At 59.4% G+C, this 112666-nt stretch carries 111 protein-coding genes, 1 other RNA gene and 2 pseudogenes (2 of these 114 cut by a window edge); 57 read left to right on the top strand and 57 right to left on the bottom strand.

The annotated features are described in order from the left end of the window. Positions 1–739: the 5' portion of an acetylornithine deacetylase gene (gene argE, locus AC07N4_RS16600; protein ID WP_493065662.1), read on the bottom strand. It extends 410 nt beyond the left edge of the window; the window shows 739 of its 1149 coding nt (coding positions 1–739); the start codon lies at positions 737–739; its stop codon lies beyond the left edge, outside the window. 156 nt (positions 740–895) lie between these two features. Between argE and AC07N4_RS16605 the strand changes: the two genes are divergently transcribed. After that, positions 896–2266: a CYTH domain-containing protein gene (locus tag AC07N4_RS16605; RefSeq protein ID WP_096817442.1), complete on the top strand. Its 1371-nt coding sequence runs from the start codon at positions 896–898 to the stop codon at positions 2264–2266. Positions 2267–2305: 39 nt separating this feature from the next. Here AC07N4_RS16605 and AC07N4_RS16610 read toward each other — a convergent pair whose 3' ends face one another. Continuing rightward, a complete protein-coding gene (locus AC07N4_RS16610) occupies positions 2306–2776 on the bottom strand; it encodes an Lrp/AsnC family transcriptional regulator (RefSeq protein WP_007951785.1) in 471 nt (156 codons plus the stop codon). A 126-nt stretch (positions 2777–2902) separates the two neighbouring features. Here AC07N4_RS16610 and AC07N4_RS16615 point away from each other — a divergent pair, with 126 nt between their 5' ends. Both AC07N4_RS16615 and tfpB read left to right on the top strand, forming a co-directional pair. Then, positions 2903–3241 carry an ACT-like domain-containing protein gene (locus AC07N4_RS16615; RefSeq protein WP_493065661.1) on the top strand — a complete coding sequence of 113 codons (339 nt, stop codon included), beginning with the start codon at positions 2903–2905 and terminating at the stop codon, positions 3239–3241. Positions 3242–3331: 90 nt separating this feature from the next. Then, positions 3332–5116 carry a type IV pilus assembly ATPase TfpB gene (gene tfpB / locus AC07N4_RS16620; RefSeq protein ID WP_493065660.1) on the top strand — a complete coding sequence of 595 codons (1785 nt, stop codon included), beginning with the start codon at positions 3332–3334 and terminating at the stop codon, positions 5114–5116. Positions 5117–5121: 5 nt separating this feature from the next. Here tfpB and AC07N4_RS16625 read toward each other — a convergent pair whose 3' ends face one another. After that, positions 5122–6087: a hypothetical protein gene (locus AC07N4_RS16625; protein WP_493065659.1), complete on the bottom strand. Its 966-nt coding sequence runs from the start codon at positions 6085–6087 to the stop codon at positions 5122–5124. Positions 6088–6225: 138 nt separating this feature from the next. On the opposite strand from AC07N4_RS16625, the gene AC07N4_RS16630 reads away from it, so the two are divergent. After that, positions 6226–6546: a DUF2388 domain-containing protein gene (locus AC07N4_RS16630; protein ID WP_169843014.1), complete on the top strand. Its 321-nt coding sequence runs from the start codon at positions 6226–6228 to the stop codon at positions 6544–6546. Positions 6547–6600: 54 nt separating this feature from the next. Here AC07N4_RS16630 and gcvP read toward each other — a convergent pair whose 3' ends face one another. Further along, the gene (gcvP, locus tag AC07N4_RS16635) at positions 6601–9474 is read right to left on the bottom strand and encodes an aminomethyl-transferring glycine dehydrogenase (RefSeq protein WP_493065658.1); all 2874 of its coding nucleotides are present in this window, start codon (positions 9472–9474) and stop codon (positions 6601–6603) included. 157 nt (positions 9475–9631) lie between these two features. Between gcvP and AC07N4_RS16640 the strand changes: the two genes are divergently transcribed. Continuing rightward, on the top strand, positions 9632–10774 hold the full coding sequence (locus AC07N4_RS16640) for a DegT/DnrJ/EryC1/StrS family aminotransferase (RefSeq protein WP_493065657.1): 1143 nt from the start codon (positions 9632–9634) through the stop codon (positions 10772–10774). A 70-nt stretch (positions 10775–10844) separates the two neighbouring features. Here AC07N4_RS16640 and gcvH read toward each other — a convergent pair whose 3' ends face one another. The 9 genes from gcvH to AC07N4_RS16685 all read right to left on the bottom strand — a co-directional run bounded on the left by gcvH (position 10845) and on the right by AC07N4_RS16685 (position 20151). After that, positions 10845–11228, bottom strand: coding sequence for a glycine cleavage system protein GcvH (gene gcvH, locus AC07N4_RS16645; RefSeq protein WP_192559250.1), 384 nt, complete (start codon positions 11226–11228; stop codon positions 10845–10847). A 48-nt stretch (positions 11229–11276) separates the two neighbouring features. Next, positions 11277–12359, bottom strand: a complete 1083-nt coding sequence (gene gcvT, locus AC07N4_RS16650) for a glycine cleavage system aminomethyltransferase GcvT (protein WP_493065656.1) — start codon at positions 12357–12359, stop codon at positions 11277–11279. 156 nt (positions 12360–12515) lie between these two features. Next, positions 12516–14132, bottom strand: coding sequence for an ABC transporter permease (locus tag AC07N4_RS16655; RefSeq protein ID WP_493065655.1), 1617 nt, complete (start codon positions 14130–14132; stop codon positions 12516–12518). Between the two features lie 95 nt (positions 14133–14227). Then, positions 14228–15232 carry an extracellular solute-binding protein gene (locus AC07N4_RS16660; RefSeq protein ID WP_096817428.1) on the bottom strand — a complete coding sequence of 335 codons (1005 nt, stop codon included), beginning with the start codon at positions 15230–15232 and terminating at the stop codon, positions 14228–14230. Between the two features lie 107 nt (positions 15233–15339). Next, on the bottom strand, positions 15340–16557 hold the full coding sequence (locus AC07N4_RS16665; protein ID WP_176504800.1) for a 2-octaprenyl-3-methyl-6-methoxy-1,4-benzoquinol hydroxylase: 1218 nt from the start codon (positions 16555–16557) through the stop codon (positions 15340–15342). A gap of 9 nt (positions 16558–16566) precedes the next feature. Then, positions 16567–17052, bottom strand: coding sequence for a DUF4442 domain-containing protein (locus tag AC07N4_RS16670; RefSeq protein ID WP_102619639.1), 486 nt, complete (start codon positions 17050–17052; stop codon positions 16567–16569). Beyond that, the gene (gene ubiH, locus AC07N4_RS16675) at positions 17045–18232 is read right to left on the bottom strand and encodes a 2-octaprenyl-6-methoxyphenyl hydroxylase (protein ID WP_007951808.1); all 1188 of its coding nucleotides are present in this window, start codon (positions 18230–18232) and stop codon (positions 17045–17047) included. Before ubiH ends, AC07N4_RS16670 begins: the two co-directional genes overlap by 8 nt. Beyond that, positions 18229–19563, bottom strand: a complete 1335-nt coding sequence (pepP, locus tag AC07N4_RS16680; RefSeq protein WP_102619638.1) for a Xaa-Pro aminopeptidase — start codon at positions 19561–19563, stop codon at positions 18229–18231. Before pepP ends, ubiH begins: the two co-directional genes overlap by 4 nt. A 27-nt stretch (positions 19564–19590) precedes the next feature. After that, on the bottom strand, positions 19591–20151 hold the full coding sequence (locus AC07N4_RS16685; RefSeq protein WP_102619637.1) for a YecA/YgfB family protein: 561 nt from the start codon (positions 20149–20151) through the stop codon (positions 19591–19593). A 125-nt stretch (positions 20152–20276) separates the two neighbouring features. On the opposite strand from AC07N4_RS16685, the gene AC07N4_RS16690 reads away from it, so the two are divergent. The 4 genes from AC07N4_RS16690 (at position 20277) to AC07N4_RS16705 (ending at position 21696) form a co-directional block, all read left to right on the top strand. Continuing rightward, a complete protein-coding gene (locus tag AC07N4_RS16690) occupies positions 20277–20486 on the top strand; it encodes a TIGR02449 family protein (RefSeq protein WP_096817418.1) in 210 nt (69 codons plus the stop codon). Continuing rightward, entirely contained in the window at positions 20483–20800 is a 318-nt protein-coding gene (locus AC07N4_RS16695; protein ID WP_096817416.1) for a cell division protein ZapA, read from the top strand. Before AC07N4_RS16690 ends, AC07N4_RS16695 begins: the two co-directional genes overlap by 4 nt. 30 nt (positions 20801–20830) lie before the next feature. After that, positions 20831–21009, top strand: a non-coding RNA gene (ssrS, locus tag AC07N4_RS16700) — 6S RNA. A gap of 81 nt (positions 21010–21090) precedes the next feature. Further along, positions 21091–21696: a 5-formyltetrahydrofolate cyclo-ligase gene (locus AC07N4_RS16705; protein WP_273540133.1), complete on the top strand. Its 606-nt coding sequence runs from the start codon at positions 21091–21093 to the stop codon at positions 21694–21696. A gap of 37 nt (positions 21697–21733) precedes the next feature. On the opposite strand, the gene AC07N4_RS16710 is transcribed toward AC07N4_RS16705, so the two are convergent. Next, entirely contained in the window at positions 21734–21889 is a 156-nt protein-coding gene (locus tag AC07N4_RS16710) for a hypothetical protein (protein ID WP_007911192.1), read from the bottom strand. A gap of 197 nt (positions 21890–22086) precedes the next feature. Here AC07N4_RS16710 and AC07N4_RS16715 point away from each other — a divergent pair, with 197 nt between their 5' ends. Next, positions 22087–22536 (top strand): EVE domain-containing protein, encoded by a 450-nt coding sequence (locus AC07N4_RS16715; RefSeq protein ID WP_096817412.1) that lies wholly within the window; start codon positions 22087–22089, stop codon positions 22534–22536. Between the two features lie 46 nt (positions 22537–22582). Here AC07N4_RS16715 and AC07N4_RS16720 read toward each other — a convergent pair whose 3' ends face one another. Further along, on the bottom strand, positions 22583–22990 hold the full coding sequence (locus AC07N4_RS16720) for a flagellar basal body-associated protein FliL (protein WP_065259922.1): 408 nt from the start codon (positions 22988–22990) through the stop codon (positions 22583–22585). Between the two features lie 150 nt (positions 22991–23140). Between AC07N4_RS16720 and AC07N4_RS16725 the strand changes: the two genes are divergently transcribed. Further along, a complete protein-coding gene (locus AC07N4_RS16725) occupies positions 23141–24118 on the top strand; it encodes an NADPH:quinone oxidoreductase family protein (protein WP_096817411.1) in 978 nt (325 codons plus the stop codon). A 15-nt stretch (positions 24119–24133) separates the two neighbouring features. Here the strand turns inward: AC07N4_RS16725 and AC07N4_RS16730 are convergent, their stop codons facing one another. Beyond that, on the bottom strand, positions 24134–24766 hold the full coding sequence (locus AC07N4_RS16730; protein ID WP_493065654.1) for a flagellar basal body-associated protein FliL: 633 nt from the start codon (positions 24764–24766) through the stop codon (positions 24134–24136). 225 nt (positions 24767–24991) lie between these two features. On the opposite strand from AC07N4_RS16730, the gene glpT reads away from it, so the two are divergent. After that, positions 24992–26341: a glycerol-3-phosphate transporter gene (gene glpT, locus AC07N4_RS16735; RefSeq protein ID WP_096817403.1), complete on the top strand. Its 1350-nt coding sequence runs from the start codon at positions 24992–24994 to the stop codon at positions 26339–26341. On the opposite strand, the gene AC07N4_RS16740 is transcribed toward glpT, so the two are convergent. Continuing rightward, a complete protein-coding gene (locus AC07N4_RS16740) occupies positions 26317–26985 on the bottom strand; it encodes a gamma-glutamylcyclotransferase (RefSeq protein WP_085708964.1) in 669 nt (222 codons plus the stop codon). The two genes, glpT and AC07N4_RS16740, sit on opposite strands and share 25 nt — an antisense overlap. Before the next feature lie 355 nt (positions 26986–27340). On the opposite strand from AC07N4_RS16740, the gene AC07N4_RS16745 reads away from it, so the two are divergent. Continuing rightward, positions 27341–27817, top strand: coding sequence for a sn-glycerol-3-phosphate transporter (locus AC07N4_RS16745; protein WP_096817400.1), 477 nt, complete (start codon positions 27341–27343; stop codon positions 27815–27817). A gap of 31 nt (positions 27818–27848) precedes the next feature. On the opposite strand, the gene AC07N4_RS16750 is transcribed toward AC07N4_RS16745, so the two are convergent. The 6 genes from AC07N4_RS16750 to AC07N4_RS16775 all read right to left on the bottom strand — a co-directional run bounded on the left by AC07N4_RS16750 (position 27849) and on the right by AC07N4_RS16775 (position 35189). Next, a complete protein-coding gene (locus AC07N4_RS16750) occupies positions 27849–28817 on the bottom strand; it encodes a CDP-6-deoxy-delta-3,4-glucoseen reductase (protein WP_096817398.1) in 969 nt (322 codons plus the stop codon). Continuing rightward, a complete protein-coding gene (gene ubiD, locus AC07N4_RS16755) occupies positions 28817–30283 on the bottom strand; it encodes a 4-hydroxy-3-polyprenylbenzoate decarboxylase (RefSeq protein WP_007951823.1) in 1467 nt (488 codons plus the stop codon). Before ubiD ends, AC07N4_RS16750 begins: the two co-directional genes overlap by 1 nt. Positions 30284–30352: 69 nt before the next feature. After that, positions 30353–32350, bottom strand: a complete 1998-nt coding sequence (locus tag AC07N4_RS16760) for an acyltransferase family protein (RefSeq protein ID WP_493065653.1) — start codon at positions 32348–32350, stop codon at positions 30353–30355. Between the two features lie 171 nt (positions 32351–32521). Next, the gene (gene rho, locus AC07N4_RS16765; RefSeq protein WP_003229334.1) at positions 32522–33781 is read right to left on the bottom strand and encodes a transcription termination factor Rho; all 1260 of its coding nucleotides are present in this window, start codon (positions 33779–33781) and stop codon (positions 32522–32524) included. Positions 33782–34031: 250 nt separating this feature from the next. Then, positions 34032–34361: a thioredoxin TrxA gene (trxA, locus tag AC07N4_RS16770; protein ID WP_003206727.1), complete on the bottom strand. Its 330-nt coding sequence runs from the start codon at positions 34359–34361 to the stop codon at positions 34032–34034. Between the two features lie 120 nt (positions 34362–34481). Next, the gene (locus AC07N4_RS16775) at positions 34482–35189 is read right to left on the bottom strand and encodes a FadR/GntR family transcriptional regulator (protein ID WP_096817395.1); all 708 of its coding nucleotides are present in this window, start codon (positions 35187–35189) and stop codon (positions 34482–34484) included. 256 nt (positions 35190–35445) lie between these two features. Here AC07N4_RS16775 and AC07N4_RS16780 point away from each other — a divergent pair, with 256 nt between their 5' ends. The 5 genes from AC07N4_RS16780 (at position 35446) to ppx (ending at position 39911) form a co-directional block, all read left to right on the top strand. Then, complete coding sequence (locus tag AC07N4_RS16780) at positions 35446–36231, top strand: transporter substrate-binding domain-containing protein (protein WP_096817393.1); 786 nt, start codon at positions 35446–35448, stop codon at positions 36229–36231. A 21-nt stretch (positions 36232–36252) separates the two neighbouring features. Next, positions 36253–36933 (top strand): amino acid ABC transporter permease, encoded by a 681-nt coding sequence (locus AC07N4_RS16785; protein WP_493065652.1) that lies wholly within the window; start codon positions 36253–36255, stop codon positions 36931–36933. Further along, entirely contained in the window at positions 36930–37580 is a 651-nt protein-coding gene (locus tag AC07N4_RS16790; RefSeq protein ID WP_134828470.1) for an amino acid ABC transporter permease, read from the top strand. The genes AC07N4_RS16785 and AC07N4_RS16790 overlap by 4 nt, the downstream gene beginning before the upstream one ends. Further along, positions 37567–38304, top strand: coding sequence for an amino acid ABC transporter ATP-binding protein (locus tag AC07N4_RS16795; RefSeq protein ID WP_249483018.1), 738 nt, complete (start codon positions 37567–37569; stop codon positions 38302–38304). The genes AC07N4_RS16790 and AC07N4_RS16795 overlap by 14 nt, the downstream gene beginning before the upstream one ends. A 104-nt stretch (positions 38305–38408) precedes the next feature. Then, positions 38409–39911: an exopolyphosphatase gene (gene ppx / locus AC07N4_RS16800; RefSeq protein ID WP_493065651.1), complete on the top strand. Its 1503-nt coding sequence runs from the start codon at positions 38409–38411 to the stop codon at positions 39909–39911. 66 nt (positions 39912–39977) lie between these two features. On the opposite strand, the gene ppk1 is transcribed toward ppx, so the two are convergent. Then, positions 39978–42203 (bottom strand): polyphosphate kinase 1, encoded by a 2226-nt coding sequence (gene ppk1, locus AC07N4_RS16805; RefSeq protein ID WP_493065650.1) that lies wholly within the window; start codon positions 42201–42203, stop codon positions 39978–39980. A gap of 18 nt (positions 42204–42221) precedes the next feature. Next, entirely contained in the window at positions 42222–43235 is a 1014-nt protein-coding gene (gene hemB, locus AC07N4_RS16810) for a porphobilinogen synthase (RefSeq protein ID WP_007951836.1), read from the bottom strand. A 208-nt stretch (positions 43236–43443) separates the two neighbouring features. Between hemB and AC07N4_RS16815 the strand changes: the two genes are divergently transcribed. After that, the gene (locus AC07N4_RS16815; RefSeq protein WP_096817385.1) at positions 43444–44100 is read left to right on the top strand and encodes a DedA family protein; all 657 of its coding nucleotides are present in this window, start codon (positions 43444–43446) and stop codon (positions 44098–44100) included. Here the strand turns inward: AC07N4_RS16815 and AC07N4_RS16820 are convergent. Next, positions 44081–45316 carry a sterol desaturase family protein gene (locus AC07N4_RS16820; protein WP_493065649.1) on the bottom strand — a complete coding sequence of 412 codons (1236 nt, stop codon included), beginning with the start codon at positions 45314–45316 and terminating at the stop codon, positions 44081–44083. The genes AC07N4_RS16815 and AC07N4_RS16820 overlap by 20 nt on opposite strands. 116 nt (positions 45317–45432) lie before the next feature. Here AC07N4_RS16820 and elbB point away from each other — a divergent pair, with 116 nt between their 5' ends. Then, positions 45433–46101, top strand: a complete 669-nt coding sequence (gene elbB / locus AC07N4_RS16825) for an isoprenoid biosynthesis glyoxalase ElbB (protein WP_102619626.1) — start codon at positions 45433–45435, stop codon at positions 46099–46101. A gap of 64 nt (positions 46102–46165) precedes the next feature. Here elbB and AC07N4_RS16830 read toward each other — a convergent pair whose 3' ends face one another. Together AC07N4_RS16830 and AC07N4_RS16835 are read right to left on the bottom strand one after the other, a co-directional pair. Then, positions 46166–46621, bottom strand: coding sequence for a YaiI/YqxD family protein (locus AC07N4_RS16830; RefSeq protein WP_102619803.1), 456 nt, complete (start codon positions 46619–46621; stop codon positions 46166–46168). Between the two features lie 4 nt (positions 46622–46625). Next, on the bottom strand, positions 46626–48521 hold the full coding sequence (locus tag AC07N4_RS16835; RefSeq protein WP_192559267.1) for an FTR1 family protein: 1896 nt from the start codon (positions 48519–48521) through the stop codon (positions 46626–46628). Between the two features lie 151 nt (positions 48522–48672). Here AC07N4_RS16835 and AC07N4_RS16840 point away from each other — a divergent pair, with 151 nt between their 5' ends. The 5 genes from AC07N4_RS16840 to AC07N4_RS16860 all read left to right on the top strand — a co-directional run bounded on the left by AC07N4_RS16840 (position 48673) and on the right by AC07N4_RS16860 (position 53404). Continuing rightward, the gene (locus AC07N4_RS16840; protein WP_096817378.1) at positions 48673–50046 is read left to right on the top strand and encodes a COG3014 family protein; all 1374 of its coding nucleotides are present in this window, start codon (positions 48673–48675) and stop codon (positions 50044–50046) included. A 202-nt stretch (positions 50047–50248) separates the two neighbouring features. Continuing rightward, positions 50249–51643, top strand: a complete 1395-nt coding sequence (locus tag AC07N4_RS16845; RefSeq protein ID WP_102619623.1) for a COG3014 family protein — start codon at positions 50249–50251, stop codon at positions 51641–51643. Positions 51644–51658: 15 nt separating this feature from the next. Next, the gene (locus AC07N4_RS16850; protein WP_096817374.1) at positions 51659–52033 is read left to right on the top strand and encodes a YcfL family putative periplasmic lipoprotein; all 375 of its coding nucleotides are present in this window, start codon (positions 51659–51661) and stop codon (positions 52031–52033) included. A 36-nt stretch (positions 52034–52069) separates the two neighbouring features. Next, a complete protein-coding gene (gene lpoB / locus AC07N4_RS16855) occupies positions 52070–52657 on the top strand; it encodes a penicillin-binding protein activator LpoB (protein ID WP_096817372.1) in 588 nt (195 codons plus the stop codon). A 3-nt stretch (positions 52658–52660) separates the two neighbouring features. Beyond that, entirely contained in the window at positions 52661–53404 is a 744-nt protein-coding gene (locus AC07N4_RS16860) for a penicillin-binding protein activator LpoB (RefSeq protein ID WP_096817370.1), read from the top strand. 60 nt (positions 53405–53464) lie between these two features. On the opposite strand, the gene AC07N4_RS16865 is transcribed toward AC07N4_RS16860, so the two are convergent. The 3 genes from AC07N4_RS16865 to AC07N4_RS16875 form a co-directional block, all read right to left on the bottom strand. Then, on the bottom strand, positions 53465–54097 hold the full coding sequence (locus AC07N4_RS16865) for a LysE family transporter (RefSeq protein ID WP_085708946.1): 633 nt from the start codon (positions 54095–54097) through the stop codon (positions 53465–53467). A 114-nt stretch (positions 54098–54211) separates the two neighbouring features. Further along, positions 54212–54793 carry a mechanosensitive ion channel family protein gene (locus AC07N4_RS16870; protein ID WP_096817368.1) on the bottom strand — a complete coding sequence of 194 codons (582 nt, stop codon included), beginning with the start codon at positions 54791–54793 and terminating at the stop codon, positions 54212–54214. Next, positions 54793–56703, bottom strand: coding sequence for an ATP-binding cassette domain-containing protein (locus AC07N4_RS16875; protein WP_096817366.1), 1911 nt, complete (start codon positions 56701–56703; stop codon positions 54793–54795). The genes AC07N4_RS16870 and AC07N4_RS16875 overlap by 1 nt, the downstream gene beginning before the upstream one ends. 50 nt (positions 56704–56753) lie before the next feature. Between AC07N4_RS16875 and AC07N4_RS16880 the strand changes: the two genes are divergently transcribed. Further along, entirely contained in the window at positions 56754–57215 is a 462-nt protein-coding gene (locus AC07N4_RS16880) for a TIGR02444 family protein (protein ID WP_493065648.1), read from the top strand. Here the strand turns inward: AC07N4_RS16880 and AC07N4_RS16885 are convergent. Then, on the bottom strand, positions 57212–58390 hold the full coding sequence (locus tag AC07N4_RS16885; protein ID WP_493065647.1) for an AlgP family protein: 1179 nt from the start codon (positions 58388–58390) through the stop codon (positions 57212–57214). The two genes, AC07N4_RS16880 and AC07N4_RS16885, sit on opposite strands and share 4 nt — an antisense overlap. 192 nt (positions 58391–58582) lie before the next feature. Between AC07N4_RS16885 and AC07N4_RS16890 the strand changes: the two genes are divergently transcribed. Continuing rightward, positions 58583–59248 (top strand): FKBP-type peptidyl-prolyl cis-trans isomerase, encoded by a 666-nt coding sequence (locus AC07N4_RS16890; protein WP_493065646.1) that lies wholly within the window; start codon positions 58583–58585, stop codon positions 59246–59248. 59 nt (positions 59249–59307) lie between these two features. Here AC07N4_RS16890 and rsd read toward each other — a convergent pair whose 3' ends face one another. From rsd to AC07N4_RS16925, 7 genes are all read right to left on the bottom strand, one after another. After that, the gene (rsd, locus tag AC07N4_RS16895) at positions 59308–59766 is read right to left on the bottom strand and encodes a sigma D regulator (protein ID WP_085731442.1); all 459 of its coding nucleotides are present in this window, start codon (positions 59764–59766) and stop codon (positions 59308–59310) included. 185 nt (positions 59767–59951) lie between these two features. Continuing rightward, positions 59952–60503, bottom strand: coding sequence for a disulfide bond formation protein B (locus AC07N4_RS16900; RefSeq protein ID WP_493065645.1), 552 nt, complete (start codon positions 60501–60503; stop codon positions 59952–59954). A 217-nt stretch (positions 60504–60720) separates the two neighbouring features. Further along, a complete protein-coding gene (locus AC07N4_RS16905) occupies positions 60721–61959 on the bottom strand; it encodes a heme biosynthesis protein HemY (RefSeq protein ID WP_493065644.1) in 1239 nt (412 codons plus the stop codon). Next, positions 61956–63098 carry a uroporphyrinogen-III C-methyltransferase gene (locus AC07N4_RS16910; protein ID WP_096817355.1) on the bottom strand — a complete coding sequence of 381 codons (1143 nt, stop codon included), beginning with the start codon at positions 63096–63098 and terminating at the stop codon, positions 61956–61958. Before AC07N4_RS16910 ends, AC07N4_RS16905 begins: the two co-directional genes overlap by 4 nt. A gap of 16 nt (positions 63099–63114) precedes the next feature. Then, on the bottom strand, positions 63115–63882 hold the full coding sequence (locus tag AC07N4_RS16915; RefSeq protein WP_493065643.1) for a uroporphyrinogen-III synthase: 768 nt from the start codon (positions 63880–63882) through the stop codon (positions 63115–63117). Further along, positions 63879–64820, bottom strand: coding sequence for a hydroxymethylbilane synthase (gene hemC / locus AC07N4_RS16920; protein ID WP_096817351.1), 942 nt, complete (start codon positions 64818–64820; stop codon positions 63879–63881). The genes AC07N4_RS16915 and hemC overlap by 4 nt, the downstream gene beginning before the upstream one ends. Positions 64821–64958: 138 nt before the next feature. Next, positions 64959–65705, bottom strand: a complete 747-nt coding sequence (locus AC07N4_RS16925; RefSeq protein WP_096817349.1) for a LytR/AlgR family response regulator transcription factor — start codon at positions 65703–65705, stop codon at positions 64959–64961. Between the two features lie 471 nt (positions 65706–66176). Here AC07N4_RS16925 and argH point away from each other — a divergent pair, with 471 nt between their 5' ends. Then, a complete protein-coding gene (gene argH, locus AC07N4_RS16930) occupies positions 66177–67571 on the top strand; it encodes an argininosuccinate lyase (RefSeq protein WP_493065642.1) in 1395 nt (464 codons plus the stop codon). 60 nt (positions 67572–67631) lie between these two features. On the opposite strand, the gene AC07N4_RS16935 is transcribed toward argH, so the two are convergent. Next, complete coding sequence (locus AC07N4_RS16935; protein ID WP_096817345.1) at positions 67632–68291, bottom strand: glutathione S-transferase family protein; 660 nt, start codon at positions 68289–68291, stop codon at positions 67632–67634. 123 nt (positions 68292–68414) lie between these two features. On the opposite strand from AC07N4_RS16935, the gene AC07N4_RS16940 reads away from it, so the two are divergent. The 3 genes from AC07N4_RS16940 to AC07N4_RS16950 all read left to right on the top strand — a co-directional run bounded on the left by AC07N4_RS16940 (position 68415) and on the right by AC07N4_RS16950 (position 72174). After that, positions 68415–68699 (top strand): hypothetical protein, encoded by a 285-nt coding sequence (locus AC07N4_RS16940; RefSeq protein ID WP_102620727.1) that lies wholly within the window; start codon positions 68415–68417, stop codon positions 68697–68699. Positions 68700–68890: 191 nt separating this feature from the next. Next, positions 68891–69136, top strand: a complete 246-nt coding sequence (locus tag AC07N4_RS16945) for a TIGR02647 family protein (protein WP_007951883.1) — start codon at positions 68891–68893, stop codon at positions 69134–69136. Between the two features lie 194 nt (positions 69137–69330). Beyond that, positions 69331–72174, top strand: coding sequence for a class I adenylate cyclase (locus tag AC07N4_RS16950; protein WP_493065641.1), 2844 nt, complete (start codon positions 69331–69333; stop codon positions 72172–72174). A gap of 7 nt (positions 72175–72181) precedes the next feature. Here the strand turns inward: AC07N4_RS16950 and rnk are convergent, their stop codons facing one another. From rnk to cyaY, 3 genes are all read right to left on the bottom strand, one after another. Continuing rightward, complete coding sequence (gene rnk / locus AC07N4_RS16955; protein ID WP_065258140.1) at positions 72182–72592, bottom strand: nucleoside diphosphate kinase regulator; 411 nt, start codon at positions 72590–72592, stop codon at positions 72182–72184. Positions 72593–72720: 128 nt separating this feature from the next. Next, complete coding sequence (locus AC07N4_RS16960) at positions 72721–72945, bottom strand: DUF1289 domain-containing protein (protein WP_096817341.1); 225 nt, start codon at positions 72943–72945, stop codon at positions 72721–72723. 4 nt (positions 72946–72949) lie between these two features. Next, positions 72950–73282, bottom strand: a complete 333-nt coding sequence (gene cyaY, locus AC07N4_RS16965) for an iron donor protein CyaY (protein ID WP_007951887.1) — start codon at positions 73280–73282, stop codon at positions 72950–72952. Between the two features lie 239 nt (positions 73283–73521). Between cyaY and lptM the strand changes: the two genes are divergently transcribed. From lptM to AC07N4_RS16995, 6 genes are read left to right on the top strand one after another with little or no spacing between them, the layout of a single operon-like run. After that, on the top strand, positions 73522–73695 hold the full coding sequence (gene lptM / locus AC07N4_RS16970) for an LPS translocon maturation chaperone LptM (RefSeq protein ID WP_085731736.1): 174 nt from the start codon (positions 73522–73524) through the stop codon (positions 73693–73695). 9 nt (positions 73696–73704) lie between these two features. Further along, the gene (lysA, locus tag AC07N4_RS16975; RefSeq protein ID WP_096817340.1) at positions 73705–74952 is read left to right on the top strand and encodes a diaminopimelate decarboxylase; all 1248 of its coding nucleotides are present in this window, start codon (positions 73705–73707) and stop codon (positions 74950–74952) included. A 4-nt stretch (positions 74953–74956) separates the two neighbouring features. Then, positions 74957–75787 carry a diaminopimelate epimerase gene (dapF, locus tag AC07N4_RS16980; protein ID WP_096817338.1) on the top strand — a complete coding sequence of 277 codons (831 nt, stop codon included), beginning with the start codon at positions 74957–74959 and terminating at the stop codon, positions 75785–75787. Between the two features lie 13 nt (positions 75788–75800). Then, positions 75801–76526 (top strand): DUF484 family protein, encoded by a 726-nt coding sequence (locus AC07N4_RS16985; RefSeq protein ID WP_493065640.1) that lies wholly within the window; start codon positions 75801–75803, stop codon positions 76524–76526. A gap of 2 nt (positions 76527–76528) precedes the next feature. Further along, positions 76529–77428 (top strand): tyrosine recombinase XerC, encoded by a 900-nt coding sequence (gene xerC / locus AC07N4_RS16990; protein ID WP_493065639.1) that lies wholly within the window; start codon positions 76529–76531, stop codon positions 77426–77428. Next, complete coding sequence (locus tag AC07N4_RS16995) at positions 77425–78129, top strand: HAD family hydrolase (RefSeq protein ID WP_102620725.1); 705 nt, start codon at positions 77425–77427, stop codon at positions 78127–78129. The genes xerC and AC07N4_RS16995 overlap by 4 nt, the downstream gene beginning before the upstream one ends. 65 nt (positions 78130–78194) lie before the next feature. Here the strand turns inward: AC07N4_RS16995 and sutA are convergent, their stop codons facing one another. The 4 genes from sutA to glnK all read right to left on the bottom strand — a co-directional run bounded on the left by sutA (position 78195) and on the right by glnK (position 80978). Next, the gene (sutA, locus tag AC07N4_RS17000; RefSeq protein WP_007951900.1) at positions 78195–78521 is read right to left on the bottom strand and encodes a dormancy-specific transcriptional regulator SutA; all 327 of its coding nucleotides are present in this window, start codon (positions 78519–78521) and stop codon (positions 78195–78197) included. A 102-nt stretch (positions 78522–78623) separates the two neighbouring features. Beyond that, positions 78624–79049 carry a secondary thiamine-phosphate synthase enzyme YjbQ gene (locus AC07N4_RS17005; RefSeq protein ID WP_085731425.1) on the bottom strand — a complete coding sequence of 142 codons (426 nt, stop codon included), beginning with the start codon at positions 79047–79049 and terminating at the stop codon, positions 78624–78626. 215 nt (positions 79050–79264) lie between these two features. Then, complete coding sequence (locus AC07N4_RS17010) at positions 79265–80602, bottom strand: ammonium transporter (RefSeq protein WP_096817333.1); 1338 nt, start codon at positions 80600–80602, stop codon at positions 79265–79267. A gap of 37 nt (positions 80603–80639) precedes the next feature. Then, positions 80640–80978 carry a P-II family nitrogen regulator gene (glnK, locus tag AC07N4_RS17015; RefSeq protein WP_002555808.1) on the bottom strand — a complete coding sequence of 113 codons (339 nt, stop codon included), beginning with the start codon at positions 80976–80978 and terminating at the stop codon, positions 80640–80642. A gap of 413 nt (positions 80979–81391) precedes the next feature. On the opposite strand from glnK, the gene AC07N4_RS17020 reads away from it, so the two are divergent. Continuing rightward, positions 81392–81658, top strand: coding sequence for an accessory factor UbiK family protein (locus tag AC07N4_RS17020; RefSeq protein WP_096817331.1), 267 nt, complete (start codon positions 81392–81394; stop codon positions 81656–81658). A 46-nt stretch (positions 81659–81704) separates the two neighbouring features. Here AC07N4_RS17020 and AC07N4_RS17025 read toward each other — a convergent pair whose 3' ends face one another. Beyond that, positions 81705–82010, bottom strand: coding sequence for a HigA family addiction module antitoxin (locus AC07N4_RS17025; RefSeq protein ID WP_096817330.1), 306 nt, complete (start codon positions 82008–82010; stop codon positions 81705–81707). Between the two features lie 7 nt (positions 82011–82017). Further along, positions 82018–82296: a type II toxin-antitoxin system RelE/ParE family toxin gene (locus AC07N4_RS17030; protein ID WP_096817328.1), complete on the bottom strand. Its 279-nt coding sequence runs from the start codon at positions 82294–82296 to the stop codon at positions 82018–82020. A 323-nt stretch (positions 82297–82619) separates the two neighbouring features. Here AC07N4_RS17030 and AC07N4_RS17035 point away from each other — a divergent pair. The 10 genes and pseudogenes from AC07N4_RS17035 to AC07N4_RS17080 all read left to right on the top strand — a co-directional run. Further along, positions 82620–83147 (top strand): annotated as a pseudogene (locus AC07N4_RS17035) (magnesium chelatase domain-containing protein); the annotation flags it as partial. A 536-nt stretch (positions 83148–83683) separates the two neighbouring features. Continuing rightward, positions 83684–84865: an ATPase gene (locus tag AC07N4_RS17040; protein WP_493065638.1), complete on the top strand. Its 1182-nt coding sequence runs from the start codon at positions 83684–83686 to the stop codon at positions 84863–84865. A 24-nt stretch (positions 84866–84889) separates the two neighbouring features. After that, positions 84890–85453 (top strand): MarR family transcriptional regulator, encoded by a 564-nt coding sequence (locus AC07N4_RS17045; RefSeq protein WP_186744013.1) that lies wholly within the window; start codon positions 84890–84892, stop codon positions 85451–85453. A gap of 105 nt (positions 85454–85558) precedes the next feature. Further along, positions 85559–85942, top strand: a complete 384-nt coding sequence (locus AC07N4_RS17050; RefSeq protein WP_186744011.1) for a YegP family protein — start codon at positions 85559–85561, stop codon at positions 85940–85942. A 191-nt stretch (positions 85943–86133) separates the two neighbouring features. Then, entirely contained in the window at positions 86134–87225 is a 1092-nt protein-coding gene (locus tag AC07N4_RS17055; RefSeq protein WP_493065637.1) for a multiubiquitin domain-containing protein, read from the top strand. Continuing rightward, on the top strand, positions 87222–88595 hold the full coding sequence (locus tag AC07N4_RS17060) for a ThiF family adenylyltransferase (protein WP_493065636.1): 1374 nt from the start codon (positions 87222–87224) through the stop codon (positions 88593–88595). The genes AC07N4_RS17055 and AC07N4_RS17060 overlap by 4 nt, the downstream gene beginning before the upstream one ends. A gap of 3 nt (positions 88596–88598) precedes the next feature. Beyond that, positions 88599–88943, top strand: coding sequence for a ubiquitination-like system serine protease family protein (locus AC07N4_RS17065; protein ID WP_186744004.1), 345 nt, complete (start codon positions 88599–88601; stop codon positions 88941–88943). Positions 88944–88990: 47 nt separating this feature from the next. Next, on the top strand, positions 88991–90847 hold the full coding sequence (locus AC07N4_RS17070; protein ID WP_493065635.1) for a hypothetical protein: 1857 nt from the start codon (positions 88991–88993) through the stop codon (positions 90845–90847). 316 nt (positions 90848–91163) lie between these two features. Beyond that, entirely contained in the window at positions 91164–92453 is a 1290-nt protein-coding gene (locus AC07N4_RS17075) for a hypothetical protein (protein ID WP_493065634.1), read from the top strand. Next, complete coding sequence (locus AC07N4_RS17080; RefSeq protein WP_186743998.1) at positions 92453–92656, top strand: hypothetical protein; 204 nt, start codon at positions 92453–92455, stop codon at positions 92654–92656. Before AC07N4_RS17075 ends, AC07N4_RS17080 begins: the two co-directional genes overlap by 1 nt. Before the next feature lie 258 nt (positions 92657–92914). Here the strand turns inward: AC07N4_RS17080 and AC07N4_RS17085 are convergent, their stop codons facing one another. The 6 genes from AC07N4_RS17085 to AC07N4_RS17110 all read right to left on the bottom strand — a co-directional run bounded on the left by AC07N4_RS17085 (position 92915) and on the right by AC07N4_RS17110 (position 99441). After that, a complete protein-coding gene (locus AC07N4_RS17085) occupies positions 92915–93898 on the bottom strand; it encodes a hypothetical protein (RefSeq protein WP_493065633.1) in 984 nt (327 codons plus the stop codon). A gap of 469 nt (positions 93899–94367) precedes the next feature. After that, positions 94368–95492 (bottom strand): TniQ family protein, encoded by a 1125-nt coding sequence (locus tag AC07N4_RS17090; RefSeq protein ID WP_225931043.1) that lies wholly within the window; start codon positions 95490–95492, stop codon positions 94368–94370. Beyond that, positions 95450–96328, bottom strand: a complete 879-nt coding sequence (locus AC07N4_RS17095) for a TniB family NTP-binding protein (protein ID WP_186743991.1) — start codon at positions 96326–96328, stop codon at positions 95450–95452. Before AC07N4_RS17095 ends, AC07N4_RS17090 begins: the two co-directional genes overlap by 43 nt. Continuing rightward, on the bottom strand, positions 96325–98238 hold the full coding sequence (locus tag AC07N4_RS17100) for a TnsB C-terminal domain-containing protein (protein WP_493065632.1): 1914 nt from the start codon (positions 98236–98238) through the stop codon (positions 96325–96327). Before AC07N4_RS17100 ends, AC07N4_RS17095 begins: the two co-directional genes overlap by 4 nt. Continuing rightward, a complete protein-coding gene (locus AC07N4_RS17105; protein ID WP_186743987.1) occupies positions 98225–98845 on the bottom strand; it encodes a TnsA endonuclease N-terminal domain-containing protein in 621 nt (206 codons plus the stop codon). The genes AC07N4_RS17100 and AC07N4_RS17105 overlap by 14 nt, the downstream gene beginning before the upstream one ends. Positions 98846–99228: 383 nt before the next feature. Further along, positions 99229–99441, bottom strand: a complete 213-nt coding sequence (locus AC07N4_RS17110; protein ID WP_493065757.1) for a hypothetical protein — start codon at positions 99439–99441, stop codon at positions 99229–99231. Positions 99442–99705: 264 nt separating this feature from the next. Between AC07N4_RS17110 and AC07N4_RS17115 the strand changes: the two genes are divergently transcribed. Both AC07N4_RS17115 and AC07N4_RS17120 read left to right on the top strand, forming a co-directional pair. Beyond that, positions 99706–101469 carry a hypothetical protein gene (locus tag AC07N4_RS17115; protein ID WP_493184126.1) on the top strand — a complete coding sequence of 588 codons (1764 nt, stop codon included), beginning with the start codon at positions 99706–99708 and terminating at the stop codon, positions 101467–101469. Positions 101470–101839: 370 nt separating this feature from the next. Continuing rightward, positions 101840–104230 (top strand): type I restriction enzyme HsdR N-terminal domain-containing protein, encoded by a 2391-nt coding sequence (locus AC07N4_RS17120; RefSeq protein WP_493065630.1) that lies wholly within the window; start codon positions 101840–101842, stop codon positions 104228–104230. 357 nt (positions 104231–104587) lie between these two features. Here AC07N4_RS17120 and AC07N4_RS17125 read toward each other — a convergent pair whose 3' ends face one another. After that, entirely contained in the window at positions 104588–104941 is a 354-nt protein-coding gene (locus AC07N4_RS17125) for a hypothetical protein (protein WP_493065629.1), read from the bottom strand. Positions 104942–105214: 273 nt separating this feature from the next. Between AC07N4_RS17125 and AC07N4_RS17130 the strand changes: the two are divergent. The 7 genes and pseudogenes from AC07N4_RS17130 to AC07N4_RS17160 all read left to right on the top strand — a co-directional run. Continuing rightward, positions 105215–105874, top strand: a pseudogene (locus tag AC07N4_RS17130) (ATP-binding protein); the annotation flags it as partial. Between the two features lie 333 nt (positions 105875–106207). Next, entirely contained in the window at positions 106208–107413 is a 1206-nt protein-coding gene (locus tag AC07N4_RS17135) for a hypothetical protein (protein ID WP_244142421.1), read from the top strand. A gap of 74 nt (positions 107414–107487) precedes the next feature. After that, a complete protein-coding gene (locus AC07N4_RS17140; RefSeq protein WP_096817323.1) occupies positions 107488–108036 on the top strand; it encodes an adenylyl-sulfate kinase in 549 nt (182 codons plus the stop codon). Beyond that, the gene (locus AC07N4_RS17145) at positions 108033–108782 is read left to right on the top strand and encodes a class I SAM-dependent methyltransferase (RefSeq protein WP_096817321.1); all 750 of its coding nucleotides are present in this window, start codon (positions 108033–108035) and stop codon (positions 108780–108782) included. The genes AC07N4_RS17140 and AC07N4_RS17145 overlap by 4 nt, the downstream gene beginning before the upstream one ends. Before the next feature lie 6 nt (positions 108783–108788). Then, positions 108789–111104 (top strand): PEP-utilizing enzyme, encoded by a 2316-nt coding sequence (locus AC07N4_RS17150; RefSeq protein ID WP_493065628.1) that lies wholly within the window; start codon positions 108789–108791, stop codon positions 111102–111104. After that, positions 111101–111697, top strand: coding sequence for a gamma-glutamyl-gamma-aminobutyrate hydrolase family protein (locus AC07N4_RS17155; RefSeq protein ID WP_493065627.1), 597 nt, complete (start codon positions 111101–111103; stop codon positions 111695–111697). The genes AC07N4_RS17150 and AC07N4_RS17155 overlap by 4 nt, the downstream gene beginning before the upstream one ends. 19 nt (positions 111698–111716) lie before the next feature. Beyond that, on the top strand, positions 111717–112430 hold the full coding sequence (locus AC07N4_RS17160; protein WP_493065626.1) for a phosphocholine cytidylyltransferase family protein: 714 nt from the start codon (positions 111717–111719) through the stop codon (positions 112428–112430). A gap of 14 nt (positions 112431–112444) precedes the next feature. Here AC07N4_RS17160 and AC07N4_RS17165 read toward each other — a convergent pair whose 3' ends face one another. Next, positions 112445–112666, bottom strand: partial view of a methyl-accepting chemotaxis protein gene (locus AC07N4_RS17165; RefSeq protein ID WP_102620718.1) — the 3' portion only. Its footprint extends 1755 nt past the window's final position; the window shows 222 of its 1977 coding nt (coding positions 1756–1977); the start codon falls outside the window, past its right edge — the gene reads right to left on this strand; the stop codon is at positions 112445–112447.

The following is a 112666-nucleotide window of genomic DNA, read 5'->3' on the forward strand; positions in this document are numbered from 1 at the left end:
TGGGGTTGTCGCCACCATGGATGCAACCGAAGTTCATGGTCGGCTGCGGGACGCTGAACTGCGGGTTGTTGAATTCGCGTTGCCACAGCAGGCGCAGGCCACGCAGTTCGCCGATGGCGTCGTGCATCGCTTCGAGGGCGCTGTGCCCCAGGCGTGGATCCGACGAATGGCCACTCTGCCCGAGGATGTCGATGCGCTCCATCATGATGCCCTTGTGCATGCGGATCGGCTTGAGCCCGGTCGGCTCACCGATCACCGCTGCCCGGCCCAGCGGCCGCCCCGCTTCGGCCAGCGCCCGGGCGCCGGACATCGAGCTTTCTTCATCGCAGGTGGCGAGGATCAGCAGCGGTTGCCTGAACGGCTGGTCGAGCAGCGGTTGCACGGCTTCGATGATCAGGGCGAAGAAGCCCTTCATGTCGCAACTGCCGAGGCCGACCCAGCGGCCGTCGACTTCGGTGAGTTTCAGTGGATCGGTTTTCCACAACGCATCGTCGTAGGGCACCGTGTCGCTGTGCCCGGCCAGCACCAGCCCGACGGGGCCGCTGCCGAAACTGGCGAGCAGGTTGAATTTGCCGGGGCTGACCTGCTGGATATCGCAGCTGAAGCCCAGATCACCGAGCCAACCCGCGAGCAAGTCAATCACTGCCCGGTTGGACTGATCGAGGCTCGGCTGGGTGCAACTGACCGACGGCACGGCGATCAGTGCAGCGAACTGGTCTTGCATGGACGGCAAAGGCATCGCTGACTCCAACTCCCGGATTGAAGTCCATCATAGAACCATCCGGCGCCGAGAATAAACCGCCGCAAGGCGTAGGAAGTTTGAGTCCTGTACACTGCACGGCCTTGGCAGCCACACATTCCCCCGGCTGCGCTCCCGATCCTGGATTTTCCGGCCATGCAGAAAGAAACCGAAATCAAACTCCGCGTCAGCCGCGAAACTCTCGCCGCCCTGCGCGAGCACCCTCTCCTGAAAAAACGCAACAAAAGTGGCTGGGAACGCCGTGAGTTGATGAACCAGTACTTCGACACGCCCGAGCGTGACCTGGCCCGGGCCAAGGTTGCCCTGCGCCTGCGCAAGGACGGCGAAGAAGTGATTCAGACCCTCAAGACCCGTGGCCAGAGCGTTGCCGGTCTGTCCGAGCGTAACGAATACGACTGGAACCTGCCCAAAGCCAAGCTCGACGTGAAGAAACTCGACGGCGAATGCTGGCCCGAGTCCCTCGCCGAGCTGGACAAGAAAACCCTGAAACCGATCTTCACCACCGATTTCGTCCGCGAGCGCGCCGAAATCGCCTGGGGCCGTGGCAAGACCAAAGTGGTCATCGAAGCCGCGCTGGACCTGGGCCACGTGGTAGTCGGCAAACAGAAAGAAGAAATCTGCGAGCTGGAACTGGAACTGCGCGAAGGCGAGCCTGCCGCGCTGCTGGAACTGGCCGCCGAACTGGCCGAAACCCTGGCCCTGATGCCGTGCGACATCAGCAAGGCCGAGCGCGGCTATCGTCTGTACGATGCCAACAGCTACTCGCTGAGCCTGCCGGCGCCGGCCATCACCGCTGAAACCCCGCTGGACGATGCCTTCGCTGCCCTGAGCTGGCACTTGCTCGGCAGCAGCCAACGCCTGGCCGAACAGTATCGTTTCAACGGCCACTGGCGCCTGCTGCAGGACTGGGTCGAGAACCTCGCGGAAATGCGCGCCCTGCTCAGCAGTCTCGGCCAGGCCGCACCGCGTCAGTCGACCCACGACCTGCGCGTTGCACTGGACGCCTTGCTGGAAGACTGGCGTCCACTGGTACAGGTCGGTATTGAAGACGAAGACGTGCGCAAAGCCGCGCCGGAGCAGTTCCTCGAAGAACTGGAAGACCCGCGCTGGGGCCTGTTCTCGCTGAACACGTCGCGCTGGTTGCTGGCCCGCACCTGGGCGGCCGACCGCAACACCCGTGGCAATCGCCAGGGCGCTGCGCAATTGGGCAGCTGGTTGCCGCGTCTGCTGGGCGAAGAAGCCACTTCGCTGCAATTACAGCGTTATCAGCAGCAGCCGGAAGATCTGGCCGAGCAACTGCCGCGCATCGAGCGCATCCAGGTCTGGCTGCACCACGCGCGCAACGTGCTGGAGATCCCGGAAATGGATCGTCTGTACGGCGAGCTGAACAAACTGGCGCAACTGGCCAACGAGCCGACCATCACGGATGAACTGCTTGATGCACGCAAGCATCAGGCAATTGCGGTTTACCAGAACCGCGCCTGGAAAATGCTGCTGCGCATGTAATCCCCGGATGATGATCGTTCCCGCGCGAGGGAACGATCATCAGCGCAGTACCGGCAGGCTCGTCGTCGACTTGATCTCCGACAGCGCCACGATCGAGTTCACCTCTTGAATCCCCGGCACCAGCGACAGCTTCTCGAAGAAGAATCGCTCATACGCCTCGATGTCCGCCGCGACAATCCGCAACAGAAAGTCCACCGCCCCCATCAGCACGTAACACTCCAGCACCTCGGGAAAGCCGCGAATCGCCTCGGTGAATTCGGTGAAGTTCGAACGGCCGTGGGCGTTGAGTTTGATTTCCGCGAAGATCTGCGTGTTCAGGCCGATTTTCTTGCGATCGAGCAAGGTCACCTGACCACGAATGATCCCCTCCTCCTTCATCCGCTGAATCCGCCGCCAGCAGGGCGACTGCGACAGGCCCACCTGTTCGGCGATCTGTGCGCTGGACAAGGAAGCGTCCTCTTGCAGCAGGGCGAGAATGCGCCGGTCGTAGCTGTCCAGCTCACTGTGCATAAAAAATCCTCAAAACAAGCCAATGGCGAATTGATCAAACCGATCAATCACGTAATCAGCTCATCTTAGATAAGAAATGCCCGGCATCGAATGTAAAAATTCCCCCACTGATTCCGGAGACCAGCCATGCCACACCTCGAAGCCGTCAACACCCCAGCGCCCCGTGCCGATGTGTGGAACGCCAGCAACGCCCATTGCCACGCGCAATACCAGATACTGGCCGAGGCCGAGCCGGATTTGCTGGTGCGTGTGTTGAACCTGTTCGCCTTGCAGTTCCTCACCCCGGAGCAGGTCAATGTCCAGCGCCTGGACGACCTGCTGTCCATCGACATCGTCATGAGTGGCCTGAGCTGGCATCGCGCCCAGGTGATCGCGGAAAAACTTCGTAACCTGATCAGCGTCTGCTCGGTGAACCTGCAAAACCCCGACGCGGCGTGGGATGCGCCCACTCAGGCGGCAGGCTGACAAAAGCGGAAACGCCTTTGTCGGGTAGTGGCCCAACGGTCTGTGGGGCCACGACTATCCTTTGCGAACTGTCGTTCAAAAGGAGCCCGCATGTCCGTTCAACTCGCCACTCAGGACCGCTGGCTGGATCTCAATGATGTATTGCGTGAACTGGTCGCCCAGGGCTTCATCAGCCAGGACTCGGCCGAGCATGCGCTGAATGCGCGCCGCCGCCATGCCACCCATGGGCAGGTGCACCCGCTGGAATTCATCGCCGGCCAGCAACTGGACGACCTCAGCCGTCCGGGCAAACACCTGGACCTGGAAAGCCTGACCCTGTGGCTGGCGCAGCAGGCCGGCCAGCCGTACCTGCGGATCGATCCGCTGAAAATCAATGTCGCCGCCATCACCCCGCTGATGTCCTACGCCTTCGCCCAGCGCCACAAGATCCTTGCGGTGTCGGTCGACCGCGATGCAGTGACCGTCGCCAGCGCCCAGCCCTACGTCAATGGCTGGGAAGCCGACCTGACCCACGTGCTGAAACTGCCGATCAAACGGGTCGTCGCCAACCCGGTGGACATCCAGCGCTTCAGTGTCGAGTTCTTTCGACTCGCCAAATCGGTCAGCGGTGCCAGCAACGCCGACCAGCCGGGCAGCAACCTCGGCAACTTCGAACAGTTGCTCAACCTCGGCGCCAGCGATCAGGAGCCGGACGCCAACGACGCGCACATCGTCAACATCGTCGACTGGCTGTTCCAGTACGCCTTCCAGCAACGGGCCAGCGATATCCACATCGAACCACGCCGCGAGCAAGGCACGGTGCGCTTTCGTATCGACGGCGTACTGCACAACGTCTATCAATTTCCGCCGCAGGTGACGATGGCGATTGTCAGTCGCCTGAAAAGCCTTGGCCGAATGAACGTCGCCGAGAAGCGCAAACCCCAGGACGGCCGGGTCAAGACCAAGACCCCGGACGGTGGCGAGGTCGAGTTGCGCCTGTCGACGCTGCCCACCGCGTTCGGCGAGAAAATGGTGATGCGGATCTTTGACCCGGAGGTGCTGCTCAAGGATTTCGATCAGCTCGGTTTTTCCGCCGATGACCTGCGCCGCTGGCAGGACATGACCCGCCAGCCCAACGGCATCATTCTGGTGACCGGGCCGACCGGTTCGGGCAAGACCACCACGCTCTATACCACCCTGAAAAAACTGGCGACCCCGGAAATCAACCTCTGCACCATCGAAGACCCGATCGAGATGGTCGAGCCGGCCTTCAACCAGATGCAGGTGCAGCACAACATCGACCTGACCTTCGCCGCCGGGGTACGGGCGCTGATGCGGCAGGACCCGGACATCATCATGATCGGCGAGATCCGTGATCTGGAGACCGCTGAAATGGCGATCCAGGCCGCCTTGACCGGGCACCTGGTGCTGTCGACCCTGCACACCAACGATGCACCGAGCGCCATCAGCCGCCTGCTGGAACTCGGCGTGCCGCATTACCTGATCAAGGCCACGGTGCTCGGGGTCATGGCCCAACGGCTGGTGCGTACGCTGTGCCCGCACTGCAAGGTGCCATTGCCCATCGGCGAGGAAGACTGGCAAACCCTGACCCGACCGTGGCAGGCGCCGCTGCCGGGCAACGCACAACGGGCCATCGGTTGCCTGGAATGCCGCGACACCGGATATCACGGTCGCGCCGGGGTCTACGAAATCATGCAACTGACCGACAGCCTCAAAGCGTTGATCAGCCCGGATACCGATCTGACCGCACTCCGGCGCCAGGCTTTCAAGGAAGGCATGCGCAGCCTGCGATTGTCCGGTGCGCAGAAAGTCGCGGCGGGGCTGACGACTATCGAGGAGGTGTTGCGGGTCACCCCGCAAAGCGAACAGAAATAGCCCGGTTACCGGTCAAACCCCTCAACCTCGGTGCTGGGTTTGATCCATAGCTCGGAGCCGTCCAACCTGTGCTGCTCAATCGACTGGCCGGGACCCAGCTTCTTGCCGGAGTGCAGGTTTCGTCCGGTGTAGTATTCGTCCGCACTGAATATCAATGTGGATGGCGCGTTCTGTTGCACTCTCATTCCTTGAGGGTACGTCCACTCGCCAAGGGTCAGCGGGCTCTTCAGGTTCCCCTCCCAACGCACGAGCGTGCGCTGCGGATCCAGACGGACGCTCACGTTCGCCAGTTCAATGCCGTCGATGAAAACCGTGGATGTCGAACGAAAATGGGTAACAGCGTAGCCGGTGTCCAGCTTGTAGAGCTGACTGGAGTCCGGCCAGTTCAGCCCAGCGATTTTCGTACCAGCCACCAACTGACAATCGCTGAACTGCCAATGCTCCGGCTGAAACCGGGTATGCTCGCCGAAGCCCAGATGAACCCAACTCCCTCCGCGACAGGGCCAGCCCTCCACCTCTTGATCCCCGACGAGCTTCAAATCTACTGCCAACGGGAGAATCATCTGCAGGGTAGAAACTCGCATTCCCTTGATGGTATGCGGTACAGCAAACTCGGCACCCCGCAGGTTGGCCAGTCCATAGACCTGAGGCTGGCCGCTCCCGTCCAGCGGTTCGGCTGATCTCAGGTGCAACCGGGTGCCGGCAGGAAAATTCAGACCCTGAACTTGAACGGCATCCTCCAGTTTCGGATTAAGGAGCTTGTTTTCCCGATAACTGACCGCCACCTGAAACAAGGTAAACCCAACCACGCCGACACAGACCAGCATCAGGACAGCAAATTTGCGCGGATGGCGCAGCAGCGCCCTGCGCCATGGCGGAACACAGAGCATGATCAAAAGGCCAGGAAGGCCGATGAACGCGCCCATCAGCACCGTCCACATCACCCCGTAAATCAGCGCGATAACACCCACGATTGCATCCCTGCGAAAAAATCAGGGGGCATGGTCTCAAACAAGTGACCGCGCCTCTAGCGCTACTTGAGCCGCCATGGAACTCGACAGGGTAAATGGCGATCCAAGGTCTCAGTTCAACCCCCTGTGGAGTCACCCATCATGCGTCTCAAACTTGCTGTCGCCACCCTCGCCCTGCTGTCCCTTCCCGTTGGTTCAGCGATGGCCGACAGCTTTTGGCGTAACGTCATTTCGTCCGGCGCAACCACTGGCTCGACGTACCTGACCTTCAAGGATCACAAGCTGATCGTCGCCGCCCAGGATGACGCCGGCAGTTTTGTCGCCAGCGATGGCGGCATCCGTGGCCCGTACCTGGAAGCCGCCATGCAGAAAGTCCGCGCCGACAACCCTGGCCTGCAGGCGACGGACATGGAACTGGCGAACGCGATCCTGGCGAAGAACGCCGTGGCATCGGAATAAACCTTTCGCCCAAAAAAATGCCGCTCACATGAGCGGCATTTTTTTGCCCGCCAATCAGCGGTAATCATCCACCGGCACACACGCGCAGAACAGGTTGCGGTCGCCATAGACGTTGTCCACCCGGTTCACCGCCGGCCAGTACTTGTGCGCCTTGGTGTGCGCATCCGGGGTAATGCCCTGCTCGATGCTGTAAGGCCGCTCCCAGACGCCGGTGACATCGGCCAGCGTATGCGGCGCACGCTTGAGCGGATTGTCCTCGGCCGGCCAGTTGCCGTTTTGCACTTCGGTGATTTCCGCGCGGATGCTCAACATGGCGCCGATGAAGCGGTCCAGTTCGGCCTTGGACTCACTCTCGGTCGGCTCGACCATCAAGGTGCCCGGCACCGGGAACGACATGGTCGGCGCATGGAAGCCGTAATCCATCAGGCGTTTGGCGATGTCTTCCTCACTGATGCCGGTCTGCGCTTTAAGCGGCCGCAGATCCAGAATGCATTCATGGGCCACCCGATCATTGCGCCCGGTGTAGAGCACGGGAAAGGCGCCGGACAGATGCTGCGCCAGGTAATTCGCCGCGAGGATCGCCACTTCGCTGGCGTCCGCCAGTTGCGGCCCCATCATGGCGATGTACATCCAGCTGATCGGCAAAATGCTCGCACTGCCCCAGGGTGCTGCGCTCACCGCGCCGTTCTGCGGTTGCGGCCCATCGATCGGCACCACCGGGTGGTTGGCGACGAACGGCGCCAGATGCGCACGAATACCGATCGGCCCCATGCCCGGCCCGCCTCCGCCGTGGGGAATGCAGAAGGTCTTGTGCAGGTTCATGTGTGAAACGTCGGCGCCGATGTCCGCCGGCCGCGCGAGCCCGACCTGGGCATTGAGGTTGGCACCGTCCATGTACACCTGACCGCCGTGCTTGTGGATAACTTCGCAGATTTCGCTGATGCCCTCCTCGTACACGCCGTGGGTCGACGGATACGTCGCCATCAGGCACGACAACTTGTCTCCCGCCTCGGATGCCTTGGATTTCAGGTCATCCAGATCAACGTTGCCCGCTTCGTCGCACTCGACGATCACCACCCTCATCCCGGCCATCTGCGCCGAGGCCGGGTTGGTGCCGTGGGCCGAGGACGGAATCAGGCAGATGTCGCGCCCGCCCTGGTGGCGACTTTCGTGGTATTTGCGGATCGCCAGCAACCCGGCGTATTCACCCTGGGCACCGGAGTTGGGCTGCATGCAGATCGCGTCGAACCCGGTGATCGCGCACAACCAGCGCTCCAGCTCTTCGATCATCAGTGTGTAACCGATGGCCTGCTCTCGAGGCACAAACGGGTGAAGGTTGGCGAACTGCGGCCAGGTGATCGGGATCATTTCACTGGTGGCGTTGAGTTTCATGGTGCAGGAGCCGAGCGGAATCATCGACTGGTTGAGCGCCAGATCCTTGTTCTCCAGCTGCTTGAGGTAGCGCAGCATCTCGGTTTCGCTGTGATGGGCGTTGAATACCGGGTGGCGCAGGTACGGCGAGTTGCGTTGCAGGTTGTCAGGAATCCCGGATACCAACGCTTCGGCATCGAGTTCCTCGACGTTCAGCCCATGATCGACACCCAACAGCACATCGAACAGTTTGCCGACCGTGCTCTCGTCACAGGTTTCATCGAGGCTCAGGCCCAAATGGCCGCGACCGAGAATCCGCAGGTTGATCTGCGCGGCCTGAGCGCTTTCGATGATCGCGGTCTGCGCGCCGCCGACGTCCAGGGTCAGCGTGTCGAAAAAGTGCTGGTTGATGCGCTTGATGCCATGCCGCTCAAGGCCGGCAGCGAGGATGCAGGTCAGCCGGTGCACGCGCTGGGCGACCCGCTTGAGCCCTTGCGGCCCGTGATAGACCGCGTAAAAACTGGCGATGTTGGCCAGCAACACTTGGGCGGTGCAGATGTTCGAATTGGCCTTCTCCCGGCGAATATGCTGCTCCCGGGTTTGCAGGGCCATGCGCAGCGCCACGTTGCCACGAGCGTCCTTCGACACGCCGATGATCCGCCCGGGGATCGCCCGTTTGTACTCCTCGCGACTGGCGAAAAACGCCGCGTGCGGCCCGCCGTAACCCATCGGCACACCGAAGCGCTGTGAAGAGCCGAACACCACATCGGCGCCCAGTTCACCCGGCGGTGTCAGCAACAACAGACTCAGCAGGTCAGCCGCTACACAGGCCAGCGCCTGTTGCGCATGCAGGTGGTCGATCAACGGACGCAGGTCGCGGACCTCGCCGTGGGTGTCGGGGTATTGCAGCAGCGCGCCGAACACCTGGTGCTGCTTCAAGTTATCCACCGTGTCGACGATCAGCTCGAAGCCGAAGCCTTCGGCGCGGGTCTGCATCACGGAAATGGTTTGCGGATGACAGTTTTCGTCGACGAAAAACAGATTGCTCTTCGACTTCGCCACGCGTTTGGCCAGCGCCATGGCCTCGGCGGCCGCAGTCGCCTCATCGAGCAACGAGGCGTTGGCCAGTTCCAGACCGGTGAGATCGATGGTCAGTTGTTGGAAGTTGAGCAACGCTTCGAGCCGGCCCTGGGCAATCTCCGGTTGATAGGGCGTATAGGCGGTGTACCAGCCGGGATTTTCCAGCACGTTGCGCAGAATGACCGTCGGCGTGAGGGTGCCGTGGTACCCCATGCCGATCAGGCTGGTCCAGACCTGGTTCTGTTCGGCGTACCCGCGCAGTTTCGCCAGCGCAGCCTGCTCGTCCAGCGCGGGCGGCAGGTCCAGTTCGCGGTTGAGGCGGATGGCAGGCGGGACGGTCTGTTCGATGAGTTCGATCCGGCTGCCGAGGCCCAGGCTGTCGAGCATCGCCTGCTGCTCGGCGGCATCGGGGCCGAGGTGACGGCGCAGGAAGGCATGGGGGTCGCGTAACTGGCTCAGGGATGGCAACTGGGACATGACGGGCTCTCTCTTGGCTGGCGGCTCGGCGTCAATGCAACACGGTCAAACCAGCATAGCAGTCGATACCGTCGCGGACGGCTTGGCGGCGGGTGGCCTGACGGGGCATGCTGTGGCACCTGTAACACGCGCCCAACCCTCGGATGATCGAATCCTCATGAGCCAACTGCCGTTTCTGCCGTTTTCCAAACCTGTCATCGATGAAGCCACCATTGCCGCCGTCGGCGATGTCCTGCGTTCCGGCTGGATCACCAGCGGGCCGAAGGTCCAGGCCTTCGAGGCGCAACTGTCGGAATATTTCGGCGGGCGCCCGGTACGCACGTTCAACTCCGGCACCTGCACCATGGAAATCGCCCTGCGCATCGCCGGCATCGGCCCGGGGGACGAAGTGATCACCACGCCGATTTCCTGGGTGGCCACGGCCAACGTGATTCTTGAAGTGGGGGCCACACCGGTGTTCGCCGACATCGACCCGGTCACCCGCAACATCGACCTGGATCGACTGGAAGCGGCCATCACCCCGCGCACCAAGGCGATCATCCCGGTCTATCTCGCCGGGTTGCCGGTGGACATGGAGCGCCTGTACGCCATCGCCAAAAAACACAACCTGCGCATCGTCGAAGACGCCGCGCAGGCACTCGGTTCGAGCTGGAACGGCCAGCGCATCGGTGCCACCGGTGATTTCGTGTCGTTCAGCTTCCAGGCCAACAAGAACGTGACCTGCTCCGAAGGCGGATGCCTGGTGCTGAATACGCCGGAAGAAGTGCGTCTGGCGGAGAAATATCGCCTGCAAGGCGTCACCCGCACCGGGTTCGACGGTCTGGATGTCGATGTGCTGGGTGGCAAGTTCAACATGACCGATGTGGCGGCCGTCATCGGCCTCGGGCAGTTCGCCCACATCGAAACGCTGACCGCCCATCGTCAGGAACTGGCTCGCCACTACTTCAAATGCTTTGGCGACGACTTCGAAGCCACGTATGGCGCGCAACTGCCGCCAGCCGACTTCACCAACAGCAACTGGCACCTGTTCCAGCTGGTGTTGCCGGAGCGCAAGGACGGCTTGCCGGCGCGGGCCACGTTCATGGAGCAGATGCAGGCGCTGGGCGTCGGCATCGGCTATCACTACCCGCCGATCCACCTGCTGAGCCTGTACCGCGAGCGCGGTTTCAAGGAGGGGATGTTGCCGGTGGCCGAGCGCGTCGGGCGGCTGATTGTGTCGTTGCCGATGTTCACCACCATGACCAAGGCAGATGTCGAGCGCTCGGTGGCGGCGGTCAAAGCGGTACTGGGCAACGCCTGAGCCGCGCAATAGAAAGCTGCGGCCACAAAAAAGCCCCGACGGATCGGGGCTTTGCGGTGTTGCGTGAAGCTTATTCGCCGATGGCGGCTTTGTAGCCGGCAGCGTCGAGTAGCTTTTCCAGGTCCGCAGCGTTATCTGGCTTGAGTTTGAAGATCCACGCGCCGTAAGGGTCGGAGTTCAGCAGTTCCGGCGAGGCGCTCAGTTCTTCGTTGACAGCGATCACTTCACCGGCAATCGGCGAATAAATGTCGGAAGCGGCTTTCACCGACTCCACCACACCGGCCTGATCTTCAGCTGCAAACTTGTTACCCACTTCCGTCAGCTCGACGAACACCACATCACCCAGCGCTTCCTGCGCGTGATCGCTGATGCCCACGGTGACGGTGCCATCGGCTTCCAGGCGCGCCCATTCATGACTTTCGGCAAAACGCAGTTCGGCTGGGATGTTGCTCATGCTCGGTGTCCTCAAGAAATTGTCAGCGGTCGTGCCCGCCGGAAAAGGTTAGATCAAGGTTTTGCCGTGACGGACGAAGGTCGGTTTGACCACTCGTACCGGATACCACTTGCCACGGATTTCCACTTCGGCGCGGTCGGCAGTCGCCATCGGTACACGCGCCAGGGCAATCGACTTGCTAAGCGTAGGAGAGAAACTACCACTGGTGATCTCTCCTTCGCCAACATCAGCGATACGAACCACCTGATGCGCACGCAAAACCCCGCGTTCCTCGAGCACCAGACCCACCAGTTTGTGCTGCACGCCGGCGGTTTTTTCCGCTTCCAGCGCATCGCGACCGATGAACCGACGCGTGGCCGGTTCCCAGGCGATGCTCCAGGCCATGTTCGAAGCCAGTGGCGAAACGTCTTGATGGATGTCTTGGCCGTAGAGGTTCATCCCGGCTTCCACCCGCAAGGTGTCGCGGGCACCGAGGCCGATGGGAGAAATGCCGGCGCCCACCAGATCGTTGAAAAATCCGGGGGCCTGATCGGCCGGCAGGGCGATTTCCAGACCGTCCTCACCGGTGTAGCCGGTCCGCGCAATGAACCAGTCGCCGTCGACGTGGCCTTCGAAAGGCTTGAGCATCTGGATCAGATTGGCGCGGGACTGGGTCACCAGCTCGGCAATCTTGTGCCGGGCATGGGGGCCTTGAATGGCGAGCATCGCCAGATCCGTACGCTCGTGCAGTTGCATGTCGTAGCCGGTGAGATGAGCCTGCATCCACGCCAGGTCCTGATCGCGGGTCGAGGCGTTGACCACCAGTCGGTAACCGTCCTCGAGACGGTAGACGATCATGTCGTCGACGATACCGCCGCGCTCGTTGAGCATGGTGCTGTACAACGCACGGCCGGGGCTGTGCAGGCGTTCGACGTCATTGGCCAACAAATGCTGGAGCCAGGCCTTGGCCTGGTGGCCGGCGACATCGATCACGGTCATGTGGGATACATCGAACACCCCGCAATCGCGACGCACCTCGTGGTGCTCCTCGACCTGCGAGCCGTAATGCAGTGGCATGTCCCAACCGCCAAAATCGACCATCTTCGCGCCGAGGGCGAGATGCAGGTCATACAGAGGCGTACGCTGTCCCATGGGTTTCTCCTTCCGGGCGTGGCGAAGGTGCGGAGCGCTGCTGCACGGTTTGAAAGCCCTGTAGAAGAAGGCTTCCAGCCGATTTCAGCGACAGGGTCTGTCAGACGGACCGCACCGAATGCCGCGCATTGTAGCCGCATGATTCAGGACTGACGACTAAGTGTTTCTGTGGGCCGAGCGCCGGATCAGGCCGATGACCGGCAACAGGCCGACCAGAACCAGGGTCAGCGCCGGCAACGACGCCCTCGCCCATTCGCCTTCGCTGGTCATTTCGAAGATCCGCACGGCCAGCGTGTCCCAGCCAAACGGGCGCATCAGCAGGGTCGCGGGCATTTCCTTGAGTACATCGACGAACACCAGCAGCGCGGCGCTGAGCGTGCCGGGCAGCAGCAACGGCAGATACACTTTGAAAAACAGTCGCGGCCCACTGACACCCAGGCTACGTGCCGCTTCAGGCAAAGAGGGCCGTATACGCGCCAGACTGCTTTCCAGCGGCCCGTAGGCCACCGCCACGAACCGCACCAGATAAGCCATCAACAACGCCGCCAGACTGCCCAGCAGCAACGGTTTTCCTGCACCGCCGAGCGAGCCGGAGAGTGGAATCACCAGCTCACGATCCAGATAACTGAATGCCAGCATGATCGACACCGCCAGCACCGAGCCCGGCAAGGCGTAGCCGAGATTGGCCAGACTGACGCCGGAACGGATCGCCTGGGTCGGTGCCAGACGTCGGGCGAACGCCAGCAACATCGCCACGCTGACCGTGATCAACGCCGCCATGCCACCCAGATACAGGGTGTGCAGAATCAGCCCGGCGTAACGCTCATCCAGATCGAAACGCCCGCGCTGCCAGAACCACACCAGCAGTTGCAGCACCGGGATGACAAACGCACAGGCGAACACCAGACCGCACCATCCGGTCGCCGCCCAGGCCTTGGGCCCGCGCAGGTGATACAACGCCTTGACCCGTGGCCGCTCGTTGCTTGCCCGGTTCGCGCCACGGGCGCGCCGCTCGCCGTACAACACCAGCATCACCACCAGCAACAACAGGCTGGCCAGTTGCGCAGCGCTCGACAGGCTGAAGAAGCCATACCAGGTCTTGTATATCGCGGTGGTGAAGGTGTCGAAGTTGAACACCGAGACCGCGCCGAAATCCGCCAGGGTTTCCATCAGTGCCAGCGCCACGCCAGCGCCGATGGCCGGCCGCGCCATCGGCAACGCTACACGCCAGAATGCTTGCCACGGCGACTGGCCGAGCACTCGCGCGGCTTCCATCAATCCCTTGCCCTGCGCTAGGAACGCGGTGCGCGCCAGCAAGTAAACATAGGGATAGAACACCAGCACCAACACCAGAATCACCCCGCCGGTGGAGCGCACTCGCGGCAGACGCAGGCCGGTTCCGAACCATTCGCGTAACAGGCTTTGCACGGGACCTGCGAAGTCCAGCAGGCCGACGAACACGAACGCCAGCACATAGGCCGGGATCGCAAAGGGCAGCATCAACGCCCAGTCGAGCCAGCGCCGACCGGGGAATTCGCAGAGGCTGGTGAGCCACGCAAGGCTTACGCCCAGCAGGGTCACACCGATGCCGACACCGAGCACCAGCGTCAGGGTGTTGCCCAGCAGGCGTGGCATCTGGGTTTCCCACAGGTGCGACCAGATCTGTTGATCGATGGTTTGCCATGACAGCAGGAGCACGCTGAGGGGGAGCAGCACCAACGCGGCGATGGCGAAGACGATGGGGTACCAGCGGCGTTGGGCGGGGTGGGCCAAGGAAAGACTCTCGTTAAATGAATGTGCCCACGCTCTGCGTGGGCACACATCCTGTGACGCTGCGCGTCACGCTTGCGGCGATTCGACTCGCAACGTCAGTTCCAACCCGCCCGATCCATCATCCGGATCGCTTCAGCCTGACGCTTGCCCGCCACCTCAACCGGCAACGTATCGGCCACAAACTGCCCCCACGCCGCCACTTCTTCCGAAGGTTTCACCGCCGGATTCGCCGGGAACTCCTGGTTCACGTCGGCAAAGATCTTCTGCGCCTCAGGCGTGGTCATCCACTCGACCAGTGCCTTGGCCGCTTCCGGGTGCGGCGCATGTTTGGTCAGACCGATGCCCGACAGGTTGACGTGCACACCGCGATCCGCCTGGTTCGGCCAGAACAGTTTCACCGGCAGATCCGGTTTCTGCTTGTGCAGGCGACCGTAGTAGTAGGTGTTGACGATGCCGACGTCGCACTGGCCGGCGTTGATCGCTTCGAGCACCGCAACGTCGTCGGAGAACACGTCGGTGGACAGGTTGTTGACCCAGCCCTTGAGGATCTTCTCGGTTTTCTCGGCGCCATGGACTTCGATCATGGTGGCGGTCAGCGACTGGTTGTAGACCTTCTTCGCCGTGCGCAGGCACAGGCGGCCTTCCCAGTTCTTGTCGGCCAGCGCTTCGTAGGTGGTCAGCTCGCCCGGTTTTACCCGCGCGGTGGAATAGGCGATGGTCCGCGCACGCAGGCTCAGACCTGTCCAGGCGTGGGTGGACGAGCGGTATTGCAGGGGAATGTTGGCGTCGATGGTTTTCGAGGTGAACGGCTGGAGAATGCCCATCTGCTCGGCCTGCCAGAGGTTGCCGGCATCGACGGTCAGCAGCAGGTCGGCGGTGGCGTTCTCGCCTTCGGCCTTGATCCGCTGCATCAGCGGCGCTTCCTTGTCGGTGATGAACTTGATCTTCACCCCGGTCTTGGCGGTGTAGGCATCGAACACCGGCTTGATCAGTTCATCGATACGCGACGAGTAGACCACCACCTCATCGGCGGCCTGGGCGGCGGTGCTGCCAATCAGGGTCAGGGCCAGTGCGGTCAGAAGACGCTGGGGTGCCAACATGGGAGTGATCTCTCGGTCGGGAAAAGTGGCCCAAATGATAAGGACTCACATTTACCAGCTCAATCGAACACTTTCCCAAGGAGTTACCAGATGTTGCACGACATTCGTCAGGCCTTGGCGAGGGCCGGCAAGTCCCCGGTCAGCCCCAACGCTTCACGCACAAACAGCGCCTTGGCCTCGGGCATCTGCTCGACGATTTTCAGCCCGGTGTTGCGCAACCAGCGCAGCGGCAGCGGATCGGCCTGGAACAACCGCTCGAAACCTTCCATCGCGGCCATCAGCGCCAGGTTATGCGGCATGCGCCGGCGCTCGTAGCGGCTCAGCACTTTCACGTCCGCCAGGCGTTCGCCGCGCTCGTTCGCTTGCAGCAGCACTTCGGCCAGTACAGCGGCGTCGAGGAAACCGAGGTTCACACCCTGCCCCGCCAGCGGGTGGATGGTGTGCGCGGCATCGCCGATCAACGCCAGGCCTTCGGCCACGTAGCGCTTGGCGTGACGCTGGCGCAGCGGCACGCACAGACGCGGGTCGGCGCTGATGACGTCGCCGAGGCAACCTTCGAAGGCGCGCTCCAGCTCACGGCAGAAATCCGCTTCATCCAGCGCCATCAACCGTTCGGCTTCGCTCGGCGTGGTCGACCAGACGATCGAGCACCAGTCCTGCTGACCATCACGCTCCAGCGGCAGAAACGCCAGCGGTCCGTGATCGGTAAAACGCTGCCACGCCGTCATGCGGTGCGGTTTGCTGCTGCGTACGCTAGTGACGATGGCGTGGTGCAGATAATCCCACTCGCGAGTGGCGACACCGGTCAGACGGCGCACGGCGGAGTTAGCGCCGTCCGCCGCGATCACCAGCGGCGCGCGCAGGGTGCGGCCATCGGCCAGGGTCAGCAGCCAGTCGTCACCGGAGCGGCGCATCTGCTCCAGCCGCGCATTGGGCAGCAAGCCCAGATCGCAATCATGCAGACGATCGAGCAAGGCATCCTGCACCACGCGGTTTTCGACAATGTGGCCGAGCACATCGGCGTGCACGCTGCTGGCCGAGAAGTGAATCTGCCCGGTTCCGCTGCCATCCCAAACGTGCATGTCGGTGTAGGGACTGCTGCGTCGGTTGACGATGCCGTCCCACACGCCGAGGCGATCGAGGATCCGCTGGCTGGCTGCCGACAACGCACTGACTCGCGGCTCGAACGGCGCATCGCCATTGAAGGGTTTGACGCTCAGCGGGCTGCCGTCAAGCAGCAGGACTTCCAGCCCGCTGTTCTGCAACGCCAGCGCCAGGGCGCTGCCGACCATTCCGGCTCCGACAATCAGCAGATCTGCGCGCATTTCCATGCTTTAAGCCTGTCTCGCTTGCGGCTTGAGCCGCACGTAAAGGGTTTTACCGACCCGCGCCACCAGGTTGCCGGCGCCGTCATGAATGTCGACCTGCAACTGCGGCAGGTATTTCTCGCCACTGGCGGTCTGCCGACGGATCTCGTCGAGCAGGGTGTCGTCGATGTTGAACCGGGCGAACACCGGGCCTTTGCCCGGCGCAATGAAGTCAATGTCGGCAGCCTTGTCCCAGACGATGTACCGCGAGCCGAGGTTTTCCATGAGCATCAACATGAAGAACGGGTCAACCATCGAATACAGACTGCCGCCGAACTGGGTGCCGACGTAATTGCGGTTGTACCAGCCCAGGCCCATCGAGACCTGGATGTCGCGAAAGTCATCGCTGATGTGCTTCACCCGGACGCCGGCGCCGAAGTACGGCGGGTAGAACGTCATGATCCAGCGCATCAGCTGCGCCTTGCCAAACTGTTTGATCAGCCACTCACGCATCCGGCCGCGTCCCCAGCCCCATGGCCTGACGGGCAAACCAGCGCTTGGCCGGCGGCAGCAGATCGAGGCCGAGCAGGCCGATGTTGCGGCCCAGCGACACCAGTGGCTGGGTGCTGCCGAACAGGCGCGTGACCTGATCGGAGAAACCGACGGTGAGGTCCTGATCGAGGCGCTGGCGCTCGCGATAGGCCTGCAGCGTGGCGAAATCCCCCAGCGGTTTGTCGCTGGCCAGCAGTGCGGCGGCCAACGCATCGGCATCGCGCAGGGACAGGTTGAAACCCTGCCCGGCAATCGGGTGCAGGCTGTGGGCGGCGTTGCCGAGGACGGCCAGATGCGAGCGCACCTGCTCTTCGGCCTCCACCAGCGACAGCGGATACAGATGTCGCGCGCCAACTTGTTTCAACGTACCGAGACGGTAGCCGAACACACCTTGCAGCTCGCTGAGGAAATCACGTTCGCTCAGGTCGGCCAGCCGTTGCGCGTCCATGCCCAGACGGGTCCAGACCAGCGCGCAGCGGTTCTCCGGCAGCGGCAGCAGCGCCATCGGGCCTTCATCGGTGAAGCGCTCGAAGGCCATGCCGTTGTGCGCTTCACTCGGGGTGATGTTGGCGATCAGCGCGCTCTGGTTGTACGGGCGTTTGCGCACGTTGATGCCCAGTTGCTCGCGCAGACCGGAACGACCGCCATCGGCGAGCACCGCCAGATCGCACTCGACCGTGGTTTCATCGTTGAGGGTCAGGCGATAGCCGTCTGGCAGCGGTTCCATGCGAGTGACTTCCGCCGGGCAGCGCCAACTGATCACTTCTTTATCGAGGTGCTGCCACAGGCACTGTCCGAGCCAGGCGTTTTCAACGACATAACCGAGCGCCGGTACGCCCTCTTCCATCGCCGACAGTCGGGCGGTGGAGAAACGACCACGGTCGGACACGTGAATCTGCTTGATCGGCTCGGCGCGGCGGGAGATTTCCTGCCACACGCCCAGCCGTTGATAGATCTGCCGCGAGCCGAAGGACAGCGCCGACGAACGGGCGTCGTAACTTGGCTGCCAGGTGTCGCCGGGGGCGAACGGTTCGATCAGCACGATCTTCCAGCCACGGGCCTTGGCCCCGGCCTGCAAGGCCAGCGCCAGACTGGCGCCAACCAGACCACCACCGATGATTGCCAGATTGACCCGACTCATGCCGCGCAAGTCCGTGCTTGCGCCATCAGGGCTTCGATCTCGGCGACGGTTTTCGGCACGCCGTGGGTCAGGATTTCACAACCGCTCTTGGTCACTACCACGTCGTCCTCGATGCGCACGCCAATGCCGCGCCATTTCTTCGCTACGTTCTGATTGTCCGGGGCGATGTAGATGCCCGGCTCCACGGTCAGCGCCATGCCGACTTCCAGCACCCGCCATTCGCCGCCGACCTTGTACTCGCCGACGTCATGCACATCCATCCCGAGCCAGTGGCCGGCGCGGTGCATGTAAAACGCCTTGTAGGCCTCGGACGCGATCAACTCGTCAACTTCGCCCTGCAACAACCCCAGCTTCACCAGCCCGGTGGTGATGACCCGAACCGTGGCTTCGTGCGCCTGGTTCCAGTGCTTGTTCGGGGCGATTTCGGCGAACGCCGCTTCCTGCGAGGCCAATACCAATTCGTAGATCGCTTTCTGCTCGGCGGAAAACTTGCCGTTGACCGGCCAGGTGCGGGTGATGTCGCTGGCATAACAGTCGATTTCGCAACCAGCGTCGATCAGCACCAGGTCACCATCCTTGAGCAACGCGTCATTCTGCTGGTAATGCAGGATGCAGCTGTTGCGCCCGGCGGCGACGATCGAACCATAGGCCGGCATCTTCGCCCCGCCCTTGCGGAACTCGTAATCGAGTTCGGCTTCGAGGCTGTACTCGTACAGCCCGGCGCGGCTGGCCTGCATCGCCCGGATGTGGGCCTGGGCGGAAATCCGCGCCGCTTCGCGCATCACCTTCACTTCTGCCGCCGATTTATACAGGCGCATGTCGTGCAGCAGGTGATCCAGGGCAACGAATTCGTTCGGCGGCTGGGCGCCGAGGTGCGCCTTGGAGCGGATCACGTTGATCCAGTCCATCACATGACGGTCGAATTCCGGGTTGCTGCCCATGGCCGAATACACCCGATCGCGGCCTTCGATCAGGCCCGGCAGGATGTCGTCGATGTCAGTGATGGGGAAGGCATCGTCGGCGCCAAAATCGCGAATCGCGCCTTCCTGGCCGGCGCGCAGGCCATCCCAGAGTTCCCGTTCGGCATTGCGTTCACGGCAGAACAGCACGTATTCGCCATGTTCGCGACCAGGCATCAAGACGATGACCGCCTGTGGCTCGGGGAAACCGCTCAGGTACTGGAAGTCGCTGTCCTGGCGGTAGACGTGCTCGACGTCACGGTTGCGAATGGCAACCGCAGCGGCGGGCAGGATGGCGATGCTGTTGGGTTCCATCTGCGCCATCAGCGCCTTGCGGCGACGGCTGTATTCCGCTTTCGGGATATGGATCATGGGCAGATGGCTTTCCCTGGCACGCGATCAGTGCAGCGACGGCTTGGCGGCTGGCGGCACGTCGGCTTTCTTGGTTTCGGAGAACAGCAGCAGCGGCGCTACGCGCAGGTACTCCATGACTTCCATGTAGTCGCTTTCGCCGTCTTCGGACTCTTCCAGGGCGTCTTGCACCTGGGAGATTGCCGCCAGATCCTGCAACACTTCGGTGGCCTCTGTGCTCAGCATGCTGCTGTCGCGGCAGTTCAGGCCGAAACCGGTGAGGAAGCCCTGGCACCATTCACCCAGCGCGGCAGCGCGCTCGGCCAGTGGCGCGTCATCGTTCGGCAGCAGCAGAACCACGGTGACGTCGTCGCCGGTGAGTTCGCTCTTGACCATTTCCTGCAGGCCGATCAGCGCGGCACGAACGTTGTCCTGCGGCTCGCCTTCGAGCAGCTCGGCGGCATCGATCAGCCATTCTTCGGCATTGAAGCCGGCGCCGGCGCAACTGCGGCCCAGCAACAGGCCGTGCAGTTCGGCAGGCGAAACGGAGTGACCGCTGGAATTCAGCAGGGTGGCAAAGCCTTGGTACGGGGAATTCTGAATGGGCATGGGCAGCTAGGCGCCAGACGGCGCTATGTCTAGAATGAAGGCCTTGTATCCTACATCGACAGACTCGCCAAGACCATTAAAGGCTGTCCGCCAGCCAAACCCATCAGACCGAATCAGTGGACACAATGGAAGACACCGACCTGCAAGCGCTGATGGCCAGACTCGAACTGCTGATTACTCGGGTCGAGCAACTAAAGAGTCAAAACGCACTCTTACAAGCTCAGGAAAAGACCTGGCGCGAGGAACGCGCGCACCTCATTGAAAAAAACGAAATCGCCCGGCGTAAGGTCGAATCGATGATTTCGCGCCTCAAGGCCCTGGAGCAAGACTCATGAGTTCAAGCAATAGCGTTACCGTGCAGATCCTCGACAAAGAATATTCGATCATCTGTCCGCAGGAAGAACGCAGCAATCTGGTCAGTGCCGCGCGTTACCTGGACGGCAAGATGCGCGAGATCCGCAGCAGCGGCAAAGTCATCGGCGCCGACCGCATCGCCGTGATGGCCGCGCTGAACATCACCCACGATCTCTTGCACAAAGAAGAGCGTCCGGACATCCAGGCCAGCGGCTCGACCCGTGAACAGGTGCGAGACTTGCTCGATCGTGTCGATCTGGCGCTGGCCGACGATCCGGACATCAGCAAGGGCTGATTCGCCAGGCGGCTTGAGGTATACTCGCCGCACTCCCTGGGGTGCTTGCCAGTTGACGATGTCCCTGAGCCGATTTGCACTACCCTGGGGGTTGCACGTTGGGCTGGTGTGCATGTCCGCCAGACGGAAAGCCTTAAAGCCTACTGCATCCTCCACCTTGAACTCTCGGGTTCAAGGGCTAAGTCGACAGCGGCTCATCCGGGGAGCCTGATTCGAATCCGATGCCGGTGCATGCCGGCATCGGATTTTTTATGCGTACGTTTTCGTCCTCATCCTGCCGAAGCCGAACCATGACCGAACCCGCGCTGCTGCCCCGCCCCCAACTGCGCCGCCTGCTGCGCAAGGCCCGCCGCTCCCTGACGCCGAGCCAGCAACGCCAGGCCGCCGAAGGCCTGTACAAGCAGCTCGCGCAGGACCCGCAATTTCGCCGGGCCAGACACATTTCCCTGTACCTGCCCACCGACGGTGAAATCGACCCGCGCCTGCTGCTGCGCGCCGCCCAGCGTCGAGGCAAGAAAACCTATCTGCCGGTGCTGAGCGCCTGGCCGCGAACCAAAATGGTCTTTCAGCAGATTCGGCCCGGCGAAAAGCTGCGGCCCAACCGTTTCCGTATTCTTGAGCCCCGGGTCAATGTCGCCCGTCAGCGCAAGATCTGGGCACTGGATCTGGTGTTGTTGCCACTGGTGGGGTTTGACGATGTCGGCGGACGCCTGGGAATGGGCGGCGGATTCTACGACCGCAGCCTGGCGTATCTGGCCCGACGCCAGAACTGGCGCAAGCCGACGCTGTTGGGCCTGGCCCATGAATGTCAGAAAGTCGGACGACTGGCGCAGGCCAGCTGGGATGTACCGTTGCAGGGAACGGTGACCGACAAGGCGTGGTATTTCGCAGGGTAGGCGCCGCGAGGGATTCAGCGGCGCCGGGAAGACGGTGTCAGCGTTTGAACGCTGTCGACTGCTGTACTTGTTGCGCCACTTCAATCGGAGCATCGGCCTTGTTGGCCCATAGACTTTGCGCATAACCGGTGGTCACGACGCCAAGACCGAACAAAATCACCAAAGTCCACAGCAAATCCGGTTTGCGTTTCATCGATTGCCCCCCTCAAGGCACATCATCACGATGACAGCAGCGGTTTCCATTCGTAGGCCGTGCAGCAGCGTCAAGCTTTAAAGGCCGGCATTTTGCGACAACGTGAACCTCTGCGCAAATGCTGGCGTCAACCGACTGTCGGTTTGTCATAAAATTGCCCGACAACCTGCCCAATGACCGTTTCAGGAGCACACACCATGGCCTATTGGCTGATGAAATCCGAGCCCGACGAACTTTCGATCAAGGGTCTGGAAAAACTCGGCAAAGCGCGCTGGGACGGGGTGCGCAACTATCAGGCGCGCAATTTCCTGCGGGCCATGGCGGTGGGGGATGAGTTCTTTTTCTATCACTCCAGCTGCCCGGAGCCGGGCATTGCCGGAATCGGCAAGATTATCGAGGCGGCCTACCCCGACCCGACGGCACTCGAGCCCGAGAGCCACTACTACGATCCGAAAGCCACGCCGGAGAAAAACGCCTGGAGTGCGATCGATGTCGCCCATGTCGAGACGTTTGCCCGGGTATTGAAGCTGGATTACCTGAAACAGCAGACCGCCCTGGCCGAAATGCCACTGGTGCAGAAGGGTTCGCGGCTGTCGGTGATGCCGGTGACGGCCGAGCAGTGGGCGGCGGTCATCGCGTTGCGCTAATGCGCCTGTGCAGGAGCCGGCAAACCGGCTCATGCACATTCCAGTCTTACTGAATGATCAGGTTGTTGAACAACAGATCCTCGACCACCGGCTTGCCGGTCTCGTCATTCATCACTTGCTGGGTCTGCTTCAAGGCTTCCTGACGCAGTTTTTCCTTGCCTTCGATGCTGCCCATCGCATCGGTGGTCTGCTGGGTGAACAGCGCCACCAGCTGATTGCGGATCAGCGGCTCGTTGGCCTTGACCAGTTTGGTCGCCTCGTCACCGGTCACCCGCAACGCCACGTCGGCCTTGTAGACCTTGAGCTTCGGCGTGCCGTCCAGCCCGTAGTTGCCCACGAACGGCGGGCTCAAGGTGATGTAGTTGACCTTCGGCGCCTCGCCTTCTTTGGCTTCTTCGGCCAGCGCTGCCACAGGCAGAGACAGGGCCAGCAACAACATGATCCACGCTTTCACAATTCGCTCCTTATCCGGTTTGCGGCCTAGCATAACGACCCGCCGCGCAAGCACAAGCTTATGGCGGACTATCAGGGCCGGGCATGCTCGTTGACCCGTTGACTGCCACACCTACACTTATCGGCCATCACTCCCAAAGGAATAGCCCTGATGAAAGCCGTGCTGTGCAAAGCCTTCGGCCCTGCCGAATCGCTGGTGCTGGAAGACGTCGCCAGTCCTGTCGCCAAGAAGAATGAAATCCTGCTGGACGTGCACGCTGCCGGGGTCAACTTCCCGGACACGCTGATCATCGAGGGCAAGTACCAGTTCAAGCCGCCCTTCCCGTTTTCCCCGGGCGGTGAAGCCTCCGGCGTGGTCAGCTCGGTAGGTGAGAAAGTCAGTCATTTGAAGGTCGGTGACCGGGTCATGGCCCTGACCGGCTGGGGCAGCTTCGCCGAGCAGGTCGCCGTGCCGGGCTATAACGTGTTGCCGATTCCGCCGTCGATGGACTTCAACACCGCCGCCGCGTTCAGCATGACCTACGGCACTTCGATGCACGCGCTCAAGCAACGCGGCAACCTGCAACCGGGTGAAACACTGCTGGTACTCGGCGCTTCCGGCGGCGTTGGCCTGGCCGCCGTGGAGATCGGCAAAGCCATGGGCGCCCGGGTGATCGCCGCTGCCAGCAGCGCCGAGAAGCTTGCCGTGGCCAAGGCTGCCGGCGCCGATGAACTGATCAACTACAGCGAAACCAGCCTCAAGGACGAGATCAAGCGCCTGACCGACGGCCAGGGCGCCGACGTGATCTACGACCCGGTCGGCGGCGACCTGTTCGACCAGGCCATCCGCGCCATCGCCTGGAATGGCCGCCTGCTGGTGGTCGGCTTCGCCAGCGGACGCATCCCCGAACTGCCGGTCAACCTGGCGTTACTCAAGGGCGCGGCCGTGCTCGGCGTGTTCTGGGGCTCCTTCGCCCAGCGCCAGCCACAGGACAACGCGGCGAACTTCCAGCAACTGTTCGGCTGGTTTGCCGAGGGCAAGTTGAAACCGCTGGTGTCGCAGGTGTATCCGCTGAGCGAGGCGGCACAGGCGATCAATGATCTTGGGCAGCGCAAGGCTGTGGGCAAGGTTGTGGTGCAGGTGCGCTGAAGCACCTCAGAGCCATCATCTGTTGCCGGGAGGATCCTCAGCATCGCCCGGCAACAGATGCTCCTGAACCTTCCGGCTGCGGGCCTTGATGAGGTGGCCCTCTTCATCGAAGCGCAGAACGATCAGCCAGTCGTAGACTTCGTCCGGCCATTTTTTCTGGCCCATCAGGGCCGTGCTGTCACCGCCGAATGCTTGAATCAGGTGGTTGATATGGCCGTGATGCCAGGCGATCAGGATCGTCGGCGCCTGATTGCTCTTGCGCAGCAGCTTGACCAGTTCGTGGGCATCGCCATTGATGTATGGCTGCTCGACAGACAGGCCCAGGCGCTCGGCCAGCGGGGTCAACGTCAGGCGTGAGCGGGAACTCACCGGGCTGTCGCCGGCGGCAATCAGTCGTTCCGGGGTCAGTGTCTGGCCATCCAGCTTCAACGGATTGAAATAGTCCACATAGGCCTGAGCCCGTTGTTCGCCCCGGGCATTGAGTACCGTCCCTTCAGTCGGCTTTTCCGCATGGCGAATGATCAGCACCGTGGCATTGCGCAAACCGGACTGGGCAGGGTGATCGGCGTAAATCAATGTCAGCACCGCAACGACAATGACCGTCGCTGCCAATAATCGGCGCATCAGCATGCGAACCTTCAAAGCCATCATTCATCTCTGTTGATCAGTCGGTCGACGGATCGCGAGTCTAAGCCACCCCATGTTCACAAGTGGTGAAAACGCCCTGTTCTTACAGCAGAGCGACAGGTTCGTAAAAGAACGTGCGACTTCCAACATTTTCCGCTGTTTTGCCGATGCGAACCGGTGCTATTTTCGGTAACGAAACTGTAACATTCGCATCCGCAGTCAAAACAAGAAATTTGGAGCTCTTGAATGTTTGCTTTCTTTCGACCTGCCGCACATCAGGCTCCATTGCCTGAAGAAAAAATAGACAGTACTTACCGACGCCTGCGTTGGCAGATCTTCGCCGGTATCTTCTTTGGCTACGCGGGTTACTACCTGCTGCGCAAAAACTTCTCCCTGGCCATGCCGTACCTGATCGACGAGGGTTATACCCGTGGCGAGCTGGGTCTGGCGATGTCGGCCATCGCAATCGCCTACGGTCTTTCCAAGTTCCTGATGGGCCTGGTCTCCGACCGCTCCAACCCGCGCTACTTCCTGCCATTCGGCCTGCTGGTTTCGGCGGGGGTGATGTTCATTTTCGGTTTCGCGCCATGGGCAACGTCCAGCGTGACCATGATGTTCATCCTGCTGTTCATCAACGGCTGGGCCCAGGGCATGGGCTGGCCGCCGAGCGGACGGACCATGGTGCACTGGTGGTCGCAGAAGGAACGCGGTGGCGTGGTGTCCGTGTGGAACGTGGCGCACAACGTCGGTGGCGGTCTGATCGGCCCGCTGTTCCTGATCGGCATGGGCCTGTTCAACGACTGGCATTCGGCATTCTACGTGCCGGCGGCGGTAGCCCTGGCGGTGGCGGCGTTTGCCTTCATCACCATGCGTGACACCCCGCAATCGGTCGGCCTGCCGCCGATCGAGAAGTACAAGAACGATTACCCGGAAGGCTACGACGCCAGCCACGAAGACGAATTCAGCGCCAAGGAAATCTTCGTCAAATACGTGCTGCGCAACAAAATGCTCTGGTACATCGCCCTGGCCAACGTCTTCGTCTACCTGTTGCGCTACGGCGTACTGGACTGGGCGCCGACCTACCTCAAGGAAGCCAAGCACTTCGACGTCGACAAGACTTCGTGGGCGTACTTCTTCTATGAGTGGGCGGGTATTCCGGGCACGCTGCTGTGCGGCTGGATGTCGGACAAGATCTTCCGTGGCAACCGTGGCCTGACCGGCATGGTGTTCATGGCCCTGGTGACCGTGGCGACCCTGGTTTACTGGCTGAACCCGGCCGGTAACCCGACCGTCGACATGATCGCGCTGTTCTCGATCGGCTTCCTGATCTACGGCCCGGTGATGCTGATCGGTCTGCAGGCGCTGGAGCTGGCGCCGAAGAAAGCCGCCGGTACTGCGGCGGGCTTCACCGGCCTGTTCGGTTATCTGGGTGGTTCGGTCGCGGCCAGTGCAGCGATGGGCTACACCGTGGACCACTTCGGTTGGGATGGCGGTTTCGTGCTGTTGGTGGGCGCATGCCTGCTGTCGATGGCCTTCCTGGCCCCGACCCTGTGGCACAAGCAAGTCGCCAGTCAGAGCCGCGAAGCAGTCGCCTGATCGGCTTTTGACTTACAGCGCTTGAGCCGCGCCTCCAGATTCCGGTCTGGCATGGCGTGGCTGCGCAGGGCGTGAGCGGTCTGCTCGACATAATCGCGAGTCGTGCCGTAACGCCCGCAAGCGCTTTCGAACACCTGGCTCAGCACATGATCCGGCAGATTGCCGGCATAGCTGGGCAGGTGTCGTTCCAAGACAAATCCCAACGCCTGTACCTGGCTGCCATCTTCAAGACGGCAGTTGAGCCAGTGTGGCCGATAGGACGGGAACGGCATCTCGCGTTTCCACAGCGCATACAGCGCACTGTCGAGGTTGTCTTCCGGCAACCGATAGGCGAAGCCGCTGCACGAGCCGCCGCGATCCAGACCGAACACCAGCCCCGGCATTTCCGGTGTGCCGCGATGTTCGTGGGACCACAGGTACAAACCGCGATGGTAGCCATGCACCCGCCCGCGCACCCGCTCCACCGCCGAACATTCCGGCCGCCATATCAACGAACCATACGCGAACAACCACACCGGCCCACCCTTGTGGCGTGCCATGGTCGATTGCATGGAAGCGAGAAGTTGTTCGTGAGTCAGCTGCGGCCCCAGGTCGAGCCGCGGAGGGTAAGCCAGATTCAGAAAAGCAGATTCAATGGCTGTCATGACGGAAGTATTCGGCCCCGCAAGTATTACAAGATGTAAGCACAATTCGCTTGATAGAACATATAGCAGTAACTGTAAAACGAAAAGTGCTAAAGGATGTATGACACCTTTGATAGCGCTAATTCGGGGTTATCCGCGAGGGCTATCTTGTTTGATATAGCCTAATACCATTGCGCAGATATCTTAAATACCCGAATGAAATATCGATAAGCCTTCGCTTCGTTCAGGTTTCGTTCATGAAGCCCCGGGATTTTTCCTACTAAAATTTCGGACTTTCCATATTTACCGTCGCTGAACGCCTACGTACAACGGCTTTCCTCTGGCGCAAGCCAACCCGTTCAACCGAGGCTGCACGATGAACACACCAAGGCTTTTGGCCGCACTTTTATTGATTCAGACCGGCCAGGCACTGGCCGCCGATGATTCGCAAGAGGACAAGGGTTTCTGGTATGCACAGACCAGTGTCTATACCAAACATTACTCACCCGACCCCGAACACAATAATCATCAGGACTTGATCGGCATTGAACGCAATCAGGCTTCCGGCTGGGTATTTGGCGGGGCAACTTTCCGCAACTCGTTCCGCCAGCGCTCCAATTACGCCTATGCCGGCAAACGCTTCGACAGTGCCGATTATCCGGTGTACGTGAAACTCACCGGCGGATTACTGCAGGGTTATCGGGGTGACTACAAGGACAAGATCCCGCTCAATCACTTCGGCGTTGCACCGGTGATCATCCCGTCCGTCGGTACCCATTACGGCCCGCTGGCCGCCGAACTGGTCTTTCTCGGCGCCAACGCGGCCATGGTGACGACGGGCGTGCGGTTCTAGGAAGGCTCAGCCGAGGGCTCAGTCGCGCGGCTCAAGAGCGCGGCGCATACGCAAACACATCGGCGCGCATCTGGTGGGCATCCATCCCGGCTTCCACCAGCGCGTCCAGAGTGCCGTAGACCATCGCCGGCGAACCACTGGCATAGACGTGCAAGGGTTTCAGATCCGGAAAGTCCTCGCACACCGCCTCATGCAACATCCCGCAGCGCCCTTCCCAGCCGCACTGGTCGCTGACGACTTTGTGCAGGAACAGGTTGGGCAGCTTCAGCCATTCGTCCCAATGCTCGATTTCATAGAAATCTTCCGGACGACGCACGCCCCAGTACAAATGCACCGGATGTTTGAAGCCGTTGGCCCGGCAATGTTCGATCAGACTGTGAATCTGACCCATGCCAGTGCCGGCGGCGATCAGCACCAGCGGCCCGTCGGGCAATTCCGCGAGGTGGGTGTCGCCGAACGGCAGCTCGACCCGCACCATCGAATTGCGCTGCAGTTGCTCGATCAGGTTCAGGGCACTGGCTTCACGCGCCAGTACGTGGATTTCCAGGTCTCGCCCGCCGTGGGGCGCCGAGGCCATGGAAAAGGCTGACTTCTCGCCGCTCTCGCGCTCGATCATCAGGTACTGGCCCGCGTGATAACGCGGCGGCTTGCCGGCCGGCGCCCGCAGGCGCACGCGCCAGGTATCGCCACCGACGTCCCGGCATTCGATGACCTGACACGACAGGCTGCGCACCGGCAGTTCTCCCAGCGCGAGCACGCCATCCCACAGCAGGATGCAGTCTTCCAGCGGCTCCGCTATGCAAGTGTAGAACTCGCCGTGGTCATGCACCTTACCGGCCTGTTCGACCCGGCCTTCCACCAGCAGCGCTGCGCACACGTGACAATTGCCGTTGCGGCAGCTTTGCGGGCATTCGTAGCCCAGGCGCCGCGCACCATCGAGAATCCGCTCTCCGGGCCGTATCTCGAGCACCGCTCCGGAGGGCTGCAGGGTTACACGCATCAATCTATTCCTAACTGATTCCAGATGGCATCGATCCGTTGGGTGACGGCATCATCCTTGACGATGACGCGGCCCCACTCGCGAGTGGTTTCGCCCGGCCACTTGTGAGTGGCGTCCAGGCCCATCTTCGAGCCAAGACCCGACACCGGCGAGGCGAAGTCGAGGTAGTCGATCGGCGTGTTGTCGATCATCACCGTGTCGCGCTTGGGGTCCATGCGCGTGGTGATGGCCCAGATCACGTCGTTCCAGTCCCGCGCGTTGATATCGTCGTCGGTGACGATAACGAACTTGGTGTACATGAACTGTCGCAAAAACGACCAGACACCCAGCATCACGCGCTTGGCATGCCCCGGATACGACTTCTTCATCGTCACCACGGCCATGCGGTACGAACAGCCTTCCGGCGGCAGGTAGAAGTCGGTGATCTCCGGGAACTGCTTCTGCAGGATCGGCACAAACACTTCGTTCAACGCCACGCCGAGAATCGCCGGTTCATCCGGTGGACGGCCGGTGTAGGTGCTGTGGTAGATCGGTTTGATCCGGTGGGTGATGCGCTCGACGGTGAACACCGGGAAGCTGTCGACTTCGTTGTAGTAACCAGTGTGGTCGCCGTACGGGCCTTCGTCGGCCATCTCGCCCGGATGGATTACGCCTTCAAGGATGATTTCGGCCGTGGCCGGCACTTGCAGGTCGTTGCCACGGCACTTCACCAATTCTGTGCGGCTATCGCGCAACAGGCCGGCGAAGGCGTATTCGGAGAGGCTGTCCGGCACCGGGGTGACGGCGCCGAGAATGGTTGCAGGATCCGCGCCGAGGGCCACGGACACCGGGAATGGCTGGCCCGGATGTTTCTCGCACCACTCACGAAAATCCAGCGCGCCGCCACGGTGGCTGAGCCAGCGCATGATGACCTTGTTGCGGCCGATCACTTGCTGACGGTAGATGCCGAGGTTCTGCCGATCCTTGTTAGGACCTTTGGTGACGGTCAGGCCCCAGGTGATCAGCGGCGCCACGTCGCCCGGCCAGCAGGTCTGCACCGGCAGCATCGCCAAGTCGACGTCATCACCTTCGATGACCACTTCCTGGCACGGGGCGTCTTTGACGACTTTCGGCGCCATCGCGATGATCTTGCGGAAGATCGGCAGCTTCGACCACGCGTCCTTCAAGCCCTTCGGCGGCTCCGGCTCCTTGAGGAACGCCAGCAGCTTGCCGATTTCGCGCAGCTCGCTGACCGACTCGGCGCCCATGCCCATGGCGACCCGCTCGGGCGTGCCGAACAGGTTGCCGAGCACCGGAATGTCATAGCCGGTCGGTTTCTCGAACAGCAGCGCCGGGCCCTTGGCCCGCAGTGTGCGGTCGCACACTTCGGTCATCTCCAGCACCGGCGAGACGGGAATCTGGATGCGTTTCAACTCTCCGCGCTGCTCAAGCTGCTGCACGAAATCCCGAAGATCCTTGAATTTCATTGACGATGGCACCCTCAAAATAGGCGTACATCCTACCTGCTATGCCGGTCGCTGGCAGCCCGTCACTGCTTACTTGGCTGCATTCACCTGGCCGCTACCCGGATTTTTACCGGCCTGCAGACTGACAAACAGCGGTTCGAGGATCGGCGCCACGAATCGCGCACCGACTTCCGACAGGTGATTGTCATCCTTGTACAGCGAATACCCGTCGAGTTCGGCGCGACACAGACCGTGTTCATCACACAGCCGTGGCGCCGGATCGATCACCCGCACCATCGGATCCTGCGCCAGTTGGGCGAACAACCGGCTGATAAATGCCTGGCGCTTGTCATGCTCACCGATGGCCAGGCCGACCTCATCCACCGAATGGCCCAGCATCGCAAGGCGTGTCAGGCGATACGGCGGGTTGAACGCCTGCAACGGCGCCTCTTTCACCAGCCAGACCCGATGCCCGTCCTCACGCAATTGAGCAAGCCGTGCGCGCAGCCCATCGGCCAGGCGTTGTTCAGCGACGGCACTGTCGTACTTACCATCCGGCTGTCTGAGCGCATGGTCGAGATCCCCTTTGGCGTCGCCATACAGATAGAGGCTCCAACGCGCGACCAGCACCACATCGCTGATACGTTGCGCGCTCAACCCCTGCTCGACACGCCGATTGAAACGCGAACAGGCTGCGTCATGCTCCAGCCCTTCAACCGGAATACAACCGGCAGAGCTGGCGAGGATCACGTTGACGCCATGGGCTTGCGCAGCGTCCTCCAGCACCGGAATCAGTGCCGTAGCGTGGCTGTCACCCCAGACCATCGCCTGGGCCGGCAGACTTTCCACACCGTAATGGCAGAACAGCTTGTCATCCGGGGCCTTGTCGTCCGTCAGGCACGCCATCAGCTCCGGCCGCCACTCGTGGCCCCTGGCATATTGCAGCGCCTGTTCGGACAGACGCGACGGCAAGCCATCGGTCCAGCGCAGGGTTTGCCCGGCCAGGCCGAGCACCAGGATGCCGCAAAAACCGGCCAGCAGAACCTGCCGGCGTCCGGCGAGCAGGCGACGCTCGCGGAACGGCGTTTCGACGAACTTCCAAGACAGGTAACCCAGCACCAGCGTCAGCAGGATCAATCCTGCGATGTCCTGCGCACCCGGTTCCTCGACGCTGGCATAGCTGGAAAACACGAACACCGGCCAGTGCCACAAGTACCATGAATAGGAAATCAGACCGAGGCCGACCATCACCCGACTGCTCAGCAATTGACCCATCAATGTTTCACGATGACCGTTGGCCAGGATCAGCGCCACCACGCCCAGCACCGGCAGCAGCGCCGCAGCGCCGGGGAATGGCGTGCTTTTGTCGTACCCGAAGACGGCCAGCAGGATCAGCGCCATGCCGAGCAGGCTCAGCCCTTGCGCTGCCATCGGTTTGAGGCGCCACGAATGCCGGGGCGCCACGGCGAGCATCGCACCGGCCAGCAGCTCCCACGCCCGCATCGGCAACAGAAAGAACGCCTTTTCCGGGTAATGATGGACCGCCCACACGCTCAGCCCGAAGGACAGCAGCAACACGCCGAACAGCGCCAGCCGCCAGTGTTTCAGACGGCTCGACAGCAGGGTCAGCAACAGTGGGAAGAGAATGTAGAACTGTTCCTCCACCGCCAGCGACCAAGTGTGCAGCAGCGGCTTGAGATCCGAAGCGACGTCGAAATAGCCATCCTGACGCATGAACAGAATGTTCGAGACGAAGGTCACCTGGTAGCGCACCGAGCGCCCGAGTTCTTCGTAGTCCTTGGGTGCCAGCAGGAACCAGCCCACCGCCAGCACCGCGATGATCATCGCAAACAGCGCCGGCAGGATCCGCCGGGCGCGTCGGACCCAGAACTCGACGAAGCTGAAACGCCCGGCCTGGCGCTGGTTCCAGATGATCGAGGTGATCAGGTAGCCGGAAATCACGAAAAACACGTCCACGCCGACAAATCCACCGGTGAACCCCGGGACGCCAAAGTGGAACAGCACCACGGCAATCACAGCGACTGCGCGCAAGCCGTCGATATCCCTTCGATAAGCGAGTGTGCTCATAAATCTTTAATGCCAATCAGATGGTTATTTTTTGTACAGCCCAAGGCGCTGCTTCTTGTTTTTCCGGCACACGGACCTTAACAGATCGCACACCTGCGATCGCCCGGACAAAAATCAGGCAAAAAAATGGCGCCCCTGAAGGGCGCCATCTTCCGGACTCAACCGACGATGTTACTTGCGCTTCATCGACAGGAAGAACTCGTCGTTGGTCTTGGTCGTTTTCAGCTTGTCGACCAGGAACTCGATGGCAGCTACTTCGTCCATCGGGTGCAGCAGCTTGCGCAGGATCCACATGCGCTGCAGTTCGTCGTCGGCGGTCAGCAACTCTTCGCGGCGGGTGCCGGAGCGGTTGATGTTGATGGCCGGGAACACACGCTTCTCGGCGATCTTGCGATCCAGAGGCAGTTCCATGTTGCCGGTACCCTTGAACTCTTCATAGATCACTTCGTCCATCTTCGAGCCGGTTTCAACCAGCGCGGTGGCGATAATGGTCAGCGAGCCGCCTTCTTCGATGTTACGCGCAGCACCGAAGAAACGCTTCGGCTTCTCCAGGGCGTGGGCATCGACACCACCGGTCAGCACCTTGCCGGAGCTCGGGATCACGGTGTTGTAGGCACGGGCCAGACGGGTGATGGAGTCGAGCAGGATCACCACGTCCTTCTTGTGTTCGACCAGGCGCTTGGCCTTTTCGATCACCATTTCAGCCACTTGTACGTGACGGGTCGGCGGCTCGTCGAAGGTCGAGGCAACCACTTCGCCGCGCACGGTGCGCTGCATTTCGGTCACTTCTTCCGGACGTTCGTCGATCAACAGCACGATCAGGTGAACTTCAGGGTTGTTACGGGCGATGTTGGCCGCGATGTTCTGCAGCATGATCGTCTTACCGGCTTTCGGCGGTGCAACGATCAGACCGCGCTGGCCTTTGCCGATCGGGGCGCACAGGTCGATCACACGACCGGTCAGGTCTTCGGTGGAACCGTTGCCGGCTTCCATCTTCATGCGCACGGTCGGGAACAGCGGGGTCAGGTTCTCGAAGAGAATCTTGTTTTTCGCGTTCTCTGGACGATCGAAGTTGATCGTGTCGACCTTGAGCAGGGCGAAGTAACGCTCGCCTTCCTTTGGCGGCCGGATCTTGCCAACGATGGTGTCACCGGTGCGCAGGTTGAAACGGCGGATCTGGCTCGGCGAGACGTAGATGTCGTCAGGGCCGGCGAGGTAGGAAGCGTCAGCGGAGCGCAGGAAGCCGAAGCCGTCCTGGAGAATCTCCAGCACGCCATCACCGGAGATTTCCTCACCGCTTTTCGCGTGCTTTTTCAGCAGGGAGAAAATCACGTCCTGCTTGCGCGAACGGGCCATATTTTCTATGCCCATCTGTTCGGCCAATTCGAGCAGTTCGGTAATCGGCTTTTGCTTGAGTTCAGTCAGATTCATATAGGAATGACGTAATCATTTATGGAGGGGGGGAAATTAAGCTTTTGGCTTAATGAGGCCGCGCCGCGGAGAAGGCGACAGGATCGCGTACTTGTTCGAAAAGGAGTGCGTCGGCGACGGCTAGCAGGGGGCAGTGGAGAAACCAGTGCGGGGCCGAATGTATCACCTGAGTTTCGGAGCGTCTAGCCCTGAATACGCAAAAAGCCCCGCGATTTGCGGGGCTTTTTGAGGACAATCTTTACCGCGACGCTTAGATGTTGGCGTCGAGGAAAGCAGCCAGTTGCGACTTCGACAGAGCGCCGACCTTGGTCGCTTCCACGTTGCCGTTCTTGAACAGCATCAGCGTCGGAATACCACGTACGCCGTGCTTGGCCGGGGTTTCCTGGTTTTCGTCGATGTTCAGCTTGGCAACGGTCAGCTTGCCTTTGTAAGTCTCTGCAATCTCGTCCAGAACCGGAGCGATCATTTTGCAAGGGCCGCACCATTCAGCCCAGTAGTCGACCAGGACAGCGCCTTCGGCCTTGAGTACGTCGGCTTCGAAGCTAGCGTCGCTAACGTGTTTGATCAGATCGCTGCTCATGGAATTCTCCAGGTTGTAAGCAAAAAAACGTGGCCCATCATAGCCGCCCTTCCCTTGTTCAGGAAGCTGCAGATGATTGAGTCTTGCTATGGCACTCGATGAGTTTGGGTATAGCTCAAGTCACGCGCTGGCGGGGGCGATGAAGGCAATTCCGGTGCGCAGCGCCGCGTTGCGCACGTGCTCCTGCATGGCTTTCTGGGCGGCAGCGGAGGCCCGACGCGCCAGGGCGCGGAGGATCTTGCGGTGTTCCTGCCAGGTTTCCATGGCCCGTTCGGCGCGGATGAACGGTAGCTTCTGGCTCTCCAGAAAGATGTCGGCGCTGGCGGTGAGGATGCTCAGCATCGCCTGATTGCCGCTGGCCCGCAGGATCCGCCGGTGGAATTCGAAATCCAGTTTCGCCGCGGCCTCGAAGTCGCCGGCGCGCAGTTGCTCACGCATGGCGGCGACGTTGTCTTCCAGTTCATCCAGATCAAACGTGCTCAGCGTCACCGCCGCCAGCCCGGCCGCGAACCCCTCCAGTGCATAGCGCAACTGGAAGATCTCCAGCGGCGAGGCCTGGGCTGCAAACGGCCAGGCCGGCGCGCCCTCCCCGCGCGGCAACTCCACCGGCGACTGCACGAACACGCCCTTGCCCGGCTGGATGCTGACCACCCCCAGCGCACTCAAGGACGACAACGCCTCGCGCAACGACGCCCGACTGACCCCCAACTGCACCGCCAGATCCCGCTGCGAGGGCAGCGCATCACCGGGGCCGAAACCCTGCTCGGTAATCAGTTTGCGGATCGCTTGCAGCGCCACTTCGGGTACGGCGCGGGAGATCGAGTTCATGGTTTTCCAGTCGGACCAGGCCAAGGTGCGGCCAGTTGTAAAGCTATTCGAGGCGTCAGGCAAGTCATGCCCCAGCGGGGTTCGACGGCGCACGCCGATGCGCTATCGCAGTGCGAAATCCAACCTGACTGTTCAGACCAGTAAGACCGAACAAACCCGCTAAACCCGTGGCTTTGCGCAGCCAAACCGCTGTCTTGGCACGGCCCATGCTCTGTCCGATCGCAGAATTCACTTCCCGCCGATCCGGAGATTGTCCATGACGAAGCGTTACAGCGCCCTCCTCGCCGCCCTGTTTGCCGGTCTGATGCTGAGCCAGGCCCCCGCCCATGCCGACGGTCTGGACGACGTGGTCAAACGCGGCACCTTGAAAGTCGCCGTGCCTCAGGACTTCCCGCCCTTCGGCTCGGTCGGCCCGGACATGAAGCCGCGCGGCCTGGACATCGATACTGCGAAACTGCTGGCCGACCAGCTCAAGGTCAAACTCGAACTGACCCCGGTCAACAGCACAAACCGCATCCCGTTCCTGACCACCGGCAAGGTCGACCTGGTGATTTCCAGCCTCGGCAAGAACCCCGAGCGCGAGAAGGTCATCGATTTCTCCCGCGCCTATGCGCCGTTCTACCTCGCCGTGTTCGGCCCGCCGGAGGCAGCCGTCAGCACCCTGGACGACCTCAAGGGCAAGACCATCAGCGTCACCCGTGGCGCCATCGAAGACATCGAGCTGACCAAGGTCGCCCCCGAAGGCGTGACCATCAAGCGCTTCGAAGACAACAACTCGACCATCGCCGCCTACCTCGCCGGCCAGGTCGACCTGATCGCCAGCGGCAACGTGGTCATGGTCGCGATCAGCGAAAAGAGCCCGAAACGCGTCCCGGCGCTGAAAGTGAAGCTCAAGGATTCGCCGGTCTACGTCGGCGTGAACAAGAACGAACCGGCGCTGCTGGGCAAGGTCAACGAGATCCTGGCCACCGCCAAGGCTGACGGCGCGCTGGAAAAGAACGCGCAGACCTGGCTCAAAGAGCCGCTGCCGGCCGACCTCTGACCGGCAACGCGGGAGACTTTCATGGCCTATCAGTTCGATTTCTTGCCGGTGGTGGAAAACACCGACCTGCTGCTGCGCGGGGCGCTGTTCACCCTTGAGCTGACAGCCATCGGCGCGCTGTTCGGGGTTGGTGTGGGTATTGTCGGGGCGCTGGTACGGGCGTGGAACATCCGCCCGTTCTCGACAATCTTCGGCGTATACGTCGAGCTGATCCGCAACACGCCGTTCCTGGTGCAGCTGTTCTTCATCTTCTTCGGTCTGCCGTCCCTTGGCGTGCAGATCTCCGAGTGGCAGGCGGCGGTGCTGGCGATGGTGATCAACCTCGGTGCGTACTCGACCGAGATCATCCGCGCGGGTATCCAGGCGATTCCGCGCGGACAGCTGGAGGCCGCTGCTGCGCTGGCGATGAGCCGTTTCGAAGCGTTCCGCCACGTGGTGCTGCTGCCGGCACTGGGCAAGGTCTGGCCGGCCCTGAGCAGCCAGATCATCATCGTCATGCTCGGTTCGGCGGTGTGTTCGCAGATCGCCACCGAGGAGTTGAGCTTCGCCGCCAACTTTATTCAGTCGCGCAACTTCCGCGCCTTTGAAACCTATGCCCTGACCACCCTCATTTATCTGTGCATGGCGCTGCTGATCCGCCAGTTACTGAACTGGTTCGGTCGGCGTTACCTGTCGAAAAGCAGCGCAAGGAGCAGCCAATGAGCGACTTCACGTTCTGGGACATCCTGCGCAACCTGCTCACCGGCCTGCAATGGACGCTGGCGTTGTCGCTGGTGGCGTTCATTGGCGGCGGGATTGTCGGGTTGCTGATCCTGGTCATGCGCATCTCGAAAAACACCCTGCCCAGCAGCATCGCCCGCACCTGGATCGAACTGTTCCAGGGCACGCCGCTGTTGATGCAGCTGTTTCTGGTGTTCTTCGGCGTGGCGCTGGCCGGGGTGGAGATTTCGCCGTGGATGGCGGCGGCCATTGCCCTGACGCTGTTCACCAGCGCCTATCTGGCGGAGATCTGGCGCGGTTGCGTCGAGGCGATTCCCAATGGCCAGTGGGAAGCTTCGTCGAGCCTGGCGCTGAATCCGCTGGAGCAATTGCGCTACGTGATCCTGCCGCAAGCGCTGCGCATCGCCGTGGCGCCGACCGTGGGCTTCTCGGTGCAGGTGGTCAAAGGCACCGCCGTGACCTCGATCATCGGCTTCACCGAATTGACCAAGACCGGCGGCATGCTCGCCAACGCCACCTTCGAACCGTTCATGGTCTACGGCCTCGTCGCCGCCGGCTACTTCCTGCTCTGCTACCCCTTGTCCCTCAGTGCGCGCTACCTGGAAAGGAGACTGCATGCCTCTGCTTAGAATTTCCGCCCTGCATAAATACTACGGCGATCACCACGTGCTCAAAGGCATCGACCTGAGCGTCGAGGAAGGCCAGGTCGTGGCGATCATCGGCCGCAGCGGTTCGGGCAAATCCACCCTGCTGCGCACCCTCAACGGCCTGGAATCGATCAACGACGGCGTGATCGAAGTCGACGGCGAATACCTCGACGCCGCCCGCGCCGATCTGCGCAGCCTGCGGCAGAAAGTCGGGATGGTGTTCCAGCAGTTCAACCTGTTCCCGCACCTGACGGTGGGCGAAAACGTGATGCTCGCGCCGCAGGTGGTGCAGAAAGTGCCCAAGGCCAAGGCTGCGGAACTGGCGCGGCAGATGCTTGAGCGCGTTGGCCTCGGCGAAAAGTTCGACGCCTTCCCGGAACGCCTCTCGGGCGGCCAGCAACAGCGTGTGGCGATTGCCCGGGCGCTGGCGATGTCGCCCAAGGTGCTGCTGTGCGACGAGATCACCTCCGCGCTGGACCCGGAACTGGTCAACGAAGTGCTCAGCGTGGTCCGCCAGCTCGCGAAGGAAGGCATGACGCTGATCATGGTCACCCACGAAATGCGCTTCGCCCGGGAGGTTGGGGACAAACTGGTGTTCATGCACCAGGGCAAGGTGCACGAGGTGGGCGACCCGAAGGTGTTGTTTGCCGATCCGCAGACGCCGGAACTGGCGAATTTCATCGGAACCGTGGAAGTCGCAGGCTGAAAGCAGGCCGTCAGTGCGCTAAATCAAGGGTTTGTACCATGCGCGTTGGCGGCAGCGTTTGATCGTGGCACGATGTCGAGGTTATCGACCGAGACCCCCAGACCATGCCGCAATCCCAAGCCAAGAATCTGTCCCTGATCGCCGCGATCGACCTGGGCTCCAACAGCTTCCACATGGTCGTGGCCAAGGCCCAGAACGGCGAAATCCGTATTCTCGAACGTCTCGGGGAGAAGGTTCAGCTGGCCGCCGGCATCGACGAAGAGCGCCATCTCAACGAAGAATCCATGCAGCGCGGGCTTGATTGCCTCAAGCGTTTTGCCCAACTGATCAACGGTATGCCGCTGGGCGCCGTGCGGATCGTCGGCACCAACGCTCTGCGCGAGGCGCGCAACCGTGGCGAATTCATCCGTCGTGCCGAAGAAATCCTCGGCCACCCGGTGGAAGTCATCTCCGGCCGTGAAGAGGCGCGCCTGATCTACCTCGGCGTCTCTCACACCCTCGCCGACACTCCGGGCAAACGCCTGGTCGCCGACATCGGCGGCGGCAGTACCGAATTCATCATCGGCCAGCGCTTCGAGCCGTTGTTGCGCGAAAGCCTGCAAATGGGCTGCGTGAGTTTCACCCAGCGCTACTTCAAGGACGGCAAGATCACCCCGGCACGCTACGCCCAGGCCTACACGGCGGCGCGGCTGGAAATCATGAGCATCGAACACGCCCTGCACCGCCTGACCTGGGATGAAGCCATCGGCTCCTCGGGCACCATCCGCGCCATCGGCCTGGCGCTGAAGGCCGGCGGACATGGCACCGGCGAAGTGAACGCCGAAGGCCTGGCGTGGCTCAAGCGTCGCCTGTTCAAGCTCGGCGATGTCGACAAGATCGATTTCGAAGGCATCAAGCCGGATCGCCGCGCGATCTTCCCTGCAGGTTTAGCGATTCTTGAAGCGATCTTCGACGCCCTCGAACTGCAACGTATGGATCACTGCGAAGGCGCGCTGCGCGAAGGCGTACTCTACGACCTGCTCGGCCGCCATCATCACGAAGACGTGCGCGAACGCACCCTGACCTCGCTGATGGAGCGCTACCACGTCGACCTGGAACAGGCCGTACGCGTCGAGCGCAAAGCCCTGCACGCCTTCGATCAAGTGGCTGTCGATTGGCAGCTGGACGATGGTATCTGGCGCGAACTGCTGGGCTGGGCGGCGAAAGTGCACGAAGTCGGGCTCGACATCGCTCACTACCAATACCACAAGCACGGCGCCTACCTGATCGAGCACTCGGACCTGGCCGGTTTCTCCCGCGAAGACCAGCAAATGCTCGCCCTGCTGGTGCGCGGCCACCGCCGCAACATCCCCAAGGACAAGTTTGCCGAGTTCGGCGACGACGGCGACAAGCTGATCCGCCTGTGCGTGCTGCTGCGCTTTGCGATCCTGTTCCATCACATTCGCGGCACCCAGACCATGCCGCAGGTTGCGCTGCACGCCAATGGCGACAACCTCGATGTGGAATTCCCGGAGAACTGGCTGGATGAAAACCAGCTGACTCAGGCGGATTTCGCACTTGAGGCCGAGTGGCTGACGCGGGTGGGGGTTGTGCTGACTGTTCATTGAGTAACCGGCAGGCACAAAAAAGGCGATCCGGATGGATCGCCTTTTTTATTGCTTTGAGACCTGCGGTCAGCTGCTGACCGGCAGAATCGGACTGCCCAACCGCTCCAGCAACGTCGCCTGCGCACTGCGCGGGTTCTGGTTGCCGGTCGGCGTGTTGCGGATGTAGCGGCCGTCCGACTGCAGGCTCCAGCTGTGGGTGTTGTCGGTCAGGTACAACTCCAGCTCTTTCTTGACCCGGGTCAGCAGCTTCTTGCCTTCCACCGGGAAGCAAGTCTCGACGCGCTTGTCGAGGTTGCGCTCCATCCAGTCGGCGCTGGAAAGGAACATTTGCTCCTCGCCACCGTTGAGGAAGTAGAACACGCGGGTGTGTTCAAGGAAGCGACCGATGATCGAGCGCACGTGAATGTTGTGCGAAACCCCGGCGATGCCCGGACGCAGGCAGCACATGCCGCGCACCACCAGATCGATACGCACGCCAGACTGGCTGGCCTTGTACAGCGCGCGGATGATCTTCGGATCGGTCAGCGAGTTGAACTTGGCGATGATGTGCGCCGGCTTGCCGTCGAGCGCGAATTGCGTCTCGCGCAGAATCATGTCGAGCATGCCCTTCTTCAGGGTGAACGGCGCATGCAGCAGCTTCTTCATGCGCAGCGTCTTACCCATGCCGATCAACTGGCTGAACAGTTTGCCGACGTCTTCGCACAAGGCGTCGTCGGAGGTCAGCAGGCTGTAGTCGGTGTACAGACGGGCGTTGCCGGCGTGGTAGTTACCGGTGCCGAGGTGCGCGTAACGCACGATCTCGCCGGCTTCGCGACGCAGGATCAGCATCATCTTGGCGTGGGTCTTGAAGCCGACCACGCCATAGATCACCACCGCACCGGCCGCTTGCAGACGGCTGGCCAGTTGCAGGTTGGATTCTTCGTCGAAGCGCGCACGCAGCTCGATGACCGCCGTCACTTCCTTGCCGTTACGCGCGGCATCCACCAGCGCATCGACGATTTCCGAGTTGGCGCCGGAGCGGTACAGGGTCTGGCGTACGGCCAGAACGTGCGGGTCTTTCGCGGCCTGGCGCAGCAGGTCGACCACCGGGGTGAACGACTCGAACGGGTGCAGCAGCAGGATGTCCTGTTTGCTGACAACGCTGAAAATGTTCTCGCTGTTTTGCAGCAGTTTCGGGATCTGCGGCGTGAACGGTGTGTATTGCAGCTCCGGATGACTGTCCAGACCGGTGATGCTGAACAGACGCGTCAGGTTGACCGGACCGTTGACCTGATACAGCTCGGTCTCGCTCAGGTTGAACTGCTTGAGCAGGTAGTCCGACAGGTGTTTCGGGCAGGTGTCGGCGACTTCCAGGCGCACGGCATCACCGTAACGACGGGAGAACAACTCACCACGCAGGGCGCGGGCCAGGTCTTCAACATCTTCGGAGTCGAGCGCCAGGTCAGCGTTTCGGGTCAGACGGAACTGGTAGCAGCCTTTTACCTTCATGCCCTGGAACAGGTCATCGGCGTGAGCATGGATCATCGACGACAGGAATACATAGTTGTCGCCAGGGCCGCCGACTTCTTCCGGCACCTTGATGATCCGCGGCAGCAAGCGTGGCGCCGGGATGATCGCCAGACCGGAATCGCGACCGAAGGCGTCGATGCCTTCGAGCTCGACGATGAAGTTCAGGCTCTTGTTCACCAGCAACGGGAACGGGTGCGTCGGGTCGAGGCCGATCGGGGTGATAATCGGCGCGATCTCGTCGCGGAAGTAACGGCGCACCCAGGTCTTGAGCTTGGTCGTCCAGTAGCGGCGACGGATGAAGCGCACCTGATGTTTTTCCAGCTCCGGCAGCAGGATGTCGTTGAGGATCGCGTACTGACGGTCTACATGACCGTGCACCAGCTCGCTGATCCGCGCCAATGCCTGATGCGGTTGCAGGCCGTCGGCGCCGGCCTGTTCACGGGCGAAGGTGATCTGCTTTTTGAGGCCGGCGACGCGGATCTCGAAGAACTCGTCGAGGTTGCTGGAGAAGATCAGCAGGAACTTCAGCCGCTCCAGCAACGGATAGGACTCGTCCAGCGCCTGTTCCAGCACGCGGATGTTGAACTGCAGTTGCGACAATTCCCGGTGGATATACAGGCTGCTGTCATCCAGGCCGGGAATCGCGATCGCCGGGGCCGCCGCAGCGGGTTCAGTTGCCGGCGCGGGTGGCGCGGGCTCCAGTTCCGGCGGGGTTTCGGTAATCTGCTCGACCACGGGTTGAGCTTCTTTTACGGCAACTTCAGTGAGTCCTTCGGTATTCATCGAATGTTCCTGGGAGGGCTATTTCTGCTCTCGTAACAATTGAGCGGCACGGACAGCAAAGTAAGTCAGGATGCCATCAGCGCCGGCACGTTTAAAGGCGGTCAGGGATTCGAGGATCACGCCTTCGCTCAACCAGCCATTCTGGATCGCCGCCATGTGCATGGCGTATTCGCCGCTAACCTGATAGACGAAGGTCGGCACTTTGAAGGCATCTTTTACCCGGAACAAAATGTCCAGGTACGGCATGCCGGGTTTGACCATGACCATGTCCGCGCCTTCAGACAAGTCCGCGCCCACTTCGTGCAGCGCTTCGTCGCTGTTGGCCGGGTCCATCTGGTAGGAAGCCTTGTTCGCCTTGCCCAGGTTCGCGGCCGAACCCACGGCATCGCGGAACGGGCCGTAATAGGCGCTGGCGTACTTGGCCGAGTAGGCCATGATCCGCACGTTGACGTGACCGGCCAGCTCCAGCGCCTCACGGATCGCCTGGATGCGGCCGTCCATCATGTCCGACGGGGCAACCACTTGGGCGCCGGCGGCGGCGTGGGACAGCGCCTGTTTGACCAGTGCATCGACGGTGATGTCGTTCTGCACATAGCCTTCTTCGTCGAGAATGCCGTCCTGACCGTGAGTGGTGAACGGATCCAGGGCGACGTCGGTGATCACGCCCAGCTCCGGGAATCGGTCACGCAGGGCGCGGGTGGCGCGCTGGGCGATACCTTCGGGATTCCAGGCTTCGGCGGCATCGAGGGATTTGAGCTCAGGTGGCGTGACCGGGAACAGCGCCAGCGCCGGAATCCCCAGCTCGACCCATTTGGCGGCTTCTTCAAGCAGCAGGTCGATGGTCAGGCGCTCGACACCTGGCATCGAAGCCACGGCTTCGCGGCGGTTTTCACCGTCGAGCACGAACACCGGCAGGATCAGGTCATCGACCGTCAACACGTTCTCACGCACCAGTCGCCGGGAAAAATCATCACGGCGATTGCGACGCAGGCGGGTGGCAGGGAACAGACGGTTGGCTGGGGTAAAGCTCACGGCAGACTCCTGAGCCCGCGCAAACGGGCGAGCGTGACAGTTATAGATGGCCATTATGACCAACGTATTACAGTTATGTGCACCCCTGTGGCAGGTAGTCGCATTCCATTGTCGTTGTAGGAAATGTTCACGTCGAGACACATTTCGACACTTTCCTGAATGTGTCCGAAGGGTTAGGCTGCGCGTTCATTTCGCCAGCACCCAGACAATGCTCCAACAATTTCTGCATGACTTCGGCTACTTTGCCCTGTTTCTCGGCACGTTCTTCGAAGGCGAAACCATCCTGGTGCTCGCGGGCTTCCTCGCGTTCCGTGGATACATGGACATCAACCTGGTGGTGGTCGTGGCGTTCTTCGGCAGCTATGCCGGCGATCAGCTGTGGTACTTCCTGGGCCGCAAACACGGACGCAAGTTGCTGGCGCGCAAACCGCGCTGGCAAATGATGGGCGACCGCGCGCTGGAGCATATCCGCAAGCACCCGGACATCTGGGTCCTGAGCTTCCGCTTCGTTTACGGCCTGCGCACGGTAATGCCGGTGGCGATCGGCCTGTCGGGCTACCCGCCGGGACGCTATCTGCTGCTGAACGGGATTGGCGCTGCGATCTGGGCCGCCGCCCTCGCTGCGGCCGCATACCACTTCGGTGCGGTGCTCGAAGGCATGCTGGGCAGCATCAAGAAATATGAACTGTGGGTACTCGGTGCGCTGCTGGTGCTGGGTGTCGGCCTGTGGCTGCGCCGCCGGTTCAAGAATGCCCGGCTGGCCAAGAAGGTCTACGAGGACGAGCAGGCCGAACAACTGGCCAAAGCCGAACGGCACAAGGCTGAACTGGCCAAGGCTACCGACCCTAAGACGCCAGCCGAATAAACCGCTGGCGGCAGCAATACAGCCCGACGCCGCTGAGCAGGCTGTAACCGAACAGGCCGACCCACATCTGCGGGCCGGTCGGCCATAGCCCGACCTGCGGTGCCAGCCATACCAGCGGCAAATTCGCCGCCAACCGCAGCAGTTCCAGCCTCAGCGCCCACGGGCGATTCTCCAGGGCCACGCCCAACACAAACAAACCAAATGCCACCGCGCCCCAGCCCAGAATCAGGGCGCCGGTCGACAGGCTGTGTTCCAGATTCATCAGATAACTGCCCAGCGCCACGTAAACACCGAATTGCAGCACCACGTACCACTGCTGTCGGACGCCCAGCGACACTTCGAATTTGCGGAACCGGCTCAGGTCCGGCTTGCTCATCGGGTATTTCGCCGCCACGTCCGCCGGACGCCAGCCGGTGCGCATGAACCAGATCCGCAGCTTGTCCCATTTGCTCCCGGCGCGCCGCGCGTCGTCCCACAGCTGCGCGTAAAACTGCACGTTGGCCCACAGCGGATTCCAGCTCGCCAGCGGAGTGGTCACACCGAAAATCACCGGCTCGTTGTCGTCCTCTTCCTGGAACGAACCGAACAGGCGATCCCAGATAATGAACACCCCGCCGTAGTTGCGATCCATGTAGAGAGCGTTCTGTGCATGGTGGGCCCGATGATTCGACGGTGTGACGAAGCACCATTCAAACCAGCCAAGCTTGGGAATGTGCTTGGTGTGAACCCAGAACTGGTACAGCAAATTGAGCGCCGCAACACTGACGAACACCAGCAACGGCACGCCGAGCACCGCCATCGGCAGGTAGAAGATCCAGCCCAGCAGAAACCCGGTGCTGGTCTGGCGCAATGCGGTGGAAAGGTTGTAGTCCTCACTCTGGTGATGCACCGAGTGAGCCGCCCAGAGAATGTTCCGCTCGTGGCCCATGCGGTGCAGCCAGTAGTAACAGAAGTCGTAGAGGACAAAAGCGAAGACCCACACCCAGGCACTGTCCGCCGGCAACCTGACCAGCGCCAGATGCTCCAGGGCAAAGCCGTAGGTCACCAGCCCCACGCCTTTGGTCAGCAGGCCGGTGGTGGTCGACAACACCCCGGTGCTGATGCTGTTCACCGCATCGGCCAGGCGATAGTTGCTCACCCCGCGCCAACGGTCGGCGATGAGCTCTGCCACGATCAATACGAAGAAAAACGGCACCGCATACAGAATGAAGTTCATGACGCGCCCTGATCGAGATCCGTGTGCACAGATCCTAGGTGTAGCCGTGGCTCGACCCTATGGCAACGAACGACAAATTAGTGGACATTTAGCGCCATGAATCTGGAGAGAAACCCATGAGCAAAAAAGTTGCAGTGATCCTGTCCGGTTGCGGCGTGTACGACGGCGCCGAGATCCACGAAAGCGTCATCACCCTGCTGCGCCTCGACCAGCGCGGCGCCCAGGTGCAGTGCTTCGCCCCGGACATCGCGCAATTGCATGTGATCAACCACCTCACCGGCAAGGAGATGCCCGAGTCGCGCAACGTGCTGGTGGAATCGGCACGCATCGCCCGGGGCAACGTCAAGGATGTCCGTGAAGCCGATGTCGATGACTTTGATGCGCTGATCGTGCCCGGCGGTTTTGGCGCAGCAAAGAACCTGTCGAATTTCGCCGTCGACGGCGCGGGCTGCTGCGTTCAGCCGGACGTACTGGCGCTGACCGAGGCCTTTGCCGAAGCGGGTAAACCGGTGGGCCTGATGTGCATTTCGCCGGCGCTGGCTGCCAAGATCTACGGCCCGGGCGTGACCTGCACCATCGGCAACGATGCCGACACCGCCACGGCGATCAGCAAGATGGGCGCCACCCACGAAGACTGCGCCGTGACCGACATCATCGAAGACAAGGCGCGCAAACTGGTGACCACCCCGGCCTACATGCTGGCGCAGTCGATCAGTGAAGCGGCTTCGGGGATCAACAAATTGGTGGATCGCGTGCTTGAACTGACCCACGAAAACGACGCCTGACCCCTCTTCTACGGCGATCGTTCCCACGCTCTGCGTGGGAACGATCAAGTGCTGCGGGTGACGATCAAACCTCGCGGGACAGCCGCGTCAGGATCCGGTCCAGCGCATTGGCGAACGCCTGCTTCTCCCGGTCGCCGAACGGCGCCGGGCCGCCGCTGACCTGGCCCTGCTCACGCAGATCGGTGAACAGGTTGCGTGTCGCCAGCCGTTCACCCATGTTCTGCGCGTCGAACTCTTTGCCTCGCGGGTCCAGCGCTGCAACGCCTTTCTTCACCAGCCGGTCGGCCAGCGGGATATCGCTGCAGATCACCAGTTCGCCCGGCACCGCGTGTTCCACCAGATAATCATCCGCCGCATCCGGGCCGCTCGGCACCACGATCAGCTTGACGATGGCCAGCGCCGGTTTGCTCTGCGGCTGCCCCGCCACCAGCACCACCTCGAAGCGGCGCTTGAGGGCGAACTTCACCACCAACTCCTTGGCCATCTTCGGGCAGGCGTCGGCATCGATCCATACGCGCATCATCTCAAGCCGCCACTCGGCGCTTTTCAGCCACCCAACTGCGGCCATACAGCACGATGATCGCCGCAATCGCCACAGCCTGAGCCGTCAGCGAGTAGGCGTCGGCATGAATCCCCAGCCATTCGAAATCGAAGAACGCCACCGGACGCGTGCCGAAGATCCCGGCTTCCTGCAACGCCTTCACACCATGACCGGCAAACACCACCGACAGCGCGCAGAGCAGCGCCGCGTTGATGCTGAAAAACAGTGCCAGCGGCAGTTTCGCCGAGCCGCGCAGGATCACCCACGCCAGACCGAACAGCAGCACCAGCGCCGTCGCACCACCGGCCAGTACCGCGTTATGCCCGGCAGGACCGGCCTGCAGCCACAGGGTTTCGTAGAACAGGATCACTTCGAACAGCTCGCGGTACACCGAGAAGAACGCCAGGATCGCGAAGCCGAATCGACCACCGCCACCGACCAGGCTCTGCTTGATGTAATCCTGCCAGGCTGCTGCGTGGCGACGGTCATGCATCCACACCCCGAGCCACAGCACCATGACACTGGCGAATAGCGCCGTGGCGCCTTCCAGCAGTTCACGCTGGGAGCCGCTGACATCGATCACATACGCCGCCAGCGCCCAGGTGCCGAGACCGGCCAACAGCGCCAGGCCCCAGCCGACGTTGACGCTGCGCACCGCCGATTGCTGGCCGGTATTGCGCAGGAACGCGAGGATCGCCGCCAGCACCAGAATCGCTTCCAGCCCTTCACGCAACAGAATCAGCAGCCCGGAGATGTAACTCAGCGACCAGCTCAGTCCGTCGCTGCCCAGCAGGCCGGCGGATTCCTTGAGTTTGGCCTTGGCCGCGTCGAGGCGCTGCTCCGCCTGCTCGACTGACAAGCCATCCTGCAGCGATTGCCGGTAGGCCATCAGGGATTTTTCGGTGTCCTTGCGCACGTTGGCGTCGACGTTATCCAGCGAGCTTTCGACCAGTTCGAAGCCTTCCAGATACGCGGCAACGGACAAGTCATAAGCCTGATCACGCTCGCCGGCGCGGTAAGCGGCAAGGCTCTTGTCCAGCGTCGCGGCGGTGTAGTCGAGCAACTGCGCCGGCCCTCGCTTGACCTGTGGCGGTTGCGCCCGCTGTGCGCGGAAGGTCGCGGCGGCGGCCGGGCCTTCGGCGGCCTGCACTTCGGCCGGTGTCTGACGGGCGAGGTCGGCGATGTTGTAGGTCTTGTCGGTTTTGGCCGTGGCCGGATCGGCGCTGAACTGAGCGATATAGGTCGCCAGATCCCAGCGCTGACGATCGTCCAGTTGATCGGCGAAGGCCGGCATGTCGGTGCCTTCGACGCCCTGGCCGAGGGTGTTGTAGATCGCGTACAGGCTCAGGTGATCCAGGCGCGCCGCATCACGCAGGTTGGCCGGCGCGGGCTCCATGCCGACACCCGCAGGGCCATCGCCGGCACCGTTGGTGCCATGACACACCGAGCAGTGCTGGGTATAGAGCGGCGCGCCACGGGTCGGATCCGGGGTGATGATCGGAGCCTGGCTGACTTCATAGGCCACCGCCAGTTTCGCCCCCAGTTGCCGGGCCTGACGGGCGACGTCCGCGCCGTCTTGCTTGGCGGTGATGGCGGCGAGCAGAGCGTCGATGCCTTGCTCCAGACCAGCCTTCTCCGGTTTGGCCGGCATGCCGGCAATCAAGCCTTGCAGCGCGCGGGTGAACTCCAGTTGTTCACGGTATTCGGCATCGTCGATGACCTTGCCTGCCTCTACCGTTGGCGGGTAATCGGCGCTGATGTAATCGAGCAGGTGCAGCGCTTGCGGCGCGCCTTCCACGGTTTCGGCCAGCAGATTGAAGCTGCTCAGGGCAAACAACGGGAACACCAGCCAGGCCAGGAATCGGGACGAGGCAGTCATGAAGGGGTCTCAATTGGAAATGCGAAGTAACACATTGTTCACGTCGCGGAAGCCTGACTCAAGCTTTCTCTCCAATCTCCGGCACATAGCCATCGCCCGCCCCTATAATCCGACACCTCCCGCCTCACTGTTCAAGGACGAGCTGCACTCCATGCGCCAATGCCTGCTGTTCCCGGTGTTAATCGGCACGATCCTGCAACTGAGCGGGTGCGCCGCCTACCGCAATTACGATCTGGAGATGCAACAGACCAATGCCCAGTTGATGCGCGGCGACTTTCAGGGCGCGCTGGATCTGCTGGAATGGCACAACCCCTGGGAAGACAAGGATCTGCTCTATTACTTCGAAAAGGGCTCGATACTCAGCTTCGCCAACGCCTTGCCGCAGAGTCAGACGGCCTGGCGCAGCGCCGACCGCATGGTGTTTCAACGTGAAGAGGTCGTGCCTTCTGCGCCCATGAAGCTGCTCAATCAGTTCTCCTATGAAATGGGCACGATGCTGGTCAACGACAAGTTGAGCCGCTACGACGGCTACGACTACGAAAAGGTCATGCTGACCACGCAGATGGCCCTCAACCAACTGGCCGTCGGCGATTTCGACGGCGCCCGGGCCGACATCAAGAAAACCCACGAGCGCGAAACACTGATTGCCCGTCAACGGGAACGTCAGTACGAGGAACTCGAGGAACAGGCCAAGACTCAAGGCATCTCCGTGCAATACAAGGATCTGCAGGGCTATCCGGTCCAGACCCTGAATGCGCCGGCGGTGATTGAACTGAAAAACGGCTACCAGAGTGCCTTCAGCCATTACCTGGCCGGCTTCACCTATGAAGCGCTGGGCGAGCGGGGTCTGGCGGCTCCGGGCTATCGCCAGGCAATCGAGTTGCGCCCGAATACACCGTTCCTCGAACAGGCGCTGCGCAACCTCGACAAGCCACCGGCCAACAATGATGAAAGCGACGTGCTGATCGTCGTCCAGAGCGGTCTGGCCCCGGCTCGCAGTTCCGTCAGCGTGCCGATCCCGGTGCGGCTCAATGAAAACCTGGTCATTACCGCGCCGATCTCCTTTCCCATCCTGGTGCCGGACACTGTCACACCGGCGTTCGACCACATCATGGTGGATGGCCGCAAACGGCCGCTGACCGCGATCAACAGCGTCACCGACATGGCATTTCGCACGTTGCGCGACGATATGCCGGCGATCATTTCCCGGGCGATGTTCCGCGCCAACATGGCGGCCATTTCCCAGGCCCATGAAAATGAACGCAACCCGGCCAAGGCCTCGCTGGTCGTCACTGAGCACGACCCCTTTGAAGAAGCGGATACGCGAACCTGGCGCACCCTGCCAGACAAGACACTGGTGGCACGGCTGCGGCTGAAAAAGGGCAATCATCAGTTCGGCGCCCCCAATGTGCCGGGGGCGGCACCGGTCACCCTGCGGATCGACCGCGATCATCAATTGGTCAACTTGAGACTTTTGAGCGATATCGGCAATGCGATCGGCAATGCCGGGCTGCCTGATAAGTAGTGGCACAGAACTAACCGGTGCGATTAAAAAGCTATTACATAGCCAGCATCGGCTGCCTATAATGCCGCGCCCTCGTTATCGCGATGCGGCATTAAAGCTCCTCTGATTATGAGGAATTGGCAGGAGGCCAACGCCACTGCCGATCGGTCCCAGCAGCCCGACCCGCACCCGAGGCTGTCGCTACTCATGGAAGAAGTACCCCATGGCATTCCGCGCTCCCACTCTGATCGCGCTTGGCGCAGTCACCCTGCTGTCCGGCTGTTCGGCGTTTCGCAACTACGATTCCGAACTGGCCCAGACCAACCAGCAACTGGCCACCGGCAACGTCGACGCCGCCCTGACCCTGCTGGAAAAGAACAACACCGGTCCAGACAAGGACCTGCTCTACTACTTCGAAAAAGGCGAACTGCTACGCGCCAAGGGTGATCTGTCCGGCAGCCAGAACGCCTGGACCAGCGCCGACCAGGTAGTGGGCAAGTGGGAAGACTCGGTCAAGCTCGACACCGACAAATACCTGGCCCAGTTCGGCAGCTTCCTGGTCAACGACAAGGTTCGTCGCTACGAAGGCTACGACTACGAAAAAGTCATGCTGACCACGCAGATGGCCCTGAACCTGCTGGCGGTCAACGATTTCGACGGCGCCCGCACCGCGATCAAGAAGACCCACGAACGTGAAGCCGTGATCGCCGACCTGCGCGACAAGGAATACCTCAAGAGCGAAGAGGAAGCCGAGAAAGAAGGCATCAAGACCCAGTACAAGGACCTGCAAGGCTACCCGGTCGCCAGCCTCGACGCCCCGGAAGTGGTCGGCCTGAAGAACAGCTACCAGAGCGCGTTCAGCCATTACCTGGCCGGTTTCGTCTACGAAGCCCTGGACGAAAAAGACCTGGCCGCACCGGGTTATCGCAAGGCCGCCGAGCTGCGCCCGAACACGCCGCTGCTGGAGCAGGCGCTGGTCAACCTGGACAAACCGGTCAAGAGCGATGACAGCGACATCCTGATCGTGGTGCAAAGCGGTCTGGCACCGGCCCGCGACTCGATCCGCGTCCCGCTGCCGCTACCGATCTCCAACAGCGTGGTGATCACCCCGTTGTCGTTCCCGATCATCAAGCCTGACACCTCGACCGCGCCGTTCGCGCAGATCGGTGTCGACGGCCAGCAACTGAACCTGACCGCCCTCAACAGCACCACTGCCATGTCCCGCCGCGCCCTGCGCGATGACATGCCGGGGATCATCGTACGCACCATGGTGCGCGCGATCACCAAAGGCGTGGCGCAGAAGAAGATCAACGAAACCAACCCGCTGGCGGGCCTGGCGGTCGGTATCTCTTCAGCTGTGCTCGAAGGTGCCGATACCCGTACGTGGCGTACCTTGCCGGACACCACCCAGGTGGTGCGTCTGCGCCTGAAAAAGGGTGAGCATCAGGTTACCCTGCCGAGCGCCGTGGGTGGTTCGGTGGTCAAGATCACCGTCGATCAGCGTTATCAGGTGATCACCCTGCGCGCCGTGGGCAACCAGGTGTTTGCCGCCGGGCTCGCCGCCCACGTGATCCCGAGCGCCAACGCCACTGCTGTGGCCAGCCTCAAACAACCTTAAGAACGGAGTCTTTGCATGCGTTTCAAACTCTTCGCCGTCGCCGCCCTCGCCTTGCTGGCCAGCGGCTGCGCCACCCCGCCACCACCGGAGCCGGGCAGCGCCGCGAGCAAGGTCGTGGCCATGGGCCCGCAGAAACACATCGCGGTCGGTGCCATGCGCGTCGCCCGTGAGAACGGCTTCATGACCGTCAATGTGCAGTTGACCAACACCCTCAACAGCAACAAGACGTTCTACTACCGCTTCGCCTGGCTCGGCGCGGAAGGTTTCCCGATTGCCGAAGAAGAAGTCTGGAAGAGCCAGATGATGTACGGCGCCCAGACCAGCTTCATTCAGGGCATCGCCCCGACACCGAAAGCCGTGGATTTCCGTCTGGAACTCAAGACGCCTTAAGCCCGACACCCTATTCCTGATTCAGAGAGCATTCCCATGTTTGCACGCTTTTCCTTCATCGCTGTCATCGCCCTGCTGGCCAGCGGTTGCGCCAACACTTCGCCGACCCTGGGCAGCAAGAACATCAGCTACGGCGACACCAAGGCCGTTGAAACCGTAACCAACGAGTTCGGTTCGACCGACCTGCAGATGATCGCCGAGTCGATGACCCGTTCCCTCGCCCAGTCCGGCATTCTGCAGGGCCGCCCTGTGGTGCAGGTCTACGACGTGAAGAACAAGACCAGCGAATACATCGACACCCGTGAAATCACCACCAGCATCAAGACTCAGCTGATGAAGTCTGGCGCCGCCCGTTTCGCCAGCGACAACACCGCGATGCAAAGTCAGGTCGACCAGCTCAAGCTGCAAAACCAGAGCGGCCTGTACAAGAAGAACACCGTGGCCAAGACCGGCAACATGATTGCGGCCAAATACCGTCTTGAAGGTTCGATCAGCTCGATCGTCAAGCGCAGCAGCGACTACAAGGACGTCTTCTACAAATTCAGCCTGCAACTGATCGACGTTGAAAGCGGTCTGGCCGAGTGGATGGACGAGAAAGAGATCCGCAAAACCACGGAGCGTTAATTGATGCGCGCATGGATTGGCATGATGGCCCTGGCTTGCGCGTTCAGCGCGCAAGCGGCCCCGAAAGTCGCGGTAACGGATCTGGCGTACCAGGAACGTGTGGAGCAATACATCCACATCGTTTCGTCGAAGAACAATTACCGCGAGGGCTACTACAGCTCCAGCGGTTCTTCGAGCTACGACGAGTTCGAAGCCAACACCAGTTACATCGAGCAGGCCGAGCTGCGTAAATTCACCGGCGACATCAAAGGTGAAATCCTGCGCACCGGCATGTTCCAGTTGATCCAGGGCACGCCGTACACTGCCTCGTCCAAGGGTGACATCTATGATGTGATCAAGCGGATCAAGGCCGGCAACTTCAAGGGTGCCGACTACGTGCTGTTCGGCACGGTGTCTGACATCGACTTCACCCAGGACATGAACGAGCTGGCGAACACCGACAGCTATTCAGCCGTACTGGGCCTGACGCTGGTGGCGGATTTCAGCCTGATCAACACCAAGACCTACGAAATCACCTCGGCCTTCACGGCGATGGGTGAAGCGCAGGACACCAAACTGGTGAACCACCGCGACATCAAGATCTCACTCAACCGCCCACGGGTGGTGCGTGATGTCTCGAAAGCGCTGGGCGAAGACGTCGCCGGACAGCTGAGCATGCAACTCGGCGGCAACGGTTACGAGCAACCGCGCGAACCGCAGCAGCGCAACAATCTGCCGCGTGATACGGCGCCGGTGATTCTTCACTGACCGACTGCCGAAAACGAAAAAGGCGACCTGAAAAGGTCGCCTTTTTTATACCTGCCCGCTTTACGCGGCGGCTTTGCGCAACGTCGCCATGAACGCCGCTGCACCGATGAACAGCCCGGCAAACGTGCGGTTCATGCGCTTCTGCTGGGTCGGTGTGCGCAGCAGACGCAGCACCTTCGACGCCAGCCCGGTGTAGCCGGCCATGACGATCAGGTCGACACAGATCATGGTCACACCGATCACCACGTACTGGATCAGCAACGGCGCGTGAGGATTGATGAACTGTGGCAGCACCGCCAGCATGAACACCAGAGCCTTGGGGTTGCTGATGTTCACCAGGAACCCACGGAACACCAGCGCCATCGGCCGACCGATCGGGCGTACCGCCGCGTCATCGCTCATGTCCATCGGCAGTGCGCGCCATTGCTTGATCGCCAGATAAACCAGGTACGCAACACCGAACCATTTGATCGCATGGAACGCAGTGGCCGAAGCGGTGAGGATCGCGCCGACACCGGCGCCGACGATGGCAATCTGCAGGGCCAGACCCAGTTGCAGGCCCAGGGCGTTCCAGTAACCGCGCCAGAAACCGTATTGCAGACCGCTGGACATCGACGCAATCGCGCCGGCACCAGGAGAAAGGCTGATCACCCAGCAGGCGGCAAAAAACGCCAGCCATGTTTGAAGCTCCATCGCACACCTCGACTCGGACTCGTGACAAACGTCCAAGCTAATGCGATTCAGGCTGGATGACTACCGATTTTTTTCAGGATGTTGCGGCTGCCGACCAACGTGGCCGGCGCCCGATCACTTTTCGAAACCACTGGACGGGAACACATCCGACCCGCGCCAGCGTCGCACGGAGCGTTGGAAGAACAGGCTGTTGGGCACCTGCACCATGGCGCTGCCGGTGCCGAGTTCTTCGGCTTCGATCAGCGTGGTGTAGAGCAGATTGATCGCCACCACCCGGCCTTTGACGCCGGGCTTGTCGGTGGTGTCCACCAGCTCCACCACATCGCCCAGACGAAACGGGCCGACGGTGAAGATCAGAATCGCGCAGAGCAGGTTCGACAGCACACTCCACATGGCGAAGAACGCCACCGCCGCGACGGCGACGAAGCCGGACAACGCCGTCCACAGCACCGTGGCGGAGACTCCGAGGCGTTCCAGCACGAAGATCAGCGCGCTGCCCATGATCAGCCAGCGCAGCCCCCCGCGCAGCGGCATCAGCAGCTGCGGCGGGAACGGATACTTCTCGCCCAGGCGTGTCAGGAATCGGGCGACGACGCGCTGGGCGAAGTAACCGGCCAGCAGGATCAGCAGAATCTGCACGCCCAGCCAGATCGGCTCGATCCATACCGCTGGCAGCGGCAGCTTGAACGCGTCCATCAGGACAGCGCCTCCAGCTCCGACTGCATGCTTTCCAGGGTTTCCAGCGCTTGCATCCACGCCTCTTCAAGTTCGCCTTCGCGCACTTTCAGTTTGGCCTGCTCGGCCAGCAGGTCGCGCAATTCGTTCTTGCGCGCCGGCTCGTAGATGTCACTGTCGCCAAGGCTCGCATCGACCTTCGCCAGCTTCTCGTGCAGCTTGCCGAGTTCGGCTTCGAGTTTGTCGGCCTCGCGCTTGTGCGGCGCCAGTTGCTGACGCAACGCGGCGGCGGCCTGACGCTGGGCCTTCTTGTCGGTCTTGTCCGGGTTGACCGGCGTGTTGCTGACCGGCGCGTTGCGCTGGCGGTATTCCACCAGCCAACGGGCGTAGTCTTCTAGGTCGCCATCGAACTCCTCGACCTTGCCGTCCGCGACCAGGTAGAAGTTGTCGGTGGTGCTCTTGAGCAGATGCCGATCGTGGGAAACCACCAGTACCGCGCCGCTGAATTCCTGCAACGCCATGGTCAGCGCCAGGCGCATTTCCAGATCGAGGTGGTTGGTCGGTTCGTCGAGCAGCAACAGGTTCGGCCGTTCCCAGGCAATCAACGCCAGGGCCAGACGCGCTTTCTCACCACCGGAGAAATTCAGTACCGGCTCGTCGAGTCGCGCACCACGGAAGTCGAAACCACCGAGGAAGTCGCGCAGGGTCTGCTCACGCTCGGTTGGCGCCAGGCGCTGCAAGTGCAGCAACGGGCTGGCCTTGGCGTCCAGCGAGTCGAGCTGATGCTGGGCGAAGTAGCCGACGACGGTGTTTTCGCCACGGGTCAGGCGCCCGGCCAGAGGTTCGAGTTCGCCGGCGAGGTTCTTGATCAGGGTCGACTTGCCCGCGCCGTTGGGGCCGAGCAAGCCGATCCGCGCGCCGGGGGTCAGTTGCAGCTTGACCTTCTCCAGCACGGTTCTGTCGCCGTAGCCCAGGTTGGCATCGGACAGGTCGATCAGCGTGCTGGAAATCTTGGTCGATTCACGGAACACGAAGTCGAACGGCGAATCGACGTGGGCCGCCGACAGCTCTTCCATCCGCTCCAGCGCCTTGATCCGGCTCTGGGCCTGACGGGCCTTGGTGGCCTGGGCCTTGAAGCGGGCGATGTAGCTTTCCATGTGCGCACGTTGCGCCTGCTGCTTCTCGTAGGCCTGTTGCTGCTGGGCCAGACGTTCGGCACGGGCGCGTTCAAACGCGGTGTAGCCGCCACGGTAGAGGGTCAGCTTGCGCTGATCGACGTGGGCCACATGATCGACGACTTCATCGAGGAAATCCCGGTCGTGGGAGATCAGCAATAACGTGCCGGGGTAACTTTTCAGCCACTCTTCGAGCCAGATGATGGCATCGAGGTCCAAGTGGTTGGTCGGTTCGTCGAGCAGCAGCAGGTCCGATGGGCACATCAAAGCCTGCGCAAGGTTCAGACGCATCCGCCAGCCACCGGAGAAATCTCCTACCTGACGATCCATCTGCTCATTGGTGAAACCGAGACCGGCCAGCAACTTGCGCGCACGCGCATCGGCGGTATAGCCGTCGGCGCTGTCGAGTTCGATGTGCAGGCGGGCCAGGGCGGTGCCGTCGTGAGCCTCTTCGGCTGCCGCGAGCTCACGCTGCACTTTGCGCAGACGCAGGTCGCCGTCGAGCACATAGTCGACCGCCAGGCGCTCAAGGGTGTCGACCTCCTGGCGCATGTGGGCGATACGCCAGTCGGCCGGCAGCAGGCAATCGCCCGAGTCCGGGTGCAACTCACCGCGCAGCAAGGCGAACAGGCTGGATTTGCCGGCGCCGTTGGCACCGATGAGACCGGCTTTGTGGCCGGCGTGCAGGGTCAGCTCGGCGTCTTCTAGCAGACGTTGCGGGCCACGCTGTAAAGTCAGGTTCTGAAGTCGGATCATAATGGCGGCGGAGTCTACCAGCTTCGCTCACAACTGGCGCGAGTAGCACGATGTCCTCTGACCTGTGGAGCTTTGCCCTTGCCGTCTACGCCCGTCCCGGCGTGGAAGGTGCCTGCCTGCGCCTGCAATCGGCGGGGGCCAATGTGTGCCTGATGTTGTGCGGCTTGTGGCTGGAACAGCGCGATGCGACCTGCGACGAGGTGCGCGCGAAACAGCTTCGAGAGCTGACCATCCCTTGGGACAAAGAGGTGATTCAACCGCTGCGAGCGATGCGCATGCAGTGGAAAACGCTGACTGACACGGATCCGGTGCTCAAGGGTATGCGCGAGCAGATCAAGGGGCTGGAACTGGAGGCGGAGCGCGCTTTGCTGTCGCGACTTGAAGGCGCGGCGCAGGGCTGGAGGCGCAACTCGAAGGAATCGAGTGACTGGCTGGAGGTTCTGGCCGGCAGTGCGGCCAACCTGAACCGCGACGCGCTGCAAGTGCTGCGCGTCGCGGCGACCGGTGCTTAGGAAGCGCTGGTCGGGTTGCTGGCGACGCTCGACACCGGTGCCGACGATGGCGCGGTGGTGGTCGAGGTAGTGGCGGCGGATGCAGGTGCTGCGGTCGATGCCGGGGTTGCCGGCGCGGCTGGCTTGGCAGCAGGTGCAGTAGCCGGTTTCGCTGCAGCTGGCTTGGCAGCGGCAGGTTTTTTCACGGCAGGTTTTGCGGCGGGTTTCGCTGCTGGTTTGGCGGCAGCCGCTGCTGGTTTAGCGGTAGCTGCTGGCTTGGCCGCAGTAGTTGCAGGCTTGGCGGCGGTGGCCGGTTTTGCAGCAGGTTTAGCCACGGCTTTTACCGCAGGCTTGGCGGCTGGTTTCGCTGCAGGTTTAGCGGCAACCGGTTTGGCCGCGGTTTTGGTTGCTGGCTTGGCAGCAGCCGTTCTGGCCGCAGGTTTTGCTGCCGGTTTAGCAGCGGTTTTGGCGGCTGGTTTTGCAGCCGGTTTGGCAACTGCGGTTTTCGCCGGAGCAGCTTTTGCAGCAGCGGTTCTCGCGGCAGGCTTGGCAGCTGGTTTGGCAGCGGCTGGTTTTGCAGCAGCCGGCTTGGCGGCAGCTGGTTTGGCCGCGACGGTTTTAGCCGCAGGTTTTGCAGCGCTGGCGGCTGCGGGTTTCTTCGCTGCAGGTTTTGCGGCGGCTTTCACTGGCGCTTTTGCCGGGGCTTTTGCAGGGGCTTTGGCGGGCGCCTTGGCCGGGGCTTTTGCAGCAGGTTTGGCGGCCGCTTTTTTCGCAGGCGCCGCTGCCGGCTTGGCTGAACGCAGGGACAACGCCTTGCCGACGGCTTCTTGAACACGACCGACACCCTGGGCCAGTTTCAGGCTTTCCTGGGCATCGCGCTTGAGTTGCAGAATGTAGCTGCGGGTGTCGGACTGACGATCCTTCAGCGCATCCAGCAGGTCTTCGAGTTCCTTCACGGCACCCTTGGCCTTGGTCTGCGCCTTGGCTTTACCGGCTGCGGCTGCGTCCTGCAATTTGGTGCGGGATTTGTGCAGTTTTTCTTGCGCCTTGCCGCGTTGCTTTTCCAGTTTGGCGAGCAGTTTTTCAGCATCAGCCAAGGCTTGGGAGCAAGCGTTTTCCAAATGTTCGAGCAGGCTGCCCGAGAGCTGTTGGAGTAAGTGCAACGGAGTATTTACAGGCTTCTTGGTGGCCGACATGGTTTACCTCCTGGCTGACGTGAGTGCGGCTCATACTAGACCTCTGCTGCTACCGCCGCTAGGGCATGTTGACAGTATCGAATGCACTCGGTTGCAGGCTTGCGAAAAACTTCTGCACATTGCTCAAAGCAGTTCACCGGTGCAGACGTTCGCGCTGGCATAATCCACCGCAATTCAGGACGGAGAGTGCCCATGTCGCGCTACTTTTTTTTATCCCTCTGCATGATCTTTTCGGCGGTTCAGGCCGACGAAAAAAACACCGCGAACGATGCTCATGATCTGGCCTACAGTCTCGGCGCGAGCCTCGGTGAACGGCTGCGTCAAGAAGTGCCGCAGCTACAGATCCAGGCATTGATCGAAGGTCTGCAACAGGCCTATCAAGGCAAGCCGCTGGCCCTGAGCGAGGCACGTATCGAGCAGATCCTGGCCGATCACGAATCGCAGACGGCCGAGCATGCCGCCATGCCGTCGACTGAAGCTGCGATGGAAAACGAGCGACGTTTTCTCACCGCCGAAAAAGCCAAACCGGGAGTGAAAGAGTTGGCCGACGGCATCCTGCTGACAGAGCTGGCGCCGGGGAATGGCACCAAGGCCGGCCCGGATGGAAAAGTACAGGTGCTGTATATCGGTCGACTGCCGGACGGTACCGTGTTCGATCAGAACACTCAGCCTCAGTGGTTCAATCTCGACAGCGTGATCGCCGGATGGCGCACCGCGCTGCAAAACATGCCGGTGGGTGCGAAGTGGCGATTGGTGATTCCATCGGATCAGGCTTACGGCGCCGACGGTGCCGGCGACTTGATCGCGCCGTTCACACCGCTGGTGTTCGAAGTCGAATTGCGCGGCGCGACCAGTTGATCGCCCAATAAAAAACGGTGCGCTGTTGGCGCACCGTTTTTGTGTCTTGCAGGGTCGGTTCAAGCCTGAACCGAATCCTCTTCCTTGTGGGCGGTATGCAGCACTTCGATCAGGCAGTCTTCCAGTTCGAAGCGCTCGTGGAGCAGCCCACCCAGCTCCTTGAATTTTTCGGCAACGCATTTGCCTTCATCGCAAAGGTCATTGAAGGCCAGCAGTTTTTCCGTGATGACATCGATGCGCGGATAAATCGTCTCGGCCAGTTCCAGGCCGCGCTTGTCGTTGAAGGCCTTGGCCTCGCCCGTCAGCTGTTCGTAGATTTCGAAATGCCCGGCCGACACGTAATCGACCAGCACGCCGCAGAATTCCTGCAAGGGCTTTCGATCCACGGAGAGCGACTGAGGCTCTGCGCCCAGCTTGTCGTAAGCAGCGATCAGCTCCTCACGCTCCTGGAGCCAGCGGTCGATCAGCAGATGAACTCCACCCCAACGTTCCTGAGCATTCTGACAACTTTCGAGCATGGCGATCTCTCTTCCCTTGTGGGTCATGCTGCCCTACTCCCGCGCCCCTTCTTGTGGGTATTGCTTTGAGAGGCGGCCAGGCAGAGCGTCATCGAGCAACACAAATCCAATGACACGTGCGGGCCAGATTATGCCCGCACGCCTATGGCTTCAAGGTACGCAGGAGAGAAAGTTCATACAAGTGTTTAATCCCCGAGCAGCGCCCGGTGCGACGCTTCGCCGCTGAGCGGTCGTTGCAGAGCGCTCCAGGCCAGCCGCAGCAACTGGTAAACCCCCAGGATCGACAGCGCGACGAAGAACAGCAGGCTCCACTCCGGAATGCTCAGGTCAAACAATGTCCAGGACAATTGCGCGCAATCCTCGCTGTCATTGAACATCCGCGCCAGGGCGCAGAGCCAGGGCAGAGAACTGAAAAGCTCTTCCGGGTTGGGTGCGCATTGCGCCAGGTGATGCATCGAATCACTCTGCAGCAGCACCTGCCGCCAGGCCGCCATCGTTCCACCCAGAGCGGCTGACAACGCGCCAGACCAGTAGAGCGACAGACCGAAACGACTTGGCCCATGCACAGCCGCCACGCCACAGCAGGCGGTAAGAATACTCAGGAAAAGCCGTTGCACCAGGCACAGGCTGCAAGGCACCAGGCCGACCGCGTACTCGAGGTAATAGGAAGCTCCCAGCGCCAGTGTTCCCGCCGTGAAAGCCATAAAAAACAGGGAGCGTGAGCAGGTCAACGACATGGGTTATCCGTAACAATAAAGACAGGCAGTTACGGTAGAGGAAAGGGACGCGGCCTTTCAAGGCGGGCCGCTGACGACACTTCACCAGAAGTGTAGGGAAATCCCGACAGGCTTGAGAGGAAAGAATGTAGGCCTCTGTAGGACTTTGCCTCAGAAGCGAATTAGCGGTAACTATTCAGTCGAGAACATGAGCGAGGGAGCGCACTCCCTCGTCCATTCAGGCGTGAGCCTGTACCGGTAAAGGCGCGGCCAGCAGACGCTCATCCAACAACCCCAGACCTTCCTGGAACAGCTGGTTGCTGCGTTCGGTATCGCCGAGTCGGGCCAGCAATCGAGCCAGTTCCGCACAGGCTTCCGGGTTGCGCTGCGTACGCAGGCTGCTTTCCAGGTAGTCCCTCGCCTTGCCCCACAGACTGGCTTGCAGGCACAGTCGACCAAGCGTCAGCAGCAGGCTCGGGTCGGCGGGATGATCCTTGAGCCAGCCCTCGGCCGCTTGCAATTGACGCGTCGGATCACTGCCGCGCACCAGGCCATAGAGGCGCGCCAGGTGACTGTCGTACTTGCGCTTGAGGGCGTTGCGCAGCACCTCTTCCGCTTCGACCTGAGCACCGAGCTGGCGCAGTTGCTCAGCGTAAGCCAGGACCAGCGGAGGCTCCTGACGCTGCGACGAGGTCAGTTGCTGCCAGGCACGATTGAGCGACTGCAGACCCACCGCGCCATCTTCCTCGCGATGCGCCGCCAGCGACAGGTTCTCACCCCAGGCACGACGCTCCAGCTCGGCCAGTTCGGCGGGCGGCAGGACTTTGTCCTTGCGCAGCTCGGGCAGCATGCGGATCACCGCCGACCAGTCACCGCGCTGCTGATGCAGACGCTGCAACTGACGCAGGGTCTGGACGTTGTGCGGATGATGCTCGCGCATGGCCTGCAAGGTCACCAGCGCACCTTCGGTATCGCCACGGTCGGTTTGCAGTTGCGCATGACTCAAGGCAATCGCCAGTTCGGCCTGAGGCTGACGTTCGAGCGCACGCTCCAGCAGACGATCACTTTCCTCGTAATTGCCTTGCTCGTTGGCAGCACGGGCGGCGCCAAGGTAATACAGCAACGGTTGACGCTCGGCCTCAGCGGCCCGGTAAAGATGGCGCTGGGCACTGGCCCAGCGACCTTCGGCCAGATCCAGTTGACCGTGCTCGATCGCCACTTGTACGCGTCGACTGCGGTTGCGGCGCGACCACGGATTGACTACGCCACCCGAAGTCAGCACCAGCTCGACCAGCGCCTTGATGCCCCAGATGAGCAGCCATAACACCGCCACCAGCGCCAGCGTTGCCCACAGACTCGACTCATAGCGGAAGCTTTTGTAGGCAACCAGCACGTAACCGGAATGCTCGGCGATCGCCAGACCGAGCGCCGCCGTCGCAGCAATCACCAGAAACACGATGACATACAGACGCTTCATGGCGTGGCCTCCTGCGCGGTGCTGGCAGCAGGTTTGGCGAAGGGTTTCACCGAGTCTTCAGCGTTGACGTTACGTCGCTCAAGATAGGCCTGCACAGCGCTGAGGGTGCCCGCCAGATCCGGGGTGACGACCGTGACCGGTTGCTTGCTCAGCTCCGCCACTTGCTCGAGCATGATTTTGCTCTGCGGGTTGTCCGGGTTGAAATTGCCCTTGAGCACATCCCGCGCTTCAGCCAATGCCTGGGTGTACACCGGCGCCTGACCGTTGAGGGCTGCCCATTGCGCCTGCTCGAGCGAAAGGCTCAAGGCCAGACGCACCTGGCTCAGGCTCTGACCGGCGAGCAGCGGCCGGACTTTTTTGTCCGCGTTGAAATCGATACGGATGTATCGCGAGATCTGATCCCACCACTGCGACCAGCGACTGGCACCGTCGCCATCGGCAGTCAGACCCAGCAGGGAATCACCGCGATCCTTGTACTCAGGTGCCAGCTCGGTGAGCTCGATGACCTGATCGCGCAACGCACCCAGTCTCAGAAACAGACCGGTACGATCAGGCTGCGCGGTGCTGCGCAGCGCCACCAGGGTTTTCGCCACTTGCTCGCGCGCGGCAAACGAACCCGGGTCGTTCTGCTCGCGCAGGATTTCATCGGCGCCCTGCACCAGCGCCTGAGCGCTGCTGATGTCCTGCAAGGCAGAAAGACGCAGACTGGCCAGACGCAACAAGTGCTCGGCCTCGGCCAGGCGCCAGTCCTTGCGGCTGGCACCGAGAACCGTTTCCAGACGTTGATTGAGGCGCTGCTGATCACCTTGAAGCTGCGTCACCAGACGCTGGCGGTCGGCGAGTTCGTCAGCGCCCGGCAACTGCCCGAGGCGCTCGGTCAGACGCTGGTCGTTGAGCTTCAGGGTCTGGGCCTGGTCACTCAACGCCTGTACCTGACTCAATTGCTCCTGAGTGTTGGCTTGCAGGTGTCGCACCTGCCAGACACCCCAGCCACCCACTGCGATACCGGCAGCGCCGAGCAGCAGCGCGACAATGGCCAATCCGTTGCCTCGGCGCGGTTCAGCGGCCGGTGGCGGTACTTCAACCGGTGCATCGATCACAGGTTGAACGTCATCTTTAGGCAAGGCTGTTTCGCTCACGTATCCATCCTTTGCATTAGAGAACGGGCACGGGATGCTCCCGTAACGCCGTCAGCAAGGCCGCGGCACTGGCGCCGCGACAATCCACAACTGTTCGGGCCCCGGCGGCACGTGCCTGCTCGGCGACCCTTGGGCTTGGAACAAACAACGGCATCTGCGCAAGCACTGGCCAAGTGTCGCCGGCCAATTGGCGCAGGTGCTCAAAACCCTGTCCACTGCTGACCACCAGCCCGTTCAGGCGTTCCGCCTCAATCCGTCGGGGCAGTTCCCGCGGCGGATAGTCCGGCAGGTCACGGCGGTACAGTTCCAGATACTCGACACTAGCACCAAGCGCGCGCAGGCGCTCGGCCAGCAGCTCGCGACCGCCCTCTCCGCGCAGGATCAACACCGGCGCGCCGGGCTGTGCGACGGCGTCGAGCAGACGCGGCAATTGCAGCAAGGCTTCGCTGTCATCACCCTCGTCCGGGCAGTGCGCATCCAGGCCCCGATCCCGAAGAATCTGCGCCGTCGCCGCGCCAACGCTGAACCAGGGCATGGCCGGCAGCGACGCCCCATCGGCATCCATCAATTGCACAGCGATACGCGCCGCCGGTTTGCTGACCACGATCACCGCGCTGTAGCGCGACAACCGGGCAAACGTCTGGCGAATTGTGTCAGAGACCGGCAGCGGCGCGATTTCCAAAAGCGGCAGGCAGCTGCTGAAAATCCCCTGTCCGGCCAGCACCTCGGCCAGCGCCTCGCAATCGTCAGCGGGACGCGTCAGCAGCAGGCGCCAGGCAGTCACTCGTGACCTGCCTCGCCGTAGACAGCCTTGAGAATGTCGGCGGCACCCTGGCGGAGCAAATCTTCAGCGACTTGCACGCCCAGCGTTTCAGCGGCAGCGCGTGGCGCACGGGCTTCGGCGCTCAGCAGCTTGCCGCCGCTCGGCTCGCCGACCAGACCACGCAGCCACAACTGCTCGCCTTCAAGCACGGCGTAGCAGGCGATCGGCACCTGGCAGCCGCCATTCAAGTGTTTGTTGAGGGCACGTTCGGCGCTCACACGGTCAGCCGTATCGGCGTGATGCAAAGGCGCGAGCAAGGCATGGATTTCGGTATCGGCACTGCGGCATTCGATACCGACGGCGCCCTGGCCACCGGCCGGCAGGCTGTCATCGACGCTGATCGCCGAGGTGATGCGATCTTCGAAACCGAGACGAATCAGGCCGGCCGCCGCGAGAATGATCGCGTCGTACTCGCCGGCATCGAGTTTGGCCAGGCGGGTATTGACGTTACCGCGCAGGAAACGGATTTCCAGGTCGGGACGGCGGGTCAGCAACTGCGCCTGGCGACGCAGGCTGGAGGTGCCCACGATGCTGCCGGCAGGCAATGCATCGAGGCTGGAATAGTTATTGGAGACAAAGGCGTCACGCGGGTCTTCGCGCTCGCAGATGCAGAACAGTCCGAGGCCTTCGGGGAAGTCCATCGGCACGTCTTTCATCGAATGGACGGCGATGTCGGCTTCGTTTTCCAGCAGCGCGGTTTCCAGTTCCTTGACGAACAGACCCTTGCCGCCGATTTTCGACAGGGGGGAATCGAGCAGCTTGTCGCCGCGACTGACCATGGGCACCAGCGTCACCAGCAGTCCCGGGTGGGCTGCTTCCAGACGGGCTTTGACGTATTCGGCCTGCCAGAGGGCCAGTGCACTTTTGCGGGTGGCGATGCGGATTTCGCGAGAGGACATGGATCAATCCGTACTGAATAGATACGGCGGATAATAACAGCTCAGCCAAATCCACTTTGACTTGAATCAGAAACGGCGTGGCCTCCCTGGCCGGCAATGCCTGGTGAAAAGAGTTGAGAGCCGCCCGACGCCTGCGGACTAAAGCCCTTGCATCATTTTGCGCACGCCCGCCACATGCCGGCGACTGACGATCAGCGCGTCACCGTTCAGCCCCTTGAGGAACAACTGGAAGTGGCCCAACGGCGTACGTTGTAGTCGCTCGATGCGGTCGCGGGCGACCAGCGCATTGCGGTGGATGCGCACGAAGCGCTCGCCGAATTCGTCTTCCAGGGCCTTGAGGGGTTCGTCCAGCAGGACTTCACCGGTTTCATGGCGCAAGGTCACGTATTTGTGGTCGGCAATGAAGTACACCACCTGATCCAGCGGGATCAGCTCGATGCCTTTGCGGGTTCTCGCGCTGATGTGGCTGCGCGGGCCGGTGCCGCTTTCGGCGGCGGGACGAGTCAGGGCCGAAAGCTGAGCCCGATTCGGACGTTCAGCCCTTTTCAGGGCTTCCTGCAGATGTTCGGTTCGCACGGGTTTCACCACATGGCCCACGGCACTGGCCTGCAGGGCCTCCAAGGCAAATTCATCGATACCGGAGCAAAACACCACGGCGGGCGGGGTTTCGCGTTCGCACAGGCGGGCAGCCACTTGCAGGCCATCGAGGCCTGGCATGCGGATATCGAGCAGCACGATATCCGGCTTGTGGCTGTCGATCAGTGCCAACGCCTCTTCGCCATTGGTGGCGCTGGGCTCCAGGACTGTGTAGCCCTCGAGCTCGCTCACCATTCGGGCGAGGCGCTCGCGGGCCAGTGGTTCGTCATCAACGATCAGGACATTCATATTGCGCTGGATTCCTGCGTGAGTCTCGCACAAGGATAGCGTAGACAAGTGGAGTGACGTCCGTCACCGCGATCCACGCTAAGACTAGCGCGAGCGGCAAAAAGTGCCGTACGTCGGCCGGCAATATTTGCCGACACCCGGGACGCACCACTCAAAGCTCGCTGCTGTCTGCGTTTTACGCAGGGTATGCCGATGGTCAATACACCCACCCCTCTCTTCTTATAGTCGGCGGCCAGACCTTTGCGCGATCCACAGTTGCGCCGACCCTTAGTCCTACTGTAGACGCTCGCCGGGCCGATATTGCTCAATCGGAAAATATCCTTGAGCAAATCCCCCGGAACCGGCGGCGACTATGAACCTCGACATGAGAAAAAAACGTATCGACCAGTGTCAGCGACAGGATTGGCAACCCTGTTATTATCCGCGCCAGCGTTTCACGCCTTCTTTCTTCAAGCCGATACGAGCGAATTCATGAGCACTGACAAGACCAATCAGTCCTGGGGCGGCCGCTTCAGTGAACCCGTCGACGCCTTCGTCGCCCGCTTCACCGCCTCCGTCACTTTCGACCAGCGCCTGTATCGCCACGACATCATGGGCTCGATCGCCCACGCCACCATGCTGGCCAAGGTCGGCGTGCTGACGGATGCCGAGCGCGACAGCATCATCGATGGCCTGAAGACCATCCAGGGTGAAATCGAGGCCGGCCAGTTCGACTGGCGCGTGGACCTCGAAGACGTGCACATGAACATCGAGGCACGCCTGACCGACCGCATCGGCATCACCGGCAAGAAGCTGCACACCGGCCGCAGCCGCAACGACCAGGTCGCCACCGACATCCGCCTGTGGCTGCGCGACGAAATCGACCTGATCCTGGCCGAGATCACCCGCCTGCAAAAAGGCCTGCTGGAGCAAGCCGAGCGCGAAGCCGGCAGCATCATGCCGGGCTTCACTCACCTGCAGACCGCCCAGCCTGTGACCTTCGGGCACCACATGCTGGCCTGGTTTGAAATGCTCAGCCGCGACTACGAGCGCCTGGTCGACTGCCGCAAGCGCACCAACCGCATGCCGCTGGGCAGTGCCGCGCTGGCCGGCACCACCTACCCGATCGACCGCGAATACACCGCGCAACTGCTGGGCTTCGACGCTGTCGGCGGCAACTCGCTGGACAACGTGTCCGACCGTGACTTCGCCATCGAATTCTGCTCGGCCGCGAGCATCGCGATGATGCACTTGTCGCGCTTCTCCGAAGAGCTGGTGCTGTGGACCAGCGCGCAGTTCCAGTTCATCGATCTGCCGGACCGTTTCTGCACCGGCAGCTCGATCATGCCGCAAAAGAAAAACCCCGACGTGCCAGAGCTGGTACGTGGCAAGACCGGCCGTGTGTTCGGCGCCCTGATGGGCCTGCTGACCCTGATGAAAGGCCAGCCGCTGGCCTACAACAAGGACAACCAGGAAGACAAGGAGCCGCTGTTCGACGCCGCCGACACCCTGCGCGACTCGCTGCGTGCCTTTGCCGACATGATCCCGGCGATCAAACCGAAGCACGCGATCATGCGTGAAGCAGCGCTGCGCGGCTTCTCCACCGCCACCGACCTCGCCGACTATCTGGTTCGCCGTGGCCTGCCGTTCCGTGACTGCCACGAGATCGTCGGCCATGCCGTGAAATACGGCGTCGACACCGGCAAGGATCTGGCGGAAATGAGCCTGGAAGAACTGCGTCAGTTCAGCGACCAGATCGAGCAGGACGTGTTTGCCGTGCTGACCCTGGAAGGCTCGGTGAATGCCCGTGACCACATCGGCGGCACTGCGCCGGCGCAGGTCAAGGCTGCCGTAGCTCGCGGTCAGGCGCTGATCGCCAGCCGCTAAAAGCATCGCGGGCAAGTCGAACTATCGACTTGCCCGCGAACTTGTTTCAGAACAAAATTTCTACTTTTTGGCCGCGATCATCGCCAAAAACGTTGGCATCGCCGCTTCCTTGTCCGCTGCGATCTTCTGCACATGCGGATTCTGTTCAAGTCGCTCCAGCAGCGCCTTGGCCTTCGGCATGTCCGCCAGCAGATCCAGACCGAACAGCTTGTGCCCCACCGCAGCCGCCAGCGGCACGCTGTAGAGGAAGTACAGGTCAGCGATGCTCAGGCTGTCGCCCGCCACATACGGGGCAAACTTGCCGTGCCGGCCCAGCGCCGCAAACCCCAGCAGCAATTCAGCCTTGGTTTTCTCCTTGATCGCCTCCGGCAGCGCCGCGCCGAAAAACGCTTCGCCGTAACAGGCACGGGCCGGCAACTCGATGTACAGCTCGATTTCCTTGGCCACCGCCAGCACTTGAGCGCGCGCAAACGGATCGCTCGGCAGCAGCGAGACACCCTTCTGGGTGCTTTCGAGGTATTCGAGCATCACCATCGTTTCGTTGATGTAGCCACCTTCGGCGCCCAGCACCGGCACCTTGCCGCGCGGGCTGATGGCCAGAGACTCAGGCGTAGGCGTCGGGTAGAACGTGACTTCCTCGAACGGCAGGCCTTTTTCCAGCAGCGCCAGTTTGACCATGTTGTAGTAGTTGCTGACTGAGAATCCGTAGAGCTTGAACATCACATAGCCTCCAGGCCGTGCGGGGTGGGCAGTGCCTGTTTATAGATCGCTCCGGGGAATCCTGCCAGCAGCATCACGCCGCTGAATGCGGGTAAACTGGCGCCTTTCCTTGAGGAGCCTGCCATGAGCGAGCCGACAGACATCGATAACGACGAAGAAGAGTTCACCGAGAGCACTTTGATCGAAGCCATCGAAAACCAGATCGAAAGCGACAACCCGCCAGCGGCCAAGGCGACGTTCAACAAGCTGACGCTGGTCGGTTATGAGCGCGAAGACATCCTGAATCTGATGGCCCACGTGCTGGCTTACGAGATCGACGCCATGCTCGATGACGACCGCGCGTTCAATACCGAATGGTACGAAGCGGCCCTTCGTGCACTGCCCGAGTTGCCACCGGAAAAGGCTTAACCGGGCAACCCGATGTGGGAGCAGCTCTGCTCCCACACAATTTGTCACCCATCTCTGCGGCCTTCTCCCGGCCCCTGACTACACTGGAATCCACCCCCGAGACAAAAACCCCGACGCACACTGGACAGGTCGCGCCGGCAGGTTCACCTTAGGGGCGCTGTCGTCCAATTCCTAGAAAGTCTGGAGTCCTTATGTCGCTTACCCCTGAGTTGGTTGCCGAACTGGAAGTCCTCGCACTCTTCAACCTGGACAGTTCCCAGGAAGGCCTGAAAATTCATCAGACCGCTGCCCCGAAGCACATTGCTGCTGCCCAACGCCTCTTTGAAAAAGAACTGACAGACCAGCCTGATGGCGGTTACCTGACCAGCCTCGGTCGCGATGCCGCACAAAACGTGCAAACCGTACTGACGATTCTGAAAGAGCAACAAACCGCCTGATCCTCCCGACTTTGCCCACGGAAACCTCTGCCACGGGATTTCCGCGGGCCAGCCCGGCTGCAAGCCATCGCCGCGCGGTGGAAATCTGACGTCAAAAAACAAATTCAGCTTAATGCTCGCGCTGCACAGGCGCTAAACTCCCCCGCATTCCGTGACCTTCTGCCTCCGAGCCCTGCGAGCCGGTTTGAGTCGACATGACCCGCACCCATGAAATCCGCCCCGACCTGGACGAGGGAATCGACCGCAAGGTACTCAGCCAGCTGCGCGCACGCTTTCTGAAACTCAACGAAGGTCGCCTGAGCCGGGCGCTGGAAGGCCTGTCGACGCGCCAGCAAAGCGTGCTGACCTTGCTGCCGCTGTTTTTCCACGTCAATCATCCGCTGTTGCCCGGCTATGTTTCGGGTAGCACACCGGCCGGGTTGTCGAATTACGAGCCGGACACCGACGCCCTCACCGAAGCCCAGCGCCTGACGCGTTCGTTTTCCTATAAGCCGCGCCACGGCAGCAATCCGCCACGGCCGATTCATGGCCTGTTCCTGATGGGCAGCCTCGGCACCCTCGCCCAGGCCGACCAGAGCGACATGGACGTGTGGGTGTGCCACGCCCCCGACCTGAGCGACAGCGAACTCGCCGAGCTGCGTAAAAAGTGCCAGTTGCTCGAAGTCTGGGCCGCGAGCCAGGGCGCGGAGGCGCATTTCTTCCTGATCGACCCGACACGCTTCGTCAAAGGCGAGCGCGATACCCAGCTCAGTTCCGAGGATTGCGGCACCACCCAGCATTATCTGCTGCTGGACGAGTTCTACCGCACCGCGATCTGGCTGGCCGGGCGTACGCCGATCTGGTGGCTGGTGCCGGTCTACGAAGAACGGGCCTACGATCAGTACACCCACACGCTGCTGTCCAAACGCTTTATCCGCAACGATGAAACCCTCGACCTGGGGCCGCTGGCGCACATTCCCCCGGGCGAATTCGTGGGCGCCGGGCTGTGGCAGCTGTTCAAGGGCATCGAATCGCCTTACAAGTCGGTGCTCAAGCTGCTGCTGATCGAGGTCTACGCCAGCGAGCACCCGCAGGTGCAGTGCCTGAGCCTGCGCTTCAAGCAGGCGGTATTCGCCAACCGGCTGGACCTCGACGAGCTGGATCCGTACATGGTGGTTTACCGCCGGATCGAGGAATACCTCACCGCACGCAACGAACCGGAACGACTTGAACTGGTGCGTCGGGCGCTGTACCTCAAGGTCAACCGCAAGCTCACCGGTAACAGCCGCACCCAAAGCTGGCAGCGTTCGTTGCTGGAAAGGCTGGCCAGCGAATGGCACTGGGACCAGCGGCAACTGGCGCTGCTCGACAGCCGCAGCCAGTGGAAAGTCCGGCAGGTCAGCGCCGAGCGCCGCGCCTTGGTCAACGAGCTGAACTACAGCTACCGCTTTCTCACCCAGTTCGCCCGCACCGAGCAGACTGTCAGCCTGATCAACAAACGTGATCTCAACGTTCTCGGCCGACGCCTGTACGCCGCGTTCGAACGCAAGGCCGACAAGGTCGAGTTCATCAACCCCGGCATCGCCCCGGATCTGGCCGAAGACACCCTGACCCTGGTGCAGTCGCCGAACAAAAAGGAACCGGGCCAAACCCAGTGGGGCCTGTACAACGGCAGCCTGACGGCGCTGGAGTGGGAACACTTCGCACCGATCAAGCGCAGCCGCGAGTTGCTGGAACTGCTGACCTGGTGCCATCGCAACGGCGTGATCGATAGCAGCACACGACTGGCCCTGCATCCCGGCACCAGCGACCTGAGCGAGTTCGAGCTGTTCAACCTGCTCGGCAGCCTGCAACAGAGCATCGCCCTGCCCTTGCCCACCGTTGCCGAAGAACCGCTGCTGCACGCCAGCGTGCCGAGCGAAGTACTGATACTGGTGAATGTCGGGGTCGACCCGCTCAAGCATCACCGCGACCTGAACATCCTGATGACCACCGAGCGCACGGACTCCCTGAGCTATGCCGGCGTGCGTGAAAACCTGGTGCTGACCCTCGATCAGGTCACGCTCAACAGCTGGAACGAAGTGCTGGTCAATCGCTTCGACGGCCCGCATGCGCTGCTCGACTGCCTGCGCGACTACCTCAACAACCTGCCGCGCGGGCCGCAGCAGCCATCGCTGCGGGTGCGCTGCTTCTGCCACAACCGTGCGCAATTCATTGCCCGCCGGGTGGAAGAGATCGTCGACACCGCTCAGAACCTGCTGCTCAGCGACTTGAATCACCGCTACCTGATTCAGGTGCAACAGCACTATCACGTACTGGAACTGGTGCCGGGCCAGGTCAGCCATGTCGCTCTCGCTACCCTGCCGGCGCTGCTCGATTACCTGGGCGAGGAGCAACCGCGCTACAGCCCGCTGCACCTGGACCCGATGGCGCTGGAAGACCACGACCTCGCGCTGATCCTGCCGATGGGCCAGCCCGAATGCATTCAGGTGTTCTACCGGATCACCGAACAAACGGCCGAGCTGTACGTGCTCGACGAATTCAATGCGCTGTGGCAACAACACTTGCCCTATCACGACGAGCAAAGCCTGTTGGTGCCGTTGCAACGGTTCCTGCAATCGATCCAGTTCCGTCGCGAAGCACTGCTGCCGATGGACTCGAACCACGCCGCCAGCCTTGAAATCTTGTATTACCAGTTATTGCCTTCAGGACCGGGACGCGCGCGACGCGTCGAAATGCGCCCGGCACCGCAGACCCCGGTCAACAAGCCGTTCTACGACGTGCAGGCGATCATCGGCAAAGCCGCACCGGGCGAAGTGCAGGTCACGTTGTATTGCAATCAGCGGGAATTCAGCGAGCTGGAACATGGCGACCAGCTGTTCAGCGTGGTCGCCCGGGAGATTGTCGGGCAGCGCCGGGAAACCGAGCGCTACCGCTGCTACATCACCGACCTCGATCTCTCGGGTGTGATCGGTGACGGGCAGAGTTCGAGCAATCTGTATCTGCGTTACAAGGCTGACCTGGAGCGCTCTCTGAACGAGGCGCTCGAGCAGGTCTGAGGCAGGGTTACTCCGGGAAGTCGCCGCCGTTGGCCGGCTGCGATTCGACTTCCAGCAGGGTCAGCTTCAGGGTCTTGCCGCCAGGTGCCGGCCAGTCGATGTGCTGGCCGACTTTCAGGCCCAGCAGCGCACTGCCGACCGGGGCCAGGATCGAGATTTTGCCTTCATCGGCGTTGGCGTGCTTCGGATAAACCAGAGTCAAGTGATAGTCCTTGCCACTGCCCTCTTCGCGACAATGCACACGGGAATTCATCGTCACGACATCGGCGGGCACTTCATCGTGGCCGACCAGCGTATCGGCGCGGTCCAGTTCGGTTTGCAGCGCGATCACGCCCGGCAGCGTGTCATCCAGGCTGTCGATCAGGCGCTCCAGACGTTGCACGTCCAGACGGGTAAGGGTGATGGAAGGTGCGGTCATGATCCGGGCAGACTCCTTTCTTCTGCACACAAAAAAAGCAAAACCCCGCCAAAAAAGACGGGGTTTTCACCAGGCCTCGATGGGTTGAGGCGTTTCCGGACACTATCACAGCTCAAAAAATATACAAGCTACGCTCCGGCGAGCTGTCGGCGTTGCATCGCCTGCGCGCAGATTACCCGGCGGCGCTCGTCATCGGCCGAGCGCCACTCGCGGATGTCTTCGACATGGCGCATGCAGCCGAGACAGACCTTCTGCTCATCCAGCCGACACACGCCGGTGCACGGCGAAGGCACGGCCGGGCTGACGTTGCTGTAGAGCGGCTTCGGCGGACGGGCGGGCGCGGTGTCAGTCACGAAATCACAGGCCTTCGAAATCGAATTCGGTACCGGCCTGCTGCTTGACGATGCGCTCGAGCATCTCGCCCAACTGCTCTTCGCTCTTGTCGCACATCCAGCGTTCGCTTTCTTCGTCGTAATCGAAGTGGAAACCACCGGAGACAGCGGCCAGCCACAGCTGACGCAGCGGTTCCTGACGACTGAAGATCAGCTGGGTGCCGTTCTCGAACTTGACGGTCAGCACACCGGCCGAGTTCTCCATGTCGATGTCCAGGTCGCTGTCGTCGAAGATGTCTTCCAGTTTTTCTTGGGTTTCATCGACCAGATCGTGGAAACGGGCTTCGGACAAACTCATTGCGGCAACCTCAAAAAATGTCTGATCAGGCTCAAGCGCCGCAAGATACGGTCGCTGCCAGCCGATTGCAAAGGATAACGACCAAGCGCCCTGCCCGGCGACGAAATATGCACCCGTCACGCGGGAAAAGTTTCTTCGCCGCAGCCCGAGCCCCGCCGGACGGGAGTTCCGTCGCATAGGCAAGCTGCCGGGTGGCCGGTATACTCCGGCGCAATTAACGCATATTCAAGGATTTCGCCATGAAGCGCCTGATCTCTTCCCTTGCTGCGCTCGTCGCGGTTGCCTGTCTCGTTTCGGCCTGCGGTCAGAAAGGCCCGCTGTACCTGCCCGATGAAGATCAGGACCCGGCCGCACAAGCCCAGTCTTCGCAAAAGCAGCCTGCCTCCAAGGCACACAAGCACGACGTTTACTAAGGGATCGCCATGGACGCTTTTAACTACCGTGGCGGGGAGCTGTTCGCGGAAGGTGTGGCGCTGTCCGCCATCGCCGATCGCTTCGGCACACCGACCTACGTCTACTCCCGCGCCCACATCGAGGCCCAGTACCTGGCCTACGCCGATGCACTGGCCGGCATGCCGCACCTAGTGTGCTACGCGGTCAAGGCCAACTCCAACCTCGGCGTACTGAATGTCCTGGCCCGCATCGGCGCCGGTTTCGACATCGTTTCCCGTGGCGAGCTGGAACGCGTCCTGGCCGCCGGCGGCAGCCCTGACAAGATCGTGTTCTCCGGCGTCGGCAAGACCCGTGACGACATGCGTCGCGCGCTGGAAGTCGGCGTGCATTGCTTCAACGTCGAATCCACCGACGAGTTGGAGCGCCTGCAAGTGGTCGCCGCCGAGCTGGGCGTTGTCGCGCCGATCTCGCTGCGCGTGAACCCGGACGTCGATGCCGGCACCCACCCGTACATTTCCACCGGTCTCAAAGAGAACAAGTTCGGCATCGCCATCGCCGACGCCGAAGACGTGTACGTGCGTGCCGCGCACCTGCCGAACCTGGAAGTGGTTGGCGTCGATTGCCACATCGGCTCGCAACTGACCACCCTGCCGCCGTTCCTCGATGCCCTCGATCGCCTGCTGGATCTGGTGGATCGTCTGGGCGATTGCGGCATCCACCTGCGCCACATCGATCTCGGTGGTGGCCTGGGTGTGCGTTATCGCGATGAAGAGCCGCCGCTGGCCGCCGACTACATCAAGGCTGTGCGCGAGCGTCTCGACGGTCGTGATCTGGCGCTGGTGTTCGAGCCGGGCCGTTTCATCGTCGCCAACGCCGGCGTGCTGCTGACTCAGGTCGAGTACCTCAAGCACACCGAGCACAAAGACTTCGCCATCGTCGATGCCGCCATGAACGACCTGATCCGCCCGGCCCTGTACCAGGCGTGGATGGACGTGACTGCGGTCAAGCCGCGCGACACCGCCGCACGCCAGTACGACGTGGTCGGCCCGATCTGCGAAACCGGCGACTTCCTCGCCAAGGATCGCGAACTGGCGCTGGAAGAAGGCGACCTGCTGGCCGTGCATTCGGCCGGTGCCTACGGTTTTGTGATGAGCTCCAACTACAACACTCGCGGCCGTGCCGCCGAAGTGCTGGTAGATGGCGATCAAGTGTTTGAAGTGCGTCGCCGCGAGACCGTGGCCGAGCTGTTTGCCGGCGAAAGCCTGCTGCCGGAGTAACCCCATGCTGCTGCGTTTTACCAAGATGCACGGCCTGGGCAACGACTTCATGGTCCTCGACCTGGTCAGCCAGCACGCGCACATTCAGCCCAAGCACGCAAAAATGTGGGGCGACCGGCACACCGGCATCGGTTTCGACCAGTTGCTGATCGTCGAAGCACCGAGCAATCCGGATGTGGATTTCCGTTACCGGATCTTCAACTCCGACGGTTCCGAAGTGGAGCAGTGCGGCAACGGTGCGCGCTGCTTTGCGCGCTTCGTGCTCGACAAGCGTCTGACCGCCAAACGCCTGATTCGCGTCGAGACCAAGGGCGGCATCATCGAACTGGACGTGCGTAACGACGGCCAGATCGGCGTGAACATGGGCGCCCCGCGTCAGGTGCCGGCGGACATTCCGTTCCAGGCGACCGAGCAGGCCCTGAGCTATCAGGTCGACGTCGACGGTACATCGGTCGAACTGGCGGCAGTGTCGATGGGCAACCCCCACGCCGTGCTGCGCGTGCAGGACATCAACACTGCACCGGTGCATGAGCTGGGTCCGAAAATCGAACACCACCCGCGCTTTCCAGCTCGGGTCAACGTCGGCTTTATCCAGGTCATCGACCGTAATCGCGCACAACTGCGCGTCTGGGAACGTGGCGCCGGGGAAACCCAGGCCTGCGGCACCGGCGCCTGCGCTGCTGCTGTAGCTGCGATCAGCCAGGGGTGGATGGATTCGCCACTGCTGATCGACCTGCCGGGCGGGCGCTTGTCCATCGAATGGGCAGGCCCTGGCCAACCGGTGCTGATGACCGGTCCGGCAGTGCGTGTATACGAAGGACAAGTCCGTCTTTGAGTGAGCAGAAGCCATGACCGATAAGCCTCAGGTACCCGCCCGACAGTCCGGTGAAACAGCGTCCGAGAGCCTGGAGGCGGCAGCGGTTGCCGCGTACCTGGAGGCTCATCCGGACTTCTTCGTCGAACATGAAGAACTGCTGCCGTCCCTGCGCATCCCCCATCGTCGCGGTGACACCGTGTCGCTGGTCGAGCGCCAGATGTCCATCCTGCGCGACCGCAACATCGAGATGCGTCATCGCCTCTCGCACTTGATGGACGTCGCCCGGGACAACGATCGCCTGTTCGACAAGACCCGCCGCCTGATCCTCGCCCTGATGGACGCCGCCACCCTGGAAGACGTGGTGATCAGCGTCGAAGACAGTCTGCGCCAGGACTTCCAGGTGCCCTTCGTCAGCCTGATCCTGCTCGGCGATAACCCGGCTCCGGTCGGCCGCTGGGTGACCCACGCCGACGCGCAAGCCGCCATCGGCGGCCTGCTCACCGAAGGCAAGAGCATCAGCGGCAGCCTGCGCGAACACGAGCTGGACTTCCTGTTCGGCGAAGAGCAGCGCAAGCAGATCGGCTCCACCGCCGTGGTCGCTGTCAGCCACCAGGGCATCCACGGGATTCTGGCCATCGCCAGCCGTGATCCGCAGCACTACAAGAGCTCGGTCGGCACGCTGTTCCTCAGCTACATCGCCGAAGTCATGGGCCGCGTGCTGCCACGGGTCAACAGCTCCCTGCGCTCGGTACGCTGACCATGGAACGACAACTGGACGCTTACTGCGAACACCTGCGCAGTGAGCGGCAGGTGTCGCCGCACACGCTGTCGGCCTACCGACGCGACCTCGATAAAGTCCTCGGCTGGTGCAGCAAACAGAACATCGGCAGCTGGCAGGCCCTGGACATCCAGCGCCTGCGCAGCCTGATCGCCCGCCTGCATGCCCAGGGCCAGTCTTCACGCAGCCTGGCGCGCCTGCTGTCTGCAGTGCGCGGGCTCTATCACTATCTGAATCGCGAAGGCCTCTGCGATCACGACCCGGCGACCGGTCTGGCGCCGCCAAAAGGCGAACGCCGCCTGCCGAAAACCCTCGATACCGACCGCGCCCTGCAACTGCTTGAAGGTGCCGTGGAAGACGATTTCCTGGCTCGGCGTGATCAAGCGATTCTGGAGTTGTTCTACTCTTCCGGCCTGCGCCTGTCGGAGCTGACCGGGCTCAATCTCGATCAACTGGACCTCGCCGACGGCATGGTTCAAGTGCTCGGCAAAGGCAGCAAGACGCGCCTGTTACCCGTGGGTAAAAAGGCCCGGGAAGCGCTGGAGCAATGGTTGCCGCTGCGGGCGCTGACCAACCCGGCGGACGATGCGGTGTTCGTCAGCCAGCAAGGCCGACGCCTCGGCCCGCGCGCAATTCAGGTGCGGGTCAAACTGGCCGGCGAGCGCGAACTGGGGCAGAACCTGCACCCGCACATGCTGCGGCACTCCTTTGCCAGCCATTTGCTGGAGTCTTCGCAGGATCTGCGTGCCGTGCAGGAACTGCTCGGCCACTCGGATATCAAGACCACCCAGATCTATACCCACCTGGACTTCCAGCACCTGGCGGCGGTCTACGACAGCGCCCATCCACGGGCCAAACGCATGAAAGGCGACGATTCATGAGCATCCAGTTGATCACCTTCGACCTCGACGACACCCTGTGGGACACCGCCCCGGTGATCGTCAGCGCCGAAGCGGTTTTGCGCGAATGGCTGAGCGAACATGCGCCGAATCTGGGCGCGGTGCCGGTGGAACACCTGTGGTCGATCCGCGAACGGGTGCTGGCCAGCGAGCCGGGACTCAAGCACCGCATCAGTGCGTTGCGTCGGCGGGTGCTGTTCCACGCCCTGGAAGAAGCCGGTTATGCCCACGGTGAAGCCTCGGCGCTGGCGGACAAGAGTTTCGAAGTGTTTCTGCATGCCCGGCATCAGATCGAAGTGTTTCCGGAAGTCGAGCCGATCCTGGAAACCCTCGCCAAGCATTACGCCCTTGGCGTGGTCACCAACGGCAACGCCGATGTGCGTCGCCTCGGGCTGGCGGATTACTTCAAGTTTGCGCTGTGCGCCGAAGACATCGGCATCGCCAAGCCGGATGCGCGACTGTTCCATGAAGCCCTGCAACGCGGCGGCGTGAGCGCTGAAGCGGCGGTGCATATCGGCGATCACCCGGGAGATGACATCGCCGGGGCGCAGCAGGCCGGCTTGCGTGCGATCTGGTTCAACCCGGCGGGCAAGGTCTGGGAAGCAGAACGCTTGCCGGATGCCGAAATTCGCAGCCTGACCGATCTGCCCGCCGTGCTCGCCCGCTGGAACAGCCTCGGCTAGGTTTCTTTCGCCCATGAAAAAGCCCGCAGCGACGGCGGGCTTTTTCAGCAAGCAAGCGGCACGCCTCAGATAGGGCGGCTGCCGTACTTGTTGTCCGGCTTCTTGGGCGGATCGGCGACCACATTGGCCTCCACTTCCTGCACCTTGCCGCCGCGCGCAAGGAACTCTTCCATGGCCTTGGCCAGGGCATCGCGCTCCTTGTTCTTGGCTTCGATGCTCGGCAACTCATCGACCGACACCGCAGCCTTGGCCTTGCCTTTGGCAGCCGGGGCCGGCGTATCGTCACCGCCATCGTCTTCAGCAACGTCTTCCGCTGCTGCTTCCAGACCGTCCTCGGCCTCGTCTTCGTCGCCTACTTCGAGGTCGTCGTTTTCCAGATCATCGTCGCTCATGTTCTACCTCATGACTTGCGAAAAGCAGATTAGTTATAGACCAGCTTTGGCGACTGTCGAAAGTCGCCGTAAAAAAATCGGTAACCATTGGTGACCAACGGTTTATGCCTCTTCACCGTGCAAGGTGGCGAGGACTTTACGGGCACCGCCATGATCGCGGTGCTCGCCCAGGTAAACGCCTTGCCAGGTGCCCAGTGCCAGCCGACCCGCCGAAACCGGCAGGCTGATCTGGCAGCCCAGCACGCTGGCCTTGAAGTGCGCCGGGAGGTCGTCCAGGCCTTCGTCGTTATGCTCATAGCCGTCTGTTCCTTGTGGGATCAGACGATTGAAAAATCGTTCGAAGTCGCGACGTACCGCCGGATCGGCGTTCTCGTTGATGGTCAACGACGCCGAGGTATGCTGCAGCCACAAATGCAACAGACCGACCCGGCATGCCTTGAGTTCAGGCAGTCCGGCGAGCAACTCTTCCGTTACCAGATGAAAGCCCCGGGGCCGTGCCCGCAGGGTTATCAGAGTCTGTTGCCACATACAGTTCTCCGCACGTTCGGGGCGCATTCTAGCGCGCTCTGAAAAAAAACAAAGGCCCTAATATTCCTTCAATGATGTAAGCCATTGGCCGTAGAAAAACACCCGTCGTAAACACGACCAAAGCAGTACGAAAAATCCTTACAGCCATCTCAAGGATGACAAATCCCGGACAAAAAAATGCCCGGCGAACCGGGCAAGTTTTTTGAGGCGCGTACTTACAGGTTGTAGCCGCGCTCGTTGTGTTGTGCCAGGTCCAGGCCCACCGATTCTTCTTCCTCGGTAGCGCGCAGACCCATCACGGCATCCAGCACCTTGAGGATGATGAAGGTGACGATCGCGGTGTAGATCACCGTGAAGCCGACGCCTTTGCACTGAATCCAGACTTGCGCGGCGATGTCGGTGACGGTGCCGAAGCCACCCAGCGCTGGAGCGGCGAACACGCCGGTCAGGATCGCGCCGAGGATACCGCCAATACCGTGCACGCCGAAGGCGTCCAGGGAATCGTCATAGCCGAGTTTGCGTTTCAGGGTGGTGGCGCAGAAGAAGCACACCACGCCGGCGGCCAGACCGATGATCAGCGAGCCCATCGGGCCCACGGTGCCGGCTGCCGGAGTGATTGCTACCAGACCAGCAACCACACCCGAAGCGATACCCAGTGCGCTAGGTTTGCCGTGGGTGATCCACTCGGCGAACATCCAGCCCAGTGCAGCGGCGGCGGTGGCGATCTGGGTAACCAGCATCGCCATGCCGGCGGTACCGTTGGCGGCTGCGGCGGAACCGGCGTTGAAGCCGAACCAGCCAACCCACAGCATGGCGGCGCCCATCAGGGTGTAACCGAGGTTGTGCGGCGCCATCGGGGTGGTCGGGAAGCCTTTGCGTTTGCCCAGCACCAGGCACGCCACCAGACCGGCGATACCGGCGTTGATGTGCACCACGGTGCCGCCGGCGAAGTCGAGCACGCCCCAGTCACCCAGCAGCGAGCCCGGACCGCTCCAGACCATGTGCGCGATCGGCGCATACACCAGGGTGAACCAGACGCCCATGAACACCAGCATCGCGGAGAACTTCATACGCTCGGCGAAGGCACCGACGATCAGCGCCGGGGTGATGATGGCGAACGTCATCTGGTAAGTGACGAACACGGCTTCAGGGAACAGCGCCGCCGGGCCAGTAATGCTGGCAGGCGTGATGCCCGCGAGGAAGGCCTTGCCGAAGCTGCCGACGAAGGAGTTGAAGTTGACGACGTTGGCTTCCATCCCGGTGGTGTCGAACGCCATGCTGTAGCCATAAAGGAACCACAGGATGGTGACCAGGCCGGTAATGGCGAAGCACTGCATCATCACGGAAAGAATGTTTTTCGACCGAACCATGCCGCCGTAGAACAGCGCGAGGCCGGGAATGGTCATGAACAGCACGAGGGCCGTCGAGGTCAGCATCCAGGCGGTATCGCCGGAATTGAGGACTGGAGGCGCCACCGGATCTGCCGCCAAAGCCAGGCCGGGCATTACGATGGACAACAGGGCGCCTAGCCCTGCGAATTTACGCAGAGTCATATTGTTTTCTCCTGGGGCGTTGGGTTTGTGGCGGCGTTTAGATCGCGTCGGTATCGGTTTCGCCGGTACGGATGCGAATCGCCTGTTCCAGATTGACCACGAAGATCTTGCCGTCACCGATCTTGCCGGTGTTGGCAGCCTTGGTTATCGCCTCGATAACCCGATCCAGATCCTTGTCGTCGATGGCAACGTCGATTTTCACCTTGGGCAGAAAATCGACCACGTACTCCGCGCCGCGATACAGCTCGGTGTGACCCTTCTGCCGCCCGAAGCCTTTGACTTCAGTAACGGTAATGCCCTGCACGCCGATTTCGGACAGCGACTCGCGCACGTCGTCCAACTTGAACGGCTTGATGATGGCAGTGACTAGCTTCATGAAACTCTCTCCCGAATTGGTGGACTTGCCCCAGGAAAACAAACCCGACTCAAGTCTAAGCGCAGTGCCTGGCTTTGTAACGCATCGTCGGCCCTACCTGCCCGACTGACGCCAGCTAACCGCTGCTGACGAAACTCCCCGCTCCGCCTGCCGCACTGCATTCGTCACAGCGACTGCATCAGTGCATGGGTCACTACCGACTAAGCAGAAAGCTTGCCATCTCGCCAAAATCCCCTGATTTCAATCCCTTGGCCGCTGCCGAAGATGCCATCACCGAAATGGCACACGGGATACGCACAACAACGGTGCGCAGCCGTTCGTCCTTTTGCGCGAAAAGCGTGCATCCCGGCCAACGCAAATGACTATAGACACTGCGTGATACACTGCCGGCCATTGTTTCCAGGACATATCCCATGCTCGCGCCCAAAGACTTCCTCGACGCCCTGAGCGGCACCGCCTCCCGCCTGTTCAGCGGCGACACGCCATTGCCAAAAGCCGAAATCGAAAGCCAGTTCAAGATGCTGCTGCAAAGCGCCTTCAGCAAACTGGACCTGGTGAGCCGGGAAGAGTTTGATAGTCAGATGGTGGTGCTGGCGCGAACTCGCGCCCGGCTTGAGAGCCTTGAGGCGAAGGTGGCTGAGCTGGAAGCGAAGCTGACGCCACCTTCAGAAACCGAATAAAAAGAACCCCACGTCATTCAACGTGGGGTTCTTTCTTTTGTAGCGATCAGGCACAGCGAGCAAGTCGCTCAACTTGATCTCTAATTGATGCCCCCCGTTCAATCTCGGCCTTGCGCAGATCGTAAGTCGATTGCAGGTTGAGCCAAAACTCAGGGGTGGTATCCAGGCATATGGAAAGCCGGAGCGCCATATCCGCGCTGACACCTCGGCGCTGCAGGACGATGTCATTCACCGTTGGCGTGGAGACACTCAAAGCTCTGGCCAATGCAGCAGCTGTCAGGTTCAGAGGCTCCAGGTATTCCTCCTTGAGGATCTCGCCTGGATGAACCGGGCGCATACCATTCTTAGTCATACTCACCTCAGTGATAATCGACGATTTCGACATCCTCGGGTCCATTGAGGCCCCAAACGAAGCAGATTCGCCATTGGGCGTTGATTCGAATGCTGTACTGCCCTTTTCGATCCCCCTCCAGAGCCTCGAGTCGATTACCCGGAGGAGATCGTAAATCAGCGAGTACAGCTGCCGCATCAAGCATCGTCAGCTTACGTTCCGCGACACTCAATATGGCTGACCAGAAACGGGTTTTACCGCTGCAGAACAGGTATTCGGTTTCAGAACACTTAAAGCTAACGATCATAATTTAAAGCTTAACGTTATGCATTAATCTTGAGTTTATTCGTGGAATCCTTGAAAGCAAATGGCCCATTGAGGTTTCACAATGGTCTCTCAATATTTTAGGAAACGGACTACTCAGCCCATCTAAGCCCCACAAAAAACTTCAGCATTTCCTACAAGAAAACCCGGCACATCTGCTTGCAATGCTGGAGAGGGCTTCCTCAGTTCTGCCCCGCAACATCCAGTGAAAGTTTGCCCAAGCAACCATCCCTCCAACACCGTCCTCCCCGACTACCCTTCAAAAACCCGCAGGAAGCGGCCCCCGATTCAACCCAAGGAATGCCCATGTCCCTCGCCATCGTCCACAGTCGCGCCCAGATTGGCGTGGATGCTCCCGCCGTTACCGTCGAAGTCCACCTGGCCAATGGTCTGCCCTCGCTGACCATGGTTGGCCTGCCGGAGGCTGCGGTGAAGGAAAGCAAGGATCGGGTGCGCAGTGCGATCATCAATTCCGGGCTGCAGTTTCCGGCGCGGCGGATCACCTTGAATCTGGCCCCGGCGGATTTGCCCAAGGATGGCGGGCGGTTCGATCTGGCGATTGCGCTGGGGATTCTGTCGGCGAGTGTGCAAGTGCCGACGCTGACGCTGGATGACGTGGAATGCCTGGGCGAACTGGCGTTGTCCGGCGCGGTGCGGGCGGTGCGCGGGGTATTGCCGGCGGCACTGGCGGCGCGCAAGGCCGGGCGGACGCTGATGGTTCCGCGGGCGAATGCCGAGGAAGCATGCCTGGCATCAGGACTGAAGGTGATCGCGGTGGATCATCTGCTGGAGGCGGTGGCGCATTTCAATGGGCATACGCCAATCGAACCTTATGTTTCGGACGTGGGACAAAAAGAAATTACTGAGAAAACAAGGAATAAAATGAGAGTTAAACGAATGGAAGGTACCGCTGGAATACCCTCCTCTACGCGCGTTGTCATTGCCAGCGTTTCTAGCCGCGTCGCATCCACATCTGAAAACCCTTCCTGCTTCAACGATGAGGGCCAAGCAAGACAAGACCTTCCAGATATCATGACCCGCATTAATTGACGAAAGCGTCTATTTACCTCCGGCCATTGTGAAAGGAGCCCTTTGGATGAAATCGATACGAGGGGCTTGCTTAGCGCAGACGAAATCGAATACTGTACATTCATACAGTATTCAGGACGAATACCGGCCTTGCGGCGAGGCAACCCGCAGCAAGGTCACCGCTCTTTAACAATTTGCTTCCAGTGAGAAGAACTCAGGTGACTGGTTTCGTGTTCGCGCCGGATTGGTCATGCTAGGGATGACGTATTTTCTTCAGTCCGAGCAGATAGATGGCATTTTGATTCACTGCTCGCAAGGGTATAATTTCTAGGCCTGACTTGGTGATTATTGCCGATGTAAGGAAGGGCAAAATCAGGGCTTTGGGATCACCAAAGAAAGACTTTAGGATCAAGAAGTTAAGCGAAATCTTCATGCGGAAAAGGATTGCCCAGATCTTAAGCGATAGCCCAGGCTTGAAAGCCCGAGATATCGCTAAATTTCTTAACTGCGAACGCCGAGAAGTTACAAAATGTCTCTATGATAATCTTGAGGAGTTTGTGCAGGACGAAAACTTCGTTTGGTTGCTCAAGAAAAATGCCTGTCTCAAGATCGAGTTCACTGCCAGCCGAACCTGGATTACTCAGGAGCATTTTGAGCGTGCGCTAATCAAATATGGCTCGCCGCTTGACAATGCACACGGCCATATCACTTTAAAAATTCCGAAAGAGCGCAAAGTTCTATTTTGTGCTGCCTCGAGAATTCTGGCATTGGCGAACCAGCTAGCGGAAGTTAAGAGGATTGTGGAACTCGATTTTACCGAGAACCCCGACGCCCTCTCCTATTTAAATAGAGCGGGATTTTTCGATCAGCTCGCCAAATCTATTAAAGTCCTACCTCGAAAACCTAGTAGTTCTGCCGCACAGCGTCACAAAGCAAAAACCACCAAACTGGTGGAGTTGCTTCCTATTGACGCTTACAGCGATGAGAACGTACCGGAACGCTTCAAGTTGAGTTTTATTGATGCTTTTGGAGCCACTCACGCTCAAAAAATCCATAGCGTGCTGGGTGAACTTATCGGAAACGCCGAGGAGCATTCAGGAACAGTAATCCCTGGTTTTGCAGGCCTTCAAAGCTACACATTGAAAGGCTCTACATCGATCGTAGCTGTCATTTCGGACTCCGGGAAAGGTATCTGCTCAACTCTCAGACCCGCTTTAGATTTGCATTACCCTGAAGTTGCAAATCAGTTTCCCAAAACACTGGAAGCTTCCGATGCTCAACTAATCATACATGTTATGCGCAAAGGTGGTTTGAGCAGTAAAGGTAAAGGAAAGGGCGGGGCAGGCCTTCATACCAGCAGCAGTTACGCCGAAAGCTTAAATGCGAAAATCAGCATTCGGCAGGAAGACTTCTCGGTTGCGTTAACTTACCGAGATAATGACTTGCATAACCACAGTTGGTCGCTAGGCTTACCTCGACTTCGCGGAACACATATCGTCTTTGAATTCAAACTTGACAGTTAATTACATTCTGGTTAAACTCAAAGCATGAACGAGAAAAAACACATAATCGCCCTTCGAGACTTCACGGATGGAAGCAGCAACCCCTATGGCACGATTAGGGGTAGGAAGGCTCATGCCAAATTGTTGGAAGAGGTTGCCTCACGAGTAGGCGCGAAAACAATTGGTATATCCCTCAATAATATTGATGGTGCCGATGTTTCATTTCTTCGTGAGTCACTTATATTCACTTTTAAACAGTACGCTAAGAAAATCTCCTTCTATATTTTTGATCTAGTTGATGAAGATATAATCGCTAACTTAGAAGGTGCTGCGATATCTGGAGATTTTCGAGTCACGTGCTGGATTGATGGGAAATGCCGGTTCATTGGTCCCGCACCATCTCCAACTAGTCTTCCGCTGCTCGATCTGGTCATGTCTAACCGCTCTGTTACTACTACCCAGGTTGCCCAGGCGCTTGAGATGAGCGTTCAGAACGCTAGTACGCGACTCAAACGCCTATCTGAAGAAGGCTTCATTGCCCGGGTGGAGATGTCGGCTGGCAGTGGCGGAAAGGAATTTATCTACAAAGTGATAGGCGAATCTGCTTAAAGGGGTTGCCTTATCGAGAATAAGGGGTATGCTTACCGGCATACCCCTTTTTTTTGGCCTGCCGGTAAACGGGGTCATTGAACGAGAAAACATCAGGGATGATCCATGAAAGCTTCGTACGAGCTTCACAGAGCGGCAGACAACGGGTGGATTTTCCAGCTCAAGACTGGGAACAACCAGGTTCTGCTTCAAAGTGATAGCTATCGAACCTTAGGAGGTTGCTTGAACGGCATCGAGTCCTGCCGAGAGCATTCGCCATACGACAGATTTTACGGAAGGATTGAGCGTTCGTTGCATTTCACATTTCACGTGAAGGCTTCAAACAACAGAGTTATTGGACTTGGATGCGCGAGCAGATCAGCCGATGAAAGAGAGAACGCAATTGGGTTGGTCAAACGTTACGCCCAGATCGCACAAATCATCGATTGCACAAAGAAGGAGCTGACACGAATCAGACAGGGATACTACGAGAAAGACGATCAAACGTAGATGAGAACCATAGCGCAACGCCACATTGCGCGAAGGTACTGAGTCGAGATGCCTCTAACGAAAGCTGAGTATCTCTGCGTGACCCGCACCAGTCAAGTACTGGTTGGGACTCCTCTCCTCTACGGCTAATTCTGGCTTCCATTTGGAAAGCCAAGTACCCGCGTGAGCGGAAATCATTAGGAGATATACCCATGCAACAAGAACAAATGCAACACCAGCAGCGCCACAGCATTGAAGTGGCAAGCAACGATCTGGTTTATCGCCAGGTTAACCTCCAAGACAGTACCCCAACTGGTGCTCAAATCGCCGCGGCGTCTGGGTTCAAGCCCGACCAATCACCAGTGATCTTGCAGATGTTTGAATCTGGCGCCCAGGAAGACATCCGTCCAGATGAGACTGTCACTTTGAGCGAGGGGGTTAATCGCTTCATCGTCGTTGAGTCTGACCGCAAGTACCTGCTTATGGTGGATGGCGCCCGCTATGAGTGGCCCAGCAAACATATCTCCGGTCACACCGTTCGCAAACTCGCCGATGTCGGGACGGAAAAACGTCTGTTGCTTGAGCGTGAAGATGAGCCTGATCAGGAGATTGAAGACACTCATCTGATCAACCTGGACAAGGATGGAATCGAACGCTTTATCACCCGCAAGCCAATCTGGAAGCTGAACATCCAGGGTGAAGTGTATGAGTTCGACAAATCCATCGTGCCTGTACGCGAAGCGATCGTAGCCGCCAATTTGAACCCGAACCTCGACTGGCACATCTTCCTCATGGTTCGCGATCAGCCTAAGCAGGCCCTGGAAATTGGTGACAACATCGATTTGCGTCCTGAGGGTATCGAAAAGCTACGCCTGACCCAAAAGGATGTGAATAACGGCGAGGCGGCTCTGCCGCTTCGCCGCGACTTCAAACTTCTGCCCCGGGACGAACAATATCTCGACACTGTTGGTCATCGGTGGGAAACCCGCAACACTAGTGAAGGCGGGCGTTGGCTGGTGATTCACGGTTACGCGTTGCCTGATGGCTATTCGGAAAAAGTCGTTCAGATGGCCTTGAACATTCCCCCAACCTATCCCAACACCATGCTGGACATGTTTTACCTTTATCCGGCCGTACGGCTGGCCAACGGTGGTGAGATTGCACAAACGCAAGTTCAAGGCCAAATCGACGGCGTGACGTTTCAAGGTTGGTCTCGTCATCGCAGCTGGGATCCGGCCAACGACAATGTGGTTACCCAGCTGTTTATGGCCGACGGTTGCCTGCTGAAGGAGGTTGGTCTGTGACAGCACAATCTCGCCTTGTGCTGACGGAAGAAATCCACACCGCGCTCCGGGAACACCTGTTCCCGGGTGACGGTAAGGAAGCCGCAGCCATCCTTATCTGTTCACGCTCGCCCGGCGCTTCGCTGAAACTTCTCTCGAAGAAGCTCATCTTGGTGCCTCATGAGGAGTGCAAGGTACGCAAGCCTGATGCGCTTACCTGGCCTGGCAAGTATTTAGAGCTGGCCATAGACGAAGCGCTCCCACGATCGCTGTCAATCATCCTGGTGCATTCGCACCCGGGTGGTTTGTTCGATTTCTCGATAGCTGATGACAGCAGCGATGAAAGTACTATGGTCTCGCTCGCCCAAGGAGTAGAGGCCATTCATGGCTCTGCCATTATGATTCCTGGCGGCGCCATGCGCGCCCGTGTCTACCATCCGGATTCGTCAGTACAAGATATCGCGATGGTGAACGTCCCAGGAAACAACATCTGTTGCTGGCCATATGATTTGTCAGGACAGCCACCAGGTATGGCTTTCACCTCAGCAATGACAGCATCCCTGTCCAAACTGACTGCGGCCGTTATCGGCGTCTCAGGCACGGGCTCCATCGTGACTGAGCAGTTGGCAAGGTTAGGTTTCGGAAAACTTCTTCTAGTCGATCACGATCAGGTTGAAGAAAAAAATCTGAATCGAATCCTCAACTCGACACTCGCAGATGCTAAAGCTGGCCGCCCCAAAGTAGAGGTACTGGCCGACGCGGTTGAGCGTATTCGAGGCGCCCGAATCGCTCATCCCATCAACGCTTCGATTTTCGATAGAGATACGGTTCAAGCGGTAGCCGATGCTGATGTCATTTTTTGCTGCGTGGACTCTCAACTGGGACGTCTGATTTGCGACCTCATGTCGTCGTCCTTCCTTACTCCTTTGTTTGATGTCGGTGTGACGATTCCTACGAGGTTATCGCGTACTGGAACACCGAAGATTCATGACGTACAAGGGCGAATCGACTATGTGCGCCCAGGTGGGCCAACGCTGAGTGACCGCAGGATTTACACACCGGAATCCTTATACGCCGAGGAGCTGCTCAGTTCAGACCCGGAGGCTCATCGCGACCAAGTCGCCAGGGGCTACATCACCGGAGTGCATGAGGAGGCGCCTTCTGTGATCACGTTGAACATGCGAGCTGCCAGTGCGTGCGTCAACGAGTTCATCGCGCGAGCATTCCCTTTCCGTGAAGAAGATAACAGTGACTACACCCAAACCCTCTTCACACTCTCAGGGTGTCTTGAAGACTTTGCGTCTGAGTCCTCCTTCGCCAAGAGCCCTAACGCGCTCCTCGGCGTTGGTGATCAAGAGCCGCTGTTGGGTCTACCACCTCTGGGAGTGTAAGAAATGGAAACGCTGCGTGGACTCTGGCGCAGGCTGGTTTTGAAATTTGATGACGTCCTTCCGCCTAGGCGGCTGGTCGTCGTCAAAGGTGATTCCCTGCCCCAAAAAATGCCAATTCGTTCCGTAATTCTGATGCAGGAGAGCCGAGAGGACTGGTCGGTTGGCCTGCAGTGTCCCTGCGGATGCGGACGCACAATTGAGCTCTTGGTGTTTGATGAGGCAAATCCTAGATGGGATTACAACGTGGATGCCGAAGGCCACCCCTCGGTTCATCCATCGGTGTGGCTGAAAAATGGCTGCAAGTCCCATTTCTGGCTTAAAAAAGGTCGGATTCAGTGGTGCCGTTAAGGGCACCGCTGGCCTCAATATCAACAAGTAAAGCGGCAGGTACACCCTTGAATCTTCCAACGATGGAAATATCATTAGATTCAGCACAAGAAATCGCGGTGCCGCATCAGATCCTGCGCGAAAAACTGGCGCTGTCTCGCTCGCGCAGACGCTCGAAAGAGCTAGACCTCAAGCTACCGCCAGGTGAATGGATAATCTGGTGGTACAGCAAAATCGTCAGAAACCTCGCCGACAATACTGTTCCTTTGGTGAAGGTCGTATTTCGCGCTCTCGATGGCAGCAAACTGACAGGCGAGACAGAAGTTCGCGATATCGCTCTTAGCCGTCTGCGCTTGTACCAAATGGGTGTAATCCTTCAGGACGGATATCCGGTCGCCAAGGTGGGCATGACCACAGAATATTTCGATGTCGACTTCAGTAATGGCTGGAAATTGAGTCGTGTTAGCCGCCACCAGCTCTGCGCCCCCAGTAGCCCGTACCTTCTTCCGGAGGAATGCGACGACGATTGGCTGTTGAGATTTAGTTTGCCGGATAGAAAATCCTTGATAGTTAATTGCATTGATTTTCTGGTGAGCGGCTATTCGTTAGGTTCAGAAATTCCAAGAATTTTGACCACCTATGAATGGCCAGAAGTGATGAGTCGCCTGCTGGCACAGTCAACCCCGCTGGAAGAGAGAAACCTGCCAGATCAGCTAGTCGTGTATCCGCACAGGGATATGCTGCAAAAAGACAGAGCCATCTTGGCGCTGCTCGCCAATGGAGACGGATGTGCGACGCGAGCTGCTAAGCACCTTTTTAGCCAAGTGAACCCAAAAAGCTTCAAATCGGGACAGCCTCATAGTTTGCAGGTTAGGCCATGGTTTCTTGGAGCTACAAGCCTCAAATGCCGCGGCTTCTGGACGCAAGGCAAAACTCATTTCATCTGCACAGCTTTGGTGGGCACTCGTGAGCCTCCTGGACTCAAGATCGATATCCGTCGTGTGGCGAACGCACGGGATGAGAATGCTCCCGGTGATTTGGCGACCCCATTGGAAAAAGGGCGGCGGCTTGCTGAGAGTGATCTCGACATCGTGATGACCGACTCGCATCAGCCCATCAGCGACTACATCCATGAAGATATTGAAGCTGAAGAATTTGAATTCATTACCACGCGAGAAAGCACTCGCACCAAAGTGGAGAAGCCATTTGGACAGGTGAGGTTCGTTCCAAAGGACATGGATTTACCAGAAAAATACGGAACGGGAGATAGTCAGGGCCAGGGTGACGCTACGACGGGGAAGATGACTGCCAGTGCAATTACGATCGACATTGAGGTCCAAGGCGCGCTGATAGAAATGTGGAAAGCCTTCAGCCGAATGGCGCAGGGGGGAAAGATCAAAGGATTGTCCTGGTACGTGCCTGACCATGCCCACACCGAAGGTCCCCCGAAGTGTATTGCCTTCTCTGATAGGTTGGAGCTTGGCCCAAGCTGGGAACATAGAGATCCTCAAGCTCGGGTCGAAGAGTTTGAGAGACAAAATAAATGGATCACTATTAAAGAAGATGTTCGTCGGGGGATGATGTACCTCCTGGTAACCGAAGGCACTGATTTATATCTAGTCGCAGAAATCCAGCGCCATCGCTGGATAGGTAAAGATTCAAAGCCAAAAGAACAGTCGTTTTGCGGGCTGATCTGCCATATCCATGACCACGACATAGCTCGGATAAAACAAATCTGCGGTCATATCGATCAAGCGCTGCCTGAGCACAACGGTGTCTTCAAAAATATGAGCTGGCCTTTTGATTACCAGTGCTACATTTTCCCGCACCATTGGGGCTCAGATCCTAATGCGCTTCTCGACAAAGCTGCAGCCAATGCTTTGAACGGCATCATTGATCTGAAGCACCGTCGCATGCGCACCTGAAGCTCAGCGTTAGCTGACCAGATCAGTTGCGCGATGTAATTCCTGTACCCCAGCGCTCTCTGTCTAAGCTATCCAGTGCTCATCACATGAAGAGGAGGATGGGTGTACGGCCAATGCGTTTTATTTGAGCGTTTCAACGCTGAAGCCCGATTGCACCGACTACATCGTCTGTCATGCAAAAGCGATTGCTTAATGATGCTTCCGTTTCTTGGACCACATTGGAACCGGCCGACGAAGCAGATCTCTGTATGGCAATCGCCGTATTCATCAGGCATATTGCCATCATTCAGCCGCGATATTACGAAAGGGAATTGGGATGACGGCAGAGATTGCGATTATGAGCCGAACTGCCGTGGTGCTTGCCGCCGATAGCGCCACGACCGTGACAACATGGAAAAACGGGGAGCTCGAGAAACGCTATTTCAAGGGTGCCAACAAGCTGTATGAACTGTCTAGACAAGCACCAGTGGGCCTGATGATTTTCGGTTCAGCCGCGCTTCAAACCGTTCCATGGGAGCTGTATATCAAGTCTTTTCGCGAAGACTTGGGCATCGAGCAGTTTGACAAGCTCGAAACCTATTCAGGTAAGTTCTTCGACTTTGTACAGCATAACGAAAAGCTGTTTTCGAAAGACAGCAAGGTAGATGCATTGCTCATGCTTGTTGGTGGAGCATCGTTCCGGCTGCAGCAAATGATCGCCGCGCACGTGGGCGTAGGCGACGTTCGAGGACTGGAATCTGTGCCAGCTCATGAAATTGATGCTGCGCTGACGCAAGCTGAAAGCGATGTGGAAGACCTACCGCTTCATAGACTCCTCACCGAAGTAGACATCGCAAACGCAGTTTCAGAAACCACCGAAACTTGGGAAACCGTTGCGGCTCAAAGCATCGCGATTTTCGTACAAGACGATACGCGTGCCTACCTGGTGCCGCGATTTGTAAATGCGCTCATTAAGCTGGCCGTCAAACAGTTCCTAGACTACGCTCCGCTGACTGGAGTGGTGATCGCCGGATACGGCAAGGAAGAATATTTTCCTGTCCTTGAGGTGTTTGACTGTTATGGGTTTCTTGGCGATCGATTGATCGTTGAGAAAAACATGAACGATTCCAAAGCGATGAGCGCCTCGACGGCAGCAGTAATTCAGCCGTTCGCAACCACGCACATGATTGATACCTTTCGCATGGGCGTGTCACCTGACGTCTTCGATACGATCTACGACTCCTCCTTGGTAGCGCTGAATGAAATGGGCGAGCGAGTGATGAACGCTTGTGGAGCACAAAATCCGCTGTCTCAACAAGAGCTTGAAGAAATCACCCAGGAAACCCGGAAATCACACGCCGACCAATGGTATGAACAAATCCGAAACCAACATATATCTCCGCTCTCAAATATTATAAATTCCCTTCCGCTTCCAGATATGGCGGGCTTGGCAAGGAGCTTGATTGAGCTAGAGTCACTGAAGGAGCGTGTTACGCGCCCCAGTGAATCCGTTTCGGGACCCATCGATGTAGCTGTGATTAGCAAGCATGATGGGTTCGTGTGGATTGATCGAAAGCATTACTTCAAACCCGAACTGAATCCCCGTTTTTTCAAGCGAGCAGAATGATGGAATTCGAAACGAGCTTCTCGGCCCCCAGTCCTGTGGAAACCACCGCATCGGTTACCGCAAAAGACGCGTTGCGCTTTGAGAACCAGCAAATTCACCCAGCTCGTCAAGCTACCGATGCCAGCAGTTACGATCTGATGATTCGTCAGGTTGATCGAAAGCCGAGCACTCGCGAAACGTTGCTTACACTCGCCAGCTGTTGATAGACCTCCGCTTGGAGCGGGTGATGACGCTAATAAAGTGGATGCGATAAAAGGCCTGCGGAGACGCAGGCTTTTTTGTTCATCATCCGAAAACCTCCATAGCAAACCGGGCGAGGCTGCCTCGCGATTAGGATAGTCATAGCCTTCCAAACGACGAATTATGAATTTTCACATAATTGCGCATAAAGCTAATTTCTTGGAATAATTTGCCAATTCAAAGTTTTAGCGGAGAAAAAATAATAATCCCCAACTGAGTGTTCATTCTCTAGGGGCTCTCCCCTCAGGCACCCAATAAACCTTCCCTTTGAGTTTCACGCTGAAGCCACGCTGGTCCCCCTGAATCTCCTCGTGATATTGCAGCAAATCACGTGATGAAAGCTTGATCCGATGAAAGTAGGTAATGGCTGCTCTGATCCACTTCTGTTCAGTAAATTCTCCAGCGCTCATCACATAGAGTTGAGCCAATTTGAGCTCTGCAACGTGATTGGCAGACTTAGCCAGCCACCGTCGATCAACGCTCGCGTTTAGCCGCAATCCATAATGGCGATTTAAAAAGCTCACGAAGCCAGACAGCGATGCATGAAGGCCTGGTCGAGTGCGGAGGAACAGGCGCAGCACACGTTGGCTCGGGAGCGCTTTGCCCGCCTCGTCGCCACAGCGTAAAAGACGCAGTGCACTTCCAATTGCCAAGCGAATCGTCCTTAGCTTCACAGAGCGCTCACTTAGCTCCCGTTGGTAAGCCTGGAGAGCTTCCTTGCCGACTCCGGCAGGAAAGTATTGCAGGAACTGATTGATACGACGTTGATCGCTTGAGTCCTCTCTGACCTGCGCATCAACCACCAACATCCCTCTCTCGGAGAGCCAAGTCACCACCGAACGCGATCGCCTGAGTGTCTCCGCGCCGAAATGGGCAACCAATTCGGAGTAAGGAGGCAACGACGCCCCATGCAGATGTATGGACTCAATGAATGGCTGGTAACGCTGCATGTTCAATGCGGCAAACTGGGCCCCACGACGTGCTTTTAGCCAGACAGAAAAGCTACCCATCGCCGCACGGATACGCTCGTCTTCAATCTTGCAAATTAGAAGGTCCCTTCGAGCTTCAAAAGATGAATCCCAGAAGCAGGCCATGCAAGCGTTGCCCAAACCGGCAGGCATCAGCTTGTCGCAGCTTGGGCAGCGAACCTTTCCTAGCTCAAAACACTTTTTACACAGCGCCGGTCCATCTACTGAAACAATCACCCTGGACCGCCTGCAGGCTGAACAACACGCATTATTCATTTTGGACTGACACGCAGGACAACACCGTAGCACTCGGTCGTCGACTTGAGTTCTGACCAAGCGAGTGGAAGGAGTTGCGCAACGCTCACATGTTTGCGGCTTCCGAAAATAATGTGCACAGGAGATACACGCAGGCCCTTGCGCCGTGAGTCTACCGATCTTCATGCCGGAACGATGGCAACGGACACAGGGCTTCTTCACTTCGCATGTGCGGCAGACCGCGGAAACATCAAACTGCGGAAGACGGGCAAAATTGCAGCAGGCCGGGCAGATTTTTCGTTTAAACAGCCGGGCATAGCACGCTTCGCAAAAGCGCTTTTCTTGGTAAACCTTCTTGGCCTTGCTAATCGCGCGTCCACACTCATGACAGGTGCATGCAAGGGGTAGATATCCAATCAAAGCACCGCTCCTTCAAATTCGCCTTTTTCAATCACAAGCGCCCCTCCGTACGAAGCATTTTTCTCTTGAAGCGCAACCAGGCTTTCAACACTGAGCGTGGGGACTTGGGACTTGGGCACAATGCGGGGAGAGTTCTGACATAACCACGACGCGGTCGCTGCGGCAAAAGTTGTGCTAGATAGGGTTCGTCAGAACTAACTACTGCGTCACGAATTGAAGGGCATAATTGAGCGTTTTCAGCCGCTGTCCGGAAGCGATCAGCGCCGGCCAACAGGATCCGGCTCACTGCAGACAAAAAGTGCGATCGCTCCGAGCTACTCAGGCACTCCAACTTCAACCCAACATCAAGTGACGTAGTAAGCGAAGCGCTGTCTACATCAACAGCAGCCAAGAATTGTTTTCCCGCAGCAGAAGGGCTATTTGCCAAGACGCGCACCAATCTGAACAGCCCTTTCAGGAAAGAAAACCCCTCCGCTACCGGCATCGCAGGCCATGTGAGGCCAACCGGCCGCCCCTGCAGTATCAAATCAGCCTGTCGGATCAGTTCTATTTCATCGGCTCCTCCATCCTGGATGTCAACCGCAGACAACAACCCAGCGCACTCATGGCACCGCGCAAGGGTACGAGCCTGATAATCAAGCCGGTGGGGGGATATGGCAGCGGAACAGTGGGGGCAACTATCGCGAAGTTTTACTCCATGATCAGGACAACAGGAGTACCAAGCCAGCCGCCATTGAAGCCGGTAGAAAGGCGACTCAGCAAAACAGCAGGGGCAATACTGTAAACCACCGGCTCGACGCAAATTTCTCTCTCCCAGTGACAGCACCCAAGGCGTAATGCCCACTGGAGGAAGTTTCAGCCCCATCGACTCGCAGATTGGAACCAATGAGGAACCGATAAGCGCCGAGGCGGAAATGCCGGAGCGATCTTGCAGATCGCTCAGACACAATGAACAGATGCTCAAATCACAATCTCCAGTCCATATCCGACGCTTTGGCCAGATATAGCGCGCCATCTCCACCGCATCGCAGGCATTGCATAAGGCGCAACGGATAAACCACGAAGAAAACAGCTCGTCACGCTGCATGACCGGTACCCATGGCCACTTCTGGCCTACTGGACGTACTTCCTCATGCCAGAAGCATCGGGAGACCATTGGTACTTCTCCAACAGTTCTAAATCGATCTTTTCCTTGCCCGTTTCGATTGCCTTGCGAGCACTGTGAAAAAGGATCTCTTCCACGTAGCCCGTAATACCTTGGCTTCGTTTAAGAATCAGCGCCGCAATCTCCTTGCTCGCAAGATTGGAGGGTTGCTTAAGCGGCAGCCAAGATTCAAAACCCTTCAGCAGTTGTCTGAAGCCCAGAGAAGGTGCCCATACAGGAAGCTCAACTGTTACAAACCGAGCGGCGTATTGGCGTTCAAGCATGAGCAACTTGTTGGCGCTGGGCATGCCGACGCCCACAACTGCCAGTTTCAAGGTATTTGTCAAACACTTGATCTCATTCATGAAGTCGGCAACTTGCCGTGACGTCCCATTTGCAATGGTTTGGATTTCATCGATGATGAGCATCTTGGTTTGACCTGTGGTGAGAAGACTCTCCACCTTGTAGCGCAGCTTCATCTCACTGGCATCGGGATTAAATGGTGAGTGCGAGCAGTTGAGGATCGAGCAATAGAACATTCGCAGACTTGGCTTACTGACTTCGACCTTGATGATCGGCCGAACCCTGCAACCGTCCTCGTTCACGTATTCATCTCCATGCACGGCGATGAACCTGTTCACCAAGGATGATTTGCCCATCCGGGACTCGCCGACGATGAAGAAGTCCGGCACGTCTCGATGGCCACAGAGCTTGGCGTACAACTGCTCAAACAAATTTTCTGACAGCTCATAATCGATCCATCGGGACTTGATGAAGGCCAAGCGCTCCGCGTCAGAGAGATCCATGATCGGCTTGAACTCCTGCAGCAGATGAGGGTAATTACTCATGCCACACCTCCATACAGCGGAACATCGTCATCATCACCCCATGCATCCTCAACCGGTAATGCCGGTTGCAACCTGGGCGGACTGTCCTGTTGTTGACCAAGGAACACCGTCGCTGGGGTCTTGCCCCTGGCATTGTTCTTGGTTTTCTGAGCGCTTCGTCTGGCAGCTTTGGTTCTGACCGCCTCTTCCTCTTCAATAACTCTCCGCTTTTCGATGTGCTGCCGAATGGTGTCGTTGTCCACCGAGGCCAAGTTCTCTTTTTTCAGTTCGCGCTTGGTTTTGACGTACTCCGCCACGGAGACGCTATCAAACCGCCCATCAGCCAAAGGCACTCGAAAATACTTGTTCAGGCCCGGATCAAAGAACCAGATGAAATTGATATCTCGTAGATCCCGCCGAAACAGGAACTGCATTTTCTTGCCCGTCTTGGGATCAACCTGATTAATCCATGGGCGAAGCGCCTCTGCGTAATACATCGCGTCCCATTCGACTCCATAGGTCTGGATGGTGCGGTATTCAGAGGGCAGGAAGTCGAGCTGCAGAGACAGGGGATCCTCCGGAATCGGTGGCATGCCGCAAAATGCCTTGGGTCCCCAGAAGGCCTGATTCCACATGGCTATGGGAGGTTTGAACAAGATGCCACTGTGCGGCTTGTTGTTGTAGATCAGAATGGTGTGCACCAACCACTTCTCTAGCGCGTCAAAACTCATGGTCGCCTCTTTGTCCGAGTCGACATCTCCACGAATGTCAGGGTTACGCTGAGTGGCGCCTTGAAGCTTGCTGAATACCTTGGCGTTCTCTTCCATCAACGCTTCGATGTGCCCACCCCAGTGAGGTCTCTTGCGAGGGCGAAATTGCCGTTCGATGTTATGGGCGGTACAGGCCAAAATCAGGCTCTTGGTTTTAAAGTCAGGGCCGTTGTCGCTGTGGATTTCATACGGTAAACCCCACACAGGCCATTCGCCTGAAACCTGATGGTGGGTGAGCCATTCATGCTTTGGTAGCATTGCCTGAACCAGACACATGGCCACCGATACAGCCGACGGCGCATCTAGTGATATGAAGTAGCCAACGACCATCCGCGAGTACATATCGATGGCCATCGTTACCCACGGACGGCCGATGGAAACACGATGTACATCATCGACGATCATCACGTCTGCCGGGCTGTGGTCGATCTGAATCCGGTGCAACGGGTAGTCAGCAGAATATTTACCGGGACGTGCCTCATAAGTGTCGGAAGCGATATCTGCATAGCCACGGGCCTTCAACACTTGTCTGGCCGGAACCTTCCTGATGCGCAACGAGACCGTAGGAATTGACGGAGCCTTGAGTCCTCTCAGCCCGCAAATCTTGGCGACTTCATCGTGCACATCCTTAATCGTGTACCGGCGCGTACTCAGGTAGAGCGTTTGAATGACATTACCGATAATGTCTTCCACTTCGTTGCAGACGCGTGAGTTGCCTTTCTTCCAGCCTCGAGCCTGGGGCAACAGACTCAAGAAACGGCTGCCTTCCGTGTAGGCATACAACCATCGATAGACCGTTGCTTTGCTGACGCCACAGTCCTTGGCGCGTTTGATCACCGCGCCTTCAACGTGCATGTCCATGGCCAGCAGTGGGGCGATGATTGCATAGCGCTGTTCGGCAATAGCCCACTGTTTATCCGCGATTCGCGCCAAATCCAGGCCGCTCGCATACACCCGCCCATTTTTGCCTTCAGGTCTTTTCAGCTCGACGATCGGCAGCAATTTGGAAATGCCCGACTCGACGTCCTGACCAAGCACATGGTGGAAATCCACCAGCAACGCGATTTTGTAGGTCTCATTGTGATGGCGTACAAACTCACCCACCTGGATCTTGAGAGCGGCCCTGTTTAGGGCATGGCTCTGGATATCAGAAGCGCTCATCATGGCACCTCATGACAGAAAACTCGTTGAGCTCCTGGTCGAGATCCGTCCAAACTTGGGCTGTGGCAATCAGATGCCAGAGATGGGATCGGCCGATAGCTTCATGACCATGAAAATGCAATGCCAGCAATGCGTGGAATGGCGCCCGTCGCATCATCGCTAGCTCCTCCAGAATTACTTCCGTCAGCTTCGGATCCAGCGCCATATTCCGATAACGCTGTAAGAACTCGACGTTCTTCAGTCGGATGCCCCGAATACGAGACTCGTCGAAGATATGGAATTCCCACCCCTGATCGCGGGCGAAACGCCACGCAGCTTTCCACTTGGGTAACCACAGCCGCCAGTTCTCTTTCCAGTCTTCACGAGGCTTTACTTCTACCAGTAGCGGTTTCAGGTTGAGCTCATCATCGAACTGAACGAAGAAGTCCGGGGTATGGATGTAGTCACGCCTATTGTGAGCCGTGAACGGGATCTGAACCGGCTGCGAGACAAGTGCGACCACTTCCGGGGAGAGCGACCAGATTCTGATGAAATCACGCTCAAGACCCGACTCGTAGTAAATACCCTGTCCACGGAAGGGGAACACACCGGAAAGGCTGCGCGTCATGGATCGGCTTTTTCGGGTCTGAGAGATCTCTTGACCCAGGTAGACGGTAGAGGACATAGGGCACCTATGGACTATTTTGCCAACGATGCTACCCAGCGCACTCTGATCTAAGGCTCGCTATTTGCCCCTTTTTAAGGGCATTGGTTCTACGAGCGGTAAAGCATCATGTCCGTTTGAGCGCTCCACAGAAAGCTGGGTTGCTCTGACGCATTCCGAACACAATCACATTGGAGAAGGGAAGTTCATTCTAGAACAGCGTGGCACATTTACAGATGCCCTTCGTCTGTAAAATCAAGCTCCTGATCGGCCCTTCTCACCGGAGCAGGCCGATCCGCCGCAATGCGTTGAAAACGCCTTAATATTTGGCAGTGCAATGGCTTAGTTTAAAGGCCGTTAGACCTAAGCTTTGCAAAACCTTGCTTGATGTGGCCAGCGTTTTCACCAATCGCGAACAACGCACCGCGGACATTTTCTCCTACCTCGTTTAGCCCCTGCTTCTCGGCATGGAGCGTCAGCTCCATCAACGCCGCCTCCAAGGCAAGCTGGTTTTCGTACATCCTTTCCAAGACATCCGATAGTGAATATTCCCCTGACATTCTGATCTGGCTCCATTCAGAAACACCTAAGCATAGCAGTGGTTTGGAGAAGATCACGGCAGCTTGGGACGCCGCTAATGGAATAGGGAAGACCAGCTCTAAATAATAAGATGGTTTGCCGAGGCAAAAAGTAAGAATCGCAAAATCATGAAGATTGGATGCCCTCTTTGTCCTTCGAACAGAAAGTTCTTGGTCTATGGTCAAGTAAAACTGATAAATAGAGGGACAGCTATGAGGACTAGTTGCCGATTCTTGACTGCGGTCATGACATTCCTACCGGTTCTGTCCGCGCCGCCAGCATATGCTTTATCGTGTGGTTTTTGTGACGAGATGGGAAAGGTCGGTAAATCGCTTCAAATCAACGTCCCTTCGTTGGACCCCTTTGCCATCACAATACCGCCCTTGCCAAATATTAGGATGCCGCTGCCACCGGGGATACAGGACTTAGTGGAAAGTATCGGTGGCGATGCGACACGCATAGTCCTGCGGGTCGGCGAGGATACGCTTACATCCATCCATAATAGTGCCGGAGACGTGGTCCGGACATTGGAAAAAGCCAATGGAGACGTGATTGCAACGGTTCAAAAGGCGGGCGAGGATACCGTTAAGACGACCTATACGGCAGCAAACGATGCAACTGTGACTTATGTAAAGACATGGCGCGATATCGGTGAACAGGGAAAGCGCAGTTTTGAAGATGCTGTCGATGCCGGAGAGGCGGCGGGTCACTTTGTAGAAAATCAAGCCAAATCCGAAATGGACGCCTTTGACGGTGCAGTAAAGCGAATGCAAGACGGTAAAGTCGTCGATGCCATGTGGCAAGTTGGCACTGAGCGACTCAGTTCCAGCGAAGAAAACTTTGCTAAAGCCACACAAGAGAGTTCGGTGATCAATTCAGCAGCAGCTTCAGTTGCAGCAGCATACGGTGGACCTGCGGGTGCCGCCGCATATGCTGCCTGGTCAACCTATCGCCAAACCGGCAACGCTGACATGGCACTGCGCGCTGGATTGTTGGCTGCAGTAACTTCGCAGAATGGCTCATCAGTTGCGCAAATGCCGGCGGGTAACGCTGGCGAGATACTTAAAAAGGCGGCCATGGCCGGCGCTGCCGGTGGCATCGCGGCGGCGGCGGCTGGGGGTGATGAGCAAGCGATCAAAGACGGATTCTTGAGGTCATCTGGCGCCGTACTGGTCCAAAAGGGAACTGACGAGCTCAAGGCGTATTCCCCAGAAGCCAATGATGCATATCAAGCCGTGCAATGTATTTCGGCTCGTGATGTTGACTGCCTGTCAAAAACGACGTGGGTCAGAGAGAAAGGGAAAATCTTATATGACGAGTATGGCAAGCCGATTATTGATGCCAATAAAATTGACCCCAATAAATATGTAGGCAAATGGAGTCAGGTAGACCCGAAATCTGCCGAGGGTCAGATTAACGCGATCATTGCACAGACTTCAAAGTTACCTAAGATGGAAGCAATTCCGATACTAAAAAACAAGTGGATCCTTACTTGGAGTCTTGGCAAGGAGGAAACCATTAAATACGCCCAGCCCACTGTAGTGTTAACTTACGTCGGTGAAAATCCTCCTTTCACTTCTGAGGTGCACTACGTAGAGCATCGAAAGAATCCTATACAGCTAAATAAGGGAAAGCGGGATACGAGTGAACAGCTTGTCGTATACTACGTGAAGCCTGCAGACAGGGATAGAGTCACTAAAGCCCTCGAGGAAAAATCGATAAAATATACCAAGAGGTCTTACGCCCTGAGGCGACATAAAGAAGCGCTATCAAATGCCTTAATTTGCGGTCCAGATACACGCATCCAAAATCTAAGAAAGGTCGCGCTTGCACTAATGGAAAAAGGCATAGATATTAAGTACATTGGAACAAATCGCAAGTACAAGCGTGGAACTATATCTATAATAAATCTTAAAAGGAATAATTATACAGTAAACGATCCGAATATCTCGCAAAAGCAAGTAAAGGAACTCGTTGAATGTCCTGGAGAATTGAAAAATACTAAATGAAAAAAATGCCCTTGGGCCAGTCAGCTAAGCATTCATGGATGTGAAAGTCCCCGGTGGTAGGAGGCCCGGAGACCTCGAGTCACCGACGTTGGAATGGCGAACAGTTTATGTTTTTGGTGCCTCAATTTTCCCTCGTGCTGATGTAAGGCCAAGGTCGGATGCCCTACAGACCTCGCTGTAGTTTATATGGGTATCCCAGTCCTGCGGACGTTCACCGGAAAACTGAGCAGCGACGGAGCATTCGCGACCTTGTAAGAAAAGAGGGATGATACTCACCATATTTTCACTCCGGTCGTCGCTCGATAAAGCAAGCAGATTTGAGCGCACATTCCCCACTTTTACGAAGTACCATTTACGGACGCAGTCAAGTATGACAGTGACACAGCTAACTACAGCACCAACCGAGACCGATCTCGAAGCAGAAATCCACTCGGCCATCAGACTGGCCTTTCCCCTAATGCCAGCTCACGCCATTCGCCATCAAATCCAGTTCCAATTCAAGTTTGGCCATGCTGCAATCAAGGTTGACGGTTCAAAACCCACATCAGTCAGGTCGCGGGCCGACGTCCTGCTGTTCGTTGAGGACAAGCCCCTGGCGGTGCTTGAGCTCAAAAGGATGAGCGAAGAGCTCCAGCCCGATGATGGTCAGCAAGGTCTTTCGTATGCTCGTGCGCTTAATTCAACACCACCATTGGTGGTGGTCAGCAATGGCATTGAAACGCGTTACCTTGAAACGCACACCGGTGGTGTATGGGTAGCGGTCGATAAGGATGCTCAGGCATTTACCGCCTTAGTGGACAGCGCCTCAAAAGCAGCCAAGGCTGACCTGAAGCTCGCAATTCAGACTCTCATGGGCACAAATTCTTCCGTCTGGATGCAGGCGGTACTGCATGCCTCCAGTGCGAACATGGAGGAACTGACGGGCTCCATTGAGGACACCGACCAGCCTTTCGGCCGAAACTTTCTTATTCCAAGGCGACCGACAAAAAAGGTTGTCGACTTCCTGAGGAAAAATCAGAAACTCGTATTGCTCGAGGGGTCGTCACTGGTAGGTAAAAGTAACGTTTTACGTGAGTTATGCGAGCTGACAGTCTCCAACGAGGTTGGAGCGACTCTATACATAGAAACCGAAACAGGAAGCAGCATTCTTCAGTGCATCGCGGATGCTTTAGAAAGTCATCTTAACTGGCCGGTTACGGTGGATGAGGCCCGTTACTGGTTAAAACAGGTTTCAGACGCCAATGGCCCCGACCTGATTCTGGCAATCGATGGGCTCAACAGTGACGATAGAGTAGTCCGAAAGGAGATTGAGGACCTATCGAGTACTAAGTTTGGAAACCATTTAAAGCTGGTGGTGGCACTGGATACAACAGTTGCAAGCCGAATTGTGATCACCAATGGCCGCAACAAATCGCCAATCGGACGCAGAGCGGTGCGAGTTGAAGTAGAGCCGCTGGATAACGATGAATTCGCTCATGCCGTCCAGACCTTGCTCGATAAGCGTCTTGTGCTCATGCAGGGGGCGTTCTACACGCCAGATTACCGTCATCCTTGGGTACTCCGCTCCGTAGCCGCATTGGCTTTTGCGAGCCTTGAGGGCGAAAGTCAGGAAACCTTTCTGGCCATCCTGCCAATGCTCAACACCGACCTCATCCAATACGCTCGTGATAGATTTGAGGACATCGATCTTCTTCGAACCTTCGCAAAAGTCGCTCAAGCCATGATCATTGAATCGAGGGACGCCGCGCGACACCCAACTCTGATTGCCGAATGCAATCGGACATTTGGGATCCGTCGTGCCACGCTGTCGGAGCTGCTGAGCTCTGATGAATTGAATTTACTTGAGGAAGCGGGTTACCTGAAACCCGCTATTCATGAGGTTACGGCAGAGCACATCAGTTACGTTCGACAGCCTGCACTTCTCGCCAGCGAGATTTCGAGGTTCATCAAATCCGAAATCATTAGAAGATCAGAAAAGGATCCAGCGGATGCGGCCACTTGGTTGATTGACGCAGCATCTCGCTTGCCACTTGGAGATGTAATTGCAGCACATGCACTCCTTGAGGCATCAACGGAGGATGAGGGATTACCAATAGGAGTTATGCTTAAACTCCTCAAAACAAAACCCCAAAGCAAATCACCGACGCCAGGCACGACATACGCCGGCCTTCATCCAGAAATTGGCTATATAAAATTTCGGGTCGTAAGGGATACGGTCATTGAGCTATTTGTTAAGGGGGGGTCAAAAATACTCGATCTTGGCGTACCTGTGGGTGAGTTGCTGGAGGATATTACCCCTTGGCAAATACTTTCTCATGTGTGTGGTGTGCGAACCGAAATCATGGATGAAAGTGGCAGCCTGGTCAGGATAGAACAATCGTTTCTTATAGAGATCGCCTCAGCGAGCTTTCCGTTGCTCTCCTCCCACCCAATGCTCGGGCAATTGCCGCATCACGATCTACTTACTGGTGGCTCAGTTGTCTGCCATGCCGTTGGAATTGTTGAACCTATCACGCAATCGCTTTTATCGTACCTTCGGCAGGACCTAAACGACTCTAAGGCTTGGGTTGAGTGGGCGTTGACGAGAAAGTCTGGCGCCTTACTCGCGCGACTCCACATAGCGCTCCGTGAGATTGCTCGAATGACAGATCCCGACTTCGCCGAATGGGCTAAAACGACCCTCACAAACCAGGTTATACCAGAGCTTCAGCAACAGCTGCGATGCTGCGGCCAGCATCTGCTCGACGAGGAGTCACAGTAGTAAGCAAGGTATATGTAATTAGAAAAACCAAACCCACAGGCCTCATTCCTTCGAGTTTTCCTAAGGAAATAAACGAGACGAAACGAACCAGAAGCGAGACTCGGTCCTGAAATGGTGGAATAGGTAAGACCTTACCAAGTCCGCCTTTTTTAATTGGGCCAGCTTTGACAATGAGGCGCGTAGGATCGAGCATTACCAATGTAGCAACGAGACCTGTGTACTGATTCACGTACTCAGGTTCGAGCGGGTCGGGTAACTACCACAAAAGTCCCGCCTGAGGACACATCCCGCAGGGGCGCTCCTATGTATGCAGTTGTTCCTAATCGGTCTCGCGGTAGTTTGGCCTCTTCCCTGTGATCACAGAAGAATGAACCAACGCTCAAAGCCTCCCGCAGGTAAAGGAGCTCCCTTGATCATTTCTGCAGGTTGAACGTCTACACCTGCAGCCCTGGCCTTACTCTGAACCAACTCCCGCGCTTCGTCGCGGGAGGCACAGTGGGAGGTTGTGAACGAGTAACCACTTGCCCCCGCAACATTGCGGTGGATCACCGTATAGTCGGAACCGGCAGGAATGATATCAAGCCACCTACCGTAAGGCATTTCCTTGCCATCAGTTGTCGCATGCACTTCAAGCACATCGTGCGGATCGTAGTCATTAGCCAGTGACACGCCAAGCAAGGCATCCAGTTGAAGAGCTACGCTTTCATCCACGCAACCTGAAGCAAGGTTCCATTGCCTTGCTGTACAAGCCGAATAAGGTGACAGAGGTGGATCAGGGATTGGTGAACAGGACAATCATCGCCCCCAAGCATCTCATCGCTAAGGTGACTAACTCAAAAAACATCTGGAATCAGGACAGTCTCACCTATTTCCACCGTTTTCGAACTAAGTCTCACTTATTACTGCGCATCGCCTCATTTAATTCTTCTTGAAAACACAAAGGAATGAGGCCTGTAGGCTTGGTTTTTCTCAACAAATTCTTTTTGTCCCAGCAGCTCAAAACCTCAGCCCGGCGAAATCACCCTCGCCCACCACGGCGTGCTGTTTCTCGACGAACTGCCGGAGTTTGATCGCAAGGTGCTGGAGGTTCTGCGCGAACCTCTGGAGTCCGGGCATATCGTCATCGCGCGCGCGAAGGATCGCGTGCGCTTCCCCGCACGTTTTCAACTGGTCGCGGCGATGAACCCGTGCCCTTGTGGATATCTTGGCGAGCCAACGGGGCGTTGCTCGTGCACCCCGGACATGGTGCAGCGTTATCGCAACAAGCTGTCGGGGCCGTTGCTCGACCGGATCGACCTGCACCTGACCGTTGCAAGGGAAGCCACTGCATTGAACCCGGCAATCAAACCAGGCGAGGACAGTGCCAGTGCAGCGATTCAGGTCGCCGAAGCCCGGGAGCTACAGCAAAAGCGTCAAGGCTGCGCCAATGCATTTCTGGATCTGCCGGGGTTGCGCAGACACTGCAAGTTATCCACAACCGATGAACACTGGCTGGAGTCTGCATGCGAACGGCTGACACTTTCACTGCGTTCGGCGCATCGGTTGCTCAAGGTTGCACGGACACTGGCCGATATAGAGAAGGTTGATGCCATCTCCCGCGAACATCTGGCCGAAGCGCTTCAGTATCGCCCAGCGACGCAATGACGGTATGGACAGGCTGTTTGCAAGTGGTCTGTGCCGGCTGAAAATAAAGTCCGCGCACGCTGATAGCCATTAGCCAAGATGTGATATAACGACGGCGCTCTTCATCAGGCACCAGAGCCTTTAGTTAAAAGCTCAAACTTTAAAGCAATATAAAATGGAGGCGGCACATCATGGAAAAGATCTCTTCAGCCCACCGGGCGCAATATACTTGATCAATTAAAATCGTCATGAGACGGCAGACTTAAAACAACTGCCGATGACAGATTTCGATGGCGAACGCGCCAAGACAATATCAATCAATTAATTGTCCACGCGCACCTAGCTGATCCAACTTTGTTTTGCCACGGCAAATTTTATAAGTACCAGTCAATAATGAAAAACGTCTATCTGATCAGCAATGTCACCCGTGGCGGCAAAACATACCTCGAATACCTGATCCCTGCGCTCAATGCCCTGCGCAACACCTACAACTGCATCGTCCTGCAAACAGACAAGACGGGGCTGAGCCGGCAAGAGGCAGAAGAGATCCTCGACTACCCGGTTCAGCAGGTAGGTGTAGAAGAGATTTCGAACCTGGAATCACAAATCGTCATTTCAAACGACGCCTGGGTTGGCCGCCTGCTCGACGATTCGAACTTTGGCATCTTCATGACCCACGGCAATATCGGAATGCCGACCAAGGACAAGTATTACTACGCCGAACTGACGTCCTATTGGGACGTGGTCATTGCTTCATCCCGATCAGGTTTTGACCTGATCAAAACCGGCCTGCAACGCTACAGACCCGACAGAAAAGCCCTGAAATCCCTGATTGCCGATGGCATTGCATTGCGCACCGACATGCGCAAGACAAGTCCGGTCGCGACGTTGCCAATCAAGGTCCCCCGATTCTTCGAGTCCGCTCCGGTGTCGAACAAGGCGTCGGGGGACTACGTTGTCGGGCTGTTGCCGACCCAATTGGGCATTTGCCCAAGTGGCGCATCGCTGTACGAAAACCTGCAAACCGTGATCAATGCCGTCAGGTCACAGATTGCACATGCCCGGTTCATCCTGCGTCCGTACATGGCCGACCTCGAGCATCCAACCCTGAAGGACCTGTGCAAACAGCTCTCTGTGTATGACTGGATCACCATAGACGAGCCAGGCACCAGCAGCACGGTTTTCTACCAGCAGTGCGACACCATCATTACCGACGCCTCGACCGGTGGTGTTTCGTTCATGCTCAACTCGTGCAAGTTGCCAATCTATTACGTTCCGACCTCCGATGAATGCAATCCGATTGTCGACGCCTGGCTGCAACAGATGAATAACCTGCTGCCCATTGCGAAAAACGGCGACGAACTAAAAGAGTTGGCACTGGGCTTCAGCCTGATGTCCCCCGACGACAATTACTTTATATACAAGAAGTTCTACGAAACGCAGTACCGCAACTTGCCGTTACCGCAGGATGTGTTTCATGACTTGATCGAAAACAAGCATGATTCGATGTTCTGCCAGTTAACCATCGACTCCTTTGGCAATATCAAAGAACGTGACTGAACACAGATAAAGCGCGTTGAACCTGCAGCAAGGTTCAACGCCATTTACCCACACGGAACACTGGTCAGAATGCTATGAAATGTGACCCTCGCGCGCAGGTGATATGGATTACGGGCCTTTCCGGCGCCGGCAAATCAACGCTGGCCGGTGAGCTCGTTGCCCGTCTGCGCAGCGATGGCCAATCGGTTGTGATGCTCGATGGCGATGAATTGCGCGAGGTGTTCGGCGCCACCGCCGCCAACTCGCAGAACCATGGCCGTGAAGGTCGACTCGCGCTGGCCATGCAATACGCCCATCTCTGCAGAATGATCGCGGCGCAAGGCCACACCGTGGTGATCGCGACGATCTCGCTGTTTCGTGAAGTTCATGCGTGGAACCGCGCCCATCTGCCCGGTTATTTCGAGGTTTACCTGAAAGTACCGGTAGAGGAACTCAGCCGCCGGGATCCCAAGGGCATCTACCGTCGGTTTCATGCCGGTGAACTGAACAACGTTGCCGGACTTGACCTGCCCATTGATGAACCGCAAGCGGCGGACTGGCTAGTTGAATTCGACCCCCTGCGCTCCGGGCAAAGCCTGGCAGACGATTTACTCAATAAAATTTATACAAGGAATCTGGTATGAAAACCGAATGGGATTACACCACCCTGGCCGACGCCTATCTGAAGCGTCCTGACTACGCCGATGCCGCCATCGACGCGATGCTCTCGATCGCAGGTGCCGAACAGGGTGACAAGTTCTGCGACGTGGGTGCTGGCGTTGCCCACCTGACGCTGATGCTGGCCGCTCGTGGCCTGGACGTCACCGCCGTGGAGCCCAACGATGCGATGCGCGCCAACGGCATCAAGCGCACCGCCGAGCTGGCCAATGTCAAATGGCACGAAGGCACCGGCGAAGTGACCGGTCAAGCGACCCAGGCGTTCGACATGGTCACCTTCGGCAGCTCGTTCAACGTCTGCGACCGCCAGCAGGCCCTGAAAGAAACCGCGCGCATTCTCAAGCCTCGTGGCTGGTTCGCCTGCATGTGGAACCACCGCAATCTCGAAGACCCGATCCAGGCCCGGATCGAAGCCATCATCAAGGAGCGCGTACCGGGTTATGGCTACGGCACCCGTCGCGAAGACCAGACGGCCGTGATCGACGCCAGCGAACTGTTCGGCCCGGTCGTACACCTGGACGCCCGTGTCATTCACGAGCAGAGCATCGAAGAATGCCTGGAAGCCTGGCGCTCCCACGCCACGCTGGAGCGTCAGGCCGGTGCGAACTTCCACGAAGTGATCAGCGCCATCGACGACTACCTGAAAGGCCTGAAGACGCCTTCGATCCAGATTCCGTACTCGACGAACATTTGGGTCGCTCAGCTGAGATAACGCCTGATGGCCCTGCATTTCTCTACCAAGGCCGGCACGCTGTCCAGCCTGCAAGGACGACTCGCGTCGGCCCGCATTGCGCCGCTGCTGGCATTCACCGTGGCGGACTGGCAACGGGATCGGCAAGCCTGTGTCCAGGCTATCCGGGGGCGGCTGCCTGCCGCTCCCTGGATCGTGCGTTCCAGCTGCGGACGCGAGGACAGCGCCCAGGCGTCCTTCGCGGGTGCCTTCCTGTCGATCCCGGATGTCGATGACACAGGGCTGGCCTCGGCGGTTGAACAGGTCATCGCCAGTTATGGCGAGGTGTATCCGTCGGACGAGATACTGGTCCAGCCCATGCTGGGAAATGTGCTGCGCTCCGGCGTGGCGTTTTCCCACGACCCCAACACCTGCGCGCCATATCGGGTGGTGAACTGGTCGGAAGGCAGCGACACGGCCTCGGTGACCGGTGGCATGGGCGGTCGGCTCTGGCAGCAGGCGGCCCACAGCAAGGTTTCAGCGCCAGCGGCGCTCGCGCCTGTGGTCGGCTTGCTCGAAGAGTTGCTGGAGCTGTTCGGTGGCGGGCCTGTCGACTGCGAGTTTGCAGTCACCCGTGAAACCGAAGGCGAAGTGCTCTGGCTGTTACAGGCCCGGCCGCTGATTCTGCCTTCCCGTCCGGAATCCGATGCAGAGCAATCGGCCCGTCTGGAAAGCATTCAGCGCAAAGTGGCGCGCGGCATGCGACCACATCCTTTCCTGATCGGCCAGCGCACGGTCTATGGCGTGATGCCTGACTGGAACCCGGCCGAGATCATCGGTATCCGGCCCAAACCGTTGGCACTCTCGCTGTACCGGGACCTGGTGACCGACTCCATCTGGGCGTACCAACGTCACAACTACGGCTACCGCAACCTGCGCAGCTTTCCGCTGATGCCGCATTTTTTCGGCCTGCCCTATATCGATGTGCGTTTGTCGTTCAACTCCTTCATTCCGGCAGACCTTGATGAAGATCTGGCCGGGCGGCTGGTCGACTACTACATCGATCGGTTGCTGGCTGAACCGACACTCCACGACAAGGTGGAGTTCGAGATCGTGTTCTCGTGCTACACCCTCGACCTGTCGCAACAACTGGAGCGCCTCGCCGATGCAGGCTTCCAGCCCCACGAGCTGGACGCGATCAGCACCAGCCTGCGCAAACTGACCAACCGTATCGTCCACCCCAAGGACGGTCTGTGGCGCAGCGATGCCAACAAACTCGATGTGCTCAATGCCCGCCGTGATGAGTTGCTGGCTTCCGATGCCGATCCGCTGGAGCGCATTTACTGGCTGCTGGAAGATGCGAAACGCTACGGCACCCTGCCCTTCGCCGGTCTGGCGCGCGCCGGCTTCGTCGCCGTGCAGATGCTCAGGTCGCTGGTGACCGTGGGTGTGTTTTCGCAGGCAGACTACGATGCGTTCATGGCCGGTGTTTCCACCGTCAGCGGGCAATTGGCACGCGACCGGGCGACGCTCGACAAGACGACTTTCCTGGCACGTTACGGGCATCTGCGACCGGGCACCTACGACATCCTTTCACCCCGCTACGATGAAGCGCCGGAACTCTATTTCGACTGGACTCAACGTCCGGCCGCTCCGGAACCGCTTCAACCGTTTTCGCTGACGCTGCCACAGATGCGCGAGATCGTGAAACTGCTCGAAGCCCATGGCTTGCAGCCCGATCCGGTCGGTTTGCTGGACTTCCTGCAAAACGGTATCGAACTGCGGGAACTGGCCAAGTTTCACTTCACCCGCAATCTCTCCGACGCGCTGGCGTTGATTGCGCAAGTCGGTGCCGAGCACGGCATCGGTCGCGAAGACCTGGCCTATTGCGATATCCGCGCCTTCACCGAACTGCACGTGGCGGCAGCGGATCCGAAAGAGGTGCTGCTGCGCAGCATCGAACAGGGCAAGGCGCGCTATGCCGAGACGCTCAAGGTCTCCCTGCCGCCGGTGATCACCCGACCGGAAGATGTCTGGAGTTTCGAGTGGCCGGAAACGGCGCCCAATTTCATCACCCAGAAACGCGTGACCGCGCCGGTGGTGCTGTGCGACGACCGGGACAAACTCGCCGGGGCGATCGTCTGCATTCCCAACGCGGATCCGGGGTTCGACTGGCTGTTCGCCTACCCGATTGCCGGATTGATCACAGCGTGGGGCGGTGCCAATTCGCACATGGCGATCCGTGCCGGCGAACTGGGCTTGCCGGCCGTCATTGGTGCGGGTGAAGTGCTTTACCGGCGCTGGTCGACCGCAGATTTCCTGCACCTGGATTGCCCGGGCCGCCGGGTGGAGATGATGACATGAAGGTTGTCGCCGTCAGTCAGCGAGTGGACAGTCATCCGGAACGCGGAGAAACCCGTGATGCGCTGGATCAGCGACTGATCGGTTTCCTTCTGGCAGCCGGTTTTGTCCCGGTGCCGGTGCCCAACGGTTTGCCGCTCGATCACTGGCTGGCGGCTGTCGCGCCACACGCCATTGTGCTGTCGGGGGGCAATGACATCGGTCAGTGCCCGGCCCGCGACCGTACAGAAAGCGAGCTGCTGGATCACGCGCGCGCGCGTCAGTTGCCAGTGCTGGGCATTTGTCGCGGCATGCAGATGCTGGCGCACTGGTCCGGCGGCGAGCTGAAACCGGTCACCGGTCATGTGCGAACCCGGCATCAGTTGTCCGGCCGGATCGTCGCCGAAGTGAACAGCTATCACGGCCTCGCTCTTGCCAGTTGCCCGCAGGGGTTTGAAGTCATGGCCCGTAGCGAAGACGGGGAAATCGAAGCCGTCCGCCACCTTCAGCTGCCGTGGGAAGGATGGATGTGGCACCCGGAACGTGAAGCGGACTTTGCCTTCCACGATCTTCAGCGAATCCGGCAGTTGTTCGGCGAACCCCACTCCTCTCAATAACCCACGGGATAGACGTGTTGTGAAAGCCATTATTCTGGCTGCCGGACGTGGCAGTCGCATGAAAAGCCTCACGGATGAGCGGCCCAAGTGCCTGGTCGAGTTGCGGGGCAAACCCCTGCTCGAATGGCAGTTGGAGTCCCTGCGCGCGGCCGGTATCAGTGAAATCGCCGTGGTCACCGGCTATAAGCGTGAGTTGCTGGCCGACCGTGGCCTGATCGAGTTTCACAACCCGCGCTGGGCGGACACCAACATGGTGTCGTCACTGGCCTGCGCCGAATCGTGGCTGCAGGGGCAGCCGTGCCTCGTGAGTTATTCCGATATTTTCTACAGCCCGGCGGCCGTTCAGTCGTTGATGGCCAACACGGCATCACTGGCGGTGACCTATGACCCCAACTGGCTGGAACTGTGGACGCAACGTTTCGGTGATCCGCTGCTGGATGCCGAAACGTTCCGCCTGACCGACGCCGGTACGCTGGCAGAAATCGGCAACAAGCCGCAATCGGTGGACGAAGTTCAGGGCCAATACATGGGACTGCTGCGCTTCACCCCCGAGGGCTGGGCAGAGGTCGTTCGGCTACGAGCCGAACTGACCCCGGAACAACGCGACAAGATGCACATGACCAACACGCTGCAGCGCGTCATCGATGCTGGCCAGGTTCCCGTCGAAGCCGTTGCTTACACGGGAGAATGGGGAGAGGTCGACTCCAGCGAAGACCTCTGCGCGTACCAGTAAGCGGATACGCCCTCTCAGCGGAAGCGGTCGACCTCTTGGCGCAGGTCGGCCGCCAGGCTTTCCAGCTCCTTCGCCGTAATGGCCAGGTTCGACACCACTTCGCGCTGCTCGCTGTTGGCCATCGCGATGCTCTGCAGATTGCTGCTCAACAACGTCGCGGTGCTGCTCTGCTCCTGCGTCGCGGTGGTGATCGCCGCGAACTGCTGACCCGCCGAACGACTCTGCTCATCGATCCG

This window comes from Pseudomonas sp. GW821-FHT09E04, from assembly GCF_059416185.1.

What these genes read in the sequence shown, in the direction of transcription:
- AC07N4_RS16605 (WP_096817442.1), top strand. Translation starts at nt 896, where the DNA reads ATGCAGAAAGAAACCGAAATCAAACTCCGCGTCAGCCGCGAAACTCTC.
- AC07N4_RS16610 (WP_007951785.1), bottom strand. Translation starts at nt 2,776, where the DNA reads ATGCACAGTGAGCTGGACAGCTACGACCGGCGCATTCTCGCCCTGCTG.
- AC07N4_RS16615 (WP_493065661.1), top strand. Translation starts at nt 2,903, where the DNA reads ATGCCACACCTCGAAGCCGTCAACACCCCAGCGCCCCGTGCCGATGTG.
- tfpB (WP_493065660.1), top strand. Translation starts at nt 3,332, where the DNA reads ATGTCCGTTCAACTCGCCACTCAGGACCGCTGGCTGGATCTCAATGAT.
- gcvP (WP_493065658.1), bottom strand. Translation starts at nt 9,474, where the DNA reads ATGTCCCAGTTGCCATCCCTGAGCCAGTTACGCGACCCCCATGCCTTC.
- AC07N4_RS16640 (WP_493065657.1), top strand. Translation starts at nt 9,632, where the DNA reads ATGAGCCAACTGCCGTTTCTGCCGTTTTCCAAACCTGTCATCGATGAA.
- gcvH (WP_192559250.1), bottom strand. Translation starts at nt 11,228, where the DNA reads ATGAGCAACATCCCAGCCGAACTGCGTTTTGCCGAAAGTCATGAATGG.
- gcvT (WP_493065656.1), bottom strand. Translation starts at nt 12,359, where the DNA reads ATGGGACAGCGTACGCCTCTGTATGACCTGCATCTCGCCCTCGGCGCG.
- AC07N4_RS16660 (WP_096817428.1), bottom strand. Translation starts at nt 15,232, where the DNA reads ATGTTGGCACCCCAGCGTCTTCTGACCGCACTGGCCCTGACCCTGATT.
- AC07N4_RS16665 (WP_176504800.1), bottom strand. Translation starts at nt 16,557, where the DNA reads ATGCGCGCAGATCTGCTGATTGTCGGAGCCGGAATGGTCGGCAGCGCC.
- AC07N4_RS16670 (WP_102619639.1), bottom strand. Translation starts at nt 17,052, where the DNA reads ATGCGTGAGTGGCTGATCAAACAGTTTGGCAAGGCGCAGCTGATGCGC.
- ubiH (WP_007951808.1), bottom strand. Translation starts at nt 18,232, where the DNA reads ATGAGTCGGGTCAATCTGGCAATCATCGGTGGTGGTCTGGTTGGCGCC.
- pepP (WP_102619638.1), bottom strand. Translation starts at nt 19,563, where the DNA reads ATGATCCATATCCCGAAAGCGGAATACAGCCGTCGCCGCAAGGCGCTG.
- AC07N4_RS16685 (WP_102619637.1), bottom strand. Translation starts at nt 20,151, where the DNA reads ATGCCCATTCAGAATTCCCCGTACCAAGGCTTTGCCACCCTGCTGAAT.
- AC07N4_RS16690 (WP_096817418.1), top strand. Translation starts at nt 20,277, where the DNA reads ATGGAAGACACCGACCTGCAAGCGCTGATGGCCAGACTCGAACTGCTG.
- AC07N4_RS16695 (WP_096817416.1), top strand. Translation starts at nt 20,483, where the DNA reads ATGAGTTCAAGCAATAGCGTTACCGTGCAGATCCTCGACAAAGAATAT.
- AC07N4_RS16705 (WP_273540133.1), top strand. Translation starts at nt 21,091, where the DNA reads ATGACCGAACCCGCGCTGCTGCCCCGCCCCCAACTGCGCCGCCTGCTG.
- AC07N4_RS16710 (WP_007911192.1), bottom strand. Translation starts at nt 21,889, where the DNA reads ATGAAACGCAAACCGGATTTGCTGTGGACTTTGGTGATTTTGTTCGGT.
- AC07N4_RS16715 (WP_096817412.1), top strand. Translation starts at nt 22,087, where the DNA reads ATGGCCTATTGGCTGATGAAATCCGAGCCCGACGAACTTTCGATCAAG.
- AC07N4_RS16725 (WP_096817411.1), top strand. Translation starts at nt 23,141, where the DNA reads ATGAAAGCCGTGCTGTGCAAAGCCTTCGGCCCTGCCGAATCGCTGGTG.
- AC07N4_RS16730 (WP_493065654.1), bottom strand. Translation starts at nt 24,766, where the DNA reads ATGGCTTTGAAGGTTCGCATGCTGATGCGCCGATTATTGGCAGCGACG.
- glpT (WP_096817403.1), top strand. Translation starts at nt 24,992, where the DNA reads ATGTTTGCTTTCTTTCGACCTGCCGCACATCAGGCTCCATTGCCTGAA.
- AC07N4_RS16740 (WP_085708964.1), bottom strand. Translation starts at nt 26,985, where the DNA reads ATGACAGCCATTGAATCTGCTTTTCTGAATCTGGCTTACCCTCCGCGG.
- AC07N4_RS16745 (WP_096817400.1), top strand. Translation starts at nt 27,341, where the DNA reads ATGAACACACCAAGGCTTTTGGCCGCACTTTTATTGATTCAGACCGGC.
- AC07N4_RS16750 (WP_096817398.1), bottom strand. Translation starts at nt 28,817, where the DNA reads ATGCGTGTAACCCTGCAGCCCTCCGGAGCGGTGCTCGAGATACGGCCC.
- ubiD (WP_007951823.1), bottom strand. Translation starts at nt 30,283, where the DNA reads ATGAAATTCAAGGATCTTCGGGATTTCGTGCAGCAGCTTGAGCAGCGC.
- AC07N4_RS16760 (WP_493065653.1), bottom strand. Translation starts at nt 32,350, where the DNA reads ATGAGCACACTCGCTTATCGAAGGGATATCGACGGCTTGCGCGCAGTC.
- rho (WP_003229334.1), bottom strand. Translation starts at nt 33,781, where the DNA reads ATGAATCTGACTGAACTCAAGCAAAAGCCGATTACCGAACTGCTCGAA.
- trxA (WP_003206727.1), bottom strand. Translation starts at nt 34,361, where the DNA reads ATGAGCAGCGATCTGATCAAACACGTTAGCGACGCTAGCTTCGAAGCC.
- AC07N4_RS16775 (WP_096817395.1), bottom strand. Translation starts at nt 35,189, where the DNA reads ATGAACTCGATCTCCCGCGCCGTACCCGAAGTGGCGCTGCAAGCGATC.
- AC07N4_RS16780 (WP_096817393.1), top strand. Translation starts at nt 35,446, where the DNA reads ATGACGAAGCGTTACAGCGCCCTCCTCGCCGCCCTGTTTGCCGGTCTG.
- AC07N4_RS16785 (WP_493065652.1), top strand. Translation starts at nt 36,253, where the DNA reads ATGGCCTATCAGTTCGATTTCTTGCCGGTGGTGGAAAACACCGACCTG.
- AC07N4_RS16790 (WP_134828470.1), top strand. Translation starts at nt 36,930, where the DNA reads ATGAGCGACTTCACGTTCTGGGACATCCTGCGCAACCTGCTCACCGGC.
- AC07N4_RS16795 (WP_249483018.1), top strand. Translation starts at nt 37,567, where the DNA reads ATGCCTCTGCTTAGAATTTCCGCCCTGCATAAATACTACGGCGATCAC.
- ppx (WP_493065651.1), top strand. Translation starts at nt 38,409, where the DNA reads ATGCCGCAATCCCAAGCCAAGAATCTGTCCCTGATCGCCGCGATCGAC.
- ppk1 (WP_493065650.1), bottom strand. Translation starts at nt 42,203, where the DNA reads ATGAATACCGAAGGACTCACTGAAGTTGCCGTAAAAGAAGCTCAACCC.
- AC07N4_RS16815 (WP_096817385.1), top strand. Translation starts at nt 43,444, where the DNA reads ATGCTCCAACAATTTCTGCATGACTTCGGCTACTTTGCCCTGTTTCTC.
- AC07N4_RS16820 (WP_493065649.1), bottom strand. Translation starts at nt 45,316, where the DNA reads ATGAACTTCATTCTGTATGCGGTGCCGTTTTTCTTCGTATTGATCGTG.
- elbB (WP_102619626.1), top strand. Translation starts at nt 45,433, where the DNA reads ATGAGCAAAAAAGTTGCAGTGATCCTGTCCGGTTGCGGCGTGTACGAC.
- AC07N4_RS16830 (WP_102619803.1), bottom strand. Translation starts at nt 46,621, where the DNA reads ATGCGCGTATGGATCGATGCCGACGCCTGCCCGAAGATGGCCAAGGAG.
- AC07N4_RS16835 (WP_192559267.1), bottom strand. Translation starts at nt 48,521, where the DNA reads ATGACTGCCTCGTCCCGATTCCTGGCCTGGCTGGTGTTCCCGTTGTTT.
- AC07N4_RS16840 (WP_096817378.1), top strand. Translation starts at nt 48,673, where the DNA reads ATGCGCCAATGCCTGCTGTTCCCGGTGTTAATCGGCACGATCCTGCAA.
- AC07N4_RS16845 (WP_102619623.1), top strand. Translation starts at nt 50,249, where the DNA reads ATGGCATTCCGCGCTCCCACTCTGATCGCGCTTGGCGCAGTCACCCTG.
- AC07N4_RS16850 (WP_096817374.1), top strand. Translation starts at nt 51,659, where the DNA reads ATGCGTTTCAAACTCTTCGCCGTCGCCGCCCTCGCCTTGCTGGCCAGC.
- lpoB (WP_096817372.1), top strand. Translation starts at nt 52,070, where the DNA reads ATGTTTGCACGCTTTTCCTTCATCGCTGTCATCGCCCTGCTGGCCAGC.
- AC07N4_RS16860 (WP_096817370.1), top strand. Translation starts at nt 52,661, where the DNA reads ATGCGCGCATGGATTGGCATGATGGCCCTGGCTTGCGCGTTCAGCGCG.
- AC07N4_RS16865 (WP_085708946.1), bottom strand. Translation starts at nt 54,097, where the DNA reads ATGGAGCTTCAAACATGGCTGGCGTTTTTTGCCGCCTGCTGGGTGATC.
- AC07N4_RS16870 (WP_096817368.1), bottom strand. Translation starts at nt 54,793, where the DNA reads ATGGACGCGTTCAAGCTGCCGCTGCCAGCGGTATGGATCGAGCCGATC.
- AC07N4_RS16875 (WP_096817366.1), bottom strand. Translation starts at nt 56,703, where the DNA reads ATGATCCGACTTCAGAACCTGACTTTACAGCGTGGCCCGCAACGTCTG.
- AC07N4_RS16880 (WP_493065648.1), top strand. Translation starts at nt 56,754, where the DNA reads ATGTCCTCTGACCTGTGGAGCTTTGCCCTTGCCGTCTACGCCCGTCCC.
- AC07N4_RS16885 (WP_493065647.1), bottom strand. Translation starts at nt 58,390, where the DNA reads ATGTCGGCCACCAAGAAGCCTGTAAATACTCCGTTGCACTTACTCCAA.
- AC07N4_RS16890 (WP_493065646.1), top strand. Translation starts at nt 58,583, where the DNA reads ATGTCGCGCTACTTTTTTTTATCCCTCTGCATGATCTTTTCGGCGGTT.
- rsd (WP_085731442.1), bottom strand. Translation starts at nt 59,766, where the DNA reads ATGCTCGAAAGTTGTCAGAATGCTCAGGAACGTTGGGGTGGAGTTCAT.
- AC07N4_RS16900 (WP_493065645.1), bottom strand. Translation starts at nt 60,503, where the DNA reads ATGTCGTTGACCTGCTCACGCTCCCTGTTTTTTATGGCTTTCACGGCG.
- AC07N4_RS16905 (WP_493065644.1), bottom strand. Translation starts at nt 61,959, where the DNA reads ATGAAGCGTCTGTATGTCATCGTGTTTCTGGTGATTGCTGCGACGGCG.
- hemC (WP_096817351.1), bottom strand. Translation starts at nt 64,820, where the DNA reads ATGTCCTCTCGCGAAATCCGCATCGCCACCCGCAAAAGTGCACTGGCC.
- AC07N4_RS16925 (WP_096817349.1), bottom strand. Translation starts at nt 65,705, where the DNA reads ATGAATGTCCTGATCGTTGATGACGAACCACTGGCCCGCGAGCGCCTC.
- argH (WP_493065642.1), top strand. Translation starts at nt 66,177, where the DNA reads ATGAGCACTGACAAGACCAATCAGTCCTGGGGCGGCCGCTTCAGTGAA.
- AC07N4_RS16935 (WP_096817345.1), bottom strand. Translation starts at nt 68,291, where the DNA reads ATGTTCAAGCTCTACGGATTCTCAGTCAGCAACTACTACAACATGGTC.
- AC07N4_RS16940 (WP_102620727.1), top strand. Translation starts at nt 68,415, where the DNA reads ATGAGCGAGCCGACAGACATCGATAACGACGAAGAAGAGTTCACCGAG.
- AC07N4_RS16945 (WP_007951883.1), top strand. Translation starts at nt 68,891, where the DNA reads ATGTCGCTTACCCCTGAGTTGGTTGCCGAACTGGAAGTCCTCGCACTC.
- AC07N4_RS16950 (WP_493065641.1), top strand. Translation starts at nt 69,331, where the DNA reads ATGACCCGCACCCATGAAATCCGCCCCGACCTGGACGAGGGAATCGAC.
- rnk (WP_065258140.1), bottom strand. Translation starts at nt 72,592, where the DNA reads ATGACCGCACCTTCCATCACCCTTACCCGTCTGGACGTGCAACGTCTG.
- cyaY (WP_007951887.1), bottom strand. Translation starts at nt 73,282, where the DNA reads ATGAGTTTGTCCGAAGCCCGTTTCCACGATCTGGTCGATGAAACCCAA.
- lptM (WP_085731736.1), top strand. Translation starts at nt 73,522, where the DNA reads ATGAAGCGCCTGATCTCTTCCCTTGCTGCGCTCGTCGCGGTTGCCTGT.
- lysA (WP_096817340.1), top strand. Translation starts at nt 73,705, where the DNA reads ATGGACGCTTTTAACTACCGTGGCGGGGAGCTGTTCGCGGAAGGTGTG.
- dapF (WP_096817338.1), top strand. Translation starts at nt 74,957, where the DNA reads ATGCTGCTGCGTTTTACCAAGATGCACGGCCTGGGCAACGACTTCATG.
- AC07N4_RS16985 (WP_493065640.1), top strand. Translation starts at nt 75,801, where the DNA reads ATGACCGATAAGCCTCAGGTACCCGCCCGACAGTCCGGTGAAACAGCG.
- xerC (WP_493065639.1), top strand. Translation starts at nt 76,529, where the DNA reads ATGGAACGACAACTGGACGCTTACTGCGAACACCTGCGCAGTGAGCGG.
- AC07N4_RS16995 (WP_102620725.1), top strand. Translation starts at nt 77,425, where the DNA reads ATGAGCATCCAGTTGATCACCTTCGACCTCGACGACACCCTGTGGGAC.
- sutA (WP_007951900.1), bottom strand. Translation starts at nt 78,521, where the DNA reads ATGAGCGACGATGATCTGGAAAACGACGACCTCGAAGTAGGCGACGAA.
- AC07N4_RS17005 (WP_085731425.1), bottom strand. Translation starts at nt 79,049, where the DNA reads ATGTGGCAACAGACTCTGATAACCCTGCGGGCACGGCCCCGGGGCTTT.
- AC07N4_RS17010 (WP_096817333.1), bottom strand. Translation starts at nt 80,602, where the DNA reads ATGACTCTGCGTAAATTCGCAGGGCTAGGCGCCCTGTTGTCCATCGTA.
- glnK (WP_002555808.1), bottom strand. Translation starts at nt 80,978, where the DNA reads ATGAAGCTAGTCACTGCCATCATCAAGCCGTTCAAGTTGGACGACGTG.
- AC07N4_RS17020 (WP_096817331.1), top strand. Translation starts at nt 81,392, where the DNA reads ATGCTCGCGCCCAAAGACTTCCTCGACGCCCTGAGCGGCACCGCCTCC.
- AC07N4_RS17025 (WP_096817330.1), bottom strand. Translation starts at nt 82,010, where the DNA reads ATGACTAAGAATGGTATGCGCCCGGTTCATCCAGGCGAGATCCTCAAG.
- AC07N4_RS17030 (WP_096817328.1), bottom strand. Translation starts at nt 82,296, where the DNA reads ATGATCGTTAGCTTTAAGTGTTCTGAAACCGAATACCTGTTCTGCAGC.
- AC07N4_RS17045 (WP_186744013.1), top strand. Translation starts at nt 84,890, where the DNA reads ATGAACGAGAAAAAACACATAATCGCCCTTCGAGACTTCACGGATGGA.
- AC07N4_RS17050 (WP_186744011.1), top strand. Translation starts at nt 85,559, where the DNA reads ATGAAAGCTTCGTACGAGCTTCACAGAGCGGCAGACAACGGGTGGATT.
- AC07N4_RS17055 (WP_493065637.1), top strand. Translation starts at nt 86,134, where the DNA reads ATGCAACAAGAACAAATGCAACACCAGCAGCGCCACAGCATTGAAGTG.
- AC07N4_RS17065 (WP_186744004.1), top strand. Translation starts at nt 88,599, where the DNA reads ATGGAAACGCTGCGTGGACTCTGGCGCAGGCTGGTTTTGAAATTTGAT.
- AC07N4_RS17075 (WP_493065634.1), top strand. Translation starts at nt 91,164, where the DNA reads ATGACGGCAGAGATTGCGATTATGAGCCGAACTGCCGTGGTGCTTGCC.
- AC07N4_RS17080 (WP_186743998.1), top strand. Translation starts at nt 92,453, where the DNA reads ATGGAATTCGAAACGAGCTTCTCGGCCCCCAGTCCTGTGGAAACCACC.
- AC07N4_RS17090 (WP_225931043.1), bottom strand. Translation starts at nt 95,492, where the DNA reads ATGGTCTCCCGATGCTTCTGGCATGAGGAAGTACGTCCAGTAGGCCAG.
- AC07N4_RS17095 (WP_186743991.1), bottom strand. Translation starts at nt 96,328, where the DNA reads ATGAGTAATTACCCTCATCTGCTGCAGGAGTTCAAGCCGATCATGGAT.
- AC07N4_RS17100 (WP_493065632.1), bottom strand. Translation starts at nt 98,238, where the DNA reads ATGAGCGCTTCTGATATCCAGAGCCATGCCCTAAACAGGGCCGCTCTC.
- AC07N4_RS17105 (WP_186743987.1), bottom strand. Translation starts at nt 98,845, where the DNA reads ATGACGCGCAGCCTTTCCGGTGTGTTCCCCTTCCGTGGACAGGGTATT.
- AC07N4_RS17110 (WP_493065757.1), bottom strand. Translation starts at nt 99,441, where the DNA reads ATGTCAGGGGAATATTCACTATCGGATGTCTTGGAAAGGATGTACGAA.
- AC07N4_RS17115 (WP_493184126.1), top strand. Translation starts at nt 99,706, where the DNA reads ATGACATTCCTACCGGTTCTGTCCGCGCCGCCAGCATATGCTTTATCG.
- AC07N4_RS17120 (WP_493065630.1), top strand. Translation starts at nt 101,840, where the DNA reads ATGACAGTGACACAGCTAACTACAGCACCAACCGAGACCGATCTCGAA.
- AC07N4_RS17140 (WP_096817323.1), top strand. Translation starts at nt 107,488, where the DNA reads ATGAAATGTGACCCTCGCGCGCAGGTGATATGGATTACGGGCCTTTCC.
- AC07N4_RS17145 (WP_096817321.1), top strand. Translation starts at nt 108,033, where the DNA reads ATGAAAACCGAATGGGATTACACCACCCTGGCCGACGCCTATCTGAAG.
- AC07N4_RS17150 (WP_493065628.1), top strand. Translation starts at nt 108,789, where the DNA reads ATGGCCCTGCATTTCTCTACCAAGGCCGGCACGCTGTCCAGCCTGCAA.
- AC07N4_RS17155 (WP_493065627.1), top strand. Translation starts at nt 111,101, where the DNA reads ATGAAGGTTGTCGCCGTCAGTCAGCGAGTGGACAGTCATCCGGAACGC.